The sequence below is a fragment of the Streptomyces noursei ATCC 11455 genome (assembly GCF_001704275.1).
Classification (GTDB): domain Bacteria; phylum Actinomycetota; class Actinomycetes; order Streptomycetales; family Streptomycetaceae; genus Streptomyces; species Streptomyces noursei.
This window is the reverse complement of the sequence record NZ_CP011533.1, coordinates 6,496,521-6,610,736: the sequence shown is the minus strand read 5'-3', so window position 1 is coordinate 6,610,736 and position 114,216 is coordinate 6,496,521. Positions and strand designations below refer to the sequence as shown.

General features: G+C 71.8%; 93 protein-coding genes, 1 other RNA gene and 2 pseudogenes (1 of these 96 cut by a window edge). 47 read left to right on the top strand and 49 right to left on the bottom strand.

The features are described from left to right. The 4 genes from SNOUR_RS28030 to SNOUR_RS28015 form a co-directional block, all read right to left on the bottom strand. Window positions 1–1,414 carry the beginning of a bifunctional [glutamine synthetase] adenylyltransferase/[glutamine synthetase]-adenylyl-L-tyrosine phosphorylase gene (locus tag SNOUR_RS28030; RefSeq protein ID WP_067352352.1) on the bottom strand. The gene continues 1,610 nt to the left of window position 1, outside the view, so only the first 1,414 of its 3,024 coding nucleotides appear in the window; it begins with the start codon at window positions 1,412–1,414; the stop codon falls past the left edge of the window. A 52-nt stretch (window positions 1,415–1,466) separates the two neighbouring features. Further along, the gene (gene glnA2, locus SNOUR_RS28025; protein WP_067352350.1) at window positions 1,467–2,828 is read right to left on the bottom strand and encodes a gamma-glutamylpolyamine synthetase GlnA2; all 1,362 of its coding nucleotides are present in this window, start codon (window positions 2,826–2,828) and stop codon (window positions 1,467–1,469) included. A gap of 311 nt (window positions 2,829–3,139) precedes the next feature. Next, entirely contained in the window at window positions 3,140–3,991 is an 852-nt protein-coding gene (locus tag SNOUR_RS28020) for an alpha/beta fold hydrolase (RefSeq protein WP_067352347.1), read from the bottom strand. Continuing rightward, on the bottom strand, window positions 3,988–4,743 hold the full coding sequence (locus SNOUR_RS28015; RefSeq protein WP_067352345.1) for a DUF998 domain-containing protein: 756 nt from the start codon (window positions 4,741–4,743) through the stop codon (window positions 3,988–3,990). Before SNOUR_RS28015 ends, SNOUR_RS28020 begins: the two co-directional genes overlap by 4 nt. A gap of 189 nt (window positions 4,744–4,932) precedes the next feature. Here SNOUR_RS28015 and SNOUR_RS48515 point away from each other — a divergent pair, with 189 nt between their 5' ends. From SNOUR_RS48515 to SNOUR_RS28005, 3 genes are all read left to right on the top strand, one after another. Next, the gene (locus SNOUR_RS48515; protein ID WP_312633967.1) at window positions 4,933–5,058 is read left to right on the top strand and encodes a hypothetical protein; all 126 of its coding nucleotides are present in this window, start codon (window positions 4,933–4,935) and stop codon (window positions 5,056–5,058) included. Window positions 5,059–5,201: 143 nt separating this feature from the next. Next, window positions 5,202–7,271, top strand: a complete 2,070-nt coding sequence (locus tag SNOUR_RS28010) for a multicopper oxidase family protein (RefSeq protein WP_079142933.1) — start codon at window positions 5,202–5,204, stop codon at window positions 7,269–7,271. Window positions 7,272–7,470: 199 nt separating this feature from the next. Further along, window positions 7,471–9,225, top strand: a complete 1,755-nt coding sequence (locus SNOUR_RS28005) for an NAD+ synthase (RefSeq protein ID WP_067352340.1) — start codon at window positions 7,471–7,473, stop codon at window positions 9,223–9,225. A 213-nt stretch (window positions 9,226–9,438) separates the two neighbouring features. Here the strand turns inward: SNOUR_RS28005 and SNOUR_RS28000 are convergent, their stop codons facing one another. The 4 genes from SNOUR_RS28000 to SNOUR_RS27985 form a co-directional block, all read right to left on the bottom strand. Continuing rightward, a complete protein-coding gene (locus tag SNOUR_RS28000; protein WP_067352339.1) occupies window positions 9,439–10,677 on the bottom strand; it encodes an MFS transporter in 1,239 nt (412 codons plus the stop codon). A 191-nt stretch (window positions 10,678–10,868) separates the two neighbouring features. Beyond that, window positions 10,869–11,789 carry an endonuclease/exonuclease/phosphatase family protein gene (locus SNOUR_RS27995; protein ID WP_376738595.1) on the bottom strand — a complete coding sequence of 307 codons (921 nt, stop codon included), beginning with the start codon at window positions 11,787–11,789 and terminating at the stop codon, window positions 10,869–10,871. 338 nt (window positions 11,790–12,127) lie between these two features. After that, on the bottom strand, window positions 12,128–12,835 hold the full coding sequence (locus tag SNOUR_RS27990; RefSeq protein WP_067352336.1) for a TetR/AcrR family transcriptional regulator: 708 nt from the start codon (window positions 12,833–12,835) through the stop codon (window positions 12,128–12,130). Next, window positions 12,832–14,463, bottom strand: a complete 1,632-nt coding sequence (locus tag SNOUR_RS27985) for an MFS transporter (RefSeq protein WP_067352333.1) — start codon at window positions 14,461–14,463, stop codon at window positions 12,832–12,834. The genes SNOUR_RS27990 and SNOUR_RS27985 overlap by 4 nt, the downstream gene beginning before the upstream one ends. Window positions 14,464–14,704: 241 nt before the next feature. Between SNOUR_RS27985 and panB the strand changes: the two genes are divergently transcribed. The 3 genes from panB (at window position 14,705) to SNOUR_RS27970 (ending at window position 17,575) form a co-directional block, all read left to right on the top strand. Next, window positions 14,705–15,610 carry a 3-methyl-2-oxobutanoate hydroxymethyltransferase gene (gene panB / locus SNOUR_RS27980; protein ID WP_067352330.1) on the top strand — a complete coding sequence of 302 codons (906 nt, stop codon included), beginning with the start codon at window positions 14,705–14,707 and terminating at the stop codon, window positions 15,608–15,610. A 91-nt stretch (window positions 15,611–15,701) separates the two neighbouring features. Then, window positions 15,702–16,748, top strand: coding sequence for an ATP-binding cassette domain-containing protein (locus SNOUR_RS27975; RefSeq protein ID WP_067352329.1), 1,047 nt, complete (start codon window positions 15,702–15,704; stop codon window positions 16,746–16,748). Next, complete coding sequence (locus SNOUR_RS27970) at window positions 16,745–17,575, top strand: ABC transporter permease (RefSeq protein WP_067352326.1); 831 nt, start codon at window positions 16,745–16,747, stop codon at window positions 17,573–17,575. The genes SNOUR_RS27975 and SNOUR_RS27970 overlap by 4 nt, the downstream gene beginning before the upstream one ends. Before the next feature lie 54 nt (window positions 17,576–17,629). On the opposite strand, the gene SNOUR_RS27965 is transcribed toward SNOUR_RS27970, so the two are convergent. Next, the gene (locus SNOUR_RS27965; protein ID WP_067352323.1) at window positions 17,630–21,034 is read right to left on the bottom strand and encodes an AfsR/SARP family transcriptional regulator; all 3,405 of its coding nucleotides are present in this window, start codon (window positions 21,032–21,034) and stop codon (window positions 17,630–17,632) included. 178 nt (window positions 21,035–21,212) lie between these two features. Here SNOUR_RS27965 and SNOUR_RS27960 point away from each other — a divergent pair, with 178 nt between their 5' ends. Next, a complete protein-coding gene (locus tag SNOUR_RS27960; RefSeq protein WP_067352321.1) occupies window positions 21,213–22,013 on the top strand; it encodes a site-2 protease family protein in 801 nt (266 codons plus the stop codon). A gap of 179 nt (window positions 22,014–22,192) precedes the next feature. Here SNOUR_RS27960 and SNOUR_RS27955 read toward each other — a convergent pair whose 3' ends face one another. The 6 genes from SNOUR_RS27955 to SNOUR_RS27930 all read right to left on the bottom strand — a co-directional run bounded on the left by SNOUR_RS27955 (window position 22,193) and on the right by SNOUR_RS27930 (window position 27,454). After that, on the bottom strand, window positions 22,193–22,411 hold the full coding sequence (locus tag SNOUR_RS27955; protein ID WP_067352319.1) for a hypothetical protein: 219 nt from the start codon (window positions 22,409–22,411) through the stop codon (window positions 22,193–22,195). A 111-nt stretch (window positions 22,412–22,522) separates the two neighbouring features. Then, complete coding sequence (npdG, locus tag SNOUR_RS27950) at window positions 22,523–23,266, bottom strand: NADPH-dependent F420 reductase (protein WP_067352317.1); 744 nt, start codon at window positions 23,264–23,266, stop codon at window positions 22,523–22,525. A gap of 43 nt (window positions 23,267–23,309) precedes the next feature. Beyond that, window positions 23,310–24,200, bottom strand: coding sequence for a carbohydrate ABC transporter permease (locus SNOUR_RS27945; protein WP_067352315.1), 891 nt, complete (start codon window positions 24,198–24,200; stop codon window positions 23,310–23,312). Beyond that, entirely contained in the window at window positions 24,197–25,054 is an 858-nt protein-coding gene (locus SNOUR_RS27940) for a carbohydrate ABC transporter permease (protein WP_067358878.1), read from the bottom strand. The genes SNOUR_RS27945 and SNOUR_RS27940 overlap by 4 nt, the downstream gene beginning before the upstream one ends. A gap of 149 nt (window positions 25,055–25,203) precedes the next feature. Further along, the gene (locus SNOUR_RS27935; protein ID WP_067352312.1) at window positions 25,204–26,547 is read right to left on the bottom strand and encodes an ABC transporter substrate-binding protein; all 1,344 of its coding nucleotides are present in this window, start codon (window positions 26,545–26,547) and stop codon (window positions 25,204–25,206) included. Between the two features lie 223 nt (window positions 26,548–26,770). Then, window positions 26,771–27,454: a FadR/GntR family transcriptional regulator gene (locus SNOUR_RS27930; RefSeq protein WP_067358876.1), complete on the bottom strand. Its 684-nt coding sequence runs from the start codon at window positions 27,452–27,454 to the stop codon at window positions 26,771–26,773. Between the two features lie 173 nt (window positions 27,455–27,627). On the opposite strand from SNOUR_RS27930, the gene SNOUR_RS27925 reads away from it, so the two are divergent. Continuing rightward, window positions 27,628–28,587 (top strand): dihydrodipicolinate synthase family protein, encoded by a 960-nt coding sequence (locus SNOUR_RS27925; RefSeq protein WP_067352310.1) that lies wholly within the window; start codon window positions 27,628–27,630, stop codon window positions 28,585–28,587. 115 nt (window positions 28,588–28,702) lie between these two features. After that, window positions 28,703–29,353 carry a hypothetical protein gene (locus SNOUR_RS27920; RefSeq protein WP_067352307.1) on the top strand — a complete coding sequence of 217 codons (651 nt, stop codon included), beginning with the start codon at window positions 28,703–28,705 and terminating at the stop codon, window positions 29,351–29,353. A gap of 95 nt (window positions 29,354–29,448) precedes the next feature. Here the strand turns inward: SNOUR_RS27920 and SNOUR_RS27915 are convergent, their stop codons facing one another. After that, window positions 29,449–29,700 (bottom strand): hypothetical protein, encoded by a 252-nt coding sequence (locus SNOUR_RS27915; protein WP_067352304.1) that lies wholly within the window; start codon window positions 29,698–29,700, stop codon window positions 29,449–29,451. A 67-nt stretch (window positions 29,701–29,767) separates the two neighbouring features. Between SNOUR_RS27915 and map the strand changes: the two genes are divergently transcribed. Both map and SNOUR_RS27905 read left to right on the top strand, forming a co-directional pair. Next, on the top strand, window positions 29,768–30,625 hold the full coding sequence (gene map / locus SNOUR_RS27910; protein ID WP_067352302.1) for a type I methionyl aminopeptidase: 858 nt from the start codon (window positions 29,768–29,770) through the stop codon (window positions 30,623–30,625). 177 nt (window positions 30,626–30,802) lie between these two features. Beyond that, window positions 30,803–31,468, top strand: coding sequence for a biliverdin-producing heme oxygenase (locus tag SNOUR_RS27905; protein WP_067352300.1), 666 nt, complete (start codon window positions 30,803–30,805; stop codon window positions 31,466–31,468). A gap of 34 nt (window positions 31,469–31,502) precedes the next feature. Here SNOUR_RS27905 and SNOUR_RS27900 read toward each other — a convergent pair whose 3' ends face one another. Continuing rightward, window positions 31,503–32,234: a PhzF family phenazine biosynthesis protein gene (locus tag SNOUR_RS27900; protein WP_067352297.1), complete on the bottom strand. Its 732-nt coding sequence runs from the start codon at window positions 32,232–32,234 to the stop codon at window positions 31,503–31,505. 192 nt (window positions 32,235–32,426) lie between these two features. On the opposite strand from SNOUR_RS27900, the gene SNOUR_RS27895 reads away from it, so the two are divergent. Beyond that, window positions 32,427–33,410 (top strand): SCO2278 family lipoprotein, encoded by a 984-nt coding sequence (locus SNOUR_RS27895; protein ID WP_067352295.1) that lies wholly within the window; start codon window positions 32,427–32,429, stop codon window positions 33,408–33,410. A 93-nt stretch (window positions 33,411–33,503) separates the two neighbouring features. Here the strand turns inward: SNOUR_RS27895 and SNOUR_RS27890 are convergent, their stop codons facing one another. The 5 genes from SNOUR_RS27890 to SNOUR_RS27870 all read right to left on the bottom strand — a co-directional run bounded on the left by SNOUR_RS27890 (window position 33,504) and on the right by SNOUR_RS27870 (window position 38,579). After that, on the bottom strand, window positions 33,504–34,244 hold the full coding sequence (locus SNOUR_RS27890; protein ID WP_067352293.1) for a bifunctional DNA primase/polymerase: 741 nt from the start codon (window positions 34,242–34,244) through the stop codon (window positions 33,504–33,506). 140 nt (window positions 34,245–34,384) lie between these two features. Then, entirely contained in the window at window positions 34,385–34,984 is a 600-nt protein-coding gene (locus SNOUR_RS27885; RefSeq protein WP_067352290.1) for a TetR/AcrR family transcriptional regulator, read from the bottom strand. 106 nt (window positions 34,985–35,090) lie between these two features. Continuing rightward, window positions 35,091–36,044 carry a small ribosomal subunit Rsm22 family protein gene (locus SNOUR_RS27880; RefSeq protein WP_067352287.1) on the bottom strand — a complete coding sequence of 318 codons (954 nt, stop codon included), beginning with the start codon at window positions 36,042–36,044 and terminating at the stop codon, window positions 35,091–35,093. Window positions 36,045–36,096: 52 nt separating this feature from the next. Further along, complete coding sequence (locus SNOUR_RS27875; RefSeq protein ID WP_067352284.1) at window positions 36,097–37,188, bottom strand: serine hydrolase domain-containing protein; 1,092 nt, start codon at window positions 37,186–37,188, stop codon at window positions 36,097–36,099. Between the two features lie 65 nt (window positions 37,189–37,253). Next, a complete protein-coding gene (locus tag SNOUR_RS27870; protein WP_067352281.1) occupies window positions 37,254–38,579 on the bottom strand; it encodes a multidrug effflux MFS transporter in 1,326 nt (441 codons plus the stop codon). A 252-nt stretch (window positions 38,580–38,831) separates the two neighbouring features. Between SNOUR_RS27870 and SNOUR_RS27865 the strand changes: the two genes are divergently transcribed. Then, a complete protein-coding gene (locus SNOUR_RS27865) occupies window positions 38,832–39,764 on the top strand; it encodes an SDR family NAD(P)-dependent oxidoreductase (RefSeq protein ID WP_312633952.1) in 933 nt (310 codons plus the stop codon). 53 nt (window positions 39,765–39,817) lie between these two features. Next, on the top strand, window positions 39,818–40,720 hold the full coding sequence (locus SNOUR_RS27860) for a PhzF family protein (protein WP_067352279.1): 903 nt from the start codon (window positions 39,818–39,820) through the stop codon (window positions 40,718–40,720). 81 nt (window positions 40,721–40,801) lie between these two features. Here SNOUR_RS27860 and SNOUR_RS27855 read toward each other — a convergent pair whose 3' ends face one another. The 4 genes from SNOUR_RS27855 to SNOUR_RS27840 form a co-directional block, all read right to left on the bottom strand. Beyond that, window positions 40,802–41,170, bottom strand: coding sequence for a hypothetical protein (locus SNOUR_RS27855; protein ID WP_067352277.1), 369 nt, complete (start codon window positions 41,168–41,170; stop codon window positions 40,802–40,804). A 225-nt stretch (window positions 41,171–41,395) separates the two neighbouring features. Then, the gene (locus SNOUR_RS27850) at window positions 41,396–41,932 is read right to left on the bottom strand and encodes a hypothetical protein (protein WP_312633949.1); all 537 of its coding nucleotides are present in this window, start codon (window positions 41,930–41,932) and stop codon (window positions 41,396–41,398) included. A 190-nt stretch (window positions 41,933–42,122) separates the two neighbouring features. Beyond that, window positions 42,123–44,171, bottom strand: coding sequence for a PIG-L family deacetylase (locus SNOUR_RS27845; protein ID WP_067352272.1), 2,049 nt, complete (start codon window positions 44,169–44,171; stop codon window positions 42,123–42,125). Window positions 44,172–44,188: 17 nt separating this feature from the next. Next, a complete protein-coding gene (locus tag SNOUR_RS27840; RefSeq protein WP_067358872.1) occupies window positions 44,189–45,862 on the bottom strand; it encodes a stealth family protein in 1,674 nt (557 codons plus the stop codon). A gap of 436 nt (window positions 45,863–46,298) precedes the next feature. Here SNOUR_RS27840 and SNOUR_RS27835 point away from each other — a divergent pair, with 436 nt between their 5' ends. Both SNOUR_RS27835 and SNOUR_RS27830 read left to right on the top strand, forming a co-directional pair. Beyond that, complete coding sequence (locus tag SNOUR_RS27835) at window positions 46,299–47,294, top strand: hypothetical protein (RefSeq protein WP_067352269.1); 996 nt, start codon at window positions 46,299–46,301, stop codon at window positions 47,292–47,294. Next, entirely contained in the window at window positions 47,294–50,125 is a 2,832-nt protein-coding gene (locus SNOUR_RS27830) for a stealth family protein (protein WP_067352268.1), read from the top strand. The genes SNOUR_RS27835 and SNOUR_RS27830 overlap by 1 nt, the downstream gene beginning before the upstream one ends. Window positions 50,126–50,209: 84 nt before the next feature. Here SNOUR_RS27830 and SNOUR_RS27825 read toward each other — a convergent pair whose 3' ends face one another. Further along, entirely contained in the window at window positions 50,210–51,397 is a 1,188-nt protein-coding gene (locus SNOUR_RS27825; RefSeq protein WP_067352265.1) for an acyltransferase family protein, read from the bottom strand. 688 nt (window positions 51,398–52,085) lie between these two features. Between SNOUR_RS27825 and SNOUR_RS27820 the strand changes: the two genes are divergently transcribed. Continuing rightward, a complete protein-coding gene (locus SNOUR_RS27820) occupies window positions 52,086–52,817 on the top strand; it encodes a DUF4328 domain-containing protein (protein ID WP_067352263.1) in 732 nt (243 codons plus the stop codon). 207 nt (window positions 52,818–53,024) lie between these two features. Here the strand turns inward: SNOUR_RS27820 and SNOUR_RS48510 are convergent, their stop codons facing one another. Continuing rightward, complete coding sequence (locus SNOUR_RS48510; RefSeq protein ID WP_067352260.1) at window positions 53,025–53,609, bottom strand: hypothetical protein; 585 nt, start codon at window positions 53,607–53,609, stop codon at window positions 53,025–53,027. A gap of 290 nt (window positions 53,610–53,899) precedes the next feature. Here SNOUR_RS48510 and SNOUR_RS27810 point away from each other — a divergent pair, with 290 nt between their 5' ends. From SNOUR_RS27810 to SNOUR_RS27795, 4 genes are all read left to right on the top strand, one after another. Then, entirely contained in the window at window positions 53,900–55,915 is a 2,016-nt protein-coding gene (locus SNOUR_RS27810) for a DUF8189 domain-containing protein (RefSeq protein WP_067352257.1), read from the top strand. Between the two features lie 244 nt (window positions 55,916–56,159). After that, complete coding sequence (locus SNOUR_RS27805) at window positions 56,160–57,338, top strand: hypothetical protein (protein ID WP_159425931.1); 1,179 nt, start codon at window positions 56,160–56,162, stop codon at window positions 57,336–57,338. Next, the gene (locus SNOUR_RS27800; RefSeq protein WP_067352255.1) at window positions 57,335–60,196 is read left to right on the top strand and encodes a stealth family protein; all 2,862 of its coding nucleotides are present in this window, start codon (window positions 57,335–57,337) and stop codon (window positions 60,194–60,196) included. The genes SNOUR_RS27805 and SNOUR_RS27800 overlap by 4 nt, the downstream gene beginning before the upstream one ends. Before the next feature lie 68 nt (window positions 60,197–60,264). Continuing rightward, complete coding sequence (locus tag SNOUR_RS27795; protein ID WP_067352252.1) at window positions 60,265–61,314, top strand: LCP family protein; 1,050 nt, start codon at window positions 60,265–60,267, stop codon at window positions 61,312–61,314. A gap of 160 nt (window positions 61,315–61,474) precedes the next feature. On the opposite strand, the gene SNOUR_RS27790 is transcribed toward SNOUR_RS27795, so the two are convergent. The 4 genes from SNOUR_RS27790 to SNOUR_RS27775 all read right to left on the bottom strand — a co-directional run bounded on the left by SNOUR_RS27790 (window position 61,475) and on the right by SNOUR_RS27775 (window position 65,339). Continuing rightward, window positions 61,475–62,428 (bottom strand): IS481 family transposase, encoded by a 954-nt coding sequence (locus SNOUR_RS27790; RefSeq protein WP_067358055.1) that lies wholly within the window; start codon window positions 62,426–62,428, stop codon window positions 61,475–61,477. A 183-nt stretch (window positions 62,429–62,611) separates the two neighbouring features. Beyond that, a complete protein-coding gene (locus tag SNOUR_RS27785) occupies window positions 62,612–63,154 on the bottom strand; it encodes a hypothetical protein (RefSeq protein ID WP_079142927.1) in 543 nt (180 codons plus the stop codon). Between the two features lie 37 nt (window positions 63,155–63,191). After that, complete coding sequence (locus SNOUR_RS27780; protein WP_159425930.1) at window positions 63,192–64,787, bottom strand: alpha/beta hydrolase; 1,596 nt, start codon at window positions 64,785–64,787, stop codon at window positions 63,192–63,194. 84 nt (window positions 64,788–64,871) lie between these two features. Next, window positions 64,872–65,339, bottom strand: coding sequence for a hypothetical protein (locus tag SNOUR_RS27775; RefSeq protein ID WP_067352247.1), 468 nt, complete (start codon window positions 65,337–65,339; stop codon window positions 64,872–64,874). Between the two features lie 158 nt (window positions 65,340–65,497). Here SNOUR_RS27775 and SNOUR_RS27770 point away from each other — a divergent pair, with 158 nt between their 5' ends. Beyond that, window positions 65,498–66,418 (top strand): phosphorothioated DNA-binding restriction endonuclease, encoded by a 921-nt coding sequence (locus SNOUR_RS27770; RefSeq protein ID WP_067352245.1) that lies wholly within the window; start codon window positions 65,498–65,500, stop codon window positions 66,416–66,418. A 242-nt stretch (window positions 66,419–66,660) separates the two neighbouring features. Here SNOUR_RS27770 and SNOUR_RS27765 read toward each other — a convergent pair whose 3' ends face one another. Next, window positions 66,661–67,914 carry a tyrosine-type recombinase/integrase gene (locus SNOUR_RS27765; RefSeq protein WP_067352243.1) on the bottom strand — a complete coding sequence of 418 codons (1,254 nt, stop codon included), beginning with the start codon at window positions 67,912–67,914 and terminating at the stop codon, window positions 66,661–66,663. Between the two features lie 172 nt (window positions 67,915–68,086). Beyond that, window positions 68,087–68,365 carry a helix-turn-helix domain-containing protein gene (locus SNOUR_RS43415; RefSeq protein ID WP_079142925.1) on the bottom strand — a complete coding sequence of 93 codons (279 nt, stop codon included), beginning with the start codon at window positions 68,363–68,365 and terminating at the stop codon, window positions 68,087–68,089. Window positions 68,366–68,608: 243 nt separating this feature from the next. Here SNOUR_RS43415 and SNOUR_RS43410 point away from each other — a divergent pair. Beyond that, window positions 68,609–68,719 (top strand): annotated as a pseudogene (locus SNOUR_RS43410) (3-hydroxyacyl-CoA dehydrogenase family protein); the annotation flags it as partial. A gap of 661 nt (window positions 68,720–69,380) precedes the next feature. On the opposite strand, the gene SNOUR_RS27760 reads toward SNOUR_RS43410, so the two are convergent. Continuing rightward, window positions 69,381–69,821, bottom strand: coding sequence for a PIN domain-containing protein (locus tag SNOUR_RS27760; RefSeq protein ID WP_067352240.1), 441 nt, complete (start codon window positions 69,819–69,821; stop codon window positions 69,381–69,383). Window positions 69,822–69,987: 166 nt separating this feature from the next. On the opposite strand from SNOUR_RS27760, the gene SNOUR_RS27755 reads away from it, so the two are divergent. The 7 genes from SNOUR_RS27755 (at window position 69,988) to SNOUR_RS27725 (ending at window position 79,595) form a co-directional block, all read left to right on the top strand. Beyond that, entirely contained in the window at window positions 69,988–71,238 is a 1,251-nt protein-coding gene (locus SNOUR_RS27755) for a DegT/DnrJ/EryC1/StrS family aminotransferase (RefSeq protein WP_312633940.1), read from the top strand. Between the two features lie 27 nt (window positions 71,239–71,265). Continuing rightward, window positions 71,266–72,387 carry a ParB/RepB/Spo0J family partition protein gene (locus SNOUR_RS27750; RefSeq protein ID WP_067352236.1) on the top strand — a complete coding sequence of 374 codons (1,122 nt, stop codon included), beginning with the start codon at window positions 71,266–71,268 and terminating at the stop codon, window positions 72,385–72,387. Window positions 72,388–72,495: 108 nt separating this feature from the next. Beyond that, the gene (locus SNOUR_RS27745) at window positions 72,496–72,750 is read left to right on the top strand and encodes an acyl carrier protein (RefSeq protein ID WP_067352233.1); all 255 of its coding nucleotides are present in this window, start codon (window positions 72,496–72,498) and stop codon (window positions 72,748–72,750) included. Further along, the gene (locus SNOUR_RS27740) at window positions 72,747–74,441 is read left to right on the top strand and encodes a (2,3-dihydroxybenzoyl)adenylate synthase (RefSeq protein WP_067352232.1); all 1,695 of its coding nucleotides are present in this window, start codon (window positions 72,747–72,749) and stop codon (window positions 74,439–74,441) included. Before SNOUR_RS27745 ends, SNOUR_RS27740 begins: the two co-directional genes overlap by 4 nt. 65 nt (window positions 74,442–74,506) lie before the next feature. Further along, window positions 74,507–75,265, top strand: a complete 759-nt coding sequence (locus tag SNOUR_RS27735; protein ID WP_067352229.1) for a thioesterase II family protein — start codon at window positions 74,507–74,509, stop codon at window positions 75,263–75,265. Window positions 75,266–75,330: 65 nt separating this feature from the next. Further along, window positions 75,331–76,530 carry an FAD-dependent oxidoreductase gene (locus tag SNOUR_RS27730; RefSeq protein ID WP_067352228.1) on the top strand — a complete coding sequence of 400 codons (1,200 nt, stop codon included), beginning with the start codon at window positions 75,331–75,333 and terminating at the stop codon, window positions 76,528–76,530. Continuing rightward, a complete protein-coding gene (locus tag SNOUR_RS27725; RefSeq protein WP_067352224.1) occupies window positions 76,527–79,595 on the top strand; it encodes a type I polyketide synthase in 3,069 nt (1,022 codons plus the stop codon). Before SNOUR_RS27730 ends, SNOUR_RS27725 begins: the two co-directional genes overlap by 4 nt. 31 nt (window positions 79,596–79,626) lie before the next feature. On the opposite strand, the gene SNOUR_RS27720 is transcribed toward SNOUR_RS27725, so the two are convergent. Beyond that, window positions 79,627–80,178, bottom strand: a complete 552-nt coding sequence (locus SNOUR_RS27720; RefSeq protein WP_067352222.1) for a CGNR zinc finger domain-containing protein — start codon at window positions 80,176–80,178, stop codon at window positions 79,627–79,629. Window positions 80,179–80,236: 58 nt separating this feature from the next. Between SNOUR_RS27720 and SNOUR_RS27715 the strand changes: the two genes are divergently transcribed. The 6 genes from SNOUR_RS27715 (at window position 80,237) to SNOUR_RS27690 (ending at window position 87,781) form a co-directional block, all read left to right on the top strand. Continuing rightward, entirely contained in the window at window positions 80,237–81,619 is a 1,383-nt protein-coding gene (locus SNOUR_RS27715) for an MFS transporter (RefSeq protein ID WP_067352219.1), read from the top strand. A 227-nt stretch (window positions 81,620–81,846) separates the two neighbouring features. Further along, window positions 81,847–82,872: a pyridoxal-phosphate dependent enzyme gene (locus SNOUR_RS27710; RefSeq protein ID WP_079142924.1), complete on the top strand. Its 1,026-nt coding sequence runs from the start codon at window positions 81,847–81,849 to the stop codon at window positions 82,870–82,872. 3 nt (window positions 82,873–82,875) lie between these two features. After that, on the top strand, window positions 82,876–83,517 hold the full coding sequence (gene epsC / locus SNOUR_RS27705) for a serine O-acetyltransferase EpsC (RefSeq protein WP_067352217.1): 642 nt from the start codon (window positions 82,876–82,878) through the stop codon (window positions 83,515–83,517). Between the two features lie 149 nt (window positions 83,518–83,666). Continuing rightward, complete coding sequence (locus tag SNOUR_RS27700; RefSeq protein ID WP_067352214.1) at window positions 83,667–84,953, top strand: MFS transporter; 1,287 nt, start codon at window positions 83,667–83,669, stop codon at window positions 84,951–84,953. Window positions 84,954–85,150: 197 nt separating this feature from the next. Then, window positions 85,151–86,515 (top strand): NsdA family TPR-like regulatory protein, encoded by a 1,365-nt coding sequence (locus tag SNOUR_RS27695; protein ID WP_067352211.1) that lies wholly within the window; start codon window positions 85,151–85,153, stop codon window positions 86,513–86,515. A 231-nt stretch (window positions 86,516–86,746) separates the two neighbouring features. Then, a complete protein-coding gene (locus SNOUR_RS27690; RefSeq protein WP_067352209.1) occupies window positions 86,747–87,781 on the top strand; it encodes a UDP-N-acetylmuramate dehydrogenase in 1,035 nt (344 codons plus the stop codon). On the opposite strand, the gene SNOUR_RS27685 is transcribed toward SNOUR_RS27690, so the two are convergent. Genes SNOUR_RS27685 through SNOUR_RS27675 form a run of 3 tightly spaced genes read right to left on the bottom strand, consistent with a single transcriptional unit; the run spans window position 87,768 to window position 90,754 of the window. After that, a complete protein-coding gene (locus tag SNOUR_RS27685) occupies window positions 87,768–88,610 on the bottom strand; it encodes an ABC transporter ATP-binding protein (protein ID WP_067352206.1) in 843 nt (280 codons plus the stop codon). The genes SNOUR_RS27690 and SNOUR_RS27685 overlap by 14 nt on opposite strands. A gap of 33 nt (window positions 88,611–88,643) precedes the next feature. Further along, entirely contained in the window at window positions 88,644–89,747 is a 1,104-nt protein-coding gene (locus SNOUR_RS27680; protein ID WP_067352203.1) for a FecCD family ABC transporter permease, read from the bottom strand. Next, window positions 89,747–90,754: a FecCD family ABC transporter permease gene (locus SNOUR_RS27675; protein ID WP_067352201.1), complete on the bottom strand. Its 1,008-nt coding sequence runs from the start codon at window positions 90,752–90,754 to the stop codon at window positions 89,747–89,749. Before SNOUR_RS27675 ends, SNOUR_RS27680 begins: the two co-directional genes overlap by 1 nt. Before the next feature lie 156 nt (window positions 90,755–90,910). On the opposite strand from SNOUR_RS27675, the gene SNOUR_RS27670 reads away from it, so the two are divergent. From SNOUR_RS27670 to asnB, 5 genes are all read left to right on the top strand, one after another. Further along, window positions 90,911–91,915: an ABC transporter substrate-binding protein gene (locus SNOUR_RS27670; RefSeq protein ID WP_067352199.1), complete on the top strand. Its 1,005-nt coding sequence runs from the start codon at window positions 90,911–90,913 to the stop codon at window positions 91,913–91,915. Between the two features lie 48 nt (window positions 91,916–91,963). Continuing rightward, on the top strand, window positions 91,964–92,977 hold the full coding sequence (locus SNOUR_RS27665) for a helix-turn-helix transcriptional regulator (RefSeq protein WP_067352195.1): 1,014 nt from the start codon (window positions 91,964–91,966) through the stop codon (window positions 92,975–92,977). A 213-nt stretch (window positions 92,978–93,190) separates the two neighbouring features. Continuing rightward, the gene (locus SNOUR_RS27660) at window positions 93,191–94,426 is read left to right on the top strand and encodes a multidrug effflux MFS transporter (protein WP_067352194.1); all 1,236 of its coding nucleotides are present in this window, start codon (window positions 93,191–93,193) and stop codon (window positions 94,424–94,426) included. Between the two features lie 49 nt (window positions 94,427–94,475). After that, entirely contained in the window at window positions 94,476–95,696 is a 1,221-nt protein-coding gene (locus SNOUR_RS27655; RefSeq protein ID WP_067352191.1) for a cytochrome P450, read from the top strand. A 113-nt stretch (window positions 95,697–95,809) separates the two neighbouring features. Continuing rightward, window positions 95,810–97,636 carry an asparagine synthase (glutamine-hydrolyzing) gene (asnB, locus tag SNOUR_RS27650; protein ID WP_067352189.1) on the top strand — a complete coding sequence of 609 codons (1,827 nt, stop codon included), beginning with the start codon at window positions 95,810–95,812 and terminating at the stop codon, window positions 97,634–97,636. A 57-nt stretch (window positions 97,637–97,693) separates the two neighbouring features. Here asnB and SNOUR_RS27645 read toward each other — a convergent pair. The 3 genes and pseudogenes from SNOUR_RS27645 to rnpB all read right to left on the bottom strand — a co-directional run. Beyond that, window positions 97,694–98,865 (bottom strand): annotated as a pseudogene (locus tag SNOUR_RS27645) (amino acid permease); the annotation flags it as partial. Window positions 98,866–98,935: 70 nt separating this feature from the next. Then, window positions 98,936–99,574, bottom strand: a complete 639-nt coding sequence (locus SNOUR_RS27640; RefSeq protein ID WP_067352186.1) for a hypothetical protein — start codon at window positions 99,572–99,574, stop codon at window positions 98,936–98,938. A gap of 1,142 nt (window positions 99,575–100,716) precedes the next feature. Continuing rightward, window positions 100,717–101,118: RNase P RNA component class A (gene rnpB / locus SNOUR_RS27635), an RNA gene on the bottom strand. A gap of 77 nt (window positions 101,119–101,195) precedes the next feature. On the opposite strand from rnpB, the gene SNOUR_RS27630 reads away from it, so the two are divergent. Both SNOUR_RS27630 and SNOUR_RS27625 read left to right on the top strand, forming a co-directional pair. After that, window positions 101,196–102,002: a MerR family transcriptional regulator gene (locus SNOUR_RS27630; RefSeq protein WP_067352184.1), complete on the top strand. Its 807-nt coding sequence runs from the start codon at window positions 101,196–101,198 to the stop codon at window positions 102,000–102,002. Next, entirely contained in the window at window positions 101,999–102,679 is a 681-nt protein-coding gene (locus tag SNOUR_RS27625; RefSeq protein WP_067352182.1) for a hypothetical protein, read from the top strand. Before SNOUR_RS27630 ends, SNOUR_RS27625 begins: the two co-directional genes overlap by 4 nt. On the opposite strand, the gene SNOUR_RS27620 is transcribed toward SNOUR_RS27625, so the two are convergent. Continuing rightward, window positions 102,666–104,189, bottom strand: coding sequence for an RNB domain-containing ribonuclease (locus SNOUR_RS27620; protein ID WP_067352179.1), 1,524 nt, complete (start codon window positions 104,187–104,189; stop codon window positions 102,666–102,668). The genes SNOUR_RS27625 and SNOUR_RS27620 overlap by 14 nt on opposite strands. 149 nt (window positions 104,190–104,338) lie before the next feature. Here SNOUR_RS27620 and yaaA point away from each other — a divergent pair, with 149 nt between their 5' ends. Both yaaA and eda read left to right on the top strand, forming a co-directional pair. Then, a complete protein-coding gene (yaaA, locus tag SNOUR_RS27615) occupies window positions 104,339–105,136 on the top strand; it encodes a peroxide stress protein YaaA (protein WP_067352176.1) in 798 nt (265 codons plus the stop codon). Between the two features lie 72 nt (window positions 105,137–105,208). Beyond that, window positions 105,209–105,868 (top strand): bifunctional 4-hydroxy-2-oxoglutarate aldolase/2-dehydro-3-deoxy-phosphogluconate aldolase, encoded by a 660-nt coding sequence (gene eda, locus SNOUR_RS27610; protein WP_067352173.1) that lies wholly within the window; start codon window positions 105,209–105,211, stop codon window positions 105,866–105,868. A 111-nt stretch (window positions 105,869–105,979) separates the two neighbouring features. Here the strand turns inward: eda and SNOUR_RS27605 are convergent, their stop codons facing one another. The 4 genes from SNOUR_RS27605 to SNOUR_RS27590 all read right to left on the bottom strand — a co-directional run bounded on the left by SNOUR_RS27605 (window position 105,980) and on the right by SNOUR_RS27590 (window position 110,020). Next, window positions 105,980–107,179 (bottom strand): bifunctional RNase H/acid phosphatase, encoded by a 1,200-nt coding sequence (locus tag SNOUR_RS27605; protein ID WP_067352170.1) that lies wholly within the window; start codon window positions 107,177–107,179, stop codon window positions 105,980–105,982. Between the two features lie 3 nt (window positions 107,180–107,182). Further along, window positions 107,183–107,926, bottom strand: coding sequence for a zinc ribbon domain-containing protein (locus tag SNOUR_RS27600; RefSeq protein WP_079142923.1), 744 nt, complete (start codon window positions 107,924–107,926; stop codon window positions 107,183–107,185). Further along, window positions 107,923–108,810, bottom strand: a complete 888-nt coding sequence (locus SNOUR_RS27595; protein ID WP_067352165.1) for a Nif3-like dinuclear metal center hexameric protein — start codon at window positions 108,808–108,810, stop codon at window positions 107,923–107,925. Before SNOUR_RS27595 ends, SNOUR_RS27600 begins: the two co-directional genes overlap by 4 nt. Before the next feature lie 181 nt (window positions 108,811–108,991). Further along, window positions 108,992–110,020, bottom strand: a complete 1,029-nt coding sequence (locus tag SNOUR_RS27590) for an ABC transporter substrate-binding protein (protein WP_067352162.1) — start codon at window positions 110,018–110,020, stop codon at window positions 108,992–108,994. A 233-nt stretch (window positions 110,021–110,253) separates the two neighbouring features. On the opposite strand from SNOUR_RS27590, the gene SNOUR_RS47615 reads away from it, so the two are divergent. After that, window positions 110,254–111,711 (top strand): hypothetical protein, encoded by a 1,458-nt coding sequence (locus tag SNOUR_RS47615; protein ID WP_067352160.1) that lies wholly within the window; start codon window positions 110,254–110,256, stop codon window positions 111,709–111,711. A 98-nt stretch (window positions 111,712–111,809) separates the two neighbouring features. After that, entirely contained in the window at window positions 111,810–111,971 is a 162-nt protein-coding gene (locus SNOUR_RS47265; RefSeq protein WP_167739073.1) for a hypothetical protein, read from the top strand. Window positions 111,972–112,064: 93 nt separating this feature from the next. Here the strand turns inward: SNOUR_RS47265 and SNOUR_RS27580 are convergent, their stop codons facing one another. Together SNOUR_RS27580 and SNOUR_RS27575 are read right to left on the bottom strand one after the other, a co-directional pair. Beyond that, the gene (locus SNOUR_RS27580; protein ID WP_067352158.1) at window positions 112,065–113,024 is read right to left on the bottom strand and encodes a 3-oxoacyl-ACP reductase; all 960 of its coding nucleotides are present in this window, start codon (window positions 113,022–113,024) and stop codon (window positions 112,065–112,067) included. Between the two features lie 66 nt (window positions 113,025–113,090). Beyond that, window positions 113,091–114,167 carry a Zn-dependent alcohol dehydrogenase gene (locus SNOUR_RS27575; protein ID WP_067352156.1) on the bottom strand — a complete coding sequence of 359 codons (1,077 nt, stop codon included), beginning with the start codon at window positions 114,165–114,167 and terminating at the stop codon, window positions 113,091–113,093. Window positions 114,168–114,216 lie beyond the last annotated feature (49 nt).

Genomic DNA, 114,216 nt, shown 5'->3' with positions numbered 1-114,216 from the left:
CCCGGCGCAGCGACTCGACCGGCTCGGTGCGCAGCCCCAACGACCGTGCCAGACGGCGGAGTTCGGACTCGTCCTCGGGCATCAGATGGGTGCGGCGCAGCCGGAACAGCTGGATCCGGTGCTCCAGGGTGCGCAGGAAGCGGTAGGCGGCGTCGAGCGCGGCGGCGTCCTGGCGGCCCACGTAGCCGCCGGCCGCGAGCGCCGCCAGGGCGTCCAGGGTGGTGGCGCTGCGCAGTGTGGCGTCGGTGCGGCCGTGCACCAACTGGAGGAGCTGGACGGCGAATTCGACGTCCCGCAGCCCGCCGGGGCCGAGCTTGAGCTCCCGGTCGACCTGGGCGGCGGGGATGTTCGCCACGACCCGGCGGCGCATCTGGCGGACGTCGGTGACGAAGTTCTCCCGCTCGGCGACGTCCCACACCATCGGCGACAGCGCGTCGACGTACTCCTGGCCCAGCGCCAGGTCGCCGGCCATCGGGCGGGCCTTGAGCAGCGCCTGGAACTCCCAGGTCTTGGCCCACCGTTGGTAGTAGGCGAGGTGACTGGACAGGGTGCGCACCAGCGGCCCGTTGCGGCCCTCGGGGCGCAGATTGGCGTCCACCGGCCAGATGGTGCCCTCGACGGTGCTGTCCGAGCACAGCCGCATCATCCGGGCGGCGAGCCGGGTCGCGGCCTGGAGCGCCTTGGCCTCCTCGGCGCCCTCCCGCGGCTCGGCGACGAAGATGACGTCCACGTCGGAGACGTAGTTCAGCTCCCGGCCGCCGCACTTGCCCATGCCGATGACCGCCAGCCGGCACTGCGCGGCGTCGCCGGGCTGCTCCTCGTAGGCGATCTCCAGGGCGGCGCGGACGGTGGCGGTGGCCAGGTCGGCGAGCTCCGCCGCGGCCTCCGCGACGTCGGTGGTGCCGCACACGTCGCGGGCCGCGATGCCCAGCAGGCTGCGGCGGTAGGCGGCGCGCAGGGCGTCCGCCCGCGGCCGGTCGGCGCCCCGTTCGCCCCAGATGCCGTCGGCGAGCGCCTGCTCGAACTCCGGCGTGGTCGGGTGCAGATCGACCGACTCGTAGGTGACCAGCGACCGCCAGTCCCCCGGGTGCCGGACCAGGTGGTCGCCGAGCGCCTCGGACGCGCCGAGGACGCCCAGCAGCCGGTCGCGCAGCGGTTTGGCGGCGGCGACGGTGGCCAGCAGCTCCTGCCGCTCCGCCGGCGACAGCGCCTCCACCAGCCGCACCAGGCCGCGCAGCGCCAGGTCGGGGTCGGGGGTGGCGCCCAGCGCCTCCAGGAGCACCGAGTCGTCGCGTACGGGGGCGAGTTCGGTGGCGTCGAGCAGCGTGCCGGCCGCCGAAGGATCGGTGAAACCGTGCCTCAGCAGCCGGGTGAAGGTGCTGCTCCGCCGTCCCTGCGGAGCGGGTAGTGCCATGGGGCGGCCTCTCGGTGGCGGGTCGGCTCGGACACAGGGGCTGGTCCAGGCCCTACAGCACCGGCAGCATCTTCCGCAGCTCGAAGGCGGTGACCTCGGAGCGGTACTCCTCCCACTCCTGCTTCTTGTTGCGCAGGAAGAAGTCGAAGACGTGCTCGCCGAGGGTCTCGGCGACCAGTTCGCTGCGCTCCATCAGCTCGATGGCCTCGCCGAGGTTCTGCGGCAGCGGCTCGATGCCCATCGCCCGGCGCTCGGAGTCGGACAGCGCCCACACGTCGTCGTCGGCGCCGGCCGGGAGCTCGTAGCCCTCCTCGATGCCCTTCAGGCCGGCCGCGAGCAGGACCGCGTAGGCCAGGTAGGGGTTGGCGCCGGAGTCGACCGAGCGGACCTCGACCCGGGTGGAGCCCATCTTGCCGGGCTTGTACATCGGGACGCGGATGAGGGCGGAGCGGTTGTTGTGGCCCCAGCAGATGTACGAGGGGGCCTCGCCGCCGGCGCCCGCGGTGCGGTTGGCGCCGCCCCAGATGCGCTTGTAGGAGTTGACCCACTGGTTGGTGACGGCGGAGATCTCGCCGGCGTGCTTGAGCAGGCCGGCGATGAAGGAGCGCCCCACCTTGGAGAGCTGGTACTCGGCGCCCGACTCGTGGAAGGCGTTGCGGTCGCCCTCGAAGAGCGAGAGGTGGGTGTGCATGCCCGAACCGGGGTACTCCGAGAACGGCTTGGGCATGAAGGTGGCCTGCACGCCCTGTTCCAGCGCGACCTGCTTCATCACCAGCCGGAAGGTCATGATGTTGTCGGCGGTGGAGAGCGCGTCGGCGTAGCGCAGGTCGATCTCCTGCTGGCCGGGGGCGCCCTCGTGGTGGCTGAACTCCACCGAGATGCCCATCGACTCCAGCATGGTGATCGCCTGGCGGCGGAAGTCCATCCCGACGTTCTGCGGGGTGTGGTCGAAGTAGCCGGAGGAGTCGCCGGGGATCGGCCGGGAGCCGTCCACGGGCTTGTCCTTGAGCAGGAAGAACTCGATCTCGGGGTGGGTGTAGAAGGTGAAGCCGAGGTCGGAGGTCTTGGCCAGGATGCGCTTGAGGACGAACCGCGGGTCGGCGTACGAGGGCGAGCCGTCCGGCATCAGGATGTCGCAGAACATCCGGGCGGTGCCCGGGGCCTCGGCGCGCCACGGCAGGATCTGGAAGGTACCCGGGTCCGGTTTGGCGATCATGTCGGACTCGTAGACCCGGGCGAAGCCCTCGATGGCCGAGCCGTCGAAGCCGATGCCCTCGTCGAACGCCTGCTCAAGCTCGGCCGGGGCGACCGCCACCGACTTCAGGAATCCGAGGACGTCGGTGAACCACAGCCGGACGAAGCGAATGTCGCGCTCTTCCAACGTCCGGAGCACAAACTCCTGCTGCTTGTCCATGGTTCACCAATCCTTGCAGGTCATTTGGCCTGTCCACGCGCGGGGATCATCGCGTTCCGGCCCACCAGTATCACGTCAGGGGGTTACCGTCACATTACGCACCCTTGGCCTGAATCAGAACCGTCGACCCGTGACCCCCTTCTCGCGTGCTTCCGGAATCCTTCCCGCCGCGAACAGGGTCAGCGCCCGGTGGCGCGGGAATCGAGCGCCTTGGCCCAGTCTTGGACGCTCCGTAAGGCCCCGTTGACCCGGTATTGAGCGGTCCGTAGGGCGGCGTTCGGCCCTTTCGCACCTGCCGTCACGGACGGCTCTCAGCGCAGCTCCAGCACCGCCCGCGCGACCGCCTCCGGCGCGTCCGCCATGACGAGGTGGCCGGCGGGGGCGGCGAGTGTGCAGCGCCCGCCCAGCTCGGCGGCGAGCGCCCGCTGCCGCGCCAGCCAGCGCAGCTGGCGCGGTGACTCGCTGCCGTCGTAGGCGGCCAGCACGGTCACCGGGACGGCCGGCAGCGGGCGGTGCCGGCGCAGCTCCGCCAGGTCCGCGGCCTGATAGGGGTAGCCGGCGTTCTCCAGGGCGCAGGCCCGCAGCACCCGGCTGGTGCGGTAGCCGGCCCGCTCCCAGTCCCCGGTGCCGTGGCGGCCCACCGTCCCGGCGCGGGTGAGCAGGCGGCGCGCGGCGGGGCCGAGGAGGTGCGGCAGCCCGGCGGCGGAGAGCACACCGGCCGCCCCGCGCGCCCAGGCCGCGCGGACCGCGCGCGGCAGCCGGGGCCGGGGGTCCTCCTCGACGCTGCCGTCGACGAGGACCAGTCCGTCGCACCGGTCGGGGTGCAGCCGGGCGAACGCCTCGACGTGGAAGCCGGCCATCGAGTGACCGACGACGGTGGCCGGCGCCCGGTGGCCGAGGGCGTCCAGGAGGCCGGCGATCCGGTCGGCCTCGTCGACGAGGTCCGGCGGTGCCGCGGACGGGGCGCTCAGCCCCAGGCCGGGGCGGTCGAAGCGGACGACGGTGCGGTGCGGGACGAGCAGCGCGGCGACCGCGTCCCAGTCGAACCACGCCATACCGAGGCCGGCGCTGAGCACCACGACCGGGCCGTCGCCCTCGCTCAGCACGTGCAGCGGCAGCCCGCCGACGCGCACTATCCGACCGGGGGCGTTGCGGGGGTTCATGGGGCTCCTCGGGGCAGGTCCCGGGGCACGGCGGGGGTGTCGGCCGGGGCGCCGCGGCGGGCGCCGCGGGCCAGGCAGCCGGCGAGCACGGCGAGGTAGAGGGCGACCAGCAGCACCTGGAGGCGCTGGCCGACGCCGAGCGCCCAGGTGTCCCGGCCCGCGGTGAGGACGGCGGCCTCCGCCAGCGTCCAAGCGGTGGCGACGAGTTCGGCCAGCACCAGCGGCGGGCCCAGGCGGGCGAGCCCGGGCCAGTGGCCGTAGCGGCGGGCCGCGACGGTCAGCAGGACCAGCGCGGCGAGCGCGCCGAGCATGGCGAGCGTGCTGCTGACGGCGTGCGCGGTGTGGGTGGCCGGGACCAGTCCGGCGGTCTCCCGGGCGGCGCACACCGGGTCGCTGGTGGGGGCGCAGCTCAGCGGCAGCCGGGAGTCCAGCACGGTGGCGGCGCCGAAGAGGGCCAGGGCGCACAGGCCGGCCACCGTCCAGGGCCGGCGCCGGGCGGTGGCCAGCGCGGTGAGCGCGCCGGCCAGCACCAGCAGCCCGGCGACCAGGTCGGTGGCGCGGAACAGGCCGCCCAGCGGCTGATCGGCGGCGGCCAGTTCGCTCACGTACGCCCGCACCGGGTCCAGGCCCGTGGTGCTCACCAGTTCCAGCACCCAGGCGGTGTAGGCGAGCGCGCCGAGCAGCAGCAGGACGGCGGCGGCCCGCCCGGCGATGCCGGTACGGGCGTCTGCGGTGGAGCTGATCGGACTCACGGACTTCCTGGTGTTCGGGTGATCCCAGCGGCGCGTCCGAAATGCCAGATATGCCGGGGAGGTGGGAAGACCAAGAATAGGCAGACGGTCCACCGGACGCGGCGAGCGCGGCGCGATGGGCCACCTCCGGGGTCGGTACCCCGGGAACAAGGGTGCGTCCGTACGCCACCGGCCGTCGAGAGGTCTGCGATGGGTGAACACCGCAAGGCCGCCGCCCTGCGCGACCACCGGCTGCGCGGACCGTGGCCGATACCCCCGGGCCGCGGTGCCCACGGCGCTTCGCCGCTGACCGCCGGCTCGGTGCGCACGAGCTGACCCCGGCCTCCCCACGGCCCCGCGCCGCCCCGGCCCCGACCGCGGTCGACCGGGGCTCCCCTCGGGTCCTGGAACCCCCGCCCGCGGGAGTCCGCGGCCGCCCCGCTCCCCCGCCCCCGACATCGCCACGAGGTGCTGACCCCATGGATTCCTTTCATACGCACTCCCGCCGCGCCGTGCTCGGCGCCGGTATCGCGGTCGCCGGCAGCGGTCTGCTCGCCACCTCCGCCGGCGCGGCCCCCGGCCCGCACGACCGTCGTCACGACGACCACACCGAGCGCGGCCGCTACGTCGACCCGCACGGCCCGGAGGTCGTCGACGTCGAGGACCGGCGCTACTCCTCCGGGCGGGTGCGCCGGATGCACCTGGAGGCCCAGGAGGCCCGGGTCGACATCGGCGGCCGGACCGTCCACACCTGGGTGTACGACAACCGGCTGCCGGCCGACGTCCTCCGGCTCACGTCGGGCGACACCCTGTCGATGACCTTCACCAACCGGCTGCCCCAGTCCACCACGCTGCACTGGCACGGACTGGACCTGCGCAACGACATGGACGGCGTCCCCGACGTCACCCAGCGCCCCATTCGGCCCGGCGAATCCTTCCACTACCACTTCCGGCTTCCCCGGCCCGGCACCTACTGGATGCATCCGCACGTCGGCGTCCAGCAGGACCGCGGCCTCTACGCGCCGCTGATCGTCGACGACCCGCGGGAGCCGATGGCGTACGACCACGAGTGGGTGGTCATCCTGGACGACTGGCTGGACGGCGTGGACGGCAGCACCCCGGACGCCGTGCTGAAGGAGCTGAACCACGGCCGGGGCTCCATGCACGGCAACGACGGCGCCGACCACGGCGGACACGACTCCGACCACGGGCGCGGCACGGACGAGGGGCACGGGCACGACGCGCACGGACACGACGCGCCCGCGCACCCGAACGACCACGGCAAGGGGCGCGAAGGCCAGGGGCCCGGCCACGACGGCCACGGCGCGGGCCACAGCAAGACCAACGGCAACACCAAGAGCACCAGCCACGCCAGCAGCCACAGCAGCAGTCACACCAGCAGCCATGCCGGCAGCCACGACAACGGCAGGACCGAGCACCACGTCCACAACGGCGACGTCGGCACCGACGAACGGGTTCCCCGGACCCCGCCGATCATCAAGGACCTGGGCCTCGACGGGATCCTCCCCAAGGTGGACTCCTCGGGCCTCGGCAACCTGGGCCTGAACCTGGCCGACAAGAACCTGCACGACTTCGGCCTGGGCGGCCTGCCCCTGCACGGGATGACCGCCACCGCGGCCGCGGGCGCCGCGGCCCGGGCGAGCCGCGGCGCCCGCCGCGACGACGGCCCCGGGCGCGGCCACAACGGGCCCTCCCGCCTGCTGCCGACCAGCGCCCACAGCAACGTGCTGGACGGCATGCCGGGCAACGTGGACTACCCCTACCACCTCATCAACGGCCGCACGAAGGACGACCCGGACACCTTCCGCTGCCGCCCCGGGGACCGGATCCGGATCCGCTTCATCAACGCCGGCGGCGACACCGCCTACCGGGTGGCACTGGGCGGCCACCGGATGGTCGTGACGCACACCGACGGCAACCCGGTGCGGCACACCCGCGCCGAGCAGCTGCTGATCGGCATGGCCGAGCGCTACGACGTCCTGGTCACCGCCCGTTCCGGGGTCTTCCCGCTGGTCGCCGTCGCCGACGGCAAGGGTCGGAACAAGACCGCACTGGCCCTGCTGCGCACCGCGAGCGGCCGGGCGCCGGAAGCCTCGGTCCACCCCAAGGAGTTGGAGGGGCCGCTGACGACCGCGGACCGGCTCCGGGCGCACGAGAGCGTGCGGGCCCGGGACCGGCGGCCGGACCGCGTCCTGACCATGAAGCTGACCGGCACCATGGACCGCTTCGACTGGGCGATCAACGGGCGCCAGTACACCCCGTCGCAGCGCTATCCCATCCGGGAGGGCGAACGGGTGCGGCTGGTGTTCCAGAACGACACCACCATGTGGCACCCGATGCACCTGCACGGGCACAGCTTCACGCTCCCCGATGGCGGGCCGCGCAAGGACACAACGGTCCTGCGTCCCGGCAAGCGCGTGGCGGTGGACTTCGACGCCGACAACCCCGGTCTGTGGATGCTGCACTGCCACAACGTCTACCACTCGGAGTCGGGGATGATGACCATCCTCGGCTACCGGCGGGACTGACCGACGACCTCGGCCGGCCCGGTGCGCCCCACCAGGCCGGCCGGGCCCTCGCCCGGCCACCACCGGGCCGCCGCACGCCGATCGGCGGCGAGTAACACCGTTACAGAACGTCGAGCAACACCGTTGCAGAACCCGCCGCGCGCGGCCCCGTAGCGCCGCGCACCCCCCATTGCGTCAGAAAGACGATTACACTGGCGGGGTGCCTCAGCTTCGTCTCGCCCTCAATCAGATCGATTCCTGCGTCGGCGACATCGCCCGGAACGCCGAGACGATCGTGCACTGGACCCGGCACGCGGCCGGCCAGGGCGCGCATCTCGTCGCGTTCCCCGAGATGGCACTGACCGGCTACCCCGTCGAGGACCTCGCGCTGCGCCCGTCGTTCGTCGAGGCCAGCCGGGCCGCGCTGCCGGCGCTGGCCGCCCGGCTGGCCGCGGAGGGACTGGGCGACGTCCCGGTCGTCGTCGGCTACCTCGACCGCTGCCCGCAGGCGCTGCCCCGCTACGGCCTGCCGGCCGGCGCCCCGCAGAACGCGGCGGCGGTGCTGCACCGCGGCGCGGTCGCCCTCACCTTCGCCAAGCACCACCTGCCCAACTACGGCGTCTTCGACGAGTTCCGCTACTTCGTCCCCGGGGACACCCTGCCGGTCGTCCGGGTCCACGGCGTCGACGTGGCGCTGGCCATCTGCGAGGACCTGTGGCAGGAGGGCGGTCGGGTGCCCGCCGCGCGCAGCGCCGGCGCCGGGCTGCTGCTGTCCGTCAATGCCTCGCCGTACGAGCGGGACAAGGACGACACCCGGCTGGAACTGGTCCGCAAGCGGGCCCAGGAGGCCGGCTGCACCACCGCCTACCTCGCGATGATCGGCGGGCAGGACGAGTTGGTCTTCGACGGCGACTCGATCGTCGTCGACCGGGACGGCGGGGTGATCGCCCGGGCCCCGCAGTTCGCCGAGGGGTGCGTGCTGGTCGACCTGGAGCTGCCCGCCGCCGCGCCGGAACCGCCGTCCGGGGAGCTGGACGACGGGCTGCGGGTGGACCACGTCGTGCTCTCCGCCGAACCCCTGCCGCCCTACCCGCCGCAGACCCTCGGCGGACAGGCCGAACGCCTCGGCGACCTGGAGGAGATCTACACCGCGCTGGTGGTCGGGCTGCGCGCCTACGTCGCCAAGAACGGCTTCCGCAGCGTGGTGCTGGGACTGTCCGGCGGGATCGACTCCGCGCTGGTCGCCGCGCTGGCCTGCGACGCGGTCGGCGCCGCGCAGGTGCACGCGATCGCGATGCCCTCGCGCTACTCCTCGGAGCACTCGATCGGCGACGCCGCCGAACTGGCCCGCCGCACCGGACTGCACTTCCGCACGGTGCCGATCGGCCCGATGTTCGACGCGTACATGGAGGCGCTGGGGGTGACCGGGCTGGCCGAGGAGAACCTCCAGTCCCGGCTGCGCGGCACGACCCTGATGGCGCTGTCCAACCAGGAGGGGCACCTGGTGCTCGCGCCGGGCAACAAGTCCGAGCTGGCGTGCGGCTATTCGACGCTCTACGGCGACTCGGTCGGCGGCTACGGCCCGATCAAGGACGTCTACAAGACCGTCGTCTTCGAGCTGGCGCGCTGGCGCAACCGGGCCGCCGCCGAGCGCGGCCAGACCCCGCCGATCCCGGAGCACTCGATCAGCAAGCCGCCCAGCGCCGAGCTGCGGCCCGGCCAGGTCGACACCGACTCGCTGCCGGACTACGCGGTGCTGGACCGGATCCTGGAGCTGTACGTCGACCGCGACCGGGGCCGCGAGGAGATCGTGGCGCAGGGCTTCGAGGAGGCGCTGGTGACCCGGGTGCTGCGGATGGTGGACCACGCCGAGTACAAGCGCCGGCAGTACCCGCCCGGCACCAAGATCTCCGCCAAGGGGTTCGGGAAGGACCGGCGACTGCCGATCACGAACCACTGGCGGGAGGGGGCCTAGGGGCTGTCCGATGGGTCAGGGTCGGCAAGGCCGTGGCGTCTGGTGCGGTGCATCGCAAGGCGCCGGAGCGGCTCGATAGCGGAGCTATGGAGCGGCTCGATAGCGGAGCTATTGGGGCGTTTCGGCAACGCGGCGAGGTGCCGTACCAGACGCCACGGACCCGGCCATGACCCATCGGACAGGCCCTAGGGGCTGCACCGCCGCGGGCCCGACCTAGCGGCTGACCGCGTCCGATGCGCCGGGCGCCGCCGGCTCCGGCTCCGGCTCGTTCTCCCCGCCGCGTGCCACGATCCGCGTGGGAGCGTCGGGTGCGCCGCGGTCCAGCAGGCCGGCCAGCAGCGCCACCGCCAGGCCGGCGGCGGCCAGCACCGCGCCGGCCAGGGTGGGCGAGGTCCAGCCCCAGCCCGCGGAGAGGACCAGACCGCCGATCCAGGCGCCGCCGGCGTTGGCGAGGTTGAACGCCGACTGGTTGGAGGCGGCGGCCAGCGTCGGCGCCTGCTGCGCCTTGTTCATCACCAGCATCTGCAGCGGGGTGGTGGTCAGGAAGCCGATGGCACCGATCAGGACCACGGTGACCAGCGCCGCCCACTTCACGGGGGCGGCGAAGTGGAAGACCACCAGGACCAGGGCGAGCGCGCCGAGGGAGCCGTAGAGGGTGGGGCGCAGTGCCCGGTCGGTGAGCGGGCCGGCCGCCAGCGCGCCGAGCGTCATGCCGATGCCGAAGAGGGCCAGGACCAGCGGGACCGAGCCGGCGGCGAAGCCGGTGACCTCGGTCATCATCGAGGCCAGGTAGCTGTAGACGGCGAAGACCCCGGCGAAGCCGAAGACGGTGGTGAGCAGGCCGAGCAGCACCTGGCGGTCGCCCAGGGCGCGCAGTTCGCCGCCCAGGCCGGTGTTCCGGTCGGCCGGCAGCGGCGGGATCAGCCGGGCCAGGGAGGCCATCGCGACCAGGCCGATGACGGCGACGACGAGGAAGGTGGCACGCCAGCCGAGGTGCTGGCCGAGCAGGGTGGCCGCGGGCACGCCGACGATGTTGGCGATGGTCAGGCCGAGGAACATGGTGGCCACCGCGCGGGCCTGGCGCCCCTCGCGCACCAGCCGGGCGGCGACCACCGCGCCGACGCCGAAGAACGCGCCGTGCGGGAGCCCGGCCAGCAGCCGACCGGCGATCAGCAGGCCGAAGGTGGGGGCCAGGGCGGAGGCGAGGTTGCCGACCGTGAAGACCGCCATCAGCACGACCAGCCACCGCTTGCGGGGGACCCGGGAGCCGAGGGCGGTCAGGAGCGGGGCGCCGATGACGACGCCGAGGGCGTAGGCGGAGACGAGGTAGCCGGCGGTGGGCACGGAGGTGCCCAGATCGTTCGCGACGTCGGGCAACAGGCCCATCATCACGAATTCCGTGGTGCCGATACCGAAGGCCGAGATCGCGAGCGCGAGCAGAGCCAAGGGCATGGAGAACCTTTCGGGGTGGGGTGCGCGGTGCGGCGCGCGGCGGTCCAAGTTCGAATGCGGAACAAAGTCTCCCAGGCGGAGTGTTCCGACGTGAAAACGGGACGTGAAAAGCCCGCGTCGGCAGGACGGCCGCGGGACCGTCCTGCCGACGCGGGCTGTCGGTCGGCCGTGCGCCGCACGGCCGACCGCCCTCAGATCTTCACGGTGGCCGCCACCGGCCGGTGGTCGCTGCCGGTGGCCGGCAGCACCCACGCCTTGACCGGGTCGATGCCCTTCACCAGGATCTGGTCGATCCGGGCCATCGGGAATTCGGTCGGCCAGCTGAAGCCGAAGCCGTCGCCCGCCGCGCCCTGGGCGGAGCGCAGCTGCGAGGTCAGCGGGGCCAGCGAGCGGTCGTTCATGGTGCCGTTGAGGTCGCCCAGGAGCATGACCTGGCGGACCGGGTCGGCGGCGATCGCCTCGCCCAGCGCCCGCGCGCTGCCGTCCCGCTGGTTGGCGGTGAAGCCCTTGTCGACGTAGACCCGCACGGACGGCATGTGGGCGACGTAGACCGCGACCTGCCGGCCGTCGGGGGCGGTGACGGTGGCGCGCAGCGCCCGGACCCAGCCGATCTTGATGTCCACCGGCCGGGCGTCGGCCAGCGGGCGCTTGCTCCACAGGCCGACGGTGCCCTGCACCGTGTGGTACGGATACGCCTCGGCCAGGCCCTTGCGGTACACGGGCAGGGCGGTGCCGGTCAGCTCCTCCAGGGCGACCACGTCGGCGCCGGACGCCACGATGTCCCGGGCGGTGCCCGCCGGATCGGCGTTGCCCGCGTCGACGTTGTGGCTGAGCACGGTCAGATTGCCGCCGGTGCCGGACTTGTCGGTGATCTGCCCGCCGAAGAGGCTCACCCAGGCGACGGCCGGCAGCACCAGCGCCACCAGCGCGGTCGCCGAGCGGCGCAACAGGGCGCAGAGCAGCAGCAGCGGGACGCCCAGTCCCAGCCACGGCAGGAAGGTCTCCAGCAAACTCCCCAGGTTCCCCACGGTGTTGGGGATCCGGGCGTGCAGCACCATCGCCAGCCCGAGCAGGACCGCGAGCACCGCCAGGATGATGCCGCGCCGCCACATCCCTTCGCGGCGCCACCAGTTCCGCAGGCGTCCGGACCGGGAACCGGCCCGCTCGGACCCCTGACCCTGTTCCGGCTCCGTCATGTACGCCTGCGCCATACCGCTGTCCTCACTACCTTGCCGCCCTGCTCCGGTGCGCCTCACCTGTGATCTTCGACCCTAGGCGATGGCTGTGAAACGCATTCTTAGATCGACGTTCCGCCGGACCCGTCTTCGCGTTCCCGCAGGAGAGGACGGTGGGTCCGCCGCCCCGGGTTCCGATCGGGCCGTTCGTGACAGCGGCTGTGACACAACGGGCATGGTCCGGTCATACGGGCCGGGCGCCGGTCGTCGGGCGCTCACTCCGCGCCCGGTGCGGTCCCCGTCGCGGGTCCGTTCACGGGTCCGTCCGCCGGCCGCGTCGCCGGCCGGGGCCGGACGCCCTCCAGCACGGTGTCGACGATGTCCTCGGCGAGCCCCTCGGGGAGTTCCTTCCACTCGTGGAGGATGGCGCGGGCCAGCATCGGGCCGACGAAGAGGTCGGCGAGGGTCTCCAGATCCTGGTCGGCGCGGATCTCACCGCTGGCCACCCCGCGCCGGAGCACCCCGAGCAGCGCCTCGTGCCGAGCCCGGACGACCGTCTCGTGGTACTCCGCCCACAGCTCGGGCTGGGCCTGGACGTGGCTGACGACCGTGCGCAGCACCGCCGAGCTGCGCTTGGCCAGGCCGCGGCGGCGCAGGAACTCCAGCAGCCGCACCAGGTCCTCGCGGACCGAGTCGCCGTCCAGCGGCGGACAGGGCGTGTCCTGGGACCGCATCACGTCCAGCAGCAGCGCGCTCTTGCCGGGCCAGCGGCGGTAGAGCGTGGCCTTGCCCACCCCGGCCTCGCGGGCGATCCGCTCCATGGACAGCTCGGCTATCGGGACACCGTCCTCGATCAGGCGGAGCACCGCCTCGACGATGGCGGAATCGGCGGCGGCGCTGCGCGGGCGGCCCCGGCGCCGGGGGGCCGCCGACCCCGCTCGCGCCCCGGCCGTCCGCCCGCGGTCTTCCGCCACCCGGCTCATCGTGTCGCGCCCGCCTTCTGTCCGTCCCGCGGCTCCGCCGCGTGCGGACCCGGGGCCATTTTGCCCGGCAGGAATGCCGCGACCACCACGGCCCCGATCACCGAGACGGCCGCCGACCCCAGCGCGGTGACGTGCATGGCGTGCAGGAAGGCGTCGTCGGCCTTGACGGTCAGTGTGCGGGCCGCGAGCGGGCGCAGCCGGGCGGCGAGGCCCAGGGTGGCCTCGATGGACTCGCCGGCCGCGTTCCGCACCGGGCCCGGCACGCCGCGCAGCGCGTCGAGGGAGTCCTGGATGCCGGTGCGGTAGGTGGTGGAGAGCAGCGAGCCCAGGACGGCCACGCCGAGGGTGCCGCCGACCTGCCGGAAGATGTTGTTGAGCGCCGAGCCGGAGCCGGCCTTCTCGCGCGGCAGCGACTGCATGATCGCGACGGTGACCGGCGGCATGATGTGCGCCATCCCGGTGCCCTGGAGGAAGAACAGCACCTCCAGCACCCAGATCGGGGTGTCCGTGCCCAGCAGCAGCATCCCGGCCATCGTGACGGCCACCACCAGCATGCCGACGGTGCACACCGCGCGGGCGCCGAAGCGGTCCACCGCGAGCCGGGCCCGGGGCGCGAAGATCAGCTGGGCGGCGGCCAGCGGCAGGATCAGCACCCCGGACTCCAGCGGGCTGTAGCCGCGCACGCTCTGGACGTAGAAGACGATGAAGAACGTGACGCCCATCAGCGCGAAGAAGACCAGCGCGATGGCGGCGACGGCGGCCGAGAAGGCGGGCTTGCGGAAGTAGCCGATGTCGATGGACGGGTGGTCGCTGCGCCTCTGGTGGACGACGAACCCGGCCAGTACCGCCAGGCCGCCGAGGACCGTGGCGAGCACCTCGGGGACGGTGAAGTCGGCGAGCTGCCCGCCCTTGATGATCCCGTAGACCAGCAGGACCAGGCCGACCACCGAGAGCAGCACCCCGACCGGGTCCAGTCTGCCGGGGGCGGGGTCCTTGGAGTCGGGCACCAGGAAGACCATCGCGACCAGCGCGCACACCACGATCGGGACGTTGATCAGAAAGACCGAGCCCCACCAGAAGCGGTCCAGCAGCAGCCCGCCGGCGATCGGGCCGACCGCGATGGCCAACCCCACGCCGCCGGCCCAGACGCCGATCGCCCGGGGCTGCTCCTCGCGTTCGAAGACGTTCATCAGGATGGCGAGGGTGGCCGGCATGACGAACGCGCCGCCCAGGCCCATCAGGGCACGGAAGGCGATGAGTTCGGCGGGCGAGGCGGAGACCGCGGCGAGCACCGAGCCGGTGCCGAAGACCGCCAGGCCGAAGAGGAGCACCTTCTTGCGGCCGAGGCGGTCGCCGAGCAGGCCGGAGGTGAACAGCAGCCCGGCGAAGACCAGCGTGTAGGAGTTGATCGCCCACTCCAGCTCGCTCTGGGTGGCGCCGAGGCCGGTGGGGGCCGGGGTCGCGATGGTCTTCATCGCGACGTTGAGGATGGAGTTGTCCAGCACCACGATCAGCAGGCTGAGCATCAGGACGCAGAGGATCAGCCAGCGCCGGCGGTGGATGTGCGCGGGGATGCGGGAGGCGGCTGAGGCGCCGGACGCGTCCGGTGGCGTCGGTGAGGTGGCCATGACGCCACCATACGCTTATATCGATACGGAACCGTTTCGTATTGGTGGCGAGCCGGGCCAAGGCCACCGGTTCGCCGCAGCCGACCGCCCGCCGCCCCGGGTCCCCGGCTCCCACCACCCCGGCCCCGTTTGCTCCCGCCGCCCCGCCCCCTTTTGCTCCCCGGGCAGGGCGTGCCAGCATGGAGGGGAGTCCGGAGACACCGTCAGGGTGCTTCGAGATGAAGAAACAGGAGCCGTCACCATGACGCAGCTTTCGCCTGCCCAGAAGCCGGCCGCGGGGGCCACCGCCGAGCCCACCGCCAAGCCCGTCAAGGACAACCCCAAGTCGCTCTACGGGGGCACCAGTTCGCGCCGGATCACGGTCCGCGACATCGCCGCAGCCAAGGAGCGCGGCGAGAAGTGGCCGATGCTCACCGCCTACGACGCGATGACCGCCTCGGTCTTCGACGAGTCCGGGATCCCGGTACTGCTCGTCGGCGACTCCATGGGCAACTGCCACCTCGGCTACGAGTCCACCGTGCCGGTCACGCTGGACGAGATCGCCATCCTGTCCGCGGCGGTGGTCCGCGGCACCAAGCGCGCCCTGGTCGTCGCCGACCTGCCGTTCGGCTCGTACCAGGAAGGCCCGGTCCAGGCGCTGCGCAGCGCCACCCGGCTGGTCAAGGAGGCCGGGGCGGGCGCCGTCAAGCTGGAGGGCGGGGAGCGCTCCGCGCACCAGGTGGAGCTGCTGGTCTCGTCCGGCATCCCCGTCATGGCGCACGTCGGGCTGACCCCGCAGTCGGTGCACGCCTACGGCGGCTACCCGGTCCAGGGCCGCGGCGAGGAGGCCGCCCAGCAGCTGCTGCGGGACGCCAAGGCGGTGCAGGACGCCGGGGCCTTCGCGGTGGTCCTGGAGGCGGTGCCGGCCGAGCTGGCGGCCGAGGTGACCCGCTCGCTGCACATCCCCACCGTCGGCATCGGCGCCGGGGTCGAGTGCGACGCCCAGGTGCTGGTGTGGACCGACATGGCGGGCTTCACCGCCGGCCGGGTGCCGCGGTTCGTCAAGCAGTACCTCCAGCTGCGCGAGCTGCTGGGCGGCGCGGCCAAGGCGTTCGCCGAGGACGTGGTCGGCGGCGCCTTCCCGGCCGAGGAGCACACCTTCCATTGAGGCCCGACCGACGGGCCGCCGACAACCGGTCCTCCCGGGCTGTCGGCGGCCTGTCGGTGCGTTGTCGGTGGCGGCTGGCACCTTTGAGGGCATGACGCGACAGACGATATCCACCAGGGGCGGCAACGCCGTGGAGGTGCGCGGTCTGGTCAAGCACTTCGGCGCGGTCAAGGCCGTCGACGGAGTGGATCTGGACGTGCGGGAGGGCACCGTGCTCGGTGTCCTCGGCCCCAACGGCGCGGGCAAGACGACCCTCGTCCGCTGCCTGTCCACCCTCCTGGTGCCGGACGCCGGCCGCGCCGTGGTGGCCGGCTGCGACGTGGTGCGCCAGCCCCGCGCGCTGCGCCGCCGGATCGGCCTGACCGGCCAGTACGCCTCGGTCGACGAGAAGCTCTCCGGCTGGGAGAACCTCTACATGATCGGGCGGCTGCTGGACCTGCCCCGCAAGGACGCCCGCACCCGCGCCGACGAGATGCTGGAGCGGTTCTCGCTGACCGAGGCCGCCAAGCGGCCGGCCGGGAAGTACTCCGGCGGCATGCGGCGCCGGCTCGACCTGGCCGCCTCGATGATCGGCCGACCGGCGGTCCTCTTCCTGGACGAGCCGACCACCGGCCTGGACCCCCGCACCCGCAACGAGGTCTGGGACGAGGTGCAGCGGATGGTCCGCGACGGCGCCACGGTCCTGTTGACCACCCAATACATGGAGGAGGCCGAGCAGCTCGCCGACGAGCTGACGGTCGTCGACCGCGGCCGGGTCATCGCCGAGGGCCGGGTCGACGAGCTGAAGGCCAAGGTCGGCGGCCGGACGCTGCAGATCCGGCCGACCGGGGCGGGCGAGCTGGACCGGATGGTGGGCGCCATCGCCCAGGCTGGTCTGGACGGCATCACCGGGGCCACCGCCGACCACGACGGGGGTGTGGTCAACGTCCCCATCGTCAGCGACGAGCAGCTGACCGCGGTGGTCGGGCTGCTCGGCGCCCGGGGCTTCGCACTGGCCGGGATCAGCACCCATCTGCCCAGCCTGGACGAGGTGTTCCTGGCCATCACGGGCCAGAAGACCTCCGGGGCCGGCACCCCGGAGTCCGATTCCGACACGCACGACGAACAGGCCGCACAGCACGCGGAGGTGGGGGTATGAGCACCGCGACGATCACGGCGCCGATCGGGAAGGCCGGCGCCGACGAGGGCCGGATCGGGCTCCGGGGCAATCTGCGGCACATCGGCGCGCTGGTGCGCCGCAACCTCGTGCAGATCAAGAACGACCCGGAGACGCTGTTCGACGTCCTCCTGATGCCGATCATCTTCATCCTGCTGTTCGTCTACGTCTTCGGCGGCGCCATCGCCGGCAAGGGCAATCAGCAGGAGTACGTGCAGTATCTGGTGCCCGGCATGATGGCGATGATGGGCATGAACGTCGCCATGGCGGTGGGCACCGGCGTCAACGAGGACTTCCGCAAGGGCGTGATGGACCGCTTCCGGACGATGCCGATCGCCCGGTCCTCGGTCCTGATAGCCAAGATCGTGGTCGAGATCCTCCGGATGCTGCTGGCCACCACGATCCTGCTGGCCATGGGCCTCCTGCTGGGCCTCGAAATACGCGGCTCGCTGCTGGAGTTCGCCGGTTCGGTCCTGCTGTCCACGGTCTTCGGCGCCGCCCTGATGTGGATCTTCATCCTGCTGGGGCTCAGCGTGAAGACGCCGCAGGCGGTGCAGGGCATGGCGATGCTGGTGCTGATGCCGCTCCAGTTCGGCTCGTCGATCTTCGCGCCGACGACGTCGATGCCCGGCTGGCTGGAGGGCTTCACCAAGGTCAACCCGCTGTCCAACCTCGCCGACGCGGCCCGAGCGCTGATCAACGGCCAGGGCGCGGTGGCCCATCCGGCGCTGATCACCCTGGGCTGGACGGTCGTCATCACCGCCGTCACCATGCCGCTCGCGGTGCGGAAGTTCCGCTCCAAGACCTGACGCACCGCCCGCGGGGAACCTCCCCGCGGGCGGCCGACGCCCGCCCGGCCCGCGTCAGAGGAGGGCGGTGGCCTCGTCGAGCGAGAGCCCGCCGCCCTCGGCGTGGGCGGCCGCGTAGTCCGGGTCGGCCAGCAGCGCGCGGACGGCCGCCTCGGCGCGGGACCGGCTCTCGCGGACGGACAGCGCCGGCACCAGCGCGCCGGCCCGCAGGGCGTCGAACGCACCGATCAGCCGTGCCGCGTCCCGGGCCGCGGCCGCGCCGCGGACCGCCACCAGCACCCGGGCGCCGGTCAGCAGCTGCACCACCGGCAGATCCGGGTCGACCATCTCCGTCAGCGGGTCCCGGGTCAGTTCCAGCGCCCGCCGGAGCCGTGGGAGGAGCTCCGCCCCGTGCTGCCCCTCGTCCACGTCCAACGCGACCAACAGGCCGTCCAGCAGCCCCAGGAAGAGTTCCGGGCCGTACGAGGCGAACGCCTCCCGTACGAGGAGGAGTTCCCTGCGCGCCTCCTGGGTGCGCCCGGTGAGCGACAGCTGCACGGCCAGCGCCATGCGGGTGAACGGCACCGCGTCCCGGCCGCTGTTGCGGTCCTGCGCCTCGGCCAGCACCTCCCGCAGCATCCGCTCGCCCTCCTCCGGCCGGCCGACCTCGGTCATCACGCCGCCCAGCCGGGCGCGCAGCATCAGGGTCTGGCCGTGCGCGCCCAGCTCCTCGGCCTGCACCATCGCGTCCTTGAAGTCGCGCGCCGCGGCCTCGTACTCGCCGCGCTTCTCGGCGGTCTCGCCGCGGCCGGCCAGCGCCTCGGACGCGCCCCAGGCGTCGCCCAGCCCGAGGAAGATCCGCAGTGCCTCGTCGGCGTCCCGGGTCGCCTGGTCCAGCCTGCCGCGGCGGTCGTTGAGCACCCTGGAGCGCAGCTGGAGGACGTAGGCCAGCTCCCAGTCGTAGCCGTAGCCGCGGCACGCCTCGACCGCGTCGTCGAGGAGCCCGGTCAGGTTCTCCCACCGGCCGGTGAGCAGCACCGCGAAGTACCACAGCACCCCGGGCACCTTGCAGGTCTGCGGCATCCCGCCACGGTAGGCGGCGATGATCCCGGACAGCTCCTCCTGCATCTGAGGGCTGCGCAGCGCCTCCATGTCGCTGTCCAGGGTGGACAGCGCCACCAGCCGGACCTGGCGGCGGGCCTCGGCGAACTGCTCGGGGTCCATCGGCGGGGGTGCGTCGATCGGCCGCTCGTGCAGGTCGGGGGCGGGGGCGACGGGCGGGGCGAACGGGCTGGGGCCCAGGGAGCCCACGGCGAGGGCCCAGGTGTGGGCGTCGCGGCGGTGGTCGCGCAGGGACCAGAACCACTGGAGCGAGAGCACCAGGCACAGCGCCTCGTGCTCGTCGCCGGCGGCGACGGCCCGGCGCAGCGCGGTGCGCAGGTTGTCGTGCTCCCGTTCCAGCCGGTCGATCGCGGCGCGCTGCCGGGGGCCGCGCAGCAACGGGTCGGTGGTGCGGGCCAGTTCGCGGTAGCAGACCAGGTGGCGGCGCTCGGCGTCGGCCCGTTCCGCGGCCTCGTCCAGCCGCTCGCCGGCGTACTCGGCGACGGTCTCCAGCAGCCGGTAGCGCATCTGGCCCCCGGGTCCGCCGGCGGGCCCGGGGGCGTCCGGGGCCGCGACCACCAGCGACTTGTCGATCAGCGAGCCGAGCAGCCCGGCGACGTCGTCGGCCGCGACGCCGCCGCCCGCGCAGACCTCCTCCGCGGCGGCCAGGTCGCAGCCCCCGGCGAACACCGACAGCCGCCGCAGCACCGCCCGTTCGGGATCGTCGGTGAGGTCCCAGGACCAGTCCACCACCGCGCGCAGGGTCTGCTGGCGCGGCAGCAGCGTGCGGCTGCCGCTGGTCAGCAGCCGGAAGCGGTCGTCCAGCCGATCGGCGATCTGACGAGGCGTCATCATGCGGAGCCGGGCGGCGGCGAGTTCGATCGCCAGCGGCAGCCCGTCCAGCCGGCGGCAGATCTCGGCGCAGGCCACCGCGGTCTCCTCGTCGGCGTCCACACGGAAACCGGGGCGGGCGGCGGCCCCGCGGTCGGCGAGCAGCCGCAGCGCGACCGGGTCGGGCAGCGGCTCCACCGGCCGCAGCACCTCGCCCGGTACGGCCAGCGGCTCCCGGCTGGTGGCCAGCACGGTCACGCCCGGGCAGGCGGTCAGCAGCCGCTCGGCGAGCTCCGCGGCGGCGCCGATCACATGCTCGCAGTTGTCCAGCACCAGCAGCATCCGGCGGCCGGCGCAGTGTTCGGCGAGCCGGGCGTGCGGGTCGCGGACGGCGTGGTCGGCGGCGGCCCGCAGCCCCTCGGCGGTGGTGCCGCGGACGACGGTCTCGCGGGCCCCGAGCGCGGTCAGCACCGCCTCGGGCACGGTCCGCGGATCGTCCACCGGCGCCAGCTCGGCCAGCCAGACGCCGTGCGGCCAGGCGTCCGGCAGGGCGGCCGCGGCGATCTCGGCGCCCTCCTGGGACAGCCGGGTCTTGCCGGCGCCGCCCGGCCCCAGCAGCGTCACCAGCCGGTGCCCGGCCAGGTCGGCGCGGAGCGCGGCCAGGTCGTGCTCCCGGCCCACGAAGGAGGTCAGCCGGGCGCGGAGGTTCCCGGGCCGGGCGGGCACGGCGGGGGCGGCCGGTCCGGCGGGGGCGGTGAGCACGTCGGCGGCCACCGCCGGAGCCGCCGGGACCGCGGGGACGACCGGGTGCGCCGGCACCGCCGTGCGGTCCGGTCGCAGCAGTTCGGCGTGCAGGGCGCGCAGCTCCGGGCCCGGGTCGGCGCCCAGGCGGTCGGCGAGGCCGGTGCGTATCTCCTCGTACGCGGCGAGCGCCTCGGCGGTCCGGCCCGCGTCTCGCAGGGCGCGCAGCCGCAGCGCCTGGAGGGGCTCGTCCAACGGGTGGTCCTGGCACAGCACGGCCAGGGAGGGCAGCGCCCGGGCGGCCCGCCCCAGGGCCAGGTCGGCGGCGAGGCGGGTGCGCAGGGCGTCCAGCCGGCGGCTCTCGGCGCGGGCCGCCTCGACGGCCGCGTCGGGCAGATCGGCGAGGGCCGGGCCGCGCCAGAGGGCCAGCGCCTCGTCGAGCAGGGCGGCGGCGCGGCCCGGGTCGGCGGCGTCCAGCGCCCGGCCGCCCTCCGCCGCCAGCCGCTCGAAGCGGTGCAGGTCGACCGCGTCCGGCTCGGCGCACAGCAGATAGCCGCCGTCCACGGAGGCGATCGCGGACCGGCCCAGGGCGCGGCGCAGCCGGCCGACCAGCGCCTGGAGGGCGCCGGGCGCGTCGGCCGGCGGGTCCATGCCCCAGACGTCGTTGATCAGGGCGTCCGCGAGCAGCGCCCGGCCGGGGCGCAGCGCGAGCGCGGCGAGCAGGGCGCGCAGCCGGGCACCGCCCAGGGCGACGGGGGTGCCGTCGGCCAGGCCGGCCTGGGTGGTGCCGAGAATTCCGTAGCGCACCGGGCCATTGTCGCCCGCCGGCGGAACTCTCCGGGTACCGCACGACGTTTCCGGGACCGGGGCGCATCCGACCCGGCCCGTGCGCGGGCGACCGCGCCGCGGATACGGTCGGGGCGGCCCGCCGCGGCCCGTGGCCCGGATCCCCGACCGCGACCCACCCCCTGGGAGTCCCCTACCGATGACCACCGCAATCCCGCGCGCCGACCGCCGCGTCAGCCCGGTCTTCCTCGCGCTCGTCGCCGTCCTGGCGGTCTCCGGCTGGGCCGTGTGGAGCGGGACGCTCGCGGCCAGCACCGGCTTCGCGGTCTTCCTGTTCGTGACCGCCGGCTGGGTGGTGTCGCTGTGCCTGCACGAGTACGCGCACGCCCGCACCGCGCTGCACGGAGGCGACACCACGGTGGGCGGCAAGGGTTATCTGACCCTCAACCCGTTCGTCTACTCGCACGCGCTGCTGAGCATCGTGCTGCCGGTGCTCTTCCTTCTGATGGGCGGGATCGGGCTGCCGGGCGGTGCGGTGTTCATCGAGCGCCACCGGATCCGGGGCCGCTGGCGGGACAGCCTGGTCTCGGCTGCCGGGCCGCTGACGAACGTGCTGTTCGCCGCGGTGGTCAGCGCGCCGTTCTGGCTGCACGCCGCGGACGGGATCCCGGACGCGTTCCGCTACGCGCTGGCGTTCCTGGCGCTGCTCCAGGTGACCGCGGCGATCTTGAACTTCCTCCCGGTGCCGGGGCTGGACGGCTACGGCGTGATCGAGCCGTGGCTGTCGGACCGGGTGCGGCGGGCCGTCGCGCCGTACGCGCCGTTCGGCATGCTGGCGGTCTTCGGGCTGCTGTGGGTGCCGGAGGTCGGCCAGGTCTTCTTCGAGCTGGTGCACAGCGTCCTGCGGGGGCTGGGCGTGTCGGCCTGGGACAGCTACTGGGGCCAGGAGTTCTTCCGCTTCTGGCAGGGCGAGCCGCAGGTGCCGCAGATCGGCGCCTAGGGCGCTTCTGATGGATCTCCGTGGAAGAAGGAGCGGCGCCTGGTGCGTGCGATCGCAAGGCGCCGGGATGTCTTCATAGCGGAGCTATGGGGGCATTTCGGCAACGCCGCGAGCGTGCGTGGCAGGCGCCGCGACGCCGCGGAGATCCATCAGAAGCGCCCTAGGGCCTGTCCGATGGGTCAGTTGGAGGCCGCGGCCCGGCGGGCCCGCTCCAGCTTCGCCTTGCGGACGTAGAACCACGCCATGTTGCTGGAGACGCCGGCCAGCAGGATCCACACGATGCCCACGAAACTGCCCTCGACGAAGGACACGACCGCCGCGGCGACGGCCAGCAGGCAGACGGCGAGGGCGAGGGTGGCGAGGCGCCGGTCCGGTCCGGGCGGGGGCAGGGAGGGCATGGGGTCGGCTCCTGTCGGGTGGTGCGGTCCGTTCCAGTGTCCCTTACGCCCCGCGGTGCCCCGCCGCCCCCTCCCCCGCTCCGGCCCCGGCGTCGGGGTCGAGGGGTCGGCTCAGACGTCGGTGACCCGGAGCCCGGCGTGCGCCTTGTAGCGGCGGTTGACCGAGATCAGGTTGGCGACCAGCGACTCGACCTGGTGGGCGTTGCGCAGCCGGCCGGCGAAGACGCCGCGCATGCCGGGGATGCGGGCGGTCAGCGCCTGCACCACGTCGGTGTCGGCGCGGCGCTCGCCGAGCACCATCACATCGGTGTCGATCTCGGCGATCTCGGGGTCCTGGAGCAGGACGGCGGAGAGGTGGTGGAAGGCGGCGGTGACCCGGGAGTCCGGCAGCAGGGCGGCGGCCTGTTCGGCGGCGCTGCCCTCCTCGGGCTTGAGCGCGTAGGCGCCCTGCTTGTCGAAGCCGAGCGGGTTGACGCAGTCGATCACCAGCTTGCCGGCCAGCTCCTCGCGCAGCGCCTCCAGCGTCTTGGCGTGGCCCTCCCAGGGCACCGCGACGATGACCACGTCGCTGCGCCGGGCGCAGTCGGCGTTGGCGGCGCCCTCGACGCCCAGGCTGCCCAGCTGGGGCTCGTCCGCGGCGGCCCGGGCGCGCTCGGCGGCCCGGGAACCGATGATCACCTTGTGGCCGGCCCGGGCGAACCGGTAGGCCAGGCCGCGGCCCTGGTCACCGGTGCCGCCGAGGACGCCGATCACCAGACCGGAGACGTCGGGCAGGTCCCAGGGGTCGCGGGCGGCGGGCTTGGCGGCCGTGGCCGGGGTGGCGGACGGGGTCGCAGCAGCGTCGGAAGTAGTCATGACAGCGATCCTGTCACGCCCCGTCCCGGCATCACTCGCGCGGTCACGCCTTGACGCTCCCCTCGGTCAGACCGGTGCGCCAGTACCGCTGGAGCACCGTCATCAGGACCATCAGCGGCAGCACCGACAGCAGCGCGCCGCCGACCGTGTACTGGTAGAGCACCGGCTGCCGGTCGGCGTAGCCGATCCAGGTGGTCAGCCCCAGTTGGACCGGGTAGAGACCGGAGTCGGAGAGCATCACCAGCGGCAGGAAGTAGTTGTTCCAGATGTGCACGAACTGGAACAGGAAGACGGTGACCAGCGCCGGGCCCATCAGCCGCAGCCCCAGCCCGGCGAAGATCCGCGCCTCGCCCGCGCCGTCGATCCGGGCCGCCTCCAGCAGCGAGTCGGGCACCGCGGCGGCCGCGTAGATCCGGCACAGATAGACCCCGAACGGGCTGACCACACTGGGGATCAGCACCGCCGCGTAGGTGTTCGCCAGGCCCAGCGCGCTGAAGAGGAAGTACAGCGGCAGGGCCAGCGCGGTGCTCGGGATCAGCACCCCGGCCAGCACCAGGCCGAAGACCGTCTCCCGCCCCCGGAACGGGAACTTGGCCAGCGCATAGCCCGCCGCGGCGGACAGCAGGGTGGCGCAGACCGCGCCGACGCCGGCGTAGAGCAGGGAGTTGGCGAACCAGCGGGCGTAGACGCCGTGGTCGTAGGTGAGCACGGCGGTGAGGTACCGCAGGGGCCGCGGGTGGTCGGAGAACCAGAAGCCGAAGGTACCGAAGAGGTCGGCGCTGTCCTTGGTGGCCGAGACGACCAGCCAGTAGACGGGCGCGAGGAAGTAGACGGCGGCGGTGGTCAGGAGGGCGCCGATGATGATCCGGTGGCGCACGGGGGTCCGGGTCGGCATCGCCGCTCCGGGCCGCGTCCGCCGGGGGGACGGGGTCATCCGCGCTCCTTCCCGCGCCCGCCGACCAGCCGCAGGAAGCCGAACGAGGCCGCGCACGCCACCAGCGCCAGCAGCACCGCCTCGGCCGCCGCCCGGTGCTGGTTGTTGCCGACGAACGCCTCACTGTAGGCATGCAGGTTGGGGGTGTAGCCGGAGTCGATGGAGGAGGTGAGCGGGCGCAGCACCATCGGCTCGGCGAACAGCTGGAGGGTGCCGATGATGCTGAAGACGGTGGTGAGCACCAGGGCGGGGCGGAGCAGCGGGAGCTTGACGTACCGGGCCACCTGCCAGGCGCTCGCGCCGTCGATCCGCGCCGCCTCGTACAGCTCGCCGGGGACGGACTTCAGCTGGGCGATCAGCACCAGCATGGTGTAGCCGGTGAACTGCCAGGTGACGATGTTGGCGACGGACCACAGCACACTGCCGCGGGAGAGGAAGTCGACGTTCCAGCCGACCCCCTGGGCGATCCGCACCAGTGGGCTGAGGCCGGGGACGTAGAGGAAGCCCCACAGGATCGAGGCGATCACCCCGGGCACCCCGTAGGGCAGGAAGAAGGCGCCGCGGAAGAAGGTGACCCAGCGGGCGGCGGCGCTCTCCAGGAGCAGCGCCAGCGCGGTGGCGAGCACCGTCATCAGCGGGATCTGCACGGCGCCGAAGAGCAGCACCCGGCCGAAGCCGGTCAGGAACCGGTCGTCGGCGAGCGCCTGGGCGTAGTTGGCGAGGCCGGCGAAGGTGTCGTGCTCGGTGCCGAGGCCGAGCGGCCCGGTGCGACGGGTGCGCCGCAGGCTGGTCCACACGGCGTAGCAGACCGGGGCGAGGTAGCACAGGGCGAAGAAGGCGAGGAAGGGCAGCACGAAACCGGCCGCGGTCCGGGCGTTGCGGCCACCGGGGCGCCCGGCCCGGTGCGGGCGCCGCGCGGTGGCCGTGCCTGCCGGGCGCCCGCGCCGCTCGCCCCCGGACGCGCGCGGCGCGCGCCTCCTCGTGGTTCGCACGCTGCGCTCGCTCACCGGCCGCTCTCCGCCTTCAGCCCCTTGTCCCGCAGGTCGGAGACGGTCTGGCGCTGCACCTTCGTCAGCACCGAGCGGAACGAACTGCCGTCGGCGAGCGCGTCGGTGAAGGCGTCCCCGAGCCGCTGGAAGAGGGTGTCCACGCCCGGCCCCCACTGCCAGCTGGTGTCCACGTGCGCCCCGGCGTCGGCGAAGACCCTGCTGTACGGCTGGCCGCCGAAGAAGTCCTTGTCGGCGTCGAGGGCGGTGGCGGCGTAGCCGGCCTTGGCGCTGGGGAAGCCGTAGCCGCCCTGGAGGAGCAGGGCGATCGACCCCGGGTCGGTGTTGAGCCAGACGGCGAAGTCCAGGGCGTCCCTGGGGTAGCTCGCCTTGGCGAAGACGGCGGTGGTGGAGCCGCCCCAGTTGGCGTACGCCCGGCCGCCGGGCCGCCACTGGGGCAGCGGGGCGGCCCGCCACCTCCCCTTGGTGCCGGGTGCGTTGCCGGCCAGCAGGGCGTCGCCCCAACTGGCTCCCACCCAGGCCGGGATGGCGCCGGTCTGGATGTCCTTGTACCAGGCGTCCCGACGGTCCGGGATGGTCTTGACGAGCTTCCCGCGGACCAACGCCTCCCAGTAGTCGGCGACCCGACGGGTGGGGGCGTCGTCGAGGTGCACCACCCAGGTGTCGCCGTGGGTGGCGTACCACTTGGCGCCGGCCTGCCAGGCCAGGCCGGCGAAGCGGTTGCCGTTGGTCGGGGCGAAGGTCTCGATCCAGGCGCCGTGCCGGCGGACCTCCTTGGCCGCGGCCGCGTACGCGTCCCAGGTGCGCGGTACCGGGATGCCCCACCGGTCGAAGAGGTCCTGCCGGACGAACAGCCCCATCGGGCCGCTGGCCTGCGGGATGGCGTAGATCCCGGAGCCGAAGACGGACTGGCCCCACTGCCAGGCGAAGAACGCGTCGCGGTGCCGGGCGGCGCCGAGCGGGGCGAGGTCGCGCAGTCCGCCGTCGAGAAGGAAGCTGGGGATCACCGGGAACTCGATCTGGCCCAGGTCGGGCGGGTTGCCGGCCTTGATGGCGGCGTGCATCTTGGCGTACTGCTCGCCGTTGACCGCCGACACCTTCTCGACCTTGACCTGGACCTCGGGGTGCGTGCGGTTCCACAGGTCCACGGGGCGGTCGATGCCCGGCACCCAGGACCAGAAGGTCAGGGTGATCTTCTGCCCCTTCCTCCGTTCCCGGGGCGCGTCGCCGTCGTCGCCGCAGCCGGCGAGCGCGAGGCCGGCGGCGGCCGCGGCCGCCCCGCCCAGGACCGTTCTCCGGCGGACGCCGCCGCGTGGGCTGTCTGAGCTCTCGTACGTCACGGCTCACCCCTCAGCCAGGCCAGGACGTAGGACGTCCCTTGTCCTGCGGACGATAAGAAGGGCCCAACTGGCCGTCAAGGCACGGCACATGACGCTTTTTCGTGTCGGCAACGGCACCGCCGACGCGGGGTGAAATCCCGGTGAATGGGATGATCGCGACAAAACCCGGTACCCCGACGCCCCCGCGCGGCCGGCGCCGGGGCGTCCGGTTCCCGGCCGGCGGCTACGCGGTCAGCCGGCGCCGGATGCCGTCGAAGTGCCGGTGCATCGCCGCGACCGCCCGCTCCCCGTCGCCCGCCTCCAGGGCGTCGACGATCTCCGCGTGCTGACGGTAGGTCACCTCAGGGTCCGGCCGGACGTCGGCGAGGTCCTCGCGGACCCGGCGCAGCGCCGCCCAGAACGCGTCCAGCACCTCGCTCAGCAGGTGGTTGCCGAGCGACCGGTACAGCGCGAGGTGGAAGGCCCGGTCGGTGGCGCTGAGCACCTCGCCGCCGCGCGCCTCCTCGGCCATCCGCTGCACCAGCCCCTTGAGGACCGCGAGGTCCTCGGCCGGCAGGCCGCGCGCCACCGTGCCGATCAGCCCCGCCTCCAGGGCCTCCCGGACCTCCATCAGCTCGTACAGGCTGGACTCCCCCTGGTGGTGGCGGACCGCGGCCCGGAAGGCGACGCCCTCGACGAACGGTTCGAGGGTGAGCGCGCCGACGTAGGTGCCGAAGCCGTGCCGGATCTCGACGATCCGCATGGCCTGGAGCGCCTTGAGCGCCTCGCGCACCGAGTTGCGGCTGACGTCGAGCATGGCGACCAGCTCGGTCTCCGTGGGCAGCGGATCGCCCGTCGTCAACCCGCGATCCAGGATCAGCTGCTTGATCCGTGCCTGGACGTCCTCGGACATCGTCCCTCGCGCCATCCTCATCGCCCTCTTCCGTCTCGCGCACCTCATGTGCCGCGCGCCGCCGCCCCGTTCGGCCCGTTCCGGGGCGGAAATCCTTGACCGGGCGCCTGCACGCATGCCTATTGTGAACCGCGATATCGGACATCCCATGTCTGATGTCCCAGCTCAAAGCAGCCCTTGGAGCCCCCATGGCACTCACCGCCCCGCTGCACGGCGTCATCCCTCCGGTCTGCACCCCGCTCGACCCGCACGGCGAGGTCGACACCGCCTCCCTCACCCGCCTGGTCGGCCGCCTCCTCGACGCCGGCGTCCACGGCCTGTTCGCCCTGGGATCCACCGGCGAGGCGACCTATCTGACCAACCATCAGCGCGCCACGGTCCTGGAGACGGTGGTCACCGCCACCGCCGGCCGGGTCCCGGTCCTCGCCGGGGTCATCGACACCACCACCGCCCGCGTCCTGGAGCACGCCCGGACCGCCGTCGCACTCGGCGCCGACGCCCTGGTCGCCACCGCCCCCTTCTACGCCCGCACCCACCCGCGCGAGATCGCCGCCCACTTCCGGCACCTGCGCACCGCCACCGGCCGGCCGCTGATCGCCTACGACATCCCGGTGTCCGTGCACAGCAAGCTCTCCCCGGCCCTGATCCGCGAACTGGCCGAGGACGGCACCCTGGCCGGGCTCAAGGACTCCAGCGGCGACGACGGGACGCTGCGCCGGCTGCTGGTCGCGCTCGGCGGCCGCACCGCCCGGCGCACCGGCCCCGCGCCGGCCTTCGCCGTCCTCAGCGGCTCCGAACTCACCGCGGACGCCGCACTGTTGGCGGGCGCGGACGGCGTCGTCCCGGGCCTGGGCAACATCGACCCGACCGGCTACGTCCGGCTCTACGACGCCGCCCGCGCCGGCGACTGGCCCCGCGCCTGCGCCGAGCAGGAGCGGCTGGTCCGCCTCTTCGACCTCACCGACACCGGCCCGGAGGCCGAGATGGGCCGCGGCTCCTCGGCGCTCGGCGGCTTCAAGGCGGCGCTCCGACTGCTCGGCGTGATCGCCTGCCGCGACACGGCCGTGCCGCAGCTCCCGCTGAGCGAGGAGTCGGTCGCGGAGGTGGGACGTCGGCTGACCGAGGCGGGGCTGCTGCCCGCCCCGTGAGACGGGCGGCGACCCCTGCACCACCGGCGCCGGGTCGGCAGCGTATGCCCCGAACGGGTGACACCCACCGCACCCGGCCCCCTCGGGGCCCGTCCGTGCGGCACCATGCCGCGCCATGGATGCCGTACGCGTCGCCCTGCTGCGCGAGGTCCTGGCCGGGACCGAGTGGATCGAGGCCACCCGCCGCTTCGCCGGTTCGCTGCGGGCCGCCGTCGCCCCGCACGGCGGCGGTCTGCTGCTGGTCGGCAGCGCCGGCTACGAGCCCTGGCACCTGGCCGCCCACCTGGACGACGAGGCGGCCTGGTCGGGGCTGCCGGAGCTGTCGCCGACCCTGGTCCGTCACCGGGTCCCGGCCGGGGCGCCCGCGCACCTCGCGGTGGGTCCGGGCCGGCTGGCGGCGGCCGGGCGCGGTGCGACGCTGCTGGTGGTGACGCCGGAGTCGCCGGACGCCGGGCTGCTGGAGAAGGTGCACGACGCGCGCCGCAACGGCGCCACGGTGCTCGCCCTGGACTCCGGCGACCGCGATCTGCACGCCCTGGCCCACGACGCGCTGATCGCCGCGCCACCACCGGACGACGGGGCCGCCGCCCCGGCCGCCCCGGATCCGCCGCGGCCTCCGGACCTCGACCTGGACACCGTCCAGCACCTGGTCAGCGCCGCCGCCGGCGAGAACAGCCGGCCCGAGGCGCGGCACCACCGGAGGTTCCGCGACCGCCTGGCCCGCCTCGCCGAGGCACTGGCGGCCCCGCCGCCCCCGCGCTGGTGAGCCGCGGCCCGGCCCTGAACCGTCGGTCGGACTCGACCGGGCGCCCCGGCCCCGCCCCAGGGTGTCTCGCCAGGACGTCTGGCTAGGACGTCGTGCTAGGACGCCTCGTCCCCCTCGCCCCTGCCGCCCTTGTCACCCTTGCCCATGTCGTGCCACCGGGGGTCGGTCTCCCACTCCAGATTCCGCTCGCGTGCGGTCTCCATGGCGTGCGCCGCCTCCTCGCGGGTGGCATACGGGCCGAAGCGGTCGGCGGCGCGGCACTGGGGCCCCTCTTCGACCGTGCGGTGCTCCAGGCAGTAGAACCACTCGCCGGGCTTGCCGACCGTCCGCCGCTTGAACAGCGCCATTGCCGCCTCCTGTGCGTGACTCCCGTGCCACCATCCTGCCCGACGGCCCGCGGATACACTCGCTGGCATGTCTGGCCAGTCGCTTCTTGTCCCGGGGAGCATCTCCCCCACCCGCCACGTCCCCGCCTCGATCGCCCGCCCCGAGTACGTCGGGAAGGCCGCGCCCACGCCCTATACGGGGCCGGAGGTGCAGGACGCCGAAACGATCGAGCGGATGCGGATCGCCGGTCGGATCGCCGCCCAGGCGATGGCGGAGGCCGCCAAGCACATCGCGCCCGGCGTGACCACCGACGAACTGGACCGGGTCGCCCACGAGTTCATGTGCGACCACGGCGCGTACCCCTCCACGCTCGGCTACCGCGGCTTCCCCAAGTCCCTGTGCTCCTCGGTCAACGAGGTCATCTGCCACGGCATCCCCGACTCGACCGTCCTCAAGGACGGCGACATCGTGAACCTGGACGTGACCGCGTACATCCACGGCGTGCACGGCGACAACAACGCCACGTACCTGTGCGGTGACGTGGACGAGGACTCGCGGCTGCTGGTGGAGCGCACCCGGGAGGCGCTCAACCGCGCGATCAAGGCCGTCCGGCCGGGCCGCCAGATCAACATCATCGGCCGGGTCATCGAGTCCTACGCCAAGCGCTTCGGCTACGGCGTGGTCCGCGACTTCACCGGGCACGGCATCAACTCGTCCTTCCACTCCGGCCTGATCGTCCCGCACTACGACAGCCCGCACCACACCACCGACATCAAGCCCGGCATGACCTTCACGATCGAGCCGATGCTGACGCTGGGCACGTACGAGTACGACATGTGGGAGGACGGCTGGACCGTGGTCACCAAGGACCGGAGGCGGACCGCGCAGTTCGAGCACACCCTGGTGGTCACCGAGACCGGGACGGAAATTCTTACGCTGCCCTGATCCGGACGGGAGTAGCGTTTTTACCGACAGGTTGTCGGGAACAGGTTGACCAGGGCCCGCCCCGCGTAGTTAGGTAACCCTAACCTGACGGCTGCGCGTGCTCGTCGGCCTGTTCCCGGGGCCGCACCGCGCGCGCTCCGCGCCTGTCCGCGCTCTCCCGGCCTCCGGAGGTCCGCCTTGGAAGCGTCCAGCCCGACCCCGTCGTTCTCGGCGGCCATCCGCACGGCCTCGCACGAGCAGCACACCGAGGCCGAGAACTCCGCGTTCATGAGCCACCTGCTGGGCGGCGAGCTCGGCGTCGCCGCCTACCGGCGCTACACCGAGCAGCTGTGGTTCGTCTACCGCGCGCTGGAGGACGTCCCGCAGGAGCTCGCCGCGGACCGGGTCGCGGGCCCCTTCCTCCGCCCGGAGCTGGCCCGCACCGTCGAGCTGGAGCGCGATCTGGCCCACCTCGGCGGCCCGGACTGGCGTGCCGGCCTCGTGCCGCTGCCGGCCACCGCCGCCTACGCCGAGCGGATAGCCGACTGCGCCCGCGACTGGCCGGCCGGCTATGTCGCCCATCACTACACCCGCTACCTCGGCGATCTCTCCGGCGGCCAGATCATCCGCGGCACCGCCGAGAAGACCTGGGGCTTCGCGCGCAAGGGCGACGGCGTCCGGTTCTACGTCTTCGAGGGCATCGGCAACCCCGCCGCCTTCAAGCGCGAGTACCGCGAACTGCTGGACGGGCTGCCGGTGGACGACCTGGAGAAGCAGCGCGTGATCGACGAGTGCAAGCGCGCGTTCGCGCTGAACAGCGCGGTCTTCCGGGAGTTGGGCGAGGAGTTCCCGCGCACCGCGTGACGGGCGCGGCACCCGCACCCGCCCCGGCCGTCGTTCACGGCGCCTGCGGCACCCCGGCGCGCACCCGGCCGCCGATCTCGATCGTCCCGTCGGGACGGGGGCGGGTGAACAACTGCGAGCCGGTCCCCTGACGGATGTCCAGGGGCCGGCCCAGCTGATGCGTCAACAGCAGGGCGGCGGCGCCGGTGGCCTCGTCCTCCACGACGTTGTCGCCGCGCCGGGGGAAGCCCCGGGCGCGGACCGTGCCCGCCGCCTCGTCCTGCCAGGCCCAGGCGTAGAGCCAGCCGTCGCCGGGCGGCGGCGCGGGCAGCGCGTCGACCTCGGCGGCCGAGCCGTGGCGCTCGGTACGGCGCGCGGTGACCCACTCGGCGCGGGCCCGTACCCAGGTGAGGTCGCCCTCGTGGCGGACGGCCACCTCGCCGGCCGGCGGGCGCAGCGACCGCACCGGCCGCCCCGCGCTCCGCAGCAGCCAGGCGAGACCGACCAGGGGGTGCCCGGCGAACGGCAGGCGGACGCTGGGGGTGTGGATGTCCACGGCGCCGGCGGCCGGGTCGTCGCCGTCCGGCGCGGGATCGAGGAACACCGTTTCGCTGTAGCCCAGTTCGGCGGCGAGGGCGGCCCGATCGGCCCGGCCGGGAAGGGCGGCGCCGTCCAGGACGACGGCCAGCGGGTTGCCCCCGCCGCCGTCCGGTCCGCAGAAGACCCGCAGCAGGTCCACGTCGGCGGCGCCGCGGTCGCGCCGGTGCGCTTCGCTTGGTTCGTTCACCCCCGCATTGTCCGCCGCCGCCTCCGCGTCGCCCGCCGCCGGCCCCGCCCCTCGGGCCCGCCCGAGGACGAACGCCCCCCGACCCCCGCGTACGCCGTCGGCCACCGGGTATGGTTGCGCCGAATCCGTGCCACCCCGGCGGCCGTCCGTCCGCCCCGGTCGCCCCGGTCGCCCCGAAGGAGCCCGAGCCCCATGACACGCAGGTCGCCGTTCCGGGTGCCCGCAGCAGTGACGTCGGCCGCCGCCGCGCTGGTCATGCTGAGCGGATGCATGACGGTGCACGGCGAGCGCGAGGTGCTGCCCGCGGTGTCGCAGGCCGACGCCGCCAAGGCGCTCAAGCAGTTCACCGACGGCTTCAACAAGGCCAACCGCACGCTGGATCCGACGGTGAACACCTCGATCGAGTCCGGCGCGCTGCTCGCCATCGACCAGGCGCAGATAAAGGCCGCACACGGCGTCCGCCCCAACGGCAACCCGAACTTCAACCCGCTGTCGTTCACGGACACGCACTTCACCGTGCCCAAGCAGAAGGGCTGGCCGAGGTTCTTCATCGGGGACGGGCTCAGCAACCGCCGGGACCGCAGCGGCGAGAACACCCGCTGGTTCCTGGTGTTCAGCCGGGACAGCATCCGCGCGAAGTGGCGGGCGACGTACCTCGCGACGTTCCCCGGCAACAACGCCCCGGAGCTGAAGGTCACCGGCGGCTACGCGGAGGCGGTGCCGGTGGACGGCTCGTCGGGGCTGACCGTCGATCCGGGCAAGCTGAGCCAGGCGTACGTGGACTATCTCGGCACCGGTAAGGGCGACTTCGCGCCGGGCCAGGAGACCGACCAGTGGCGGGCCCGGCGGGCCCAGGGCGCCAACCAGCCCGGGGCGCGCATCCAGTGGGAGGACCAGGCGTCGGATCTGCCGCCGGTGGCGCTGCGGACCACCGACGGCGGGGCGCTGGTGTTCTTCTCGACCGTCTATCACCAGCAGAAGACGGTCTCCCAGGGCCTGATGATCACGGTGCCGCCGGAGCTGCGCGGGATCGTGGAGGGGCCGATGAAGAAGACCATGCGGATGGCGTTCACGACGGTGTCGGGCCAGGCGGTCACGGTCCCGGCGAAGAGCGCCGGCGGCAAGATCACGGTGCTCAACCGGATCGAGGCGAAGACCTCGGTGAAGGCGCTCTAGGGGACTTGCTGGGCGCCGCCCGACGAGCGGCGCGTGCGCGGGAGCGAGGGGCCGTCGGGCGACCGGCGGCCCTTTTCCGCTGCCGGGGGCGGGTCAGCGGCCGATCGGCCAGGCCGCCGTCTCGTGGTCCGCTTCGTGGTCGATGAACGCGGCGCAGGCGTCGGTGAGGGTCTCCAGCAGCGTCAGCGGGTCCGGCAGCGGAAGCTCGGGGCCGCGCAGCCAGGTCACCGCGGGCTGGTCGCCGGGGAGGGCGGACGGCGGCAGGAGGACGTAGCTGCCGCGGCAGTGCCAGCGGAAGCCGGGATGCTCGTCGAGGGTCTCGGGGTGGCAGTCCAGCTCGCACGGCCACCACTCGTCCTCGTCGTCGGGGGTGCCGCGGGTGGCGGTGAAGAACAGCATCCGGCCGTCGCCGAAGCCGGCGCCGCTGAGACTGACCGGACCGACCTCGACGCCGGCCGCCTCCAGCCGGCCGAGGGCGCTGCGGCCGGCCTCGACGGGAACGTCGAGGACGTCGTGGGCCATGCCGGTGGCGGTGATGAAGTTGGCCTGCGGGAGGGTGCGGACCCAGGCGGCGACCTTGTCGCGGTCGGTGGTGGCGACGGTCTGCCAGCCGAAGGAGATGGGATGGCGGCCGGGGGTGGGACAGCCGATGCGCTCACAGGAACAGCCGTAGCCGGAGGGGTGGGCGGCGGGGGCGACCGGGAAACCCGCGTCGACCGCCGCCATCAGCAGGTCCTCGCGGCCGCGCGCGGCGGCCGATCCCGTGTCCGTATCGCCGCCCGATCCGCTCCTCGGCCGGCGCAGCCACTGGGAGAACCTGCTCTTGCGTTCCATCAATCCCCTCACTTCGAGCGGTGGTCTGGGGTCAATGCTGCCACCATCCTGGGCGCCAGGTGACCGGTGTGCGGATCCGGGGTGAACGCGGTACGGGCGAACAGGGCATTTCACGCCAACGCCGCCCGTCGCCCCGGGCGTCAGTCGCGCCGGCGCAGACCGCGGAGCACCTGGTCGACGAAGGTGTCGACGAAGGCGTGGGTCAGTTCCCCGGTGCGCATCAGCCAACGCTGTGAGAAGGGACTCAGCAGCATCTCGGCGCCGATCCTGAGGTCGACGTCCGGGTCCAGTTCGCCGGCCTCCCGGGCGGCGCGCAGCCGCTCGACGTAGAGGCGGATGCCCGGTTCCATGAGGCGGCCGACGAAGCTGCGGGAGAGCTCCTCGTCGTTGGCGCCGGCCGCGACCAGGGCGCGGTAGGGGGCCTGCCAGGCCGCGTCGTTGAACTCGTCGACGGTGGCGCGCAGAACGGTCTTGAGGTCGGCGGCGAGGTCGCCGGTGTCGGGGAGTCCCTCGTGCTCGTAGGCGTCGGCGGCGGAGCCGAAGGCGTCGAGGAGGACGGTGGCCTTGGAGGGCCACCAGCGGTAGATGGTCTGCTTGCCGACGCCGGCGCGGGCGGCGATGCCTTCGATGGTGAGCTTCTCGTAGCCGACCTCGCCGACCAGGGCGAGGGCGGCCTCGAAGATCGCCTGGCGGGAGCGTTCGCTGCGGCGGGAGGCGTCGGGGGCTGCTTTGTTGGCCATGGGCGGGAGTGTAACGAGAAGAGGCGAGACGTATCGTCTCAACGAGACGGGTCGCCTCGATCGCTGCGGGGGCGGCGGGCGGACGCCGCCCCGCAGCCGACCTCGGTCAGTGCGGCCAGGCGTCGCCCCAGGCCGCGTCGCGGGCCTCGCGGTAGGCGGCGCCGTGCCGCTTGGTGACGGTGTCCCGGCGCAGGGCGTCGTCCGCGGTGCACAGGTCCAGCAGCACCTGGCCCTTGCGGATCTGCGGTCTGCGGACGACCCGCGCCGCGGCCGGCTCGGCCGGGAGACGGGTGGCGGCCACATAGCTGAACTTCTCGTCCTCGTAGGCCAGGGAGCCGCCCTTGACCTGACGGTGCAGCGAGGAGCGGCTGACCCGGGCGGAGAAGTGGCACCAGTCCTCGCCCGGCACGATCGGGCAGGCGGCGCTGTGCGGGCACGGCGCGACGATCCGCAGCCCGGCGGCGACCAACTGCTCACGGGCCTCGCGGATCCGCAGATAGCCCTCGGGGGTGCCCGGTTCGATCAGGACGACGGACCGGGCGGCGGCCGCCGCGTCGACCACCGCGCGGCGGTCCTCCGGACGCAGCTCGCCCAGCACGTAGGAGACGGTGACCAGGTCGGTGTCCTCGGGGAGGGCGAGGCCCTCGCCGAGGGACTGCCGCCGCCAGGTGACGTCCGGCAGGATCCCGGCGGCCAGTTCGCGGCCCAGGTCGAGCGCGGGCTGCGCCCAGTCCAGGACCGTGCTGCGCGGGCCGTCCCAGGTGGCGGCGGTGGCCCAGGTGGCCGCGCCGGTCCCGCCGCCGACGTCGACGTGGGTGGCCGGGGACCAGTCGGGGACGCGGGCGGCGAAGGCGGCCAGCGCGGCCCGCACCGCCTCGAAGGTGGCCGGCATCCGATAGGCGGCGTAGGCGGCGACATCGCCGCGGTCCCGGAGCACCGGGGCGTCGGTGGGGGTGCGGCCCCGGTAGTTGGCGATCAGCCGCTCGACGGCCTGCGCGGCCTGCTTGGGCGGCAGGCCGTCGAGCAGGCCCGCCAGGGCGGCGCGCAGTTCGTCGTGCATTCGGGAAAGTCTACGGGGGTCCCGGGCCGGGTCACGCCGGGCCGGAACGGGGTCAGGGCCGGCCCGAGGGGTCGGTGTGCGCCACCGCGCGGGCGAGGTGAGTGGCCGCCGCGGCCCGCGGCGCGCTGCCGCCCGACCGGCGCCGGGGGTGGACGGTGTTGGCGAGCAGCACCAGGAAGGTGTCCGTGGCGCGGTCCAGGACGAGGCTGGTGCCGGTGAACCCGGTGTGCCCGGCCGCGCCCCGGCCGGCCAGCTCGCCCATGAAGTACGGCTGGTCGACGGCGAAGCCGAGGCCGGGCGGGTCGAGCAGGGCGGCGACCGCGGCCGGGCCGAGGATCCGTGCGGTGCCGTACGCCCCGCCGTTGAGCAGCGTCCGGCAGAGCACGGCCAGGTCCTGGGCGGTGGAGAACACCCCGGCGTGCCCGGCGACGCCGCCGAGCGCCCAGGCGTTCTCGTCGTGCACCTCGCCGCGCAGCAGGCCCCGGTCCGCCTTGGCCCACGGCCGCCGCTGGTCCTCGGTGGCGGCCACCCCCTGCGGCGCCAGCGGGCCGTAGCAGGTACTGGTCAGGCCCAGCGGGCCGGTGATGCCGTCGCGGACCAGAACATCCAGGGGGCGGCCGGTGAGCCGCTCCAGCAGCAGCTGGAGGGCGATGAGGTTGAGGTCGGAGTAGCGGTGCGCGCCGTACGGACCGCCGGAGGGGGCCGCGGCCTCGGCCCACAGCAGCGCCAGTTGGTCGGCGCGGGCCCGGTGGTCGTGGAAGGGCAGTTCGGGGGCGAGGCCGGAGGTGTGCCGGAGCAGGTCCCGGACGGTGATGCCGGGGGCGAAGGCCGGCAGGTGGGCGGCGACCGGCGCGTCCAGGGCGAGCCGGCCCCGCTCGGCCTGCTGGACCGCGGCGATCGCGGTGAAGAGCTTGCTGAGCGAGGCGAGGTCGAAGACCGTGCCCACCCGCATCGGCTCCCACAGGTCGCGGGGCAGGTCCAGGCCCCGGTCCCGCTCGGGGTCGTAGCCGCGGTAGCGCAGCGCCCAGCCGGCGGCGGCCTCGGCGGCGACCACCGGGCCCCGGCCGGCCAGCACCACCGCTCCGGCGCACCATGGCGGACGGCCTTCGGGCAGTGCCCGCACGCCGCTGACCAGCCGATCCATCCAGGCGGGGTGCAGTCCCGCCGCGGCCGGTGTGCCGGGCTTCAGTCTCGGGGCGTTCGGTGCGTTCAGAGCCCAGTCCTCTCGCCGGCGGTGCGTTCCCCCTTACGCTGCCACGGACGGCACATTCCCAGGAAGCTCACGAGCGCGAGAACGGCGCACGACAACTGCACGACGGCCATCGGAACGGCCGTCCGCTCGCCGGCGATGCCCACCAGCGGCGAGGCCACCGCACCGAGCAGGAACGTCGAGGTGCCCAGCAGCGCGGAGGCGGAGCCGGCCGCGTGCGGGGTGCGCAGCAGCGCCAGGGTGTTGGTGCTCGGCATGACCAGGCCCATGGCGGACATCAGCACGAACAGCCCGGCGGCGACGGGCACCAGCCCGGCCTTGCCGAAGACCCCGGACGACATCAGCAGCAGGGCCGCGCCGGCCAGCGCGATCGCCACCAGGCCGACGCCCAGCACCTTGTCCAGGCCGACCCGGCCGACCAGCAGCTTGCCGTTGATCTGGCCGACCGCGACCAGCCCGACGGAGTTCAGGCCGAAGAGCAGGCTGAAGGTCTGCGGGGAGGCGCCGTAGATCTCCTGGACGACGAACGGCGAGGCGGAGATGTAGGCGAAGAGCGCGGCGAAGGCGAACGCGCCGACCAGGAGGTAGCCGGAGAAGACCCGGTCGGCGAGGAGGTCGCGCATGGTGCGCAGGGCCGGGCCGAGGCCGCCGGGCGCTCGGCGCTCCGGCGGCAGCGTCTCGTCCAGGCGGCGCCAGACGAGGAGGGTCAGCAGCACCCCGACCACGGTCAGCACGACGAAGACGCCGCGCCAGTCGGTGACCCGGAGGATCTGGCCGCCGATCAGCGGGGCGACGACCGGCGCCACCCCGGAGATCAGCATCAGCGTGGCGAAGAAGCGGGCCATCGCCACGCCGTCGTACAGGTCGCGCACCACCGCCCGCGCGATGACGATGCCGGCCGCGCCGGCCAGCCCCTGGAGCAGGCGGAAGGCGATGAGGACTTCGGCGTTGGTGGCTACCGCGCACAGCGCGGTGGCGAGCACGTAGACGACCATGCCGATGAGCAGCGGGCGCCGGCGGCCCCACTTGTCGCTCATCGGGCCGACGATCATCTGGCCCAGGGCCATGCCCGCCAGGCAGGTGGTGAGGGTGAGTTGGACGGTGGCGGCCGGGCTGTGCAGGGCGGCGGTGACCTGCGGCAGGGCCGGCAGGTACATGTCCATGGAGAGCGGCGGGACCGCGGTGAGACCACCGAGGACGAGGGTGACGAGCAGGCTGGTGCGGCGGGCGGCGACCGGAGCGGCGGGCGCGTCCCGCCCGGATATGGCGGGCTGACCGGGGGCGTCGTCCCGGGTCTCGGCGGCGGGGGCGCCGGACTCTGTCATGAGCGTCTCCATGAGTCGGTGATGGCGGCACCATGGTGGCACGCGGCGGACGCCGCCCGGGGCGCCCGGACGCAGTCCTTTGGTCCTAAGCCCGCCGTCGGACCGGCCCCCGCCCGCGGTCGCCCGCCGCCCGGCCGGGCCGCCGTCAACTACCGCCCGATCCGCGGCTCCTGACGGACGCCGCCCGGTTCGCGCCCGGTTCGCGCCCGGTTCGCGCCCGGTTCGCGCCTCGTCCGCCGTTACTCTGCCGGCATGGCATATGACACAGAGCGGGCAGGGGCGGCACAGGCGACACCGGTGGCACGGGCCGGGCAGGTGGGCAGTACCGCGACCGCGGCCCGGCCGACGCTCCCGGCGCCCTCCTCCCGGGGCCGGTCCCCGCGGACGGCCGCGCTGCCGCAGGAGGCCAGGGGGGACGGCGCGGCGGGCCGCAAGGTGGCGCTGGTCACCGGCGCGGGTTCGGGCATCGGCCGGGCGGTCGCCCTGGCGCTGGTCGCCGACAACTGGACGGTGGTCCTGGCCGGCCGGCGCCCCGACGCCCTGGAGGAGACCGCCCGCCAGGTCGGGTACGCGGGCATCGAGGGCCCCGCGGTGCTTCCCGTCCCGACCGACGTCACCCGCCCCGAGGAGGTCGGCGCCCTCTTCACCACGATCCGCGACCGGTTCGGCCGGCTGGACCTGCTCTTCAACAACGCGGGCGCCTTCGGCCCCCCGGTCCCGGTGGAGGAACTCTCCTACGACGACTGGCGGGCGGTGGTCGACGTCAACCTCAACGGCGCCTTCCTGTGCGCCCAGGCCGCGTTCAAGGCGATGAAGGAACAGGACCCGCAGGGCGGCCGGATCATCAACAACGGCTCCATCTCCGCCCATGTGCCCCGGCCGCACTCGATCGCGTACACCGCCACCAAGCACGCGATGACCGGCCTCACCAAGTCGCTGTCCCTGGACGGCCGTCCGTACCGGATCGCCTGCGGCCAGATCGACATCGGCAACGCGGCCACCGAGATGACCGGCCGGATGCAGGCCGGGATCCTCCAGGCCAACGGCCGCACCGAGATCGAACCGGTGATGGACGCGGCCGACGTCGCCCGTACGGTCGCGCACATGGCGGCGCTCCCGTTGGAGGCCAATGTGCAGTTCGCGACGGTGATGGCGACCGCGATGCCCTACGTCGGACGGGGCTGACGCACCGCGGGCCGCCCGGGAATAGCCGGGCGGTGGCGGATGGTTCCCCGGCCATGACACTCGACACCGCTGCCGGGGGCCCGGCCCGCACTCCCGAGATCCTGCGTTACACCGCGTTCTCCGCCGACCCCGCGGGCGGCAATCCGGCCGGGGTCGTCCTGGACGCCACCGGGCTGGACGACGCCGCCCAGCTCGCCATCGCCGCCGAACTGGGTTACTCCGAGACCGCGTTCCTCACCGCGCCGCCGGAGGGGCTGGGCGAGCCCGGTCGGGCGTTCACCATCCGGTACTTCAGCCCGCTCGCCGAGGTCGCCTTCTGCGGCCACGCCACGGTCGCCACCGCGGTCGCGCTGGCCGAGCGCCAGGGCCCCGGCGACCTGGTCTTCGCCACCCAGGCCGGCCCGGTCCCGGTCACCGTCGTCCGGCACGACGGCGCCCTGCGGGCCACCCTCACCAGCGTCGAGCCGCGCATCGAGCCGATCGCCCCGGCCGACCTCACCGAGGCGCTGGCCGCGCTGGACTGGCCGGCCGCCGATCTCGACCCGGCCCTGCCGCCCCGGATCGCCTACGCCGGCGCGCGCCACCTGGTCCTCGGCGCCGCCACCCGCGCGCGACTGGGCAAGCTCGACTACGACTTCGACCGGCTGGCCGCCCTGATGCACCGGCTCGACCTGACGACCCTTCAGCTGGTGTGGCGGGAGGGCGACACGGTCTTCCACGTCCGCGCCCCGTTCCCGGTCGGCGGCGTGGTGGAGGACCCGGCGACGGGCGCCGCGGCCGCCGCCTTCGGCGCCTACACCCGCGCCCTGGGCCTGGTCACCGCCCCGGTGACGCTCACCCTCCACCAGGGCCACGACCTCGGCCGCCCCGGCCTGTTGACGGTGGACCTCCGGTCCGGCGACCCCCGCTCGCACGTCAGCGGCACCGCCACCCGGATCTCGGCGACGGACGCCTGAGGACGCGGGGGCCCGGGGCGCGGACCGGCGCCGGGGCGTGCGGGTGCGGGTGCGGGGCGAACGCGGTGGCCCGGCGCGCGCTCACCCGGCGCCCGGCAGGCCCCCTCCCGGCCCCCCGCACCGCGGCTCACAGGACACCGTGATCTCGCTCTGCCCGGTGCCACCGCCCGCCCCGCCCTCCCGGTGCCCCGCACCGAAGGTGTCGTCCCGCCATCCGAGCAGCGCCGACGCCACCACCACTATCAGCACCAGCACCACGAAGATCAGCAACGGCCGGGCCCGCACCAGCAGTTGACGCACCCGGCCGGGCCCGCGGTTCGCCGTCCGGCCCCCCGCGCCCCTCCCCGGCACCGTCCCCGCCCGCGTCCTCGTCCCCGGACCGCGGTGCCGCCCCAGCGCCCGCGCGATCCGTCTCTTCCAATACACCAGCCGGTAGTAGTGCTTCAGCACCTCGGCTCCCCCTCGTGTGACTGCACGGGAAGCCACGAGGGTACTGCCCGCCGGCGCCCACGGCGCCCGCCCGTGCCGGCAACGGGCCCGCCCGCCCCGATGGACACCCGGCGGCCCGGTGACCGGCACGGCCGCGGAGACGGCGACCGGCCTCCTCATGACAACGGCCCCGCTCCGACCCCCTGAGCAGGCGGGGGCGGAACGGGGCCGGAACGGCACCCGCCGTCAGCCGAGGCCGGGCAGCCCCTTGGTGGACAGGGCGCCGGTCGCCGCCTTCCCGGACAGCGCGTCCGTCACCGCCTTCCCCGACAGCGCACCGGTCAGCCCCTGGCCGCCCTTCCCCGGCAGCCCGTCGGTCAGCCCCTGGCCGCCCTTCCCGGGCAGCGCGTCGGTGGGCAGTCCGCCGAGCAGTCCGCCGTCGGCGGTGGCCGCCTGCGCCGTCTGTCCCAGCAGGTCCCCGGCCGCACCGGCCGCCGCGCCCGCCGTCTCCGCCGCCGGCGGCGTCACCCTGGCCGCGGCCCCGCCGACCGCCGTGGTCTCCGCGGGCACCACCTTGTCGACGGCCTTGCCCTGGACCCCGCCCGCGACCTGCGTGGCCTGCTGCGCGGCCCCGTCCGCCACACTCCCCAGGGCCCCGGGGTCCACGTTGCTCAGCCCGCCCAGGTCGGGGGTCTTCGGTACGTCGGCGGCGTGGGCTCCGGCAGCCGACCCCAGCGTCATCGCAGCCGCGGCCATGCCCACTGCCGTCAGAACTCGTCGCATCAAGGCTCCTCAAGGAATGAGATGTGCTTGTGTGATGAGAACGATGAGCTGCGCACCCGGACACGCCCGATCCCCACCGGTGCGGCGCGCAGGACGGAGAGGGGGCGGACGCGTCGGCACACACGCCGGGACCGGGCCGAGCGTGCGCCCGAACGCCCGAAGCCCCTGCCCTCCCCCACGAACCTCCTGGTCAGCGGCGGTTCTGCGGTACCAGTGAGGTCGTCAGCGTCGCGTTCGGCGCCAGGCGGGCGAGGACGGGACGGCCGGCGGAATCGGTGGCCAGGGCGGCGGCGCCGACCACCGCGCCGGTGAGGGTCTGCCACCGCGGGGCGTGCCCGGCCCCCAGGGTGGCCAGGCTGGTGGTGCCGTCGTTGTTGCCGGCGGCCAGGAGCACGTCGCCGGCCACGGGATGCAGGGCGAGGACCCCGTAGCCGCGGGCGACCAGACCGACGTGCTCGCCCTGCCAGGTCGCGCCGCCGGCCGGCAGCCGATGGACCAGCGGGCGGGCGGACTTGGCCTCGCGGAAGGCGAGGAGGAGCGAACCGTCCGGCCGGGCCAGCGCGGTGGGCGGGTCCGCGGGGCTCGGCAGGCCGGTACGGCGGAGGAAGAACCTCCCACCGGGGTGCTCCTGCCGCCAGTGGTGGACGGTGTTGTGCCCGGACCCGAAGACATGGACGCACCCCTTGCCGTCGGTGACGGCGGAAAGCCCCTCCTGGACCTCGGCGGGGTCCAGGTCCGTCCAGTCGCTCCAGGTGCCGTCGGCGCGCCGTTGACGGGCGGAGACGCCCTTGGCCCAGTTGCGGGCGAAGAGCCACGTCGTGCCGTCGGCGCCCCGGGCCACGACGGGACCGCCGACCCGGCGGCCGTGGTCGGGGGTGCGGTCGGGGGTGCCGAGCGAGGCCCAGGGGCGGAACGGGCCGCCCCGGCGCGGCTGTTCGGCCATGACGATCTCGCGGCGGTTGTCCGCCGCCCTGGGGCCCAGGGCGGCGATGCGTTCGGCGAACAACTGCCAGCGGCCGTCCTCGGTGAGGGTGGCGGACAGCCCCGGCAGCAGCCCGTCGCCGCCCAGGGGTTCCGGCGTCGTCCAGGTGCCGTCGCCCTTGCCGGTCCGCTGCCATCTGACGGCCTGCCCGGCGAGCACGGCGAAGGCGGTCAGTCGGCCGTCGGGGCCCTGCCGCACCTGTGGGGCGGCGGTGGGATAGCGCAGGCTGGTGCGCTGGAGCCAGCCGGTGCGGTAGGAGCGGTTCCGGCCGACGTCGTAGTCTCCGCAGCCGGCGGGGAAGTCGCAGGAATCCGGCGCTCCGCCATAGGCGTTGAGCGCCTCGGCCTTGTCGCGGACGAGCTGCGCGGGAAGGTTGTCGGGCCAGCGCTCGTTGTAGTAGCCGCGGTACGCCATGACGGCGTGCAGACGGCCGTCGCCGGGGCCCTTGTAGCGCGCCAGGGCGGCGTAGGTGAACAGCGCGGCGGCCGTGTGGTCGGGGTGGTCGGAGTAGCCGGCCTGGTCGTGGTGGCGCCGGTGCGCTCCGTCGTGCACCTGCATGTCCGGGTCGGGGTCCAGGGTCCGCACCAGCGTGGGCCGGTACCGGTCGAGGAGCTGGACGAGGACGTCGATCAGCCGGGACCGGGTGATCTTCTGTGCGGCGCGGACCGGGGATCCCGTGCTGACCAGGGTGCTGGTGACCATCGTGGGGTCCGCCCACAGGTCCGGCAGGCCGCGCTTGCGGCCGCGCCCGGCGGCGAAGTGCTGGTGCACGCCCAGGAAGACCAGCTGGACGCCGGTGTGGCCGGCGAGGGTGTTCACCTCGATGAGCGTGCCGTCGGGCAGGGCCAGCGCCTGCACCCCCCAGCCCGCGTGCGGGTCGCCGGTCGCCATGAGCGCGTACGCCTGGCGCAGGCCCTGGCGGCGGGCGCCCGCGTACATGGCGAGATTGGGCTTGGGCCGCGGCTGGCCCGGCACCTTGTTGAGGCCGCCGGTCTCGCCGCAGTTCAGGTAGACGCTGACGAGTTGGTCGTTGGCCCCGATGGTCTGCTGTACCTCCGGGTTCATGAAGTACAGGTCGTCGTCCGGGTGGGCGAGGATCTGCATGACCCGGCTGCCGCTCCGGCCGTCGTCGGCGGCCGCCACCGCGCCGCGTCCGGCGGAGGGCGGGGAGGCCGTCCGCGTGGCGCCGCTGCACCCCGCCGCGGTGAGGGCGACGAGGCCGGCGACGAGGGTGCGGCGGGTGGGCTGTGGTCGCACAGGAGCTCTCTTGTGGGTCAGCGGGGTAGTTCGTAGCGGCTGGGCACCGGGAAGTACGACTCCAGGAAGGGCCGCAGCAGTGCCGTGCTCCGCTCCAGGTCGTCATCCGTGGAGAGGGTGTCGTTGAGGCAGAACACCCCCTTGTCGCGCCGGAGGAGGAGCCGGTCGAGCCGGTTGGCGGTGTTGGGGTGGGCGACGTCCAGGTAGGCGTACTCCACGTCGCCGGGCAGCGCCCGCCGGGTGTGGAAGGCGTAGTAGTGGTACAGGGACGACGGGATGGACAGGTCCGTCCCGCTGCGGAACCGCTGTGCGGCCGTCCTGCGGTGCTGCTCGCCGAACTCCCGCTCGATCTCGCCCAGGACGCTCCGGGTCAGCGCGTGCGGCACATGGCGCATCTTGCGGACCGGGGTCGTGCCGAAGCGCTCCTGTATCAGCGCGCGGTTGTTCTTCCCCGCGACGGAGACCGGTACGTCCTCCGGCGAGGGCGGTCCGAGCGGGACGAGGGCGGGCGAGGGGAAGAACTTGGTCAGCCCGTTGGCGAGGAAGAAGTCCTTGGGGGCCAGCTCGGCGCCGAGGAAGACGTCGTCGTTGAAGTAGAGGAAGTGCTCGGACAGGCCGTCGATGCGGTGGAGTTGGCTTTCGATGGCGTGGGAGTTGAAGGTGGGCAGCAGCGCGGGGTCGTCGAAGATCTCGCGGTGGCTGACGACCTTGATGCCGGGCTGAGAGGTGTCCAGCCAGGCGGGGGTCTGGTCGTCGGTGACGAGGTAGACGTTGCGCACCCACGGGGCGTACATCGCCAACGACCGCAGCGAGAACCGCAGTTCCTCGTGGTCCGCGTAGCGCGCGGCGTTGGCCGCCTCCTCGTGGTACGCCGCGCCGGCGAACCCGGCCCGGCGCCGCTGCCACGCGGGGTCGGCGCCGTCGACCCAGGTGTAGACGACGTCGATGGGGAAGGTGATGTCCTGGGGCACCGCCGTGGTGAACTCCTGACGGGTGCGCACCCGCACCGGTGAGGTGTCCCGGGTCCCGAAGGGGGCGGTGAAGTCGGTCATGGAGACCCGCAGGTAGGGGGCCTCGACTGGCACGGAGTCGGTGATCGCATTGCGCCGCGGGGCGGTCAGCCGGTCGCCCTCGCGCTTCCAGAACTCGATGTCGCAGCCGTGTTCCGGGCCCAGCACGAGGCGGTGGGCCGGGTCGGTGCGGTACCAGAACAGGCGCAGCGACGTGGCCTTGGCGTAGCGCCGCCAACTCGCCAGCCGGTAGGCGGGCATGACGCGCCCGCCGCTCTCGCCGCGCGGGCCGAAGTACACGGGGCGCGTCCGGCAGAGGTCGGCGAGGGCCCGCAGCACGCGCCCCCGGTCCTCGGCGGAGACCGCCACCGTGGTCCCGCCGGACTCGGCGCGCACACAGAAGTGGTCGACGTCCGCGGCCTCCAACGCGGCGGTGATCGCGCCCAGGTTGGCGCGGCGGGCCGTCTCCGGCGAGAGCCGCTCCTCGACACAGGCGATCCGCGGACGGCCGTCCACGGCCAGGACGACACCTTCCGAAGCCTCGACCAGGACGCGGTGCTGGACGGCGTGGCCGGCGCAACCCACCCGCTGGACGCTGCGGCCGACGGCCGCGGCACTGACGAACCGCTTGACGCTGCGCCGCATTTCGGGGGAGTACCGGCCGGCTATCGCGCGCCGCATCCGCGTGGGAACGACCTTGCGGTAGACGGCGACCACGGGCGACGCCTCGGTGTTGACCCCGCCGTCGCCGCCGGGAACCGCGCCGGTCGCGCGCGGCTCGGGCTGGCGTCCGGCTGCTGCTGCGCGCTGCTCCGTGGGCCGCACGCTCTCGATCTGCTTCATTCCCTCTTGCAATCCCCCGGCCACGAAGACCGTTTTGCGGCAAATGACGTAATCTTTACAAGTACACTACCTTTAGCACGAAACGTAAATGAACGGTAAGGTGATCTTGCTTCACCGTCACGGAAGAGGGCGAATCGGGCGATGTGGATGCATCTGGTGCGAGTGATTCGAATCACGTGATCCTGGTGAATCAGGTGATTTCTTTGCCGTCGCCATGCACATGCCCGACACTGGGCGCCGGCCACCGCGCCGAGAGGAGAGATGACGAAGCGCCATGAGTGAAGCCCTGCTGTCCCATGCAGTGGCGGCGGCCAAGCGCGCCCGCCGCACCGCGGGCCGGGTCCGACGCCGTGTGGAGCAGATCAACACCGTCCCGGTGCTCGGCGCACGCGCCCGCCCCCGACCGGCCCTCCGCCCGGCGCACCTCTCGGTACTCGTCGGCCGCACCCTCAACCTCGCGGTGCCCTGGCCTCCGGGCGCCGCCGCCGTGACGGAGGCCCGCCTCGTACTGGAGCGCCGGGGCCGGTGGCAGAGCATCCCCCTGGAACGGGAACCGCAGCCGGACGGCCGGCTCCTGCTCACCGCCACCGCGCCGTTGCGCCACGCACGGCACGACGACACCGCCGCCCCCGGCCCCCGACTCGACGACGGCATCTGGCGGTTGACCGTCGCGGCGATCGGCGCCGACGGGCAGGAGACCCGCTACGGGATCGCGGCACCCGACGTGCCGGCCTCGGACGGCCCCACGCTCCCCTCCCCGCCCAGCGCGACCAGCGGTGCCTCCTTCCGACCCGTGCGGTCCCTCGACGGCCACGCCATGCTCAAGGTGACCGGGCCGCGCGAGCACGCCGAGCTGATCCGCTTCGACCTGCGCTGGGACCGGGTCACCGTGCACGGCCGCCTGATCGCCGCCGGCTCACCGCCCGACGACTACGCGGTGGAGGCGGTGCGCCGCGGCTCGGGAACGGTCCTCGCCATCACCCCCGTCTGGGACGGCGACCGCTTCGTCTTCGACGTGCCGCTCGCCGCCATGACCCGCGGCGTCGCGCCCCAGCGCATGTGGGACTTCCAGCTGCGCCGCGGACGGACCCGCATCAGGATCGCGCGTCGACTGACCGACGTGCGCCGCCCCAAGAAGGTCTTCCGCACCCCCTTCCGGACGATCGCGACGGAGGACGGCGCGCTCCTGCGCGTCCACGCCCACCTCTCCGCGGCCGGCACCTTCGCGGTCAGCTGCGCCACCTTCCCCACCACCGAGGATTCCGCCTGATGAAGATCACGTTCCTGCTCACCTGGGGCGACGAGATGGGTGGCACCGAGATGGCCACCTACACCCAGGCGGCACATCTGGCGCCGCGCCACGACGTCGAGGTCCTGAGCGTCCTCAAGACGCGGGAGGAACCCTTCTTCACCGCCGGGCGCGCGATCCCGCGCCGGTATTTGGTCGACCGCACCGGCCCGTACGGCCGCCCGGTGCGCGACAGCGGCCTGGACGAGCAGGCGTGCCGCACGCTCACCTCGCTGCCCAGCGAACTGATCAAGCCGGCCTGGGAGGCCACCTTCGACCGGCTCACCGACATCGAGATGACCGCCGCGCTGGGCTCGCTGGACACCGATGTGCTGGTCACCACCACGCCCGCGCTGATGGCCGCCGCGGCCGAGCTGGTGCCCTCCCGCGTCGTCACGGTCCACCAGGAGCACCGCGCGTCCCAACTGCGCGGCGTCAGCGGCGAACCGCTGCTGGTGTACGCGCCCCGGATCGACGCGCTGGTCTCCCTGACCGAGCGCACCAACGACTGGTTCGCCGATTCGCTCGGCGCCACGGCTCCCGAGCTGGCGGTCGTCCCCAACGCCGTCCCCAGCGGCTTCCGGCCCCGCTCCGACCTGGACGGCCAGACCATCGTGCTGGCCGCCCGCATGACGCCGGAGAAGCAACTCGACCACGCCATCGAGGCGTTCGCCACCCTCGCCGACCAGCACCCCGACTGGACGATGCGCATCTTCGGCGACGGACCGCAGGAAGTGCGGCTGCGGCGCATCATCGACGGCCTGGCCCTGCACGACCGCGTCGAGCTCCTGGGCCGTTCACCGGAGATGGAGCAGGAGTGGGCCAAGGCCGGCCTGGCCCTGCTGCCCTCCCGCAACGAGGCGTTCCCGCTGGTGCTGCTGGAGGTCTTCGCCGCCGGTGTGCCGGTCATCGCCTACGACATCGTCACCGGCCCGGCCGAGATCGTCCGGCACGGCGTCGACGGCCTGCTCGTCCCGGCCGGCGACAAGGACTCCCTCGCCGTCGCCATGGACAAGCTGATGGGCGACGACGAGACCCGCCGGGCCTACGGCAGGGCCGCCCGCGAGGGCGTCCACGAGCGCTTCTCGGCCGAGCTGATCACCGCGCGCTGGGAGGAGCTCTTCACCCGCCTGGTGGCCCGTCGCGAGGATCCCCGACGGCTGGCCGACCGCGCCGACCGCACCGCCCGCCGCATCGCGGCCGGCGGCAGCCGCAGCTTCAACGTGGCCGCGCCGATCAGCGTGCTCTCCGGCTCCGCGGACGAGCAGAAGGCGCGCGAGGTGCTGCTCCAGGCGCAGGACCGCACCGGCGCCCTGGTGCGCTCCGCGGGCCGGCTGGCGGAGGTGCGCGACGACGTCCTCGCGCCGCGCATGGCCGAGTGGAACCTGGAGATCGCCACCTCCGCGCTGGCCGCGCACGGCATCCCCTACGTCCTGCTGCGCGACGGCGGAACCTCCTACCGCGTCGCCGTCGAGGTCGAGCGTCGCGAGCAGGTCCTCGAAGCCCTCGCCGCGGAGCTCCACGGCAAGCCCGTCTACGCGGAACTGATCACTCCGCGCGGGGCGGCACCCGGAGCCGTGCTCGCCGAACGGCTGCGCGAGGCCGGCGACGTGGCGGGCCTGCGCGTCTTCAAGCCGCTGACCACCGAGAGCCGCACGCTGCGCTACGGACCCGCGTTCGGCTGCACCGTGGAGTTCTGGACCGAGAACGCCGAGGACGAGGAGATGCCCGGCTGGCGCAGCACCCCCCGCGGCTCCACCCTCCTCGGCCCCCGACTGCCCTCGCTGGAGGCGGACGCGACCCTGCGCGTCGGCGAGCGCGACCACCCCACCCTGGCCGGCTTCACCGACCGCCTCATGTGGGACGTCACCTTCCCCGTCGACGTCGTCTACACCTGGGTCGACGACAGCGACCCGAAGTGGCGCGCGCGCCGCGACGCCGCCAAGCGCGCCGCGGGACTCGCCGACGGCGGCGCGGACAGCGGTGACGTGCGCTTCCGCAACCGCGACGAACTGCGGTTCTCGCTACGGTCGTTGGCGATGTACGCCCCGTGGGTGCGCAACGTCTACCTCGTCACCGACGACCAGACCCCCGCCTGGCTGGACACCTCCCGGCCCGGCATCAAGGTCGTCAACCACCGCGAGATCTTCGACGACCCCGCGCTGCTGCCCACCTTCAACTCCCACGCCATCGAAAGCCAACTCCACCGCATCGACGGCCTGTCCGAGCACTTCCTCTACTTCAACGACGACGTCTTCCTCGGACGTCCGCTCACCCCGCGCTCGTTCTTCGACAGCAACGGCATGGCGTACTTCTTCCGTTCGCCCACCGCCGTCCCGCCCAGCCCGCTCGCCGAGGACGACGAGGGGTACTTCGCCGCGGCGAAGAACAACCGCGGCCTGCTCCAGCGGGAGTACGGACGGACCGCCACCCACGGCTTCCTGCACGCCCCGCACCCGCTGCGGCGCAGCGTGCTGGCGGAGATCGCCGAGAAGTTCCCGGAGGAGATCACGGCCACCGCGGCCAGCCGCTTCCGCGCGACCACGGACCTGTCCGTGGCGTCCTCGCTGCACCACCACTACGGCTATCTGACGGGGCGCTCCACCCCGGCGTCCCTGTCATGCTCGTTCGTCAACGCGGGCGACTACACCCACCACACCAGGCTCAGCCGGATGCTGGCCACCCGTAGCCACGGCGTGTTCTGCATAGGCGAGTCGGCGGACGCGGAGGTGCCCGCCGACGAGCAGGACCGCGTGCTGCGCGCCTTCCTCAGCGCGTACTTCCCGGTGCGTTCGCCGTTCGAACGGGCCTGATCCGCCGCTCCGACCGTCCGCCCACCCGTCGGACACGCACCAGGGGCTGTCCGACGGGTCAGGGTCGGACAGGCCGGACAGGCCCTAGGCCGAGTCGGCCGCCCGGGCGTGCTCCGGTGTCCGCTCGTCCTGCGCGGCGTGCGCCACAGCGGGCTGCGGCGGGGGCGGGGTGGTGGCGGGCCGGGCGTGCCGGCGGCGCGGTGCGACGTTCCGGCGGACGTCGTCGATGCCTCGACGCATCGTGGTGCGCAGCCACTTGCCGAGGGGGCGTTCGACGAAGCGGTGGATGAACCAGGCGGCCACCAGCATGAGTGCGACCACCGAGGCCACCAGGACCGGCGCGGGAATCCTGTTCCGGAAGTGGTGGATGAGGGTCATGCCGATGTTCATGTGGATGACGTAGAGCGGGTAGGTGAGGGCTCCCGCGGTGGTGAGCCACTTCCACTGGATGCGGTCGAAGGCACCGAGCGCGATCGCGCCGACGACGGCGAAGGCCGCGATGATCAGGAAGCGGGCGGGCCAGGTGGGCAGGGCGTCCACGGCGGCCTTGCCGAGGTTGGTGGCCAGGCGGTAGTCGATATAGCGCTGGGCGAGCAGCAGTTGCAGGAGCACGATCGCCCACAGGATCGCGTTCGGCCGGAAGCGCCGCATCAGATAGAAGGCGATACCGGCTATGAAGAACGGCGCGTACTGCGGCATCGCGAACGCGGTGAGCAGGGGTGTGTTCATGACCGGGGCGAGCGCGGCGGCCGCGGTCCATACTCCGCACAGGATCAGGCAGTTGCGGTAGGTGACGCCGAACAGCACCACCACGACCATGATCAGGTAGAACTTGAGCTCCACGAAGAGCGTCCAGTACACCGGATCGACATTCGGCGTGTTGTTGCCGCCCTGCAGCATGGTCAGATTGGTGATCACCGTGTCCCAGCCACGGAGAGAAGCGACTTCCGGCCACATCTTCACCACCAGGACGGTGAGCAGAATCCCGACCCAGTAGGCGGGGAACAGCCTGGTCAGACGGGAGACGGCGAATTCGCCCAGCGTGCGGCCCCACACGCTCATGCAAATGACGAAGCCGCTGATCAGGAAGAAGACCTCCACGCCCAACCACCCGTACTGGGCGAGCCGGTGGGCGGTCGGGAAGATCGTGTCCGTGCCGTGGCCCCATGGTCGGGCCAGGGCGACGTAGTGGTAGAAGACCACCATCAGCGCGGCAAGCAACCGCAGCCCGTCCAGTACGGCAAGCCTGTTCCCTATGCGACGCTCGGCCATTGCGTATCCCCCGTAGCGCCCAGGTCAGGGGCGCCCCATGGTCGAAGTAGCTCACCACTTCCGGTCAACCGGTGAGCGAGTTGTCCACTTTTCATGCTTACACAGACCACAGGACGGCCAACACCCGTTCCATGTGGCAAAAACCACAGCGCGAATACTGAACGCACACGGGCGTTCCGGACTCCGCCCCCTCCTTTTTTCCGCGCGCCTCGACCGGACCGGCACCCACCGCACGGCCCGGAACGACCGCCCAACTCCAGCCGGACCGGCATCAGTTCTTTGGGGCGACTGATTTTCCCCAATCTCCCCAGGGGCAGGAATGTGGATATCGCTTCGGTCACCCGCACCCATTTCCACCCCCGTCCCCATTCCCATTCCCATTCCCGTCCCCGCGCTGACACCCGCGCCCATGAATTCCATGACGCCCTTCGACGCACTCGATCCGCCGGGCGGAGGCGGGGGCGGGGCGGGCACCGAGCGGTTGCCGCCGGGGCGCCGGAGGGAGCGTCCGGGCAACTTCCCCTCATTCAGGGGCGGTTGAGACATGAAGGGAATGACGATCACATCTGTCCCTTTTTGAATGGACAAGATCAACTACGGCACGTAGGTTCCTTATGCGCAGGTGCCGCCTCGGGGGCGGCCCCTGCGCACGCCAACGCAACGAACCTGAATCCACGGGGGATTTCGCATGTCCCACCTGCCCGGCGCACCATCGCCGTCGCCGCCACCACCGCCGCCCGGCTGGTCCGCCCCACCTGCTCCACCCGCCCCACAGGCCGTTCTCCGCTCGCCCGTCGGACTCTCCAAGGCCGTGATGATCCTGCTCGGCCTCGTCATCGTGACCGATGCGTTCGCGGTGTGGCAGGGCAACCACTGGTACCGGCTGAGCGGCCGGCTCCTACAGGACTTCGGCTCCGTCACGTCGCGGGAGATCTCGGCGGCGGACACGCTGTACCGGGCTTCCGGGATCATGCAGGACGCGGCGTCCGTCGCGACCGCCGTGCTCTTCGTCGTCTGGTTCCACCGGACCCGCGTCAACGCCGAGGTCTTCGCCCCCGACGGCCATGAGAAGAAACGCGGTTGGGCGATCTGGGGCTGGCTCGTGCCGGTGGTCAACCTGTGGTTCCCCCGACGGATAGCCCTCGACATCTGGGACGCCAGTGCCGACCGGAACTCCCATTCCACGGCCCTGCTCAACTGGTGGTGGGCGCTGTGGGTCGCGAATCTGCTCTTCGGGCGCGTCGCCGGTCGGTTCTACGCACGGGCCGAGGGCCTGGACGAGATCAGGGGCGCGGTCGCCGGGCTCATGGCGAGCGACCTCGTCGACCTCGCGGCGGCCGTTCTCGCCGTGTTCTTCGTGCTGCGCCTCACGCGCATGCAGCACGAGAAGGCACTGCGGGGGCCGGGGCCGGCTGCCTGACCCACCGAGCGCGAGCGACCGGGACGTCATCACGTGATGTGGCTCGGCTTCGACTTCGACATGGACGGCTCCGCCGCTCGCTGCCTGCGGGCCCTCGCCCCCCCCGGTGCGACGCGGTGACGGAGCCGCCGTCGCCGCTCGCCCAGGCGGCCACGCCGGTCGTCGACGCCATGCCGCCAGTAGAGGACCGCTGCTGTGCACGGGCCGTCAATGCCCTCCCCTGGGGGGCTTGCAGTCGGTGCCGTCGGGGTATCCGGCGAACGCGTTCGCCTCGATGAAGTGGGGGTTGACCTTGCCCTCGATGCACAGAGCGGATCCGTCGACGAGGAATCCGACGCCGGGATCAACGGCGTAGGACTCCGCCTTCGCGGCGGGGTAGCCGAGAGCGGTGAGTGCGCGGCGGGTGCTGTCCGCGCTGATGTCGTTGTGCGTGCGCAGGGGTTCGAGCGCGTTCCTGATGCGCGCGACGGCGGCGATTCCGTCGCAGCGGCCCTGGCCGTGGAGGGGCAACGGGTCCCGAAAGCCGTGGTTCTCGGCGTAGTGGTCGGAAGGGGGCGTGGCGGGTCCCGACGTACCTGCGGTGTGCGCCGGAGCCCTGCTGGGGCTTTCGCCGGGACAGGGGAAGTCCACCGGCGCGCTCGGCCTGCTCGGCTCGGACGCCGCGGCGCGCGAAGGGGCGCCGGCGGCGACGTCGTGTCCGGGCCGCTCGGTTCCGCATCCCGCGGTGAGCAGGGACAGCACCGCTATCGACAGTAAGCCGATCCGCGCTCCGGTATTCCTGGTCATGGCCATGCGGCCATCTTGTCCTGCAGTGCGGACGCCGGTCATGAGTAGTTCTACTCATGCACTCTGTCCATGTTTGCGGCAGGCGCACCCTCGCCGCCTCCGGGGCCGCACGCCGGACGCCGAGCACCTCAGCAACGAGCGACGGACGAGAACCCCAAATATCCGAATTCACCTTCGGAGGGCGTTCTGTATGATTTGCGATTCGACAGCAACCGCTCGGCCGACGGGCGCGGACCGCGCCCCGTGCGCCCTCGTGCCGCGGGTCGTCGGGCTCGTACCTCCAGGACGTCCACTCCATGTCTTCGCACCCGCACGCGCACCCCGACGACCGGCCCTCGCTGCGGGCGGCGCACCTGAGCGTCCTCGCGCACCCCGACGACGACCTGTACTTCATGAACCCGGAGGTCCTGCAGGCGATCCGCTCGGGGGCGCCCACGACCAGCGTCTATCTCACCAACGGCGAGTCCGACGGTCGCAATCCGCACCCGTGGGAGCCGCGCGACCAGGTGCCGGTCGACCGCGCGGCGTACGCCAAGGCGCGGCAGAACGGCCTGCTGGGCGCGTACGCCGCGATGGCGCTGGCCGACCGCACCGCGCGGTGGACGCGCACCGCGCTACGCGGGCCGCACGAGACGGTGCTGGAGATGTGCCGGCTGGAGCGCGCCCCGCACGTCACGCTGGTCTTCCTCAACCTCCGCCAGTACGCGCCCGAGGACCCCCAGGTGCGGCTGCGCACGCTGTGGACGGGGCAGGCCCCGTCCCTGCGCACCATCGTGCCGACCGGCGGCGCGGTCGAGGCGGAGTGCGGCTACGACCGGGACACGCTCATCGACGTGCTGGCCGGACTGCTGGAGCACTTCCGCCCCACGGCCGTCCGCATCATGGATCCCGACCCCGACCACCAAGAGCACAACGCGCAGTTCCCGCAGCGGCACGACTACGGGGACCACTCCGACCACCAGGACCACACCTACGCCGCGCTGTTCTCGCTGGAGGCGATCGAGCGCCACCGCTCCTCGGGGACGGCCCGGCCGTTCACCGTCACGTCCTACCGCGGCTACTACAACGAGCGCTGGCCGCACAACCTCGGTGTGTACGCGAGCTCGTGCAAGGAGCACTACCTCAACGTCTACGGCGCCGCCGACGGCTACGACTGCGGCGACCCGGCCGGCAGCGGCGACTACTCGGTCGGGTTCGGCGCGCGGGGCACCGGCTGGGTGCAGAGCACCACGCACCGGTACGCCGGGGGCACCGACTGGCTCCGGCGCGACGCCGGCGGGCGGCTGTCGGCCTTCGGGGTGCTGGGCGGCGAGGCCGTGATGTGGCAGGAGTCCGGGCCGGGCACCGGGCAGTGGGGCGGCCCGTGGCGGCTGGGCGGCGGGCCGCTGGCGCCCCAGCTGTCCGTGTGCGCCACCCCGGACGGGCGGCTGCACGTCGTCGGCCTGCGGTACGCGGCCCTGGGGGCGGGCGCCGACGCGCACCGCCGCCAGCTCGTGCATCTGGCGCAGACCGAGCCCGGCGGCGCGTTCGGGCCGTGGCGGGACCTGGGCAACCCGGCCGACTCCGCGCACCGCGTACGGCAGTTGGGGGCGCCGGTGACGGCGGTGGACGGGCAGGGCCGGCTGCATGTGTTCGCGCGCAACTGGGGCAAGGGCGTCAGCTCTCGGGTGCTGGAACCGGCGGGCGGCTGGAGCGAGTGGATCGATCTGCGCGGCTCGCAGCTCCAGGAGGGGCTGAGCGCGGCGGTCAATCACGACGGGCGGATCGAGTTGTTCGCGCCCGCCCGCGACCGGGTGGCCCATTGGGTCCAGGACGAGGACGGGCCGCTGCTGCGTCTGACGCCGCGCTTCAAGCTGTCCACGCCCGCGGGGGCGACGGGCAGCGCGGTACAGGCCAACGGGCGGGTGATCGCGATCTACCGCAAGCCCGAGCGCGCGGTGACGCTCGTCGGACGGCAGGGCGACCCGGGCGGCGGCTGGCCGCACGGTCCGCAGAGCCGGGGCGGGCGCGGCGGTTACGGCCCGGTCGCGGCCACCGCCCTGACGACCAGCGGGATGGAGGACTGTGCGCTGCTCGCCGCCCGCAACGACTTCGGCGGGGTCAGCTGCGCGGTCCTCACCCCCGACGGGGCGAACTGGGCCGACCTCGACCTGGACGGCATCGCGGGCGGCCTGATCGGGGCACCGTCGGTGAGCACGGACTCCCTCGGGCGGGGCATGGTCGGCGCGATCGGCGCCGATGCCCATCTGTACGTCGCCCGGCAGACCACCCTGGCGGCACCGGTGTTCTCGCCGTGGCTGAGGGTCGGTTGAGGGTCGGCTGAGGCAGTGGACGGGGCCGACGCGCCCCACCCCCCTCCCCCCTTATGTCGCTTCTGCTCCTCTCGTCACCGATGGCAGGGTCACTCCGACTTGATACAGCTGATCCTCATTCGTTACCTACACGGCGTCCGATTTGCCTGAATTGATAATTAGGTTCCAATAAGGGCCTTGTTAGGGTTTCACGGGTTTACGTAGAACAGACGACTCCTTGACCGATGGATGACGTGTTGGACGCATGAGAGGCATTGATCGGCAACTGATCGCTCGTTCGCCGTCCACCCCGCTCCACGCCGGCGCGGCCCCGCGCCGCGCCCCTTTCCATGGCGGTGTCGCCGTCGCCGCGCGCCGCCAGGTCGCCGGTTGCGCCCGACTGTTCATCCGCCCCCACCCCCACGACGAATACGGCCCATTGAGTTCCAAGTCCCGTGCCACGGCTGCCGTGAAGCACCTCAGGAAGCCGTCGGCGCTGCCGCGCGCGGCCCGGCGCAGGTTGATCGCCGCGCTCGCGCCGGCCCGCGCCCGGCTGATCGCGAAGGTCTGCTACCCGGTGCGCTCCCGCTGGTCCGCCACCGTGCGGTACGCAGCCGTGCTCGACGGCCACACGCTCAGCCTGCACGCCGTGCTGCCGCCCGGCGTGCGCGAGGGCGTCGAGGGCCGCGCGGCCCAACTGACCGTGTCCCGGAGGGGGAAGCGCCACCGGGTTCCGGTCCGGGTCTACCGCGACCGCGACAGCCGCCTGGTCATGGACGCCACGGTGCTGCTGGGCTCCGACCTCGACGGCGTGCCGGTGCGGCCGGGGCGTTGGCGGCTCACGCTCGTGCTGCGCGGACCGCGCGGGCGCAAGCACATACCCCTCGCGCTCGCCGTGCCGCCGCCCCCGTACGGCGGCCCCACCCGGCCCATGACGACCTGTCCGCGGACGGGCATGCGGCACCGCGCGGGCCGCACCGTCACCGGGCGCCTGCGGCTGGTGTGCGCGACGCCGGCCGCGCAGGCCGAGGTCGCCCGTACCGAACTGCGCTACACCGGCGCGGACGTGGAGTTCCGGGTACTGGGCACCCGGCGGTCGCGCTGGGAGGTGGAGTTCGCCTCGGGCGGTCGGAGCCTGACGCGGCGCGCCGCGCACCTCGGGGACGGGTTGCTGCGCGTCAGTCTGCCCGTGGAGGACATGTTCCCGCGGCGGCCCAAGGAGAACTGGACGCTCTACGCCCGCCCCATCAAGGGCGGGCCGCGCGTCGCGCTCGGCCGCCGCCTGCACGACGTCCGCAACCCGCTGCGGGTCTTCGCCATCCGGCACATCGTGATGGCGGTCGGCGAGGGCCGGATCATGCGCGTACAGCCGCGCTACACGACCGCGGGCACGCTGCGCTTCACCTGCGAGCAGATGCCCGAGATGCACGAGGTACGACGGTGAAGATCACCTTTCTTCTGACATCGGCGGACGCCATCGGCGGCACCGAGCGGGCCATCCTCAACCAGGCGGGCGCGCTGGCCGGCCGGCACGACGTACGCGTGCTGAGCGTCTTCAAGACCTCCGCCGAGCGGTTCTTCGACGCCGACCCGCGGGTGCGCATCGAGCACCTCGTCGACACCAGCGGCGCCACCCCGCGGGTGCTGCGGCCCTCGCAGCTGTCCGCGGAGGCGTGCGCCGCGCTGGCCGCCCAGCCGAGCCAACTCGTCGACCACAGTTGGGAGGCCGCCTTCAACCGGCTCACCGACTTCGAGCTCCAGCACGCGCTGCGCCACACCGACACCGACATCCTGGTCTCCACCACCCCGGCGCTGATGGCCCTGGCCGTCCAGCTCGCGCCGCCCCACGTGGTCACCGTCCACCAGGAGCACCGCGTCTCCGAACTGCGCGGCAGCTCCGGCGAGCCGCTGCTGCGGTTCTCCTCCCAGCTCGACGCGCTGGTGCTGCTCACCCACCGCACCAAGGACTGGTTCGTCGAGGTACTGGGCCAGTGGGCACCGCGGCTGGACGTCATCCCCAACGCGCTGCCCGCCGGCTACCGACCGCAGTCCAGCCGCCAGTCGCGCACCGTCGTACTGGCGGCCCGGCTCGTCCCCGAGAAGCAGATCGACCATGCGCTCCGGGCATGGGCCGTCGTCGCGCGGCAGCAGCCGCTGTGGACGCTGCGGATCTTCGGCGACGGCCCGTCCAGCGGACTGCTGCGCCGCCAGATCGACGAGCTGGGGCTGCACGACTGCGTCCAGCTCAACGGCAACTCCCCGCACATGGCCGAGGAGTGGGCCAAGGCCGGTGTCGCCCTGCTGACCTCCCGCAACGAGGCGTACTCGCTGGTGCTCGGCGAGGCACAGGCCGCCGGCGTGCCCGTGGTGTCCTACGACTGCCCCAACGGTCCGCGGGAGATCATCGCCGACGGCGAGACCGGCCTGCTGGTGCCGCCGGGCGACATCGAGGGCGTGGCCGCCGCGCTGCTGCGGCTGATCGAGGACGCCCCGCTGCGGCACACGATGGGCCGGGCCGCCGCCGGCCACGTCCACCGGATCTCCGAATCGGCCGTCACGGAGCGCTGGGAGGCGCTCTTCCGCGAACTGCTGGCCGCGCGCCGCGGGCCGGGTGCCGCGGCCAAGACCGACCGGCAGGCGCTCCAGGCGGCGACGGCCGGGACCGGCGGCATGCCGCAGACCGCGCCGGTCACCCCCACCGGCGTCACACCGCGCGAACAGCGTGCGCACCAGGAGCGGGTGGCCCGACGCCACCCGGAACTGGTCCTCAGCGGTGGGCAGTTGGCGAAACCGACCGAGACCGCGACACCCTTCGACGTCATGCAGGCCAACCTCGACCTGGTCGTGGGCGCCCTGGAATCCGCGGGCGTCCCGCACCTGCTCGTACGGGACAACGCACTGCGCCACACCGTGGCGGTGCACTCCTCCCAGCGTGAGGCGGTGCTCGCCGCGCTCGCCGCGCACCACCGCGACGCCGCGGTCTACGTGGCGGCGCTCAACGCCCGACAGGCCGTGCAGAGCACCGCCCTGGCGAACCTGGCCGAGCGGGCCGTCGGCCCCCAGCACCCGCTGGTACGCGTCTACCAGCCCGTCACCACGCCCTCGCAGACCCTGCGCTACGGGACGGTCTACGGCTGCGACATCGCCTTCTGGGAGGACGACCCGGAGGACCCCGCGGTCTTCCGCTCCCCGACCCGCACCCGGATCGGGGACACCGTGCCGCGCGACGCGCTGGTGCGGGCCCGGACCACGGTGGCGGGCCGCAGCTACGGCACCATCGAGCCCTACACCCGCACCCTCACCGACGACGTCGGCTTTCCCGTCGACGCGGTCTACACATGGGTGGACGGCAACGACCCCGCCTGGCTGGCGCGCAAGAACGCGGTGCTGTCCGCGCGCGGGCTGGCCCCGGCGGTGGCCGCCACGGACTCCGCGCGCTTCCGCGACCGCGACGAGCTGCGCTACTCGCTGCGCTCCCTCGACATGTTCGCGCCGTGGATCCGCACCATCCACATCGTGACGGACCGTCAGGTACCGAGCTGGCTCGACCTCACCCACCCGCGGGTGCGCATCGTGGACCACAGCGAGATCTTCGGCGAGGACGGCGCGCTGCCGACGTTCAACTCGCACGCGATCGAGAGCCAACTGCACCGCGTCCCGGGCCTGTCGGAACACTTCCTCTACTTCAACGACGACGTGTTCCTGGGCCGACCGCTCCAGCCCCACCTGTTCTTCCACGGCAACGGGGTCGCCAAGCACTTCCTGTCCCCCACGCCCGTCCCCATGACCCCGGTCTCCACCGAGGACGACTTCAACATCAGCGCGGCCAAGAACAACCGCGCCCTGCTGGAGCAGGTCTTCGGACGCACCCTCACCCACGCCTTCCTGCACACGCCGCACCCCCTGCGGCGCAGCGTCCTGGCGGACGTGGCGGCGTACTACCCGCAGGCATGGGCGCGGACCGCGGCGAACCAGCTGCGCAGCCACACCGACATCTCGATCGCCTCCTCGCTGCACCACTACCTCGGCTACCACACCGGGCGCAGCGTGCCCGGCGGCATCAACTGCGGCTTCGTCAACGTCGGTCTGCGCGAGCACCACACCCGCCTCAACCGGCTGCTCATCAGCCGCCCGCACGACGTGTTCTGCCTGAACGACTACCACGACGGGGACGTCCCCGCCGACGAACAGAGCGCCATCCTGGCGGCGTTCCTGCCCAGCTACTTCCCCGTCGCGAGCCAGTTCGAGCGGGGCAGCGCCCGCAACGCCCGCCTCGGCAACGCGTACCGGCGCGCCGCCTGAGGGGCCGCCGACCCTCGTGAGCACGGGACACCAGCCACCTCGTCGCACCCCCTAAGGACACCGACCGCATGAGCAAGCAGACCCGCCGCAAGCCGCGCACCCGCGGCGCGCGCATACGCCGGGCCCTGGGCTGGACCGTCCTGGCCCTCGTGGTCGTCGGCGGCGGACTGGGCTACTGGGCTTACACCCACCTGGCCAACAACCTCAGCACCGTCGACATCAACCAGGCCCTGGGCAAGGACCGTCCCAAGGACGTGGACGACGGTGCGCGCAACATCCTGATCCTCGGATCGGACTCCCGCTCGGGCGCCAACAAGGACCTGGCGGGCGGCGACACGGGCGGCACGGCCCGCTCGGATACCGCGATGGTCGTCCACCTCCCGCAGGGCCGGAAGCGGGCGACCGCGGTCAGCATCCCGCGCGACACCCTCGTCAGCCGCCCCGCCTGCACCACGGCGAGCGGCTCCGCGCTCCCCGCCGCGGACCGCGTGATGTTCAACTCGGTCTACACCAGCGGCGGTCCGGCCTGCGTGGTCAAGACCGTCGAGTCGATGTCCGGCGTGCGCATGGACCACTACGTCGAGCTGGACTTCAGGGGCTTCAAGGGCCTGGTGGACGCCCTGGGCGGAGTGCCCGTCACCCTCGACCGCCCGATCCACGACAAGGAGAGCGGCCTGGACCTCTCGGCCGGGACGCACCGGCTGGACGGCACCAACGCGCTGGCCTTCGTCCGCACCCGGCACGGCATCGGGGACGGCAGCGACCTGGGGCGTATCGGCCTCCAGCAGAAGTTCATCCTCGCGCTGCTGTCCGAGCTGAAACGCCAGAACGTGCTCGGCAACCCCGCCAAGCTCTACAAGACCGCCGACGCCGCGACCAAGGCGCTCACCACGGACTCCGAACTGGGCTCGCTCCCCAAGCTCGCCGACTTCGCCAGATCCCTCAAGGGCCTGGACACCTCGACGATGGAGACCGTGATGCTCCCGGTCGACTACGACACCACCGACCCGAACCGCGTGGTCGCCGCCGAGCCCCAGGCACGCGACCTGTGGAAGGCCCTGCGCGAGGACCGCCCCGTCCCCGCCGGCTCCAAGAGGTCGCCGGCGCACGGGGGTTAGGGCGCTTCTGATGGATCTCCGTGGAAGAAGGAGCGGCGCCTGGTGCGTGCGATCGCAAGGCGCCGGGATGTCTTCATAGCGGAGCTATGGGGGCATTTCGGCAACGCCGCGAGCGTGCGTGGCAGGCGCCGCGACGCCGCGGAGATCCATCAGAAGCGCCCTAGGTGTATTGCCCTGTGAGGTTGGGGACGCGGCTGGCGGGTGGTTGGCCTGCGAGTGCGGTGTGTCCGCGGTGGTGATTGTAGGTGTGTAGCCATTGTGGGAAGGCTTCGCGTCGTTCGGTTTCCGAGCGGTAGGGGCGGGCGTAGGCCCATTCGTCGAGCAGGGTGCGGTTGAGGCGTTCGACTTTGCCGTTGGTCTGGGGTCGGTAGGGCCGGGTGCGCTTGTGGGTGATCCCGGCCGCTGCCAGCGCGTCCCGCCAGTCGTGTGAGCGGTAGCAGGAGCCGTTGTCGGTCAGGACCCGCTCGACGGTGATCCCTGCCTGGGTGAAGAACGCCTGGGCGCGTTGCCAGAAGGCGGTGGCGGTCTCTTTGCGCTCGTCGGTGTGGATCTCGCTGTAGGCGAGGCGGGAGTGGTCGTCGACGGCGGTGTGGATGTAGCTGTAGCCGGCGTTCGAGCGGGTCTTGCGGCCTGCTTGCCGGCCGAGCGCCTTGTGGCCGCCGCCGTCGGGAATGTTGCCGAGCTTCTTGATGTCCACGTGCACCAACTCTCCTGGTCGTTCACGCTCGTAGCGGCGTATCGCACGGCCGGTGGCACGGTCGAGGTGGGACAGGCGGGCCAGACCGAAGCGGGTCAGGACGCGGTGCACGGTGGACGGCACCAGGTGGAGCAGGCCCGCGATGCGGGCGGGGCCCCACCGGCGCAGGAGGCGGACCTTGATGATCCGCCGTTCGGTGCGGGTCGGGGTTCGTCCCGGGCTGCGGTGCGGGCGGCTGGAGTGGTCGGCCATGCCCGCCTCGCCGAGCTGACGGTAGCGGTCTGCCCATCGCTGGGCCGTGGTCGGGGAGACCTGGAAACGTTCGGCTGCCCTGCGCAGGGGCCAGCCGTCCTCGACCACACAGCGGGCCAGGCGCAGGCGTCCGGTCTCGGTCAGGGGTGCATTACGGTGGGGCATGAGGGCCTTTCTGTCGGTGTAGACGTCGCAATCCACACCGAACCGGAAGGCCCTCACCCGTTCAAGATCCCCCAGCCGAGACCTGGCTCACCCGTCCACAACCTCCCCGGACAGAACACCTAGGGCGCTTCTGACGGGCGGGAGGGACGGCTGCCGACGAACAGCCGTCGTCCGCCGGATCGTTCAGAACTTCTGCTGTTCGGCACCTGGCGGAAGGAAGCAGCTGGTGCTGACGGAGAGCCGAAGCGTATCCGCCGGCTTGACGGTGTCGGCGATGATCAGGAAGCGCTCCGTCGTGTTCCTCCCGTACAGCGTGACCGCGGGCTGGTCCTGGTCCTCCGTGTAGTCCGAGACGTCCACCCCGTGGCCCTTCAGCGCGTCCCGGAGTTTCCTGACCGCCGCGATGTGCTCCCCGGCCGGAAGATGCGCATAAGCGGCGTAGGTGAGGGTGAATCTGCCGTCGGTGGCCACCTCGTCCCCCTTCCCCACACAGTCTTCGAAGTGCGTGCGGGGGGAGGGCCCATGGGCGAGGTCGACCCCCGCGAAGTGCGCCATGGTCGCGGTGTACCGCTTGGCCCAGGCCAGCGTGTCCGCTCTGCTCTTGCGTGGCAGCGGGGCGTTGATGTCGTCGGTCGGTCGGGACATGCAGGCTCCTGTGAGGAGGGCGGTCAGGGCTGTCAGCGCCACGGCACGCAGGCCGTTCTTGCGGTGAATGGTCAGCGGCACGAGGGGATCCGATCCGTAGGGGCGAGCGACGCGGGCGCTACGAGGCCAGCGTGGGCTTGACCCCAGCGATGATCTTGCCCTGGTTGGCGAGGCTCTGGCTGGGCCCTTGCGGGGTCATGTCCCAGTAACCGCTGTGTTCGTGGGTGTCCACCTTGAATCGGTGGCCGCCAAAGGACTTCTCCGAGGGGTCGGCGCCGAGGGTCAGGTCGGTTGCCGCACTGATGCCGTCGTCCTCGGCAAGACCGACATAGACATGGTCGGGGTCGATGTTCAGCTCCGTCGCCTTGTCGACCGTCATTCCGGGGCTGCCGACCACGGCGATGTTGTCCGCGTCGAGGCCCCCGCCCCCGGAGGCGCCGGCTCCGACCACGGTCGAACCGTAGCTGTGCCCCAGCACCGTCAGATTGGCCGGCGCGCCCTCGTGCGAAGCCCTCAGCCCGTGGGTGAAGTGCCGCAGGTCCGGCGCCGCTCCTTCGGCACGCCCCGTGCCCGCGACGTCCAGGTTTCCCGCCTGGGACCCGGGAATCTCCGGAGCGTCGTAACCAAGCCAGAAAATCATGGATGTCTTGGCGTCGTGGTCGGCGTCCCCGGCCGCGTTCTGGAGTTTGTCCATCCGGCTCAGATTGCCGCCGGTGGAGTCCGAAACGGTCGTGGAAGTTCCGGGGACGAACACCCCGACGTTGTCGGCCGTATCCGGGTTCCCCAGGGCGATGACGGTTTTCCCGTCGCCCTTCGAGTCGAACCCGAGCATATAGATCTGCTTCTCTCCGGTGGCGCCGTCCCGCTTGTCCAGTTCCGCCTGCAGCGTCTGCAGATTATTGAGCCGCTTGTTGTACTCGTCCGTGGAGAACTTGTCGTGGTACTCGTAGTTTTCCATCGCGCTCAGCTCCTGCTCCAGGGCGAGCCGATTGGCGTCGTCCCGCACGCCGGCCGGCAACCCGTCGGTCTTGCCGAGGATCTCGGGATGCAGCGCCGCATACGTTTCCCGCTGCCCCTCCGGGAGGTTCTTCCACCATTCCGCAGCATCCTTGGGATCGCTCGGCGGGTAGGGCTTGCCGATGTCGTTGTGCAGGGCTTTCGAAACCTGCTTGACGTCCTCGCGCGCCTCACCCGCGGCGTCGTCGATGTTTCCCGTCAGAATATCGCCGCCGAGCACACCCAGGGCGCGGGCCGCCTCATCGCTGGCATTCTGGGCCCGCTCGACGCACCCGTTGATTGCCGTCTGGTAGTTTTCCAGCTTGGTGAACAAGTCGAACCGGTCCTGCCGGGTCTCGCCATCCTGCGGGTATTCGCGATCCTTGGGCGGATGGACGGCGCCGTCGTCATCCACGTAGAAGTCTTCACCCTCAAGTTCCTTGACGGTTTCCCGCAGGTGACTCTGGGCCAGGAACATCTTGGCGACGGCTTGCGCGATGGCCTCCGATATCGCCATCGCTTCGGTGCGGACGATCCCGAATCTGCTTTCGAGGTTCTCCAGGTAGTACAGCGCGGATGCAGCGTCGTCCCCGGACCAGTTGGCGTGCAGCGGGCCGGTTACTTTTGTTCGATGCCGATCGCCGAGCTCGTCCATGTGCGTGGACAGCTTGTGCCAAGCAGTCGAAGCCTCCTCGCAGTCCGAGAAATCCTGCTTCAACAGGAGCAAGTAGCCGCTGGTCAATTCGCAATCCCCCGTGGAGAAATCAAATGGCTGCCAGAATCACTCCCTCGAACCGCCCCCTCAGCCGAAGGGGGAATCCGAGGTCGTGGTGTGCACGGGTCCGGCGTTCCGCATCTCGTCGGGAGTCCGCGCAGCGCGCGGATCACGGCCGGGATCCGACGTGTTGTCACGGTTCACGAAGGCGGGCGCGACAGCGGGCATGACAGCGGGCGCGGACTGCGTCCGAGCATCGGCGTTCTCGAAATCCTGGGATGCTGCGGCGTCGTTCCACTCGTGCCCAGTGGCGCAAGTCCGCAGGTTGGCCGCCGCAGTCGAGGCCCGGGAACGCATCCCGTCGAGGGACGGTTTCCAGGTCGCGGCAGTCGTTTCCAGCGCTTGCGACAGCGTCCAGCCCTTGAGCGCCGCCGCGGCGTCCTTGGTGGCGCCGATCGCCTTGTCGCTCCTGCCCCTCATGTCGTCGGATATCGAGTCCTCCGCATGAGCGGCAGCTCGCAGTTCCCCCGGATCGACGGACGTCTTGGACGACATACCCTTCCCTCACCCTCGAATTTACTACTTCCTGGCAGAATACCAACGATCTCTTGATGATTCCCCTGTTGACGGAATCCCCTCTCCACTCCCTCCCGCCCCTGACTGTCCGACCGGACCTGACGCGACGTCCGCGAGGAGAACTACCCTTGCGGCCCATGGACTGGCTTGATCGGGTGGCGGGACTGCGGCGTTGGACGAGCAACGGCTTTCGGGCTCCGCACAAGCCGTTGCTGCTGCTGTACGCGCTCGGCGGCTATCAGCGGGATGCCGACGGCGAGCTGCGCTACAGCGCGGTCGAGGACGAGCTCAAGCGGTTGCTGGCCGAGTACGGACCCTCGCACCCGACGACCCCCGCGTACCCCTTCCATCACCTCGTCAGTGACGGCGTGTGGGAGGTCAGAACCGACCAGGGGCCGGGGAGCCCCGGAAGCGGGGTCGGACTCCTTCGCTCCAGCGGTGCCACCGGGCGGCTCGCGCCCGCCCTACGGGCCGCGCTCGCCAAGGAGCCGTCGCTGCTGGGCCGGCTCACCAGGGTGCTGCTGGACAGCCACTTCCCGCCGTCCCTGCACGGGGATCTGTGCGAAGCCGTGGGTCTCGACCTGGAGCTCGCCGAGACCGAACCCGGGCCCGGCGCGGGCGCCGCCGCCCGACGGGGGCGTGATCGACGGATGCGTGAACTCATACTCACGGCCTACGAGTTCCGCTGTGCGTTCTGCGGATACGACGGGGCACTCGGCGCGAGCCCGGTCGGGCTGGAGGCCGCGCATGTGCGCTGGTGGTCCCACGACGGGCCGGACGAGGTCGACAACGGCCTGTGCCTGTGCTCGCTGCACCACAAACTCTTCGACAAGGGGGTCCTGGGCGTCGGGGAGAACCACCGCATCCTGGTCTCGCAACGCTTCGTCGGCCGCAGCGAGGCCAGCCGACAGCACGTGCTGGACCTCGCCGGCCGCCCGGTCATCGGCCCGCAGGCGGACGCCCCCAAGGTCGCGACACGACACCGCGAGTGGCACGACCGACAGGTCTTCCACGGCCCGGCCCGGACATCCGTGGGCAGCCCCGTGCACGCCATGTGACAGCCGGCCCTGCGGGGCGGGGGGGGCGTGCGTCCGCATCCGTGGCCGCGTCGTGGTCCGCTGCCGCCCCAACCCGACGACGTCCGTCGGAACGACCAGGGAAACCCCTGGTCGGAACGGTAATGGCGGACGAGTCGGCCTGTACGCCGGGCTCCGCCCCCCGCGGCAACGATCATGCTTTGACCTGCACGTTTGCATGATCGTTTCGGACTCTTGGGCCCGCGGGGACTTCTCGGGGACTTTCAGTCGACAGCGGTGAACCACGCCTCGATGGCGGAGAGTCCGCGGGCGCCGGCCTGCGGCATGAAGTGAGTGTAGGTGCGGAGGGTGAAGGCCGGGTCGGAGTGACCGAGCCACTGGGCCAACGAGACGATCGACTCGCCCGCCTCAAGCATCACCGAGGCATAGGTGTGCCTCAGGACGTGGAATCCGTGCTCCCGGCTCGGCTCCCACACACGCGTGGTCTTCTCCCCCTCCTCCTGCTTCGGGAGAGGGGGAATCACCCCAGCCTTGGCCAGGGCTGGCTTCCAAGCCTTGGTGTTCCATGTGGTCCGGTTGATTGCTCCACCGCGGGTCGTGGTGACCAGCAACGGCACCGTCACCTTGCGGCGCTTGTCCCGGGGCACGTCCGGCTCTTCAGGATCGAGCCACGGCAGGGTCACCTCGATCGTCTCGAACTGCTCCTGGTGCACCAGCACCCGCTTGGCCAGGGCCTCCGTCACCGGTACGTCGCGCTCCTTGCCGCCCTTCGGTGGACCGAAGTAGAGCTGCGACTTGTACCGCAGGATCTGCCGCTCAATGTGGATGAAGTCGCCCCGCACATCATCGGGAGAGAACCCGAATGCCTCCCCCTGCCGCAAGCCGCACCCGACGCCGAGGTCAGCTGTGATCTGGTACCGATCGGGAAGCTCAGCCCGCACCGCGTGGACTCGGCCCTGCGTCCAGGAGCGCGCCCTCCGCTCGGGCTTCTTGGGCGGCTTGATCGTGCTGCTGCCCTTGCACGGGTTACGGAAGAGACGCTTGTCCTCGACCGCGGCCTGCATGATCGCCTTCAGGTAGATCCAGGCGATGTGCGCCGTGCCGGCTCCGACCGCGCGCTGCACGTCGGCGGACCACTTACGGAGTTCTGCCGTGCCGATGTCCCGCAGCGGGGTCTCCCCCAGGTATGGCAGTACGTGTCCCCAGATCCGATAGTGCATGCTCTCCCGCGTCTGCGCGGGGTGGACCTGCGACGGCCACCAGTGCTTCTCGACATACTCGCGGAAGGTGATCTCGCCGTCGCGGGCGTCTACGAACTCGCCGCGGCGCGAGTCGGTCTGGGCCTCGGCGAGCCACGCCTTGGCGTCCGCGACCGTGTCGAAGGAGCGGTCTTGAACTCCGGGGATCCCCTTCACTCGGTAGCGGGTGCGCTTCCCCCAGAGTTCGGTGCGCTCTCGCTTGCCGGTCTCCTTGTTCGGCCGCTTCTTGAGCCACCTGTCCTCTATGTATCCCGCCATATGAAGCCCCTTAAGGTCGGAGAGCAAATTCACAAGGCGCATCCCGCGCCATGCTCAGCACACAGACAACCTTCGTCTGCACGAAATTCCGCGTATCGTCCACTTCTTCAACCCGCCGGCCCTGGGCCACAACCCGCCCTGACCGGTCCAACTGCAAGACCGGTATTCCGCATCAGGACACGGTGCGTGGCGAACGCCGCTGCGGCGCCCTGTTCATCGGGCTAAGGGCCGGGTTCGAACGCGAATCGGCTTCCTGTTGTTCCGCAAGCCATGCATCGAGCAAATCCCGGCGATACATGACCCGCCCACCAGGGCCCATACGGAAGCTGAGCGGCCCCTGCCGCCGGTGACGCCAGACGTACAAAGTGTTCGTCGAGATACCGAGGTACGTAGCAGCGTTCTCCACGTTCAGGAACGCTGTCTCGACGAAAGGCTGCTTCTGATGACTCATTGGATATCTCCGGGTGAGGACTTCGACGTACCGGCAGCCGCGCCGGTCTCCCACCAGCTGTGCAGCGGCGACGTCCGGGCTGCTCCTGGCAGGCGAGACCAGTGTCCGGAGAAAAGCCGGTTTGGACCGGCCGCGATTAAGTGCTAGACAGCCGCTCGTAGCGGCAGGCCACCTGATCGGCCCGGCGGGTACTACGTCTCCCGGGACGCATCCATCAGAGCGTCAAGGGAGACGTAGGCCGACATGAACGAGGAGTACAAGGAGTCGTTGTACGCCGCTTCCCCACTGCTCCAGCGGATGGTGGACGCGGGGCGTCTGGGGCGGAAGTCCGGGTCGGGGTTCTACCCGTACTGATGCATGCGGCGACGCCGCCAACTGGCGCTGTTCAAGGGCGAATTCGCCCGAAACAGCGCCTCCGGCGGTGCCGTCGCGGGGTAGCTCTCACGGTGCCCACCAAGCCCTCGCCCGCACATCATCGTGCGGCTTGCGTGATCAGCACGAGACACCACTTGGCGAGCGCCATCAACTGGTAGAAACCGGCCCTGGCCTGGCGCTTTGCACCTTTCGGAGCTGTCAGGTCCTTTCCCTCCCACTCAACGGAAGTCCCTGGAATGTCCCTGGGACAGAGCTGAAAAGTCCCTGAAAAATCCCTGGAAAGTACCTGGTTCGGAGCGGTCCGACCAGGGCGGTCGAGCCTGCATCGGCGGTGCAGGCGACCGGATTCGAACCCGGGACCTACGCATTACGAGGCCGGTAGACATCGTGCCGCCCAGTGCCGCGCCGTAGCCCGAGGTCCCGTCTTCCCTGATCAGAACCCATGCCACGGTCCCGCTCTTCGCGTCCCGTGTTGCACCGTCCAAAGGCGTCCACGCTCCCCTTGCGCTCCCCCACCGCCGACGAAGCGCCGCACTTGCTTGCGCCGCCCGTCAACAGCACCACGGTGGCTCAATTTGTGGAGACAGCACAGGCATGACAGAACGCGGCCGCCACCGCCCCGACCATCGTCGTCACGGATTCAGAGCGGGAGGCCATCGGGGAGAATCCGCAATGCCTTGTGGCGGCCGAGGGGGCGCACGGCACGGAAGTCGCGGCGGTCGAGGGTGAGGACGGCGGCTGTGTCGTAGTCGGAGGCCAGGGCGACGTTCACCGCGTCGGCGAGATCGAGGTCGAGACCGGCGTAGCGAGCACGCAGGGATTGCGCGGCTGCCAAGTGGTCCTCAGTGATCTCCGGTACGGAGATGCGGCCGCGGCGCATCCAGTGCCGGATGTCATCGGCTGCGCTGATGGCGGCTTCGCGGCCAAGTTCGCGCGTGGCCACGTGGTCGATCTCGGCGAGCAGCAGCGGGGACATGACCAGGAGGCCCGCTGCCATGGTCGCTTCGTTTGCCGCCTGGTGCTCTGGGTGGGTGGTGTCGAGTGCAGCCAAAAGCCCCGCAACCAGCTTCGCCTCGCCCACCGGCCGTGAAAGCGAACCAAGCCACCGGTCACTGAGCGGCGCACCGGTCGTAGGCAGTAAGTCTGACCATTCTGACCGTGCCCTGACCAAGCTGACCGCTGTCGGCCCTTACCCCGTATGAACGGTCCGGGCTTTGATGGGACGCATGTTGGACAGGAGCTATGTAGTGCCCTGTGCGAAACGGGGCAGTGTACTGGGCGAGGTCGAGGTCAGGGAGCTCACCGAACTGGTGCAGGGCGATGCCCCACTGTCGTTGGGTACCTGGCGCGACCGGTTCGAGCGGGCCTTCGCTCAGCTGGTCGGTAGCCGGTACGCGATGACGACCACCAGCGGAACCGTCTCACTGGAACTGGCGATCCAGCTCCTCGACCTGCGGCCCGGCGACGAGGTCATCGCCACTCCCCAGACCTATCAGGCCACCGTCATGCCGTTGTTGGACCGCGAGGTGACGGTCCGCTTCTGTGACATCGATCCGACGACCCTCAACATCGACCCGACCGCGGTGGAGGCGCTGATCACGCCGCGCACCAAGGCACTGCTTCTGGTGCACTACGGCGGCTGCCCGGCCGAGATGGACGAGATCATGGCGATCGCCCGCCGTCACGGCATCCTCGTCGTCGAGGACTGCGCGCACGCGCTGGGCGCCGACTACCGCGGGCGCAGGCCGGGTTCGCTGGCCGACATCGGCACCTTCAGCTTTCAGAACGCCAAGAACATCACCACGCTCGGCGAGGGCGGCATGGTCACCTTCGACCGTGACGACTGGGCCGTGCGTCTGGAGCGGCTGCGTGGCAACGATGTCGACGCGCAGATCGAGCCAGAGGAGCGGATCGATCCCGACGAGCCGCTGGTGCTGCCGTGGATGAAGTACTCCGCCGCGGTCTACAGCGACCGAGTCACCCTGATCCGGCGGGCCGGCACCAATGCCACGATGTCCGAGGCCGCGGCGGCCGTCGGCCTGGCGCAGCTCGGCAGGCTGGATACCCTTCAGGCGACCCGGCGCTCGATCGCGGCGCGGCTCGATGCGGTGCTGCGCCGCTATCCGTTCGTACGCCCCCAACAGGCACCCGCGCACAGTGGTCACGCCTACCACCTCTACACCTGCTTCGCGGACACCCGCGCCCTGCGTGACCAGCTGCTGCTGGCGCTGGACCGGCGGGGGGTGGAGATCCAGCTGCGCTATTTCCCGCTGCATCTGACCCCCGAGTGGCGGCACCGCGGCCACGGTCGCGGCGAGTGCCCGGTCGCCGAGAGCATGTGGTTCGACCAGCACCTCAACCTCCCCTGCCACCCCGAACTGCGGCCCTCACAGGTGGACTATCTCGTCGAAGCACTGGACGAGTCGCTGGCCGAGGTCCAGGCCATGGCGAGCGGTACGGACACGCCCAGGCTGGGTGCCGCGCTGGCGGCCGGCTGACTTGCAGGGACGAACGTGAGTGGTGGGATGACCGTCGAGTCAGCGTTACGGGTACCGGAGGCCGCTCCCGGCCTCGGTGCCGCGCGGCGGGGCCGGGCCGTAACCGTACCGATCAGCGCACTGGACATGTCCTGCCCGCTGCGCAGCGGCGGCCAGGATCCGGAACACGTCAGGGCGCTGGCCGTGCTGGACCCCTCGCTGCTGCCGCCCGTCCTGGTGCACCGCCCGACGATGCGCGTACTCGACGGGACGCACCGGGTGCGCGCTCAACTCCTGCGCGGCGGCACGCAGATCCGTGTGGAGTTCTTCGAAGGCACGGAAGAGGAAAGCTTCGTCCTCGCTGTCCGCTCGAACGTCGCTCACGGACTGCCGCTGTCGCTGAGCGACCGCAAGGCGGCGGCCGCCCGCATACTGCACGCTTACCCGCAGTGGTCGGATCGGTCGATCGGATCGGTGTCGGGGCTGTCCCCGAAGACCGTGGGCGTCATCCGGCGCCGTTCAGCCGAGGAAGATCCTCAGCTGAACGGGGTGGATAGGCTCGGCCGGGATGGCCGGACGCACCCGGCCAGCGTGGCCGAAGGTCGGCTTTACGCCAGCAAGTTGATCAGCGAGCGGCCATACGCCTCGCTGCGGGAGATCGCCAGCTCGGCGGGGATATCTCTGGGCACTGCCCAGGACGTGCGCAAACGGCTGGAGAACGGCCAGAATCCGGTGCCCGCGCCGCGCGGCAAGGGACACCGGGCGGTCGGCGCAGCTCCCCGCACCCCCCTCGTCTCATGGCGCATCGAGGGCGGAGCGGGCGGCAGGGATGACGCCGGCGGCTCGGGCGGTGTCGACGGTGCCCATGACGGTGCCGGGGATGACCGCCTCATGCCTCCGTCCCCGGGCACCGGCTCGGACCTGCGGCGTCCGCCGTTGCCGGAGCGGGTGCGCGTCCTGAAGCAGGACCCCGCACTGCGCTCTACCGACATGGGACGCGCGCTGCTCCGGCTGCTCAGCTCCCATGAGATCCCGCTCACCCATTGGCAGGCCCTGGTCGGCGGGGTCCCCCCGCACTGCGCCCGCGCGGTGGCCGACGTAGCGGGCGAATGCGCCCGCATATGGCAGGAGTTCGCACGCGAGATGACCGCACGCGCCCCGGAGCGCTGAACCCGAAGGCCGGAACACCTCACCCAGGGCGCCGTCGTATCCCCGGTATTGCCAGGCGCCCTCGCACCCCCGGATGACAGCGGATGTTGGAGGCATTTTCCCTTGTCGATGCATGAGACGGCCGACCTGCTTAGCGCGGTGACCGCCACGCTGGTCGAAATAGGCCTTGACGAAACGGAGTTGGCGGAGGCCACCACGGACTGGAAGCTCCGTGCCGAGCTCGGGCTCAGCTCGGTGGAGACCACCGAGCTGCAGCTCGCGCTCAAGCAGCGGTTCGGTGTGACGGTCGACCTGTGGGACCAGGACGACTACACGCTGGGCCAGCTGGCCGAGCTCGTCGGCGAGCAGCGGAGCGGGTCATGACGGCGCCGGTCAGCGAGCGCGCCGCGCTGGACACGGAGGTGATCGCCCTCGCCGCCGACCGCGCCGCGGCCTACCGCGACGCCGGGCTGTGGCGGCAGGAGCTGGTCAGCGACCTCGTGCTCGACCGGTGCCGGGCCCAGCCCGATCGCTGCGCCCTCGTCGACGGTGACCGCCGGATGACCTACGCGGAACTGGCGCGGGCGGTGCACGAGGCGGCCGGCCGACTGCGCACCCAGGGCATCGCCCCCGGCGACCGGGTCTGCGTACAGCTGCCCAACTGCCTGGAGTATGTCGTCCTGGTGCTGGCGCTGCTGCATGTGGGGGCGCCGCCGGTGCTGATCCTTCCGGCGTTCCGGGAACACGAGCTGAACCACATCGTGTCCGTCACCCGGCCCGTCGCCCTGGCCGTGGACGCCGGAACCCGCCGCGCAGGTCTGCTCGGGCTGGCCCGCACGCTGCGGGACCGGCACCCCGGCCTGCGCCATCTCCTCATACGGGGAGCGGGGCAACTCGCCGAGGGCGAGACGGATCTGGCGCGGCTGTGCCGACCCGAGCCCGGCAGCACCGCGCCGGACACCCGTCGTACCGACGCGGACGCATCCGGTGCCACTCCCGGGGATGCCGCCGTCTTCCTGCTCTCCGGCGGCACCACCGGGCTGCCGAAGGCGATCCCGCGGTCCCACGAGGGCTACGGCTACATGATCCGTACCGCTGTCGGCATCGCGGGAATCACTTCGGAGTCGGTCAACCTTGCGGTCATGCCCGCCGCCCACGGCTTCGTGATGAACTGCCCGGGGGTGCTCGGCACGCTGATCGCGGGCGGCCGGGTTGTGCTCGCGAACCCCAACAGTCCTCGCTCCGCCTTCGAGTTGATCGAGCGGGAGCGGGTGACCCACTGCACCCTCGTCCCGACCCTGATGCTTCAGTGGCTGGCCGCCGCGCCGGAGTCCGGGGCCGATCTGAGCAGCCTGGAGGTGATCCAGGTCGGCGGCGCCCGGCCCGGCGCCGAAGCGGCCGCCCGGGTCCGCACCGAGCTGGGCGCCACGCTCCAGCAGTGCTACGGCATGAGCGAGGGACTGCTGTGCTTCACTCGCCTCGACGACCCTGACGACGTCGTCCACACCACTCAGGGCAGACCGGCCAGTGCGGCGGACGAGTTCCGGGTCGTCGACGCCGACGGCAAGCCGGTGGCCGAAGGCGATATGGGTGAGCTGCTGACCCGCGGCCCCTATACCGTCGCCGGCTACTACCGCAATCCCGAGGCCACCGCCGCGGCGTTCACACCCGACGGCTTCTACCGGACCGGCGACTTGGTGCGCTTGGACAGCGGCGGCAACGTCGTCCTGGAGGGCCGGGTACGGGACTCCATCAACCGCGGCGGCGAGAAGATCTCCGCGGAGGAACTGGAGTCCATCGCCCAGCGCCACCCGCGGATCGTCCAGGCGGCCGGTGTCGCCATGCCGCACGAACTCTACGGCGAGGTGGTGTGCCTGTACGCCGTCCTCGACGGCGAGGGCACGGTCGGGCTGCGGGAGCTGCGCCGGTTCCTGGAACAGCAAGGCCTGGCCGGCTTCAAGTTTCCCGAGCGGCTGGAAGTCGTGGACGCCCTGCCGCTGACCGGCATCGGGAAGATCGACAAGAAGGCTCTGCGGGAGGACATCGCCGGCCGACTCGCCTCTGAAGCGCACTAAGCCCACCCGCGCGCGGTCCGCGCATGCCGTATCCCCACACCCGCATACCACCATGAGGTGAATCCATGTATCTGGGGCGCACGACCCCGCTGATCAAGTACGCCGCCGGTGCCTCACCGCCCCGCCACCAGCTCGTCTGCTTCCCGTACGCCGGCGGAGGCGCCTCCTTCTACCGCCGCTGGCGAGACGAACTCCCCTCGGATATCGACCTGTTGGCGGTGCAGTACCCCGGTCGTGAGGAGCGCATCGACGATCCGCTCATCGACGACATGGACGAGCTCGCCGGTCTTCTCGCCGCCGAGCTCGCCCCGGCGCTGGACCTGCCGTTCACGTTCTTCGGCCACAGCATGGGGGCCGCCGTCGGGTACGAGATCGCCCGCCGGTGGGAGGAGTCGGGCTACCCGACGCCGGACCGGCTGATCGTCTCCAGCCAGTTCGCCCCGCCTCGGATCCACGCCGGTGACCTTCTGCGGCACGACGACGAGGGTGTCCTCGACGAGCTCGTCCGGCTCGGCGGCGTCCCCAGGGGCGTGTCCGAGAACCCGGAGCTGGTGCGGATGATCGTGTCGGTCGTGCGCAACGACTACCAGGTGCTGGAGTCCTGCCGGTTCGGTGCCGACACCCCGGCGCTGGACCTGCCCGTCACCGCGTTCTGCGGTGCGGACGACCCGGCGGTGACACCGCGGGACGTGCGCGAATGGGCGGCCTTCACCCGGGCCGGCTTCACGGACCGGATTTTCGACGGCGGGCACTTCTACCCCCGCGAACGGCTCACCGAGACGGTAGCCGCGGTCTCCGAGCTGCTCGCGTTGCCGGCCCGCTGACGCCCCCGCCCTCCGCCGGGCCCCAGACCCCGGCCCCCTCTCCCGTGAAGAAATGAGTGACGCACATGAGCGACTACAACCAGCACTACGACCTCATCGTGATAGGCGGCGGGCCGATCGGCCTGTCCACGGCCTGGCAGGCGGCCCGGCGCGGCGGCCGCAAGGTACTCGTCCTGGAGCGGTACGGCTTCATGAACGAGCGGGGCGGGACGAGCGGCGCCGAGCGGCACTGGCGGCTCCAGTACACCGAGCGGGACATCTTCGCGCTGACCCTTGAGGCCCTGCCGATGTGGCGGGAGCTGGAGTCGCTGACCGGCCGCAAGCTCCTCCATGAGGTGGGCAGCCTGTGGTTCGGCGACACCGAGGTGAAGACCAACGAGGGCCAGATCTCCGGGACCGCACGTGCCATGGACGAGATGGACGTGCCCTACGAGTGGCTGACCGCCGCGGAGATCGAGCGCCGCTACGGCTTCACCAGCCTCCCGGGCCACTACGAGGGCTTCCTCCAGCGGGACGGCGGCGCCATCGACGTACGCGGCACGATCGGCGCGGTCTTCCAGCTCTCCCAGCAGCACGGGGCGGTGCTGCGCGGCAACGAGCGGGTGCTGGAGGTCAACCCGGATTCCGGCGGCGTCACCGTCCGGACGGAGGAGCGCACCTACCGCTCGGACAAGGTCGTGATCACTAACGGTGCCCACGCCAACGACCTTCTGGGAGCGTGGGGTTCAAAGCTGGACGTTGGTCTGTACGAGCTGCCGCTGGTCACCCTCAACCAGCGCCGGGCCGATCCCGGACGGCCGTTCTGGTTCGCCTTCCAGCAACCCACGGACGAGGACACCAACCTGTTCTACGGTTTCCCGCCCAACCCGTGGTCGGCCAGCGACGACATCCGGCTCGGCCCGGTCTTCGAGGTCGACGCGCTGAACCACGCCGACGAAGCGAAGGGCATACCGGCCGCACGGCCGGTGGAGCGGGTGACCGACTGGGCCACCGCGCACATGCCCTGGGCCGACCCGCGGCCGACGGAGTTGTCCACCTGCCTGGCGATGCTGCCCAAGGACCCCGCCCGGCAGTTCTTCCTCGGTGACGCCGGCGCGCTCGTGAACGGCGGCGAGAACGTCGTGGTGTCCGTGGCCGGCTGGGGCTTCAAGTTCACCCCGCTGTGGGGGAAGATCTGCGCCGATCTCGCCCTCGACGGGACCACCGCGTACGACATCGGCCGGCACGCTCTCACCCCCGCCGGACCGTCCGGGATCGTGGCATGACCCTGCGCGACGACGACCCCACCACGGACCCGGCTGCCACCGACATCGCCGTCGTCGGGATGGCGGGCCGCTTCCCCGGCGCCGAGGACATCGACGCCTACTGGCGCAATCTGCGGGACGGCGTCGAGTCCATCACGCGGCTGGAAGAAGCGGACCTGCTCGCCGAGGGCATCGAGCGGGCCGAGTTCGAACGGCCGGAGTACGTGCCGGCCGCCCCGCTCCTGGACGGTGTGGACCTCTTCGACGCGCGGTTCTTCGGCTTCAGCGCGCGGGAGGCGGCCCTCCTGGACCCGCAGCAGCGCCTGTTCCTGGAGTGCGCCTGGCACGCCCTGGAACATGCCGGTATCGACCCGGCGGCGGTGCGTTCCGGCGGGGTTTTCGCGGGCGCCAACATGCCCGCGTACCTGATGTCAAACCTGCTGGGCGGCCGGCGGATCGTGCTCGACTCGGCCGTCTTCGAGCTGCAGATCCACAACGACAAGGATTACCTCGCGACCCGCGCCGCCCATCAACTCGGTTTCACCGGACCCGCGCTGTCGGTGCAGACGGCCTGTTCCACGTCGCTGGTCGCGGTGCACGAAGCGGCGCAGTCGCTGCGCACCGGGGCATGCGATGTCGCGCTCGCCGGCGGCGTGTGCGTACGGGTGCCGCACCGGGTGGGATACCGCTACGAGCGCGGTCTGATCTACTCGCCGGACGGGCACTGCCGCCCCTTCGACGCCGAGGCCCGGGGCACCGTCTTCGGCAGCGGCGTCGGCGTGGTCGTACTGAAGCGGCTCACGGACGCGGTGGCCGACGGCGACCGGGTGCTGGCTGTACTCAAGGGCTCCGCGGTCAACAACGACGGCTCCGACAAGGTCAGTTACACCTCGCCCGGCGTCACGGGACAGGAGCGGGTGGTTCTACAGGCGCTGCGTGCGGGCGGGGTGGACGCCCGGACCGTCACCGCCGTCGAGGCGCACGGCACCGCCACCCCCATCGGCGACCCCATCGAGATCAACGCGCTGACCCGCGCCCACCGGCACTTCACCGAGGACACCGGCTACTGCGCCATCGGCTCAGTGAAGTCCAACATCGGGCACCTGGAGTCCGCGGCCGGCATCGCGAGTCTGATCAAGGCCGTACTGCAGCTGCAGCACCGGGAGTTGGCTCCCAGCCTCCACTTCCGTACGCCCAACCCGCGAATCGACTTCGATGCGACGCCGTTCCGGGTGAACGACCAACGGGTTGCCTGGAATCCGGGTGACGTCCCGCGCCGCATCGGTGTCAGCTCCTTCGGTATCGGTGGCACCAACGCCCACGTGATCCTCGAAGAGGCTCCGACCGCATGCCCGGCTCCCGAGCTAGTGTCCGCCGCTCCCCGGCCGCAGCTCCTCCTGCTGTCGGCCAAGACGCCGCAGGCGCTGGAGGCCGCGACGGACCGGCTGGCTGGGCGGTTGGCCGGGCCGGACGCCCCCGCGGTCGCCGACGCCGCGTACACCCTGCAGACCGGCAGGCGGCCGATGCGCCACCGCCGCGCGGTCCTCGTCCCCCCCGACCCGGCGCGCGCGGCATCGCTGCTTGGTGGCACAGACCCCGACCGCGCACGCCAGGGCGACGCGGGCACCGGTCGGCCGCGTACGGTCTTCCTGTTCCCCGGCCAGGGCACACAGTTCCCCGCGATGGGCCACGGCCTCTACACGGCGGATCCGGGCTTCGCCGCCGACATCGACCGCTCGGCCCAGCTGCTGCGCGCCGATCTCGGCCTCGACCTTCGCGAGGTGTTGTACGGCACGGCCGCCGATGCCGAGCGGCTCACTTCGACGGAGGTGGCACAGCCGGCGCTGTTCGCCACCGAATACGCGCTGGCGCGGCTGCTGCTGCGCTGGGGTGTGGAGCCCGATGACATGGTGGGCCACAGCGTCGGCGAGTTCACTGCCGCCTGCCTGGCCGGGGTGCTGCCGCTGGAGGACGCGCTGCGCCTGGTCGCGCTGCGCGGCCGGCTGATGGGCGAGCAACCCCCGGGGGTGATGCTGTCGGTCGAGGCGTCCGAGGAGACGCTCGTACCGCTGCTGCCGGCAGGAGTGTCCGTCGCTGCGGTCAATGCCCCGGCCCTGTGCGTGGCCGCCGGTCCCGAGGAGGGCGTGGCCGCACTGGAACGTGAACTGGCCGGCACCGGGGTGGCGACGCGGCGTCTGCACACCTCGCACGCCTTCCACTCGGCGATGATGGACCCGGTGGTCGGCCCGCTGACCGGGGCGGTACGCGGCGCTGCCCTCGCTCCGTGCGAGCGGCCGTTCGTCTCGGGAGTGACCGGGCAGCCGATCACCCCCGAGCAGGCCATGGACCCGGCGTACTGGGGCGGCCACGCCCGTCGGCCGGTGCGCTTCGCCGACGCGGTCCGTACGGCGGCGGCCAAGGGCCGTACCGTGCTGGTCGAGGTTGGGCCCGGCACCGCGTTGTCCACGCTGTCCAGGGCGGCCCTGGCCGGTCGCCGGGGGATCTCCACCGTCCGGACGATGCGCCGCCCCGGTGAGGCGGGCGACGACATGGAGACGCTGCTGCGCGGGGTCGGGGACCTGTGGCTGGCGGGCGGCGAGGTGCGCTGGCCCGCACTGCACGACGGACCACGGCAGCGGGCCACGCTGCCCGGCTACCCGTTCCAGCGGGAGCGCCATTGGATCGGGCCGAGCGGGAGGCAGGGCGCCGGGACGGCCGACTTGCCCGTGGAAGCCGGCGACACACGGCCCGTGGCCCCGGTGCCCAAGGCAGCCGCCGAGGAGCGCTCGACACGGCCCGCCGGACTGCGGTCCGGCTACACCGCCCCGCGCGACGAGACCGAGAAACGGATCGTGGCGCTGTGGGAGGAGTCCCTCGGGTTCGAGGGCATCGGGGTCCACGACGACTTCTTCGAGCTGGGCGGGCACTCCCTGCTCGGCACCCAGTTGGCGAACCGGATACAGGAGGCGCTGGGGGTGACGGTGTCCCTGCGGGAGCTGTTGTCCCATCCGACGCCCGCGAAGCTCACTGCGGTCGTCACGGACGCCGAGGCGACCCCGGCGACCGGACCGGCCGAGTCGCCGTAGATGCCACTGTGACGACCCGTGAGGTCGGCGGTCACCCCCTCGCCGCCGGCCTCACGGGTTCTGTGCCGGCCTGCCGGGTGCGGAAGCGACGTACGGCGTCGCGGTTCGCGCAGGTGTGGCAGCAGTAGCGCTGTCGGCCGCCCCGTGTGAAGTCGCCGTACGCCCGGCCGCACTCGGCCAGCGCACAGCGGCCGAGGCGGTCCATGCCGCGGCTGGTCAGGTGCAGAGCGGTGCCCACACTGACCACTGCCCGCACCACCCCCGCCAGGCCCAGGCCATCGGCACGGTAGTGGATGTGCCAGCCGCCGTCGGCGTGGTCGGTCAGCCGCGGGTACGCGGACGAGGTCGTCAGCAGTTCGTTGAGCAGCGCGGCGCGCCGCTCGGGGGTATCGGCGTCGACCACCGCGAGCCAGCGCGGGATGAACTCCAGGATCTCCGCCAGGTCTTCGTCGCCCACCGCCCGGTCGATCGCCATGCCCGCCGCGACGCAGCGTTCGGCGAATTCCCCGGGGGAACGCGGTGGCGCGGCGGCGAGGTCCAGGATGAGCCGTACGGGATCCTCCCCGTAAGGGTTCTGTTGCATAAGGATATTACAGCAGGCTTGTTCCGGAAGGCTCCAGGCCCCGGAAGGAAGTACAACCATGCGCAAATGGCTGCCGTTGGTCGCCACCTGCTTGGGAACGTTCATGCTGCTCGTCTACTCGACGATCGTGACGGTGGCGCTCCCCAGCATGGCCCACGACCTGCACGCGAGCTTCGGCTCCCTGCAGTGGATCGTCGATGTCTATACCCTCGCCCTCGCAGGGCTGCTGCTCGGCATGGGATCGCTCGGCGACAACCTGGGGCGCAAACGCCTCTACCTGGCCGGCCTGGGGATCTTCGGCGTCTCCACGCTCGTCTGCGGATTAGCCGGCAATGTCGCCGTACTGATCGCTGCGCGGGCGGTACAGGGCCTGGCCGGTGCCGCGATGTTCTCGACCCTGCTGCCCCTGATCGGACTCACCTACACCGGACGCGACAAGGGCGTGGCCTTCGCGATCTGGGGTGCGGTCGCCGGTGCCGCCGCCGGTATCGGCAATGTCGCGGGCGGCATCCTGACGCAGTTCCTGTCCTGGCAGTGGATCTTCTTCGGCGGGGTGCCGGTCTGCGTGCTCACGGTGGCGCTGTCCGCCGCGGTGCTGATCGACGACGCCAGTACCTCGACCCGCATCGACTACCTGGGCATCTGCACCTTCACCCTCGCGGCGATCGGCATCACCTTCGGTATCATCCGCGGCGGCGAGCAGGGGTGGGGGGCCACCTCCGCGGTGCTCGGCTTCGTCGTCGGCGTACTGATGCTCATCGCGTTCATCCTGGTCGAGCGGGCCAGCAGCAACCCGATGATCTCGCTTTCCCTGTTCCGCAAGCGGGAGTTCAACGGAACGCTGGTCGCAGCCATGGGGTACTACCTCGCCGGCTTCGGTTCGCTGCCAGTCATGTCGATCTGGCTGCAGGACAGCGTGGGGCTCACCTCACTGCCCACGGCTCTGGTCATCACGGTGCAGCCGGTGGCGTTCTTCACCACCTCCGCCGTGGTCGGCAGCGCACTGCACCGGCTTCCCTCATACGTGACACTCGGCGGCGGCACGGTGGCCGTGGGCGTGGGCAACGTCCTCATGCTGACGGTCGATGCCGGCTCGTCCTGGGCAGCGCTGGTACCGGGACTGGTCATCACCGGTATCGGCGCGGGCATCGTCTCCCCCGTGCTTCCCGCCATCGCCATGTCTGCCGCGCCCGCGTCACAGAGCGGGGTCGCCTCCGCCGCGGCCAACTGTGCACGCCAGCTCGGCCTGGCGCTGGGCATCGCCGTACTCGGCTCCGTATTCCACCAGTTCTCGTCCGGCAAGGGCCGCGTCGACCTGCATGCGGAGTACGCGAGCGGGCTGTCCGCGGTATTCGTGGTCGCGGCCGTCGTCGGGCTGGGGAGCGGGTTGCTGGCGCTCTGGCTGCTCAAAGCCCGGCGACCCGCCGACCAGCCGGCATAGGCCCCTGGGCCCGTCGAAGCGCCGGTGCCCGGCCCCGAAGCCGGGAGCCGGGCACCGATTCGTTTTCTCCGTACGGCCGTTGAGGCGACTGCTTGAACACCTGGGTTTCATTGACACCTCTCACGGGCTCGCTGACGATCTACCCGGTCGTGCATGTGCGCGAAGAGCGCGAAGCAGCGCGGAACTGGCCGCGCAGACTGCGAATTGGCGAAGGGACTGTGAGCCCGATGGCGACACAACCGCCTCAGATCGAACTCTCCGTAACCGAGCCGCTGGATGCGGCAGTCGACGAGACCACGGCGCTCGCCCAATATCCGGGGCTGCGCGAATTCCGGGCCACCCTGGGCGGTACACCGCTCGTCGAGGTGCCCGGTCCGCCCGGCGGGGCGAAGATCATGGCCAAGTACGAGCTCCGGAACCCGTCCGGCTCTGCCAAGGACCGTCCCGGGTACTCCATGCTCTGCCGCGCCATCAACGAACACACGGACAAAGAGGGCCCGTTAAAGGTCGTGGACTGCTCGGGCGGCAACATGGCCCGCGCGCTGACGGGACTGAGCAAGATCACGGGAATCCCCGTACGGGCCGTGATGCCGGATTCGGTGCCCCAGAGCCTGCTGACCCATCTCTCCGAGGGGGGATGCGCCATCGACCTGGTGCCGGCGTCCGAGTTCCCGCTCGCCATCATGCGGCGCGCCTCGGAGATCGCGGCGGACGACCCGAGCTGGACGCTGCTGGCGCAGCACCGGAACATGGCGAATGTCGCCGCGCACCAGTTCTTCACCGGCCGGGAGATCGTGGGCCAGCTCGACGGTGCCCACCCCGCTGCCGTGGTGGCGGCGGTGGGCAGCGGCGGCATGCTCGCCGGCGTGGCGCGGGCGCTGCGGGGCATCGCCCCCGGCCTGTCTGTCATCGGCGTGACCCCCGCCGAGCTTCCGTACGGGACACCCGAACCCCCCAACGCCAAACCGAAGTTCGCCGGCGCCGGCGGGATGACCTACGGGATGCGCCAGCCGTTCGTGGAAAAGCTGCTCCCGGAGTTCGAGAGCGCGCAGGTCTCGCACCCCGAAGCGCTCCGGGCGATGTACGACTTCTGGAAGGAAACCGGCACCAGGATCGGCTCCTCGGCCGGCGCCAGCTGGCTGATCGCGCGCGAGAAGGCGAAGAACCTCGGCCCCGACGACATCGTGGTCACGGTCTTCGCGGACTCCGGCTCGAAGGAAGACTGGGAGAAGGCCGAAAGCATGGGGAACTGAGCCATGCTCCAGTCGAAGCCCGACCGGAAACCGGGAGCGGCCGCAGTGCCGTTCGGCAGCCGGCGCACCGGGAACGGTCCGCTGTCGCGGATGCTCGAAGACATCGACACGACGCTGGCCCGCGACCCCTCGATCGCCTCCCGGGCGGAGGCGGTGTTCCACTCCACGCTTCCCGCGGTGTGGATCTATCGCGTCGCGCACCACCTGTACGCCCGGCGTCACCGGATCGCCGCGCGCGTACTGACCAGCTCCGCACGGGTGCTGACCGGCGTCGAGATCCACCCGGGGGCGAGGATCGGCCGGCGGCTGTTCATCGACCACGGCACCGGCGTGGTGATCGGCGAGACCGCCGTGCTGGGCGACGACGTCACCATCTACCAGCAGGTCACGCTGGGTGCTGTGGGGTGGTGGCGAGACAAGCTGCGGCCCAGCGGGGACCGGCGCCACCCGCAGGTCGGCGACCGCGTCACGCTCGGCGTGAACGCCACCGTGCTCGGGCCCCTGGCCATCGGTGACGACGCTCTGATCGGTGCGCACGCCCTGGTGCTCGACGATGTGGCGCCCGGCCGCCGCATCATGGGCGAGCCCACTGTCGCCCGTCAACGAAAGAAGGCGGATATCTCCCGGGCGGACAACAGCGCCTGAGCAACGTCCGGCCCATGGGGCCGACTGCGGTTGGCCGGTAAATGCCCACCCGGGGCAGGGGCGGCCGGGGCGGAATTTAGTGTGGATCTTCATCGGAGTCACCGGAATCACGGTGTCCCCACGACCCGATGAAGGATGGTTCGAATTCCATGACACTCCCTGGCCGCGCCCGCTGGGCCATCGGCTCACTCCTGGCCGGTGGAATCGTCGTCAACTTCTTCGACCGTACGGTTTTATCGGTGGCCAGCACCCCGCTCGCCGAGGAGTTCGGGTTGAGCCTCGGCGAACTCGGTTTGGTATTGGCCGCTTTCAACTGGTCCTACTGCCTGGTCCAGCTGCCCTCCGGCCTGTTGGCCGACCGTATCGGGGTGCAATGGCTGAACCGCATCGCCGTTCCGTTATGGGCCCTGGCGAGTCTGCTGACGGCCATGGCCTCCGGTCTGGGGCTCGTCATACTGGCCCGGTTGCTGCTGGGCGTGGCCGAGGGACCGTCGATGGTCGGCGCCTCGAAGGCGACCGCCGCATGGTTCCCCGCCGTTGAACGGGGCCGGGCCACCGCGCTGTTCGACGGCGCCACGAAGCTGGCCAACGTGTTCGCCTTCCCCTCACTGGCGTGGGTGATCAGCGTGTGGGGATGGCGGGCCGGGTTCCTGTTCACCACTGTGCTGAGCCTGCTGTTCGCCGTGGCGTGGTGGTGGGGCTACCGCGATCCGGCCGGGCATCCCCGACCGCGCGGTACGGAGCACGCGGAGGTCTGCGGCGACGATGCCCAGGGCGTCCACGGCACGCCGGGCGGATTGCGTGGCGTACTGCGCTCCCGCCGTATCTGGGCGATATCACTGGGCTTCGCCTGCTACGGCTACACCATCAACGTGGTGCTGACCTGGATGCCGGTCTTCTTCCAGAAGCAGTTCGGCGTAGCACTGGGCCAGGCCGGCCTGTACGCCATGGTGCCGTGGCTGGTAGCGGCCCTGGCCGAGTTCGCCTTCGGGGGATGGCTGGTCGACCGCATGGTGCGCGGCGGCCGGGACGCCGTCGCCGCCCGCAGGCCGGTCCTGCTGGGCGGTCTGGCGCTGGGCGCCACCATCGGCTGCGCAGGGGGGGCCGGCTCGCCGCTCGGCGCGGTCTTCTGGATGTCCCTCTCCCTCAGCGGTCTCGCCGTGGCCGCGCCGGTGGCCTGGAGCCTGCCGGGGCTCCTGGCCCCACCGCACGCGGTCGGCGCGGTCGGCGGGCTGATGAACTTCGCCAATACGGCCGCCACAACCGGAGGGGTGTTACTGACCGGCTGGTTGGCCGAATTCACCGGTTCATTCAGCGCACCTTTTGGATTCGCGGTCACCGTGTTGATTGCCGGGGGTCTGCTCTACTGGCCTGCGCTACGGGCGGAGCGCTCGCCCGCTGCCGACACCAGCGAAGCCAGTAAATTACTCAACTAATTTCCGTGCCGATTCTCAGCCAACTCGCCGCCGCCTTCGGTGTGTCCATACCGTCCGGTTCGTGGCGCGTCCCACACCGCTTCGGCAACTCGATCCCGTCCTTTTTCGTTTGAGTATTGGGCACTCCCGATAGGACGATGGGACGGAGTGCGTTTACCACCGAACACTGTTCAGATCGAGGCGGGGGACGTAAGAGGATGAACAACACCTCGGTATTGGCCGAGTGCCTGCGCCGACTGTCCTGGTCCCCGGACCGCCTGGCACGGGAGATCAACAGGGTGTGCGGTGCAGGCACCATCAGCGCCAAGGCGCCGTACAACTGGCTCAAGGGGTCGTGTCCGCGTCACGGGCTGCCTCGTGTGGTCTCCGAGATACTCGCCGAACGGCTGGGGGAGCCGGTGCCGCTCCACAGGCTGTGGCCCGGCAAATTCCCGCCCCCGGCACTAGGGCCCGGCCAGGACCGATTACCGGAGATGCCGTCGGCGCTCTGCCTCGCCGGATGCCCGTCCCCGCCAGGACAGCGGGACCAGTCCGCGCCGCTCACCGCGGCGGGGGTCCAGGACCCGGTCACCGTGGCCCTGGACTGGCTGCTCAACGCCGATGTCCCGCCCGCCGCCCAGCTCCGCGGCGAGGGGATCGACACCGTGGTACTGGACCTGATCGGTGAACGCATCGCCCAGTTCCGCCGGCTCGACGACGACCACGGGGGCAGGATGCTGCTGGACTGGGCGGCCCAGGACCTGCGGTGGGCCATCAGGCTCGCCGACTCCAGCTCCTACGACCAGGATACCGGCATCCGGTTGCACCGGCTCGTGGCCGAACTCGGCCAGATTGTCGGCTGGATGGCCGCTGACCTAGGTGACGAGGCCCACGGCAGGCACTATTTACTCCAGGCCCTGCGTTCCGCACGCGCCGCGGGCGACCGCGCGCTGGCCGCGCACATCATCTCCTGTCTGAGCTACCAAGCCGCGTGGCACGGCCGTGGTGAAGAGGCCCTGCGACTGATCCAGATCGCCCGCAAGGGCACCGCCGACCAGGCCCCGAGCCCCGGACAGGCACTGCTGGCCAGTCGTCAGGCCAGGGCCCACGCAAGCCTCGGTGACCTGGCGGGCTGCGAACGCGCACTGGAGGAAACCGCCGCCATCCGCGAGGCCACCGGCTGCACGCAGGGGACGACCGAGCTCCGGGGGCAGGAACCCTGGGCCTATTGGGTCACCCCCGCCGTGCTGGTGGGCGACGCCGGCCGGGCCCGGCTGGAGATCGGCAGGCCCGGCGAGGCCGCCCTCGACCTGGCCCGCGGTCTGGAACTGTTCGACGACAGCCAGCCCCGTAACCGCCTGCTGCACCAGACCTCGCTCGCCGAAGCGCGGCTGTCGCTGGGTGAGTTAGATGGCGCGGCCCAGGCCGCCGAGGCGGCACTGGACCTCGCCGTCCAGGTGCCCTCGGCACGGGGCCAGGCCCGCCTGACCGATCTGCGCCGACGGTTCCAGCGCCACAACGCCGCCGATGCCCGGCGGATCGTCGAGCTCACCGACGACGTGCTGGGCCGTACGTGCGGATGAGCGCCGGCCGGATTCTGCGGGGACGGCGGCCCGGCTCCTGAACGGACCGGGCGGCCGGAGGTTGCGGAACGTACGGCGACAGCACAGCCCACGTCCTTCGACAAACAACGAAATGGCGGACGATACTGGTCGGTACGCGCCGGAAGTCCGCTGCCGTACGGGCCGAAGAGCACGCTCAGCGGTGAAGCGCTCACGTTCGTGATCTCCAGGACTGTCCCTGAGGAGTCCACTATGCATGTCAGTTGCGGGGTGCCGCTCGCCCCGTTGACGACCCTCGGCATCGGCGGACCGGCCGCGTCCCTGGCCGAACTCCACGACCTTGCCGAATTCCCGGACTTCGTCCAGGAGGTACACCACGGCACCACCCCTCCGGTATGCCTGGGAGAGGGCAGCAACGTCCTCGTCGACGACCGGGGGTGCTCCCTGCCCGTCCTGCGGATCGCCACCCGCGGCATACGGGTGCTGGGACCGGCCGACGACGGCCGGGTACTGGTCGAGGTGCAGGCCGGGCACCCGCTGTGGGACCTGGTGGAGACGCTGATCGCCGAAGGACTGGCCGGTATGGAGATGCTGGCCGGCATCCCCGGCACCACCGGCGCGACGCCGGTGCAGAACGTGGGAGCGTACGGGCAGGAGGTCTCCGACACCCTGCGCAGCGTGGAGGTGTGGGACTGGGCACTGGGCCGCCGGATCACCCTGGACGCCGCCGAGTGCGCACTGGGCCACCGCACCAGCATGTTCAAGAAGTCCAGACGCTGGACCGTGCTGACCCTCCTCTTCGCGCTGCACCGTGCCGAGTTGGGCGGTCCGGTGACCTACCGCAGCGTGGCCGACGAACTGGACGTGCCGCTGGGCAGCCAAGTGCCCCCGGCCGAGGCCGCCCAGGCGGTCCTGGCGGTGCGCCGCAGGAAGGGCATGGTGCTGGACTCCTGCGAGAACGACCGCCGTTCCATCGGCAGTGTCTTCTTCAGCCCCGAGGTCGGTGGCCCGATGGCCTCGAAGCTGCGCGGTCTCGGCGCGCCGGTGACCCGCTTCCCGGACGGCTCCACACGGGTCACCGCGAGCTGGCTCATCCGGCAGGCGGGCTTCGCCCTCAACGCCTCCCTCACCTGTGGCGTCCGGATCTCGTCCGTGCACTACACCCTCGTCGCCGACGACGGGGCAAGCGCGGCCGGCTTTCGTGAGGCGGTCGACATCGTGCTGCGGCAGGTGCTCGACCGTACCGGTGTCCTGCTCGCGCCCGAGATCGACTTCATCGGGGACTGACCGCGCCGGCCGCGGGCCCGGTCCTCGCGGCCGTGCAGTGATGGCGCCCGATGGGCACGACCAGCGGGGTGTCCGAGACCGGATCCGCGATGACCCGGCAGTCCATGCCGAAAACTGTGCGCATCAGTTCTTCGTCCACGATCCGCGACGGCGGGCCCTCGGCGACGATCGTGCCGCCGTTCATCACCACGATGCGGTCGGCATAGCGGCAAGCGAGGTTGAGGTCGTGCAGCACCGCGACGACGGTGGTGCCGTTCGTGCGGTTGAGGTCGGTCAGCAGATCCAGCACCTCGACCTGGTGCGGTACGTCGAGGAAGGTCGTCGGCTCGTCGAGCAGCAGCAGGCCGGTACGCTGGGCGAGCGCCATCGCGATCCAGGCGCGCTGCCGCTGTCCGCCGGAGAGCTCGTCCACCGGGCGCTCGGCGAGCTCCAGGGTGCCGGTGGCGAGCAGCGCCTGCGCCACCGCGTCCTCGTCCTCGGCCCCCCACCGCCGCAGCCGGCCTTGATGGGGGTAACGGCCCTGCCCCACCAGCTCGCTGACGCGTATCCCGGCCGGCGCGACGGGAGTCTGCGGCAGGATGCCGAGTACGGCGGCGACCTTCCGGGTCGGCACCGTGCGGATGTCTCTGCCGTCCAGGCACACCGTTCCCGAGGCGGGACGCAGCAGCCGCGCCAGTATGCGCAGCAAGGTGGACTTGCCGCAGCCGTTCGGGCCCACGATCACCGTGACCTCGCCCGGCGGGACCTCGAACGACAGCCCGCCGAGGACTTCCCGCCCGTTGTAACCCAGCCTGATCTCCTCTGCGCGCAGCACGTGCCGTTCACTCATCCGTCCCGGTCCTCCGGCTCCTGCCGTCGATGGTCAACCGCCGTGTCCCGAGCGGTTGGTGTTGGCCAGTGTGAGAAGCAGATACGGGGCTCCCACGACGCCGGTCACCACACCGACCGGTAGCTCCGTGGAGCCGAACAGATGCCGGCCGAGGAAGTCGGACGCGGGCATCAGCACCGCGCCCACCAGCGCCGCCGCTGTCAAGGCGGCTCCGCGCCCGCGGTGCAGCCCGCGCGCGATCGGCGCACTGACCAGGGCCACGAACGGGACCGGGCCGGCCGCAGCGGTCGCCACCGCGGCCAGTGCCACCGCCACCGCCAGCAGCGCGAGCCGGCGGGACTCCACCCGCACACCGAGCCCGGCCGCGATGCCGTCACCGAACCGCAGCACCTGCAGTGAGCGGGACAGCAGCGCCGTTGCAGGCAGCAGGGGAACCAGGCACAGCGCGAGGGTGCCGGCGTGCGGCCAGCCGCGCCCGTCCAGACTTCCCGTCAGCCACTCCAGGGCCCGCTGGGCATCGCTGACCTGCGTGGTGGTCATCAGGTACGAGACCAGGCTGGAGAACACCGCCGCGATCCCGATACCGACGAGGACGAGGCGGTAGCCGCTCACCCCTCTCCGCCACGCGAGCAGATAGATGAGGGCGGCCGTGACCAGCGCACCCACGAGCGCTCCAAAGGACACCGCCATCCCGCTCAGTCCGAGGAGCAACACGCACACCACGGCCGCCGCGCTCGCGCCCGAGGTGATGCCGATGACGTCCGGGCTGGCCAGCGGGTTGCGTATCAGACTCTGGAAGAGGGCGCCGGACAGGCCGAACGCCACTCCGGTCAGTACGCCCGTCAGCACCCGCGGCAGCCGTACGTCGAGGACGAAGAACTCGCTCTCCCATGCGGCCCTGCCGAAGAGCGGACCGGCGAGCGACCGGACGACCTCCGGTACCGGTACGCCGAACTCGCCCAGCGCCAGCGCGGCGGTGAACGCGGCCAGCACGGCGAGCACCAGGGCGGCGGTCACAGCACGCGTACGCCGTCTGTCCCGGCGGCGCACCGCGGCCACGGTCCGCCGTGCGGCTTCCCGGGCGGCCGTCTCCCGCTCCCCCGCTGCGACCCGTGCGGTCGCGGGGTCGCCGCTCATCACAGCTCCACCAGCGTGCGCCTGCGTACCAGCATGACGAACACCGGTGCGCCGATGACCGGAGTCATCAGCCCGACCTGCAGCTCGGAGGGGCGTACCGCCAGCCGGCCCGCGATGTCGGCCACCAGCAGCACGAGGGGTGCCAGCAGCATCGAATAGGGCAGTATCCAGCGATAGTCGGGACCGGTGATCAGGCGCGCCAGGTGTGGCACGGTCAGGCCGATGAAGGCGATGGGTCCGCACATCGCGGTGGCGGCGCCGCACAGCAGGACCACGGAGAGTGCCGCCAGCATGCGGCCTCGGCCGATGTGCTGGCCCAGGGAGCGCGCGGTGTCCTCACCGAGCGCGAGCGCGTTGAGGAGCCGCCCGGAGACGAGCGCCAGCGCCGCGCCGGCGGCGAGGAAGGGCAGCGCCTGCCCTATGACCGCACCGTCCCGACCGGCCAGCGAGCCGACCCGCCAGAACCTGAACTGGTCGAAGGTGTCCGCATCGATCAGCAGGAGCGCGGTGACCAGCGAGGTCAGGGCAGCGCTCACCGCGGCCCCGGAGAGCGCGAGTTTGACGGGTGTGGCTCCACCACGCCCCAGCGAACTCACCGCGTGGACAAGGCAGGCCGCCAGTGCGGCGCCCGCGAGTCCGAACCACAGATAGCCGGACAGGGCGGTGATGCCGAAGAGGTCGATGCCGACGACGACGAAGAGCGCGGCGCCAGCGTTCACCCCCAGGATGCCGGGGTCGGCCAGCGGATTGCGGGTCACCCCCTGCATCACCGCACCGGCCAGTCCCAGCGCCGCCCCCGCCAGCACGCCGAGGGCGGTGCGGGGGAGCCGTAACTCCCGTATGGCCACGTGGTTCACGTCGTGCGGTTCGAAGTGGACCAGCGCGTCCGCGACGGTGCTCAGCGGGATGGCGCGCGTGCCCACGCCCGTACTGACGGCCGCCGCGACCACGAGGGCGAACAGCGCGGCGCCTAAGCCGGACAACAGCTTGGCGCGGCTGCTCCTCACCTCCGGTTCCCCCGTTCCCTCTGACTGTTCGCGGCTTCACGATGTACGTGGTAGCTCCAACTTCTGTAAGGCTAACCTTAGTTACCTTTCGAGTCGAGTCGGCACTCGAATCCTTGAACACCCAGCCGTGAACACCCCGTGGACCTGAGGAGACCTATGCCGCCCCTGCCCGACCGTCGCCGGTTCCTGACCGCCGGCGCCCTCGGACTCTTCGCGCTCGGCACGGCGGGCTGCTCGCCCCCGGAGGCCGGCCGTAGACAGACCGCCCCGGTCCGCGAAAGCACCTGGAGCTTCTCAGATGACGCCCACCGGACGGTCCGGCTGGCGAACCGCCCGCGGCGCATCGTGGCCTATGCCACCGCGGCCGCGGCCCTGTGGGACTACGGAATCCGCCCGGTCGGCGTCTATGGCGCCTTACGGAAGCAGGGGGGCAACAAGGACGTCACCGTACTCGGCGAGGTGGACCTGAGTCGCGTGGCCACGGTCGGCGCCACCTGGGGGCATATCAGTGTCGAGCGGCTGGGGAGGCTGCACCCGGAGCTCGTCGTCGACCCCCTCCAGTACGGTGCGCCCCAGATCGACCCGAGCAGCCTCGAACTCACCGAAAAGCTGGCCCCTGTAGTGTCCATAGAGGTCTACGGAGCCAGGGTCGGCACTGCCGTGCGGCGTTACGCCGACCTCGCCGCCGCCCTCGGAGCCGACTTCACCACACCGGAGCTGCGACGCGGGAAGGCGGCCTACACCGCCGCCCGCGACAGGGCCCGCCGGGCCATCGCCGGCAAGCCCGGGCTACGGGTCCTCTTCGCCTCGGCCGACCAGGACGGCATCAGGGTCAGCAAAGCGGGATTCCCGTCGATCGGCGATTTCGCAGGCCTCGGCCTGGACGTCGTCAAACCCACCGGCGGCACCCGTTACATGGAAAAGCTCTCCTGGGAGCTCGTCGACCGCTATCCGGCCGACCTCATCCTCCTCGACGTGCGCTCCAGCAGCCTTCAGGCAGCGGATTTGAGCGCCAATGGCCTGTGGCGGAGCCTCCCCGCCGTCCGCGCCGGTCAGCTCGGCCCGTGGAACCCGGAGCCCAACCTAAGCCACCACGGCATGGCGCGGGTCTACGACTCGCTCACCAGATCACTCACCGACGCCCGGCCGCGTATCGCCTGACAGAGAAGTAGATGTTCACAGCGCTGAGGGAAGGCTAACGTGCGCACTATGACCCGGTTTCACCAGCTCATCGGCGCGGCCGGTTCCACCGCGTTGGACGCGACGTACGCGGCGTACTACGCATCGATCGCCCAGGCCGACGAGGGCCGGGACGGCACCGTCCGGCACCGGCTCCGGCCGGAGGTCGGCGACGGCACGATCGAGGTGACGTCGTTACGCAGCGGGTTCCACATAGTGCGCTACGACGTCGCGTTCGTCGGAGGGCACCAGGTCGGATACACCTTCCCTGGTGACCACTTCGAGCTGGAGCACTGCGTCGACGGACGCATGCAGGTCAGCGAGGCCGACGCCGGCACCGGCGCCCTGCACGCCGGCTCGGTGTCGCTGAGCCCCCGGTGCGCCACCGAGGGTGTCGTCGCACACGGCGACGGCGAGCGGTACCGAGCGGTGTCGATCACCGGGACCTGGACCGGGTTGGAGTCCTATCTCGGAAGCGTCGGCGCCGGTGCCCTCCCCGCCATCGGACCGGAGAACGTCGCGCGCGAGCGCTATCTGGGCCGGTCCGCCGCACTGCGCCCGGTGTCCGGGCCCCTGGAGGAGCTCTTCCTGCACCGGCGGTCGAACCCGGGGCGCCTGCTGTTCATGGAATCCCGGCTCGCGGCGGCGCTGGCCGCACTGATCGACGGGCTCACGCTCACCGGGCCGTCCGCGGGCGCCGGGGACCGCGCCCTGGACGACCACGAGGTGGCCGCGCTGCGCCGTGTCCCCGAACTGCTCTGGCAGCAACGCCACGCACCGCCCACGCTGGCCGACCTGGCCCGCGCGTCGTCGATGTCGGTCCGGCGCCTCACCACCGGGTTCCGCGCGCTGTACGGGACATCGGTAAGGGAGTACCACCGGCGTCGCTGCCTCGACCGGGCCGCGGCTCTGCTCGTCGAGACCGACTGGCCGGTGGCCCGGATCGGGCACGAGGTCGGCTACGCCTCGCCCACCAACTTTGGCTACGCCTTCCGGCGCGACCGGGGCGTCTCCCCCGCCCGGTTCAGGCGGGCGCACTCCTGACGCCCGCCGCGGAAGCACCGCTCTCCACACCCTCGGGCCCCTTGCTCCACACCGCGGCACGGGCCCCGCGCCGACGATGTGACGCGTAGCGGCCGCACCGGCCAGTGGCGGCGACGGCCCCGGCGCGGTCGCGTCGGCAGCCGCGACACGGCACAGGGCAGCCTTCCCGCATGCTCAGGTTTCCCTCACCGCAGGACTCACGGATGGAGACCGATGACCGTCAGCATCGACACCGCGCCCCCTCGGACCGGAACGGGGCGTTTGATCATCGTCCTTGGCGGACTCTCGGCGGTGTCGCCGTTCGCCATCGACATGTACGCGCCCGGCTTCCCGGAGATCGTCACCTCGTTCGGAACCTCGAAAACGGACGTCCAACTCTCCCTGACGGCCTGCCTCGTCGGGCTCGCCGTCGGCCAGGTCGTGCTCGGCCCAGTTAGCGACGCGATGGGGCGGCGACGCCTGCTCCTGGCCGGCTGCGGCATGTTCAGCGTGCTGTCCCTGGTCTGCGCGCTCGCCCCGTCCATCGCCGTGTTCGACATGGCCCGGCTGCTGCAGGGGATCGCGGGCAGCGCAGGGATCGTCATCGGACGGGCGGTCGTCAGCGACCGGTTCACCGGCACCCGCGCAGCACGCCAGCTCACGACACTGAGCGTGATCGGGTCGACCGCGCCGGTTCTGGCGCCGGTGGCCGGAGGCATCCTTCTCGACGTTGGCTCATGGCGCCTGGTGTTCGTGGCGCTGGCCGTGACCGGGCTGCTGTTGATGACCGCGGTCTGGGCGTGGGTTCCCGAATCACTGCCCGTCGAGCGGCGCCGGGCCGGCGGTCTGCGATCCGTGTTCGCCGCGATGGGCGGACTGCTCAGGCGTCGCGAAATGGTCGGCTATCTCCTCGTCATGGGGTGTGGACTGGCCGCCCTGTTCGCGTACATCACTGGATCGCCCTTCGTCTTCGAAGGTGCCTACGGCCTGTCGCCCACTGCGTACAGCCTCGTCTTCGCCACGAACGCCGTCGGCACCGTGGTGGCCGGTGCAATATTCGGACGGCTGGCCGGGCGCGTACGTCTCAACTCCCTGCTCGCCATCGGCGTAGCCCTCACCGTCGTCTCCCTGATCACGCTGGTGGCCCTGCTCGGCATCGGCATCAGCACGTTCCCGGCCACATGGGCCTGCCTGTTCGGCTTCACCTTCGGGTTCGGGCTCCTGCTGCCCGCGTCGACCACCATCGTCCTCGCGGTCGGTAGCGATGCCCCCGGAGCCGCTTCCGGCATGCTCGGTGGCGCCCAGTTCGTGCTCGGCGCCGCGGCCGCGCCTCTGCCCGGTGTTCTGGGCAACACCACCGCCATGTCAACGGCCGTCGTGGTGCTGGGCTCTGTTCTCCTCTCCGCGGTGGCTCTGCTCACGCTCGCCCGGCCGTGGCAGGGCCACGGCGAGCCGGCCGGCCAATCCTGAGTCCGCCGCGTTGTGTCCCTCGACGTACGTGCCTGAGAAAGGGAAGCCCGTGACCACTTCGAAACACGCCTCGACAGCGCACGTTCAAGAATTGGAAATCGCCCGCAGCTGCCCACACTCCCCGAATGCGCAGCACATCGGATTCCAGCAGCAGGGCCACCCCGCCCAGGTCACCTTGGCGACCCTGGCGCCCGGTGCACCGGTCTGGGCGGTGAGCAACCACTCCGATATCCGCACCATGCTCGCCGACAGCCGGTTCAGCGCCGACCGGGAAAAGCAGGGTTTTCCGTTCCAGGTCGACGGACAGCCGGGAAATTTCCGCCGCACGATGATTTCCATGGACGGGACGGAACACCGGGACGCCCGCCGCTCGGTGACCGGAGAATTTACCCTGAAACGCATGAAAGCATTGCAGCCGCGCATTCAGCAGATTGTGGATGACCGCATTGACTCGATGCTGGCCGGACCGAATCCAGTGGACCTGGTCGGCGCACTTTCACTGCCCGTTCCCTCCCTGGTGATCTGCGAGCAACTGGGCGTGCCCTACGAAGGCCATGAGTTCTTCCAGGCCCGCTCCAACAAGCTGCTCCTGCGCGGCGCTTCGGCCGAGGAGCGCCTGTGCGCGCTCGATGAACTCCTTGAGTTCCTCAGCGATCTCATCACCAGGAAAGAGGTCGAGCCGACCGACGATCTGCTCGGACGACAGATCGTGAAATTACGCGAAGCAGGCACATATCGGCACGAAGATTTGGTACGCATGGCGTTCCTTCTCCTGGTCGCCGGGCACGAGACCACCGCGAACATGATCTCACTCGGAGCCATGATCCTGATCGATCGCCCGAACGACGCGGAAATCCTGCGCGCGGATCCGAGTAAAATCCCGGTCGCCGTGGAAGAGCTCCTGCGCTATTTCACCATCGCCGAGTTCATCCCCACGCGCGTGGCCACCGAGGACGTCGAACTCGGCGGCACCCTGATAAAGGAAGGAGATGTCCTTGTCGCACTCTGCAACGTAGCCAACCGCGATCCTGCTTTATTTCCCGACGGCAACGAGCTGGATATACAGCGCAGAGCCCGTCACCAACTGGCGTTCGGTTACGGAGCACACCAATGCCTCGGGCAAAACCTTGCCCGAATGGAGCTGGAAATCGTCTACGCGACCCTGCTACGACGCATCCCCACATTGCGCTCTGCAATACCGACCGAGGATTTATCATTCAAGAATGACGCGGACATCTACGGCATCCATGAATTCCCGGTTACCTGGTAAGAGCCCCGCAACCTCCGAACCATGCATTTCCGACCGGACAAACCTTTGCCACTGTTCTCAGGCGATTCGCCGCCGACTGGCCTGACGCAAATCGAGGAGAGAGCGAGGATTTCATGTGCGGCATAACGGGCTGGGTGGATTTCGAGCGGGATATGAGCAGCGCGCAGGGCGTGCTGCGGGACATGGCCGACACGATGGCCTGTCGGGGACCGGACGCGCAGGGGTACTGGACAGACACCCATATCGGCTTGGGCCACCGGCGCCTTGCGGTGATTGATCTGGAAGGCGGGGTCCAGCCGATGACCGTCGAACACGACGGCCGCACGCTGGTGGCCGTCACCTACAGCGGCGAGGTGTACAACTACCGCGAGTTACGCGCGGAGCTGCGCCAGCTCGGGCACCGTTTCCGTACCGAAAGCGATACCGAGGTCGTCCTGCACGCCTATCTGCAATGGGGGGCGGCCATGGCGGACAAGCTGAAAGGAATGTTCGCGTTCGGTATCTGGGACGCCCGCACCGAGGAGCTGGTACTCGTGCGCGACCGGCTCGGCATCAAACCGCTGTACTACTACCCCACAAGGCGCGGGCTGCTGTTCGGCTCGGAGGCCAAAACTATACTCGCGCATCCTGAGGTGCGCCCGGTCGTGGACCAAGACGGGCTGCGCGAACTGCTGGCAGGCGTCAAAACCCCGGAACACGCGATTTTCCATGGCATGTATGAACTCCGCCCCGGTCACCTGCTCCGCCTCGGCCGCGCGGGATTGCGTATCCAGCGTTATTGGGCACTAGAGGCGCGCGAACACACCGATGATGTGGACACCACCGTGCGGACGGTGCGCGAGCTGCTCGAAGACGTCATCGAACGTCAGCTCATCGCCGATGTCCCGCTGTGCACCCTGCTTTCCGGTGGGCTGGATTCCAGCGCGGTGACCGCCCTGGCCGCCCGTTCGCTCGCCGAACGCGGGGCAGGCCCGGTTCGTTCGTTCTCTGTCGACTTCGCCGGGAACGAGCGGGATTTCACCGCGAACGTGGTACACAATTCCCCGGATGCCCCATTCGCCACCGAGATGGCCGGCCATGTGGCCGCTGACCACACCAATCTGGTGCTCAACCTCGAAGAACTCACCGACCCACGCATCCGGGCCATAGTGCCGAAGGCATACGATTCGCCCGCCGCGATGCTCGGTGACGGATACGCCTCGCTGTACTTGTTGTTCCGGGCGATTCGCGAGCGGTCAACGGTGGCCCTGTCCGGAGAGGCAGCCGACGAACTGTTCGGGGGCTATGTATGGTTCCACGTTTCGGAGCTGCGCAACGCGAACACCTTCCCCTGGGTGGCCGCCGGATACGACCTGATGCCCATGCTCTCAGGGTTGTTGGACCCGGGATTGGTCGCCGGGCTGGATATCGAAGGCTACCGTGCCCAGCGGTATTCCGAAGCACTGGCCGAGGTACCGGTACTGCCCGGTGAAGATGCCATGGAGCGACGCATTCGAGAGGTGAGCTATCTCAGTATCACCCGCTTCGTGCCGTTTTTACTCGACCGGAAAGATCGGATGAGCATGGCGGTCGGACTCGAAGTACGCGTACCGTTCTGTGACCACCGGCTCGTCGAATACGCCTTCAATGTGCCATGGTCGATGAAGTTCTTCGACGGAAGAGAAAAGAGTCTGTTGCGGGCAGCGACCCGCGATCTACTCCCGAACAGCATCGTGGAACGGAAGAAGAGCGCGTATCCGATAAGCCACGATCCGCGCTACGATTCCGCACTGCGCGCCGAATTCGATCGGCTGGCCGCCGACCCCAGCGTCCCGGTGTATTCCTTTATCGATCACGATGGTTCCGGTCGACAGAATACGGACGGCTGGCCGTCGCGCACCGGGCTTGAATTCATGGTGCAGCTCAACAGCTGGCTGGAGACCCACGAACTGAAACTCTGACGCCAGCCGGCCGCCTCGTAGAGCCCCTCGGACGTCGCTGCCGCCGTGGTCAGCGAGTGTGCTGTTGAACAGGTAGGGCAGGCCGAGGACGAAGGCGCCGCCGGCGGCGAGCCAGACCGCGTTGGTCGGGGTCCGAGTCCCCGGGTGCAGCTTGTGCCACACCTTGGAGAAGGGCAGGGCATCGTCGCGGGAGAAGGCGTAGATCATCCGGGAGTTGGCCGTCACCGATGCCATGCCGCAGAACAGCTGGGCGCCGATGACGATAAGCAACATCATGTTGCCTGCGCTCTTGCCCAAAGCGTCCATGAAGATCTGCGCCGGCGGCACCCCCGTCTTCGACTCCAGCGCGCCGGTGTAGGACTGGATGGCGAAGGTCAGGCCGAACAGCAGGACAAAACCGGCCGCCCAGGAGACAAGAATGGAGCGGACGATGCCCTTCGGTCCCTACACAGAGGCGTTCTTCGTCTCCTCCGTCATGTGGGCGGAGGCGTCGTACCCGGTGACGGTGTACCGGGCCATCAACAAGCCGATCAAGCCGACGTAGACGGCAGAGCCCCAGCCAGTGTTGTTGACGAGTTGACGAACTCGGTGAACACGAACTTCGGGGACTGGTGGTGGTCGGGGACGAGCAGGAGCACGCCGACGATCACTACCACGCCGATCAGGTGCCACCAGACACTGACAGTGTTGAAGAAACCCACGACGCGCACACGGAAGGTGTTCACGACGGCGTGCAGCACCAGGATGACGCCGAAGAGCGTGATGGTGTGCCCGGGGGTGGCGGCGTAGCCGAACTGAAGATTCAGGTAGGCGTTGAGGAATGAGGCGGCGCCGAATTCGATGCCTGCGGTGACGGCGACCTGGCCGAGGGTGTTGAACCAGCCGGTGAACCATGCCCAGGCAGCCGCCGACCTGTGGGGAGCGAGCTTGTGGGCCCAGAAATACAAGCCGGCGCTCGTCGGGTAGCTGGAGCAGACTTCCGCCATGGCCAGCCCGACGAAGAGGGTCATCAGCCCAACGATGGCCCAGCCCCACATGATCAGGGCAGGGCCGCCGGTGTTCATGCCGAAGCCGTACATGGTCAGGCAGCCGGAGAGGATGCTGATGAAGGTGAACGAGACGGCGAAGTTCTGACGCCCGGACATCGAACGGTCCAGGGTCTGGGTGATGCCGAGTTCGGCGAGACGCTCTTCTTCCGAAGGCGTAACGCTCAGTATATCCAGGGGCATTCGGGTGATTCCTTCATCTTCGTCGGCACTAACTGATGGGACGGCTGCGGCTCAGTTGCGGCGGTGCGGACTACGGCGCGGAGGCTTTGACAGCCCAGGCGCGGTGGCGGTTGAACAGCATTGAGGCGTCTCCCCAGTAGCTCCATGGCACGTCGGTGGCGTACGGGCCGATGGCGTCGAAGACTTCACCGGCTTCGCGATGCCGGTTCGCGAACGACAGTGCGTGGGCGAGGTAGTTAGCGTCTTCGTGGAATGCGGCGTGAGGACGGTTCGGGTCTCGGTAGGACCACCAGTTGTCCCACGCCTGCCAGGTCGACGGATTGTCCGTCCAGGGGTGAACGGTCAGTCCGTACTGGTGCCCCTCCACTTCCATCCGCTGCCGGTGCGACTCGGCGAGGGCGACCAGGGGCAGGACATGCGCCGGCAGGCCGCGCGGGGCGTGAGTGCACCGTTCCTGCACCCAGTGGAACATCTCCCCTCCGGTGCCGTGCCAGGAGGGGAACAGGTAGGTGAGGAGTTCATGGTGCGCCTCCCGGTTCCACGGGTCGCGCTCGATCACCTGCTGCCACAGCTGTCGCACCGTCGCGCGCCGCTCGGGGTCCTGGGGAGGCCAGTGAAAGCGGGTCAATGCGAGCATCACCACGTACGGCGAGGGGTCGCTCGGCATCCTGTCGGCGGCTGCGTCACAGGCGTCCCATGCCAGTTCCATCGCCTCACTGCGGCCCCGCCCTCGACCGCAGAGCAAGCACATGGGCCAGAAGGGCAAGAGCATGCGGCGACTGCGGTTCGGCTTGCGCCCACGTTTCAGCAAACGTCAGCCGCGCTCCGACACGGGCGAGGACCTGAAGGCGGAAGATGCGCCGGTCCCAGTCTGCGCCCGTTGCAGCCAGCAGTCCCCGGGCACCTTCCCAGCGGCCCATCGCCGCGTCCTCGACCACCACCCGCAACTGAGCGTCATCGCGGGCCGGATGCCGGTCCAGAGCCGGTCTACGACTCACGACGCCCTCGCTCGGCGGTGGCCGTACCCACAGCCAGGCTCAGGGGCACAGTTGGTATCGGCTTCATCAAGAGTCCTCGCGTCACGTCCGGAAGTGGAAGACCGTCAGGACCCAGGGGTAAAGGGAGGGGATCCAGAACCTCGCCAGCGCCCCGACGGTCGGTCTAGAAGTCGATCTCTTTGATCAGCTGGACCGCGCCCTGCACACCGTCCCTGATGCTCGGCGCTGCGGAACTCCCCGCCAGGAAGAAGCCGAACAGGACACACACGAGGGCGTGGCCCATGTTCAAGCTGCCCTGGCCGCAGCTGCAGCCCCATGCAAGCAGACACCACGGACACCGATCTGGCCGAGGAGCAGACAGCGCAGCCACAGTGAAATCTCCACTTGCCGACCCCCGGACAACGGTGGAGTCAGGCGCCCGGCCACGTCGGCCGGAGCCCACCATTCGCTGCCGGGCAGCGGCTCCAGTCAGCGCTTCAGGTACGTCGTGCCGCCGGCCAGCGTCCTGACAGGCGAGCACCTCCTCCTCGCGGTTTCGGTGTTCCGGTGCACGCCGGTTCGTCAACCGGTGTTCGTCTGATTCCCACGGCGTGTGACGTGCGACGTGACCGGCAGCCGTCCGGTTATCGAGCCTCTCGGCGAACAGTGCCTTCCCCCGTGGCGCCATACGTCGAATCGCCTGTTCAGAGGGCTCGCCAGGCAGCCCATCCCGGGGACTTTTCGGGGACTTTCCGGTCTGTCAGGGGGACTTTCCGGGGACTTTCCGCTACCTAAACGGGCAAGGGCCCGAAAGACCGGAAAGGGCCTCCGACGCAGGTCAGAGGCCCTTTCCGGGACTAAATCCCAGGTGGGGCGGACGAGACCGGCCTATACGCCGGGTTCTGTCTCCGGGCGACCTTGCGGTCGGCCGGGAGGCGGCCATCCATCTAGGGCTGTCGTTGCCGGCAGCCTCGTGCGGTCTACCCGCGGACTCGGGCGGGCAGCCCTCGTACGTCCGCGCAGGGCCATCAGCCGACGGCCCCTCTTGACCTTGCTCCGGGTGGGGTTTACCTAGCTGCCCAGGTCACCCTGGGCACTGGTGGTCTCTTACACCACCGTTTCACCCTTACCCAGCGCCTGAGCGCCGGGCGGTTTGCTTTCTGTGGCACTGTCCCGCGGGTCACCCCGGGTGGGCGTTACCCACCACCCTGCCTTGTGGAGCCCGGACGTTCCTCGGGAGGATCGATGATCCCCACGCGGCCGCCCGGCCGGCTCGTCCGCCGTGCCGACCATGCTACCTGGCGGATTCCGGCGGCTTGACCTTGCCGTTGCGACAACGTTTCTACTGGGCTCATGCGTATCGGGGAACTCGCCGGGCTTGCCGGCGTCAGCACGCGGACCGTGCGGCACTACCACCACCTGGGGCTGCTTCCGGAGCCGCAGCGGAAGGCCAATGGGTACCGGGAGTACGGGCTGCGGGACGCGGTGGCGCTGGCGCGGGTGCGGCGGCTGACGGAGCTGGGGCTCGGGCTGGAGGAGGTCCGGGACGTGCTGGCCGACGACGCCGGCCGGGAGCTGCCGGAGGTGCTGGCGGAGCTGGACGAGGACCTGGCGCGGCAGGAGGAGGCGATCCGGGCCCGGCGGGCGCGGTTGGCGGAGGTGCTGCGGCGCGGCGAGGAGCCGGGTGGGCTCCCGGAGGAGGGCCCGGTGTCGGAGCAACTGGCCGAGGTGTTCGCGAAGATGGCGCGGACGTCGGCGACGCTGCCGGGGCCGGAGCCGGCGATGGCGGTGCGGGAGCGGGAGGTGCTGGCCCTGCTGGACGCGTCGGGCGACGGCCGGGCGCGGGGGGCGATGGCGGCGGCGCTGCGGGAGATGTTCGTGACGCCGGGCTCGATGGAGCAGGCGTATGCCGCGTACGGGCTGCTGGACGAGCTGGCGGGGGCGGCGGTGGACGATCCGCGGGTGGTGGAGGCCGCGCGGGCGCTGGTGGAGTGCGTGCCCGACCGAGTGGTGACGGCGATCGCCGCCGGGGCCGGGCCGGTGGCGGACGCGGGGCGGGCGACCGGGGTCTGGGCGGAGCTGCTGGTGACGGAGCTGGCGCCGGCGCAGGCGGAGGCGATGCGGGTGGCGATGCGGATGATCGGGGAGGGAACGCGATGAGCGCGCGGAACGATGCGCGGTTCGGGGAGCGGGTGGGGCGGCTGCTGCGGCACGAGGGGCGGTGGCTGACGAGTCTGGTGCGCTGGGTGGCGCGGCGCCGGGTGGAGGTGCCGGAGGGGGCGCGGGCCCTGCCGTACGCGGGGGCGCAGGCGGCGCTGATGTACGGGCTGACGTTCGTGTTCGTGGTGGAGACGGTCGGGGTGAGCATGCTGTTGCGGGACCGTCCGGGCCTGCACGCGGTGGCGCTGGTGGCCGACGTCTACACCGTGCTGCTGGTGCTGGGGAGCCAGGCCGCGGCGGTGACCCGGCCGCATGTGCTGGGCGCGGAGGACCTGCTGGTGCGGAACGGTGCCCGGATGGAGCTGCGGATTCCGCTGGCGTCGATCGCGTCGGTCCGGTACGACCTGCGGTCCCGGCAGGACGCGGGGAGCGGCGCGGGCGGCGAACAGGGGGACGGCGGGCCGCTGGAGTTGGCGATCGCCGGGCAGACCTCGGTGACGGTGGAGCTGGCCGAGCCGGTGGTCGTGGTGCGGCTGTCGGGGCGGCGGGAGACGGTGCGCACGGTCCGGTTCCATGCGGATGACGCGCGGGGCGCGGTGGGTGCGGTGCGGGGCGCGGTGGATGCCATGCGGGCGGCGCGGGCGGCGATGGCCCCGGAGCCGGTCACACCGGGGTGAAGAGGACCGGTTCCCGGCCCGGTTCGGCGCCGGCCAGGCGGACCCTGATGCGCCGGCCGAGGGGCAGCTCGGCGCCGCCGGGGGCGGCCTGGACGGGGCCGATGACGGCCGGTTCGCAGAGGTGGACGGTGCCCTGGGTCGGGTCGTCCGCGTGCCGGTCGACGACCAGGGCCTCGAAGGTCTCGCCGACCCGGTCGTGCAGCAGGGCCGCCTCGACGAGGTCGACGCAGGCCCGCTCGACCCGGTTGGCGTGCTGGGCACCGGTCTCCATCTCGTGCGGGAGGGCGGAGAGGGCGGCGCGGACCCAGCCGGGCGGGGCGTGGCCGGCCGCGGCGGCCAGGCAGAGCTCGGAGGTGTAGCGGTCCACGAGCCGGCGCAGCGGGGCGGTGGCGTGCGCGTACGGGGCGGCGACCGCGGCGTGCACGACGCCGGCGGCCGGCGGGGCGCCGCCGTCGAAGACCGTGTAGCCGGCGCCGCGGAGCAGGGTGGTGCACTCCTGGAGGAACGCGGCGTCGCCGGCGCGGCGCGGGTCGAGGGTGCGGATCAGTGCCGCGTACGAGGTGTGGTGGGGCCATTCGACGCCGAGGGCCTGTGCGGTCAGGCGGAGCCGGGCGACCGAGCCGGTCGGGGGGTCGGGGTCCTCGCCGCTCGAAGGGGGTTGCGGGCCGGGGGGCGGGAGGGTGCGCAGGATGCCGGTGCCGGCGGCGAGCATCAGCTCGGCCGCGGCCATGCCGGTGAGCAGGGAGATCTGGGCGTTCCAGGCGGCGGCCGGGAGCGGGGCGCGGTAGGCGAGGGTGTAGCTGCCGTCGCGTTCGACGATCTCCTGCTCGGGGAGGTTGAGCGAGATCGCGCCGCGGGCCGCCGCCAGCTCCTCGCGGAGCAGCCCGATCTCGCGGAGCAGGGCGAGCGGCTCCTCGGCGGTGCCGTCGTCGAGGGCGCGCTGGACGCCCGGGTAGTCGAGGCGGGCGCGGGAGCGGACCAGGGCGCGGCGGACGGTGCTGCCGGTCAGCGCGCCGGCGGCGTCGAGGTCGAACTGCCACAGGACGGCCGGGCGGTCCTGGTCGGGCAGCAGGCTGGCGGCGCCCTCGCTGAGCACGGTGGGGTGCAGCGGGACCCGCTCGTCGGGGAAGTAGAGGGTGGCCACCCGGTGGTGCGCCTCGGCGTCCAGGGCGCCGCCCGGGGTGACGAACGAGGCGACGTCGGCGATGGCGTAGTGGACGCGGATGCCGCCGCCCCGCCGCCGGGACAGGAACATCGCCTGGTCCAGGTCCTGGGAACCGGGCGGGTCAAGGGTGAAGAGGGGCAGGTCGGTGGCGTCGTCCAGGGTGTGCTCGGTGACCACCTCGCCGTCGCCGGCCGGGATGCGCGGGGCGCGGGCGGCGCTCTCCGCCTCGGCCTGGGCGGTGGGCGGGAAGTGGTCGGGGATCTCCAGCCGCACGCGCAGCTCGTGCAGGGCGGCCCGGAGGGGGGCCTCCGCTGCGTCGGTCACATGCATATGGCGACGGGGCATGGAATCGAGCGTATGACCGCCGGGCGCTCCCGGCGCGGCGTACGGGTGCCGGGCGGGGGCCGCGGCGGGTCGGTGGGGCTTCCCGGGCACGCCCTAAGCTTTCGGCGGGGCCGCACCCCCTGCCCGTATTGCCGTGAAGGAGAAACACCGTGCTCGTGCTGTTGCCGCCGTCGGAGGGGAAGGCCGCCGGAGGGACCGGGAAGCCACTGGACCTGGAGGGGCTGTCGCTGCCGGGGCTGACCGCGGCGCGGACGGAGGTGCTGGCCGAGCTGGTCGAGCTGTGCGCGGCCGACGCGGCCAAGGCGCAGGAGGTTCTGGGGCTGAGCGAGGGCCTGAAGGGCGAGGTCGCCAAGAACGCGGGGCTGCGCACGGCGGGCACCCGGCCGGCCGGGGAGATCTACACCGGAGTGCTCTACGACGCCCTGGGGCTGGCCTCGCTGGACGCCGCGGCGCGGAAGCGGGCCGAGCGGTCGCTGCTGGTGTTCTCGGGGCTGTGGGGCGCCGTGCGGATCGGCGACCGGATCCCGTCGTACCGCTGCTCGATGGGGGTGAAGCTGCCGGGGCTGGGCGCGCTGGGCGCGTTCTGGCGGGGGCCGATGGCGGAGGTGCTGCCGGAGGCCGCCGGGGAGGGCCTGGTGCTGGACCTGCGGTCGGCGGCGTACGCCACGGCGTGGAAGCCCAAGGGCGAGCCGGCCGGGCGGACCGCGACGGTGCGGGTGCTCCAGTCGAAGATCGTGAACGGGGTCGAGAAGCGGTCGGTGGTCAGCCACTTCAACAAGGCGACCAAGGGCCGGCTGGTGCGGGACCTGCTGATGGCGGGGTCCGCGCCGGCGGATCCGGCGGAGCTGGTGGAGGCGCTGCGCGTGCTGGGGTACGTGGTGGAGGCGCAGGCCCCGGCGAAGGGCGGCAGGCCGTGGGCGCTGGATGTGATCGTCACGGAGCTGTGAGGGATCGGCGAACCGACCCCCGCATTGCAACATGCGCAACGGCCGTTGCGGAGGATGAGGGCCGGGCGCAGGATGGGCGGCGTGACTGACGCCGCCCCCTCCCCCGTGCCCTCGTCCCCCTCGGTCCTCGACCTCGCCCCGGTCATCCCGGTCGTGGTCCTCCAGGACGCCGCGGACGCCGTTCCGCTCGCCCGGGCACTGGTCGCCGGCGGGCTGCCGGCGATCGAGGTGACCCTGCGCACGCCCGCCGCGCTGGAAGCGATCTCGGCCATCGCCGACGAGGTACCGGAGGCGGCGGTCGGCGCCGGGACCCTGCTGGACCCGCAGCAGGTCGCGGCGGCCCGGGCGGCCGGGGCGCGGTTCCTGGTGAGCCCCGGCTGGTCGCCTCGGCTGCTCGGCGCGCTGCGGGACTCCGGACTGCCGTTCCTGCCGGGCGTCTCGACGGCCTCGGAGGTGGTGACCCTGCTGGACGAGGGGGTCACCGAGCTGAAGTTCTTCCCCGCGGAGGCGGCGGGCGGCACCGCCTATCTGAGGTCGCTGGCCGCGCCGCTGCCGCAGGCCCGCTTCTGCCCGACCGGCGGGATCGGCCCGGCCTCGGCCCCCTCGTACCTGGCGCTGCCCAACGTCGGCTGCGTCGGCGGCACTTGGATGCTGCCGGCGGACGCGCTGGCCGCCAAGGACTGGGCGCGGGTCGAGGGGCTGGCCCGGGAGGCGGCGGCGCTGGGCGGCTAACGCGGCGCCGCCCGCCGTACGACCGGCACCGCCCGCGAACGCGTCCGGCCCGGCACACGATCGCCGTGTGCCAGGCCGGAGGCGTTCGACGCGAGCGCGCCGGGGCGCCGTCTACCGCAGGTGCGAGGTGTCGTTCAGCAGCCGCAGCGAGGCGTTGCCGTCGGCGTAGTACGCGACCGCGGTCAGGGACGCCGCGGAGAGCTCCATGCGGAACAGCGACTCCGGCGGGGCGCCCAGCGCCAGACGGACCAGCGTCTTGATCGGGGTGACGTGGGTGACCAGCAGGACGGTCTTGCCGGCGTAGCGGGAGAGCAGCTTGTCGCGGGCGACCGCGACCCGGCGGGCGACCGTCGCGAAGGACTCGCCGCCGCCGGTGGGCGCCGCCTTGGTCGAACCGAGCCAGGCGTCCAGGTCGTCGGGGTAGCGTTCGCGGACCTCGGCGAAGGTCAGCCCCTCCCAGGCACCGAAGTCGGTCTCCCGGAGCCCGTCCTCGACGCGGACGTCGAGGCCGAGCCGGGCGGCGACCGCCCCGGCCGTCTCCTGGCAGCGGCGCAGCGGCGAGCTGACCACGGCCTGGATGGTGCCGCGGGCGGCGAGCGCGGCGGCGGTCGCCTCGGCCTGCCGGCGGCCGGCGTCGGAGAGTTCGGGGTCGGTCCCGCCGCTGCCGGAGAAGCGCTTCTGCGGCGTCAGGGCGGTCTCACCGTGCCGGAGCAGGACGAAGGTCGCGGGGACGCCGAGATCCGGCGAGCCCCAGCCGACCGGCGGGGTGGCCCCACCGGTCGCCGTCTCCGCGGCCTCGGCGGCGGCGTCGGCCGCACGGGCCGCGGCGCTGCGGGCGGGGGCCGCGTCGACCGGGCCGGCGAGCGCCGCCCGGGAGTCGCGCGGCTCCCACTGCTTGCCGCGCTTGCCCGCGTCCATCGCCTCGTTGGCGAGCCGGTCGGCGTGCTTGTTCCGGGAGCGCGGGATCCACTCGTAGGTGACCTGGGCGGACGGGAAGATCGACGCGGCCTCGGCGGCCAGCGGCTTCATGTCCGGGTGCTTGATCTTCCAGCGGCCGGACATCTGCTCGACGACGAGCTTGGAGTCCATCCGGACGTGGACGGCGGCCTCCGGGTCCAGGGCCTTGGCGGCGCGCAGCCCCGCCAACAGGCCCTTGTACTCGGCGACGTTGTTGGTCGCCGTCCCGATGAACTCGGCGGCCTCGGCCAGCGCCTCACCGCTCGCCGGGTCGAGGACCACCGCGCCGTAGCCGGCCGGCCCCGGGTTGCCCCGGGAACCGCCGTCCGCCTCGACGATCAGCTCGCGCGCCACGGCCTACAGCCCCGAGTCGGGCGTGCGGACCAGGATGCGGCTGCAGTTCTCGCACCGGACGACGGTGTCGGCGGCGGCCGCCCGGACGTCGTTCAGCTCGGTGATGTCCAGCTCCAACCGGCAGCCCTCGCAACGGCGCTGGTAGAGGCGGGCGGCGCCGATGCCGCCCTGCTTGGTGCGGATGCGGTCGTAGAGCGTGACCAGCGCCTCGGGGATGTCGGCGACGGTCAGCTCGCGCTCCTTGTTGACCGTGGCGACCTCGGCGTCGATCTCGGCGTGGGCGGCGTCCCGGCGGGCGGTGGCGTCGTCGACCTTGGCCTGGATGGCCTCGACCCGGGAGGTCAGCTCGCGGACCCGCTCCTGGGCGCCCTCACGGCGCTCCATGACCTCCAGGACGACGTCCTCCAGGTCGCCCTGGCGCTTGGCCAGCGAGGTCAGTTCGCGCTGGAGGCTCTCCAGGTCCTTGGGGGAGGTCACGGCGCCGGAGTCGAGGCGCTTCTGGTCGCGGGCGGCGCGCTGGCGGACCTGGTCGACGTCCTGCTCCGCCTTGGTCTGCTCGCGGCTGGTGTCGCTCTCCTCGGTCTGCGCGGCGACGAGCAGATCGCGCTGCTGGGTGAGGTCGGCCTCCAGGGTCTGCAGCTCGGCCAGCTCGGGGAGGTTCTTGCGCCGGTGCGCGAGCTGGGTGAGCCGGACGTCGAGGTTCTGGACGTCCAGGAGACGGATCTGGTCGGCGGGCGCGGCGTTCAGCGGGGGGCTCCTGTGGTGTGCGAATGGTCAAGGGGGCTGGTGAGCGGGGCGGACGCCGCGTGGGCGGTCCAGGGGTCGGTGACCGTGCGGGAGACGTGCGTGCGCAGTCCCCAGCCGTGCCGGTCGGAGACCGCGTCGAGTTGGGCCGCGGCCTGCTCGCACCACGGCCATTCGGTGGCCCAGTGGGCCGCGTCCAGCAGCGCCAGCGGGCTGTTCCGCCCGGTGGTCTGCGTGGCCTCGGAGGCCGGGTGGTGCCGCAGGTCGGCGGTGAGGAACGCGTCCACGCCGGCCGCCCGTACGTCGTCGAAGAGGCTGTCGCCGGAGCCGCCGGAGACCGCCAGGGTGCGGATCTCGCGGTCCGGGTCGCCGGCCGCCCGGATGCCCTGCGCGGTGGCGGGCAGGCGGGCGGCGGCGTACGCGGTCAGCTCGGCGAGCGTCATCGGGTGCGGGAGTTCGCAGATCCGGCCCAGGCCGCGACGGCCGGCCGGGTCGCTCGCGTCCGGCACCAGGGGGCGCAGGATCCGCAGGTCCAGGGCGCCGGCCAGGGCGTCGGAGACGCCGGGGTCGGCGGTGTCGGCGTTGGTGTGCGCGACGTGCAGGGCGATGTCGTGCTTGATGAGCGTGTGCACGACCTTGCCCTTGAAGGTGGACGCCGCGACCGTCGTCGTCCCGCGCAGGTAGAGCGGGTGATGGGTGACGAGGAGGTCCGCGCCGAGCCGCACGGCCTCGTCGACGACCTCCTGGACCGGGTCGACGGCGAACAGCACCCGGCCGACCTCGGCGTCGAGGTCGCCGCAGACGGTGCCGACGGCGTCCCATCCCTCGGCCCGCTCGGGGGGCCAGAGGACGTCGAGCGCGGCGAGGACTTCAGACAGTGCGGGCACGGGGGGAAGGTTACCTCTCCCCCGCGCCCGCGCGCCGGGCCGCGGTCCGCGCGGGGACCGCCGGCACCTCCGGGCGAAGGATTCCGGCCGCCGATCCGGGCGCCGTGGCCGTGATCCGCCGGTACGGCGGCGCGACGAGGTGCACGGGTCGCTGCTCCAGGGCCGCTGCTCGACGAGGCCGCTACTTCACGAGGAAGCCGCGCAGATCGTCCAGGACGCTGTTGGCCGCGGTGACGCCGAGGCCGAGGTACCAGGTCTCGTCCTTGACGTTCTCGGCGTGGCCGTCCTTGACCGCCTTGAGGTTCTTCCACAGCGGGTTCTGCTCGGCGGTGTCGCGCTTGGTGGACTTGGGGTCGCCGTAGACGCCGGTGAAGATCCAGTCGGCGTCGGCCTGGTTGATGTTCTCCGGGCTGACCTCGGTGGCGAGGTCGTCGACCTGCTGGTTCTTGGGGCGGGGCAGACCGACGTCCTTCAGGATGGTGCCGATGAAGGAGCGCTGGGCGTAGAGGCGGGTGAACTGCGGCATGTAGCGCAGCATCGTCACGGTCGGCTTCTTCGGGCCGATGTCCGCGCCGAGCTTCTCGGCCTTGGCCTCGTAGGCGGCGAGGGCGCTCTTGGCCTGCGCGGTCCTGTCCAGGGCCGCGGCGTTGAGCAGGTAGTTCTGCTTCCAGGTGAAGCCGGGGCGGATCGAGAAGACGGTCGGCGCGATCTTGCTGAGCTGCTGGTACTGCTTCTCGGCGCGCAGCTTGCTGCCCAGGATGAGGTCGGGCTTGAGGGCGTTGATGGCCTCCAGGTTGAGGCCGTTGATGGTGCCGACACTCTTGGGGTGGCCGGCGTCCTTGGCGAGGTAGTCCGGGAGGGCGGCGTCGCCCTCGGTGGGCGCGTAGCCGACCGGCTTGATGCCGAGCGAGACGACGTTGTCGAGTTCGCCGACGTCGAGGACGACCACGCGCTTGGGCGCGGACGGGAGGGTGGTGGTGCCCATGGCGTGCCGGACGGTGCGGGGGAACCGGCCCGGCTCGGCGTCGGTGCCCATCTTCGCGGTCTGGTCGGCGGCCGAGCCGAAGTCCTTGCCGCCCTGGGCCACGGACTTCGAACCGGCGCCGCGGTCGCTGCCGCCGTCCGCGCCGGACGAGCCGCAGCCGGCGAGTGCGAGCGCCCCGGCGGCGGCGAGGGCTATGGCGGCGGCGCCGCGGCGGCGAAGGGGCATCACGAACACTCCAGGTCGAAGGCGGGCGCCGCCGGGCGGACCGGGACATCCCGGACCATCCGCCGACAACTTAGGTCCGCCTAACTTTAAGCATCCTTGAATCGCGAAGCACACCCACCCCTCCCCACACCGGCGAATCGGACAACCGCCACCCTTATGCGTGAAGACCGGCAACTGCCGTTGATCGGCCGGAAGTGCGAAAACTAACGTCCCTCCACTGGAGGTGGCACCTGATGACGATCTGTGCCAGTGAGGACGCCTCGGCGCTCGACAGCCCGCCTCGCGCGGTGCTGACCCTCGCCGCCGACGGCTCGTACGCCGCCCGGCTCGCCCGTCACGACGACGCGGCCGGGAGCTGGTATCCGGAGCGCTGGACGATCGGCGGTCCGGAGCCGTACGCGGTCCCGCTGGCCGGCAGCCAGCCCGAGGAGCCGGACAGCGCCCTGCTGCCGCTCGCGGACGGCCGGGTGGTGATCGTCCGCCGGGTCGCCGACCGCTTCACCGTCTCCCTGCTCTCCCCCACCGGGCCCGGGACCCAGGAGGTGCTGGTCGGCGCGGTGGCGGCGCAGGCCCTGTCCCTGCTGCCGCCCGCCCCCGGCGGGACGCTCGGCTACGCGCTGGCGCCCGGCGCCGAGAGCACCGCGCTGTGGCGGGTGCACGGCGGGACGGGGGGACCGGAGCGGGTCGCCGTGGTGCCGGGCCGCTGCACCGGCGGCGTCTGGCTGGACCACGACGGGCGCCTGCTGGCGGTGGACCGGGAGGTGGCCGGCCGCACCAAGACCGTACTGCTCGACCTGGCCCGCGACGCGGAGGTCAGCCCGCTGCTGCAGATCACCGAGGAGAGCGACGACCGGCTGCTGCTCGCCGACCCGGACAGCGGGCTGCTGCTGGTCCGCTCGGACGCCCCCGGGCACGACCGGCTGGGCTGGGGCGTCCTGGGCAGCAGCCTGCCGGTGCGCTTTCCGGAGTGCCTGCGGGCGCCCGACATGGCGGTGACGCCGTTCGCGATCCAGCCGGGGCGGGCGCTGCAGCCGGAGAGTTGCGCGGTGGCGTTCCGGCTCGACGGCCCGGCCGGGACCCGGCTGGGCGTGTGGCGGCCCTCGGAGCGGCAGTTGCGGCAGTTCCCGGCCCCGGAGGGCTGGTTGGCGGGCAGCGGTCGGTGGACGCCGGACGGCGAACTGCTGCTCCCCTACACGACGGCGGCGGTGTCGTGCGGGGTGGCGCGGATGGCGGTGCCGCTGGGGCCGTTGGAGCCGGTCGCGGGGACGGGGAGTCCGGCGGAGGAGGCTCCGGCAGAGGGGGCCCACGTGGCGGCGCGGGAGGACCGGGAGGGCCCGGAGGACCGGGAGGGCCCGGAGGACCGGGAGGGCCCGGAGGACCGGGAGGGCCCGGAGGCCATCGGTCCGACAGGCGGCGTTGCGGACGCAAAGCTTCCGGAGGTCGCGGTTCCGCCCGATCCGGGGCCGCCGGACGGCGGGGAAATTGTCCTGGAAACCGGCGATAACGTCGTCGACTCCACAGCATCTCCACAACCGAAGCCCCTCGACGCGGAACCGCTCGATCTTCCCCCACATCCCCGGATGTGCAGGCCAGTTCCCCTGCAACAGGCGCCTCTCGCGGCCCGGGAGTCCCAGTGGAGTGCCAAAACCCGCCCCGTTAGTATTCCGGGCGGGGGCTGTGCAGCCGGTTGACCCGGCCACCGACGGCACCGCACGGGTCGCTTCCCGGCGGGAGCCGGGGAGGTCCCGACGCGTACAGCTGTAAGCGATCCGACGGAGTGACTCTTTTCATGTCCGAAGCCCAGACCGAAACGACCCAGGCGCGCCCGCACGAGGCAGCCGCCGAGGCCGCAGGCTCCGGCAGGCACCGCGGTCCGGCCGCCGCCACCGAGGAAGCGCAGGACACCGCGCACGGGCGGCACCGCCGGGACCACCAGATCCAGACCTTCTGAGCGACCGACGCCGCAGGCCGTGGCCGCCGCACCGCGAACGCGGGCGGCGGCCACGGCCGTTGTGCACCCGGACGCCGTCCGGCCGGGCGGCCGTCAGTCGTGCTTGAGGCCCAGCACCTCGGCCGCCGCGAAGGTCTCGTGCGCCGGGCGCTCGGCGTAGTACGGGGTGAGCAGGCCGTCCAGCTCCTCGTAGCTGAAGATCTCCTTTGCGGTGTCGAACTTCGCGGCGATCCGCGGGCGTTCGGCGATCGCGACCATGCCGCCGTGGACGACCAGCAGTTGGCCGTTGACCCCGGCGGCGGCCGGCGAGGCGAGATAGCCGACGAGCGGCGCGACGTGCTCGGGCGCGAGCGGGTCGGGCCGGCCGTCCTCGGGGCCCGCGCCCCCCTGACGGGCCGGAACGCCGGCGAAGACGTCCTCGGTCATCCGGGTGCGGGCGCGCGGGCAGATGGCGTTGGCGGTCACGCCGTACTTGGCCAGCGCCAGCGCCGTGGACGTGGTCAGGCCGACGATGCCGCCCTTGGCCGCGGCGTAGTTGGGCTGGCCCGCGGAGCCGGCCAGGAACGCCTCGGAGGAGGTGTTGACGATCCGGCCGAAGACCGGTCCGCCGGCCTCCTTGGAGCGGGCGCGCCAGTGCGCGGCGGCGAAATGGGTGGTGTTGAAGTGGCCCTTGAGGTGGACCCGGATGACCGAGTCCCACTCGTCCTCGGTCATCGAGAACACCATACGGTCCCGCAGGATGCCCGCGTTGTTGACCAGGATGTCCAGCCGGCCGTAGGTGTCGATCGCCAACTGGACGAGTGCCCCGGCCTGTTGGTGGTCGGCGACGTCGCCGGTGTGGGCGACGGCCTGTCCGCCGGCCGCGCGGATCGCCTCGACGACCTCCTGGGCGGGAGCGGCCGAGGCCGCGCCCGACCCGTCCCGACCGGGCTGGCCGAAGTCGTTGACGACGACCCGGGCGCCGAGACGGGCGAGTTCCAGGGCCTCGGCCCGGCCCAGTCCGCGGCCGGCACCGGTGACGATCGCGGTCAGGCCCTCCAGTGGCTGTGCCATGCGTGTCCTCTCCTGTGCTTCCCGTGCGGTTCCGCGCGGCCTCGGCGCGCCGTGCGGATGGCCGCTTCAGATCTCGATGCAGGTACGCAGCGCGGTGCCCGAACGCATCTGGTCCAGGGCGTCGTTGATGCCGTCCAGCCGGACCCGGTGGGTGATCAGCCCTTCGAGGTCGATCCGGCCGGCCCGCCACAGGGCGATGGCCCGCTCGTAGGAGCGCAGCACGTCCCCGCCCCCGTACAGCGACGGCAGGATCCGCTTCTCGTCGAAGAACAGCTCGAACATGTTGACCTGGAAGGTGTCGTCCATCGCGCCCGCGCCGACCACGCAGAGGGTGCCGCCGCGCCGGGTCGTCTCGTACGCGGTGCGGGCGGTGGCGGACCTGCCGACGACTTCGAAGACGTAGTCGAAGCCCTCGCCGCCGGTGATCCGGGCCTTGGCGCCGGCGAGTTCCTCGGGGGCGACGGCCTCGGTGGCGCCGAACCGGAGGGCGGCCTCGCGGCGGGCCGCCACCGGGTCGACGGCGGTGATCTGAGCGGCGCCGCAGGCCCGCGCCCCCTGGATGACGGAGATGCCCACGCCGCCGCAGCCGATCACCGCGACCGAGGAACCGGCCTCCACCTTCGCGGTGTTGAAGGCCGCGCCGAGCCCGGTGGTGACCCCGCAGCCGATCAGGGCGGCGATCTCGTAGGGCACGTCGTCCGGGATCGGGACCGCGCAGTTGGCGGCGACCACCACCTCCTCGGCGAAGGTGCCGGTGCCGGCGAAGCCGAACACGTCGCCGCCGGGGCGCTTGAAGTTGGGGGTGCCGGCGTTCATGAACCCGGCCAGGCAGAGGTGGGTCTGACCGCGTTTGCAGGACGGGCAGCTGCCGCAGGCGGGCAGCCAGCACATCAGGACCCGGTCGCCCGCCTTCAGGCCGGTGACCCCGTCGCCGACGTCGAGGATCTCCCCGGCCCCCTCGTGCCCGGGGACGAAGGGCGCGGGCTGCGGCAGCACCCCGCTCATCGCCGAGAGGTCGGAGTGGCACAGTCCGGTGGCCCGGATCCGGATCCTGACCCGGCCGGGGCCGAACCCCACCGCCTCGACGTCGTCGAGCACCTCCAGCTTGTCCCGTCCCGTCTCGTGCTGTACGGCTGCGCGCATCCGAGCGGCTCCTCTCGTACGTACGACGTTCCGCCCCCGACGGGCCGGC

What these genes read in the sequence shown, in the direction of transcription:
- glnA2 (WP_067352350.1), bottom strand. Translation starts at nt 2,828, where the DNA reads ATGGACAAGCAGCAGGAGTTTGTGCTCCGGACGTTGGAAGAGCGCGAC.
- SNOUR_RS28020 (WP_067352347.1), bottom strand. Translation starts at nt 3,991, where the DNA reads ATGAACCCCCGCAACGCCCCCGGTCGGATAGTGCGCGTCGGCGGGCTG.
- SNOUR_RS48515 (WP_312633967.1), top strand. Translation starts at nt 4,933, where the DNA reads ATGGGTGAACACCGCAAGGCCGCCGCCCTGCGCGACCACCGGCTGCGC.
- SNOUR_RS28010 (WP_079142933.1), top strand. Translation starts at nt 5,202, where the DNA reads ATGGATTCCTTTCATACGCACTCCCGCCGCGCCGTGCTCGGCGCCGGT.
- SNOUR_RS28000 (WP_067352339.1), bottom strand. Translation starts at nt 10,677, where the DNA reads ATGCCCTTGGCTCTGCTCGCGCTCGCGATCTCGGCCTTCGGTATCGGC.
- SNOUR_RS27995 (WP_376738595.1), bottom strand. Translation starts at nt 11,789, where the DNA reads ATGTGGCGGCGCGGCATCATCCTGGCGGTGCTCGCGGTCCTGCTCGGG.
- SNOUR_RS27990 (WP_067352336.1), bottom strand. Translation starts at nt 12,835, where the DNA reads ATGAGCCGGGTGGCGGAAGACCGCGGGCGGACGGCCGGGGCGCGAGCG.
- SNOUR_RS27985 (WP_067352333.1), bottom strand. Translation starts at nt 14,463, where the DNA reads ATGGCCACCTCACCGACGCCACCGGACGCGTCCGGCGCCTCAGCCGCC.
- panB (WP_067352330.1), top strand. Translation starts at nt 14,705, where the DNA reads ATGACGCAGCTTTCGCCTGCCCAGAAGCCGGCCGCGGGGGCCACCGCC.
- SNOUR_RS27975 (WP_067352329.1), top strand. Translation starts at nt 15,702, where the DNA reads ATGACGCGACAGACGATATCCACCAGGGGCGGCAACGCCGTGGAGGTG.
- SNOUR_RS27970 (WP_067352326.1), top strand. Translation starts at nt 16,745, where the DNA reads ATGAGCACCGCGACGATCACGGCGCCGATCGGGAAGGCCGGCGCCGAC.
- SNOUR_RS27960 (WP_067352321.1), top strand. Translation starts at nt 21,213, where the DNA reads ATGACCACCGCAATCCCGCGCGCCGACCGCCGCGTCAGCCCGGTCTTC.
- SNOUR_RS27955 (WP_067352319.1), bottom strand. Translation starts at nt 22,411, where the DNA reads ATGCCCTCCCTGCCCCCGCCCGGACCGGACCGGCGCCTCGCCACCCTC.
- npdG (WP_067352317.1), bottom strand. Translation starts at nt 23,266, where the DNA reads ATGACTACTTCCGACGCTGCTGCGACCCCGTCCGCCACCCCGGCCACG.
- SNOUR_RS27945 (WP_067352315.1), bottom strand. Translation starts at nt 24,200, where the DNA reads ATGACCCCGTCCCCCCGGCGGACGCGGCCCGGAGCGGCGATGCCGACC.
- SNOUR_RS27930 (WP_067358876.1), bottom strand. Translation starts at nt 27,454, where the DNA reads ATGGCGCGAGGGACGATGTCCGAGGACGTCCAGGCACGGATCAAGCAG.
- SNOUR_RS27925 (WP_067352310.1), top strand. Translation starts at nt 27,628, where the DNA reads ATGGCACTCACCGCCCCGCTGCACGGCGTCATCCCTCCGGTCTGCACC.
- SNOUR_RS27920 (WP_067352307.1), top strand. Translation starts at nt 28,703, where the DNA reads ATGGATGCCGTACGCGTCGCCCTGCTGCGCGAGGTCCTGGCCGGGACC.
- SNOUR_RS27915 (WP_067352304.1), bottom strand. Translation starts at nt 29,700, where the DNA reads ATGGCGCTGTTCAAGCGGCGGACGGTCGGCAAGCCCGGCGAGTGGTTC.
- map (WP_067352302.1), top strand. Translation starts at nt 29,768, where the DNA reads ATGTCTGGCCAGTCGCTTCTTGTCCCGGGGAGCATCTCCCCCACCCGC.
- SNOUR_RS27895 (WP_067352295.1), top strand. Translation starts at nt 32,427, where the DNA reads ATGACACGCAGGTCGCCGTTCCGGGTGCCCGCAGCAGTGACGTCGGCC.
- SNOUR_RS27890 (WP_067352293.1), bottom strand. Translation starts at nt 34,244, where the DNA reads ATGGAACGCAAGAGCAGGTTCTCCCAGTGGCTGCGCCGGCCGAGGAGC.
- SNOUR_RS27885 (WP_067352290.1), bottom strand. Translation starts at nt 34,984, where the DNA reads ATGGCCAACAAAGCAGCCCCCGACGCCTCCCGCCGCAGCGAACGCTCC.
- SNOUR_RS27880 (WP_067352287.1), bottom strand. Translation starts at nt 36,044, where the DNA reads ATGCACGACGAACTGCGCGCCGCCCTGGCGGGCCTGCTCGACGGCCTG.
- SNOUR_RS27875 (WP_067352284.1), bottom strand. Translation starts at nt 37,188, where the DNA reads ATGGATCGGCTGGTCAGCGGCGTGCGGGCACTGCCCGAAGGCCGTCCG.
- SNOUR_RS27870 (WP_067352281.1), bottom strand. Translation starts at nt 38,579, where the DNA reads ATGACAGAGTCCGGCGCCCCCGCCGCCGAGACCCGGGACGACGCCCCC.
- SNOUR_RS27865 (WP_312633952.1), top strand. Translation starts at nt 38,832, where the DNA reads ATGGCATATGACACAGAGCGGGCAGGGGCGGCACAGGCGACACCGGTG.
- SNOUR_RS27860 (WP_067352279.1), top strand. Translation starts at nt 39,818, where the DNA reads ATGACACTCGACACCGCTGCCGGGGGCCCGGCCCGCACTCCCGAGATC.
- SNOUR_RS27850 (WP_312633949.1), bottom strand. Translation starts at nt 41,932, where the DNA reads ATGCGACGAGTTCTGACGGCAGTGGGCATGGCCGCGGCTGCGATGACG.
- SNOUR_RS27840 (WP_067358872.1), bottom strand. Translation starts at nt 45,862, where the DNA reads ATGCGGCGCGCGATAGCCGGCCGGTACTCCCCCGAAATGCGGCGCAGC.
- SNOUR_RS27835 (WP_067352269.1), top strand. Translation starts at nt 46,299, where the DNA reads ATGAGTGAAGCCCTGCTGTCCCATGCAGTGGCGGCGGCCAAGCGCGCC.
- SNOUR_RS27830 (WP_067352268.1), top strand. Translation starts at nt 47,294, where the DNA reads ATGAAGATCACGTTCCTGCTCACCTGGGGCGACGAGATGGGTGGCACC.
- SNOUR_RS27825 (WP_067352265.1), bottom strand. Translation starts at nt 51,397, where the DNA reads ATGGCCGAGCGTCGCATAGGGAACAGGCTTGCCGTACTGGACGGGCTG.
- SNOUR_RS27820 (WP_067352263.1), top strand. Translation starts at nt 52,086, where the DNA reads ATGTCCCACCTGCCCGGCGCACCATCGCCGTCGCCGCCACCACCGCCG.
- SNOUR_RS48510 (WP_067352260.1), bottom strand. Translation starts at nt 53,609, where the DNA reads ATGGCCATGACCAGGAATACCGGAGCGCGGATCGGCTTACTGTCGATA.
- SNOUR_RS27810 (WP_067352257.1), top strand. Translation starts at nt 53,900, where the DNA reads ATGTCTTCGCACCCGCACGCGCACCCCGACGACCGGCCCTCGCTGCGG.
- SNOUR_RS27805 (WP_159425931.1), top strand. Translation starts at nt 56,160, where the DNA reads ATGAGAGGCATTGATCGGCAACTGATCGCTCGTTCGCCGTCCACCCCG.
- SNOUR_RS27795 (WP_067352252.1), top strand. Translation starts at nt 60,265, where the DNA reads ATGAGCAAGCAGACCCGCCGCAAGCCGCGCACCCGCGGCGCGCGCATA.
- SNOUR_RS27790 (WP_067358055.1), bottom strand. Translation starts at nt 62,428, where the DNA reads ATGCCCCACCGTAATGCACCCCTGACCGAGACCGGACGCCTGCGCCTG.
- SNOUR_RS27775 (WP_067352247.1), bottom strand. Translation starts at nt 65,339, where the DNA reads ATGTCGTCCAAGACGTCCGTCGATCCGGGGGAACTGCGAGCTGCCGCT.
- SNOUR_RS27770 (WP_067352245.1), top strand. Translation starts at nt 65,498, where the DNA reads ATGGACTGGCTTGATCGGGTGGCGGGACTGCGGCGTTGGACGAGCAAC.
- SNOUR_RS27765 (WP_067352243.1), bottom strand. Translation starts at nt 67,914, where the DNA reads ATGGCGGGATACATAGAGGACAGGTGGCTCAAGAAGCGGCCGAACAAG.
- SNOUR_RS43415 (WP_079142925.1), bottom strand. Translation starts at nt 68,365, where the DNA reads ATGAGTCATCAGAAGCAGCCTTTCGTCGAGACAGCGTTCCTGAACGTG.
- SNOUR_RS27750 (WP_067352236.1), top strand. Translation starts at nt 71,266, where the DNA reads ATGACCGTCGAGTCAGCGTTACGGGTACCGGAGGCCGCTCCCGGCCTC.
- SNOUR_RS27745 (WP_067352233.1), top strand. Translation starts at nt 72,496, where the DNA reads ATGCATGAGACGGCCGACCTGCTTAGCGCGGTGACCGCCACGCTGGTC.
- SNOUR_RS27740 (WP_067352232.1), top strand. Translation starts at nt 72,747, where the DNA reads ATGACGGCGCCGGTCAGCGAGCGCGCCGCGCTGGACACGGAGGTGATC.
- SNOUR_RS27735 (WP_067352229.1), top strand. Translation starts at nt 74,507, where the DNA reads ATGTATCTGGGGCGCACGACCCCGCTGATCAAGTACGCCGCCGGTGCC.
- SNOUR_RS27730 (WP_067352228.1), top strand. Translation starts at nt 75,331, where the DNA reads ATGAGCGACTACAACCAGCACTACGACCTCATCGTGATAGGCGGCGGG.
- SNOUR_RS27725 (WP_067352224.1), top strand. Translation starts at nt 76,527, where the DNA reads ATGACCCTGCGCGACGACGACCCCACCACGGACCCGGCTGCCACCGAC.
- SNOUR_RS27720 (WP_067352222.1), bottom strand. Translation starts at nt 80,178, where the DNA reads ATGCAACAGAACCCTTACGGGGAGGATCCCGTACGGCTCATCCTGGAC.
- SNOUR_RS27715 (WP_067352219.1), top strand. Translation starts at nt 80,237, where the DNA reads ATGCGCAAATGGCTGCCGTTGGTCGCCACCTGCTTGGGAACGTTCATG.
- SNOUR_RS27710 (WP_079142924.1), top strand. Translation starts at nt 81,847, where the DNA reads ATGGCGACACAACCGCCTCAGATCGAACTCTCCGTAACCGAGCCGCTG.
- epsC (WP_067352217.1), top strand. Translation starts at nt 82,876, where the DNA reads ATGCTCCAGTCGAAGCCCGACCGGAAACCGGGAGCGGCCGCAGTGCCG.
- SNOUR_RS27700 (WP_067352214.1), top strand. Translation starts at nt 83,667, where the DNA reads ATGACACTCCCTGGCCGCGCCCGCTGGGCCATCGGCTCACTCCTGGCC.
- SNOUR_RS27695 (WP_067352211.1), top strand. Translation starts at nt 85,151, where the DNA reads ATGAACAACACCTCGGTATTGGCCGAGTGCCTGCGCCGACTGTCCTGG.
- SNOUR_RS27690 (WP_067352209.1), top strand. Translation starts at nt 86,747, where the DNA reads ATGCATGTCAGTTGCGGGGTGCCGCTCGCCCCGTTGACGACCCTCGGC.
- SNOUR_RS27685 (WP_067352206.1), bottom strand. Translation starts at nt 88,610, where the DNA reads ATGAGTGAACGGCACGTGCTGCGCGCAGAGGAGATCAGGCTGGGTTAC.
- SNOUR_RS27680 (WP_067352203.1), bottom strand. Translation starts at nt 89,747, where the DNA reads ATGAGCGGCGACCCCGCGACCGCACGGGTCGCAGCGGGGGAGCGGGAG.
- SNOUR_RS27670 (WP_067352199.1), top strand. Translation starts at nt 90,911, where the DNA reads ATGCCGCCCCTGCCCGACCGTCGCCGGTTCCTGACCGCCGGCGCCCTC.
- SNOUR_RS27665 (WP_067352195.1), top strand. Translation starts at nt 91,964, where the DNA reads ATGACCCGGTTTCACCAGCTCATCGGCGCGGCCGGTTCCACCGCGTTG.
- SNOUR_RS27660 (WP_067352194.1), top strand. Translation starts at nt 93,191, where the DNA reads ATGACCGTCAGCATCGACACCGCGCCCCCTCGGACCGGAACGGGGCGT.
- asnB (WP_067352189.1), top strand. Translation starts at nt 95,810, where the DNA reads ATGTGCGGCATAACGGGCTGGGTGGATTTCGAGCGGGATATGAGCAGC.
- SNOUR_RS27640 (WP_067352186.1), bottom strand. Translation starts at nt 99,574, where the DNA reads ATGGAACTGGCATGGGACGCCTGTGACGCAGCCGCCGACAGGATGCCG.
- SNOUR_RS27630 (WP_067352184.1), top strand. Translation starts at nt 101,196, where the DNA reads ATGCGTATCGGGGAACTCGCCGGGCTTGCCGGCGTCAGCACGCGGACC.
- SNOUR_RS27625 (WP_067352182.1), top strand. Translation starts at nt 101,999, where the DNA reads ATGAGCGCGCGGAACGATGCGCGGTTCGGGGAGCGGGTGGGGCGGCTG.
- SNOUR_RS27620 (WP_067352179.1), bottom strand. Translation starts at nt 104,189, where the DNA reads ATGCCCCGTCGCCATATGCATGTGACCGACGCAGCGGAGGCCCCCCTC.
- eda (WP_067352173.1), top strand. Translation starts at nt 105,209, where the DNA reads ATGGGCGGCGTGACTGACGCCGCCCCCTCCCCCGTGCCCTCGTCCCCC.
- SNOUR_RS27590 (WP_067352162.1), bottom strand. Translation starts at nt 110,020, where the DNA reads ATGCCCCTTCGCCGCCGCGGCGCCGCCGCCATAGCCCTCGCCGCCGCC.
- SNOUR_RS47615 (WP_067352160.1), top strand. Translation starts at nt 110,254, where the DNA reads ATGACGATCTGTGCCAGTGAGGACGCCTCGGCGCTCGACAGCCCGCCT.
- SNOUR_RS47265 (WP_167739073.1), top strand. Translation starts at nt 111,810, where the DNA reads ATGTCCGAAGCCCAGACCGAAACGACCCAGGCGCGCCCGCACGAGGCA.
- SNOUR_RS27580 (WP_067352158.1), bottom strand. Translation starts at nt 113,024, where the DNA reads ATGGCACAGCCACTGGAGGGCCTGACCGCGATCGTCACCGGTGCCGGC.
- SNOUR_RS27575 (WP_067352156.1), bottom strand. Translation starts at nt 114,167, where the DNA reads ATGCGCGCAGCCGTACAGCACGAGACGGGACGGGACAAGCTGGAGGTG.